Here is a 111,125-nt window from a genome sequence, read left to right on the forward strand (position 1 = left end):
AAAACCTGGAAGCGCAGGGCGTCAAACACGTTTTCGGCATTCCGGGCGCCAAGATCGATCGGGTGTTCGACTCGCTGGAGGATGCGCCATCGATCGACACGGTGGTGGTGCGGCATGAGGCCAACGCGGCCTTTATGGCGGCGGCGGTCGGCCGCCTGACCGGCAAGGCCGGGGTGGCGCTGGTCACCTCCGGGCCGGGCAGCTCCAACCTGATCACCGGGCTGGCCACCGCCACCTCGGAGGGGGACGCGGTAGTGGCCTTTGGCGGGGCGGTGAAGCGCGCCGACAGCCTGAAGCAGACGCACCAGAGCATGGATACCGTCAGCATGTTCCGGCCAGTGACCAAGTATTGCGCCGAAGTGCATGCCGGTTCGGCGATTTCCGAGGTGATCGCCAACGCCTTCCGCCGCGCCGAGTTTGGCCGGCCGGGAGCATCATTCGTCAGCCTGCCGATGGATATCGTCAATGAACCGGTCAGCGCGCCGGTGCTGGCCGGCTGCCGCTTGCCGCGCATGGGGGCCGCGGCGGCGGACGACATCCAGGCGGCGGTGAAGCTGATTCGCCAGGCCAAATGCCCGGTATTGCTGCTCGGTTTGCAGGCCAGCCGGCCGGAGAACAGCGAGGCGGTGCGCCATCTGCTGTACCGCACCCATATGCCGGTGGTCGGCACCTATCAGGCGGCGGGGGTGATCGACGTCAACCACTTCGCCCGTTTCGCCGGCCGCGTCGGCCTGTTCAACAACCAGCCGGCCGATCAGCTGTTGCAGAAGGCCGATCTGGTGGTGAGCGTCGGCTATGATCCGATCGAATACGATCCCTGCATGTGGAACAGCCACGGGCGGCTGAAGCTGGTGCACATCGACGTGCTGCCGGCGGATATCGACACCTGCTATCGGCCGGATGTCGAACTGGTGGGCAACATCAGCGCCACGTTGAACATGATGACCGAAGCGTTCAATGAGGCGGTCTGCGTGCCGCCGGAGGTGGAGCTGATCCTCTCCGATCTCGGCCGTCAGCGCACAGAACTGGCGGAACGCGCCGCGCGCCGCGGCGGCATGCCGATCCATCCGCTGCGCATCGTCAAGGAGCTGCAGGACATCGTCAGCGACGACGTGACGCTGTGCGTGGACATGGGCAGCTTCCACATCTGGATCGCCCGTTACCTTTACAGCTTCCGCGCCCGCCAGCTGTTGATCTCCAACGGCCAGCAAACCATGGGGGTGGCGCTGCCGTGGGCCATCGGCGCGGCGCTGGTGCGCCCCGGCGATAAGGTGGTGTCGATCTCCGGCGATGGCGGCTTCATGCAGTCGAGCATGGAGCTGGAGACCGCGGTGCGGTTGAAAAATAACATCGTGCACGTGATCTGGGTCGATAACGCCTACAACATGGTGGAGATGCAGGAAGTGAACAAATACCAGCGCAAATCCGGCGTGGAGTTTGGGCCGATTGACTTCAAGACCTATGCGGAATCCTGCGGCGCGGTCGGTTTCGCCGTGCAGTCGGTGGACGACCTGCGGCCGATGCTGCGCAAGGCGATGGCGATCCAGGGACCGGTGGTGGTGGCCATTCCGGTCGACTACGCCGACAACTATAAGCTGATGGCGCAGATGAACTTCAGCCAGATGATTTAATTTCATCATCGCGCTGTTTCACCGGGGCAGGCCGCTTGCGCGCCTGCCCGTTTTTATGCGCGGAATTTGTCCTTTACATCGCTAACTGCATGATTTATTGCTATCCGTTGGGCTGTTTTTTCACCACTGGGGATAGCGCAATGAAAAGAAAAGCAATAACGATCGGGCTGCTGGCGTTGGCGATTACCGGCGGCGCGCGGGCCAATACGCTGGTCTACTGTTCCGAAGGTTCACCGGAAGGCTTCAACCCGCAGCTGTTCACCTCCGGCACCACGGTAGACGCCAGTTCGGCGGCGATCTACAACCGGCTGGTGGATTTCAAACCCGGCACCGTCGAGCTGCAACCCAGCCTGGCGGAAAGCTGGGAGGTGAGCGAAGATGGCAAGCGCTATACCTTCCATCTGCGCAAGGGCGTGGCATTCCAGAGCAATAAATATTTTACGCCCACCCGCGATTTCAACGCCGATGACGTCATCTTCTCGTTTATGCGCCAGAAGGACGCCAACAACCCGTATCACAAGGTCTCCAACGGCGCCTATACCAACTTCGAGTCGATGGAGTTCGGCACGCTGATTGACCGGATCGTCAAGGTGGATGACCACACCGTGCGCTTTGAGCTCTCCCGCGCCGAGGCGCCGTTCGTCGCCGATCTGGGCATGTACTTCGCCACCCTATTATCGGCGGAATATGCCGACGCGATGCTGAAGGCCGGCACGCCGCAGCGGGTGGACAACGATCCGATCGGCACCGGGCCGTTCCAACTGGTGCAGTACCAGAAGGATGCGAAAATCCTCTACAAGGCGTTCGATCGTTACTGGGAAGGCAAACCGAAGATCGACCGGCTGGTGTTTTCGATCACGCCGGATGCGACGGTGCGTTACGCCAAGCTGCAAAAGAACGAGTGCCAGGTGATGCCGTTCCCCAACCCGGCGGATCTGGCGCGCATGCGGCAGGACGGCAACCTTCAGGTGATGGAAAAATCCGGTTTGAATATCGGTTTCCTGGCGTTCAACACCCAGAAGAAACCGTTGGATAACGTTAAGGTGCGCCAGGCGTTGGCGCTGGCGGTCAACAAGCCGGCGATCATCGACGCGGTGTTCCACGGCGCCGGTCAGCCGGCCAAGAACCTGCTGCCGCCGACCCAATGGGGCAGCAACGCGCAGCTTGAAGACTACCCGTATTCGCCGGAGCGGGCGAAGCAGCTGTTGCAGGAGGCCGGGCTGGGGCAGGGTTTCGACATCGATCTGTGGGCGATGCCGGTGCAGCGGCCCTATAACCCCAACGCCAAGCGCATGGCGGAGATGATCCAGGCCGACTGGGCCAAGATCGGCGTGCGCGCCAAAATCGTCACCTTCGAGTGGGGCGAGTATTTACAGCGGATTAAAAACGGCGAGCACCAGACCGCGCTGATGGGCTGGACCACCGCCAACGGCGATCCGGACAACTTTTTCGGCCCGCTGTTCACCTGCGCTTCGCTCGGCGGCTCCAACTCGGCGAAATGGTGCTACAAACCGTTCGACCAGCTGATCCTGCAGGCGCGTGAAGAGAACGATCACGCCAAACGGGTGGCGATGTACCAGCAGGCGCAGGTGATGATGCACGATCAGATGCCGGCGCTGATGATCGCGCACTCGACCATCTTCGAACCGGTGCGCAAGGAAGTGAAAGGCTACGAGATAGACCCGTTCGGCAAACACATCTTCAAACAGGTGTCGCTGGAGAAGTAACCAAAAGGCCGGGGTAACCCGGCCTTTTTCATGCCTGCGGCGTGTCGCAGTGGTAGCGGCCGCGCGGGATCACCAGCGGCGTGTGGGACAGCGGATCGTCGATGATCATGCACGGCATGCCGAACACTCGCTCCACCAGTTCGGCGGTGATGATCTCCGCCGGTTTCCCCTCTGCCACGATCTTGCCGTCGCGCATGGCGATGATGTGATCGGCATAGCGGCAGGCGTGGTTGAGATCGTGCAGCACCGCGATCATGGTTTGACCGCGCTCGCGGTTAAGCTGGCGGAACAGATCCAGCAGCTCAATCTGGTGCGCGATGTCGAGGTAGGTGGTCGGCTCATCCAGCAGCAGCAGCGGGGTTTGCTGCGCCAGCGCCATCGCCACCCAGACGCGCTGACGCTGCCCGCCGGACAGTTCGTCGACGCTGCGGTCCGCTAATTGGCTGACGTTGGTGGCCGCCATGGCGGCTTCCACCGCCTGTTTGTCGGCCTGCGTCCACTGTTTCAGCAGGCTCTGATGCGGATAGCGGCCGCGCGACACCAGATCCGCCACGGTGATGCTGTCCGGCGCGATTGAAGTTTGCGGCAGCAGGCCAAGCTCGCGCGCCAGCGCCTTGGTGGCGAAGCTGCTGATGTTCTTGCCGTCCAGCATCACCTCGCCGGCGCTGGGTTTCAGCAGGCGGCACAGGGCGCGCAACAGCGTCGATTTGCCGCAGGCGTTCGGCCCGACGATCACCGTGAAGGCGCCGTCGGGGATCGCCACGCTCAGATCGTCAGCGATGATTTTATTGTCGTAGCCCAGCTTCAGGTGCGAGGCGTGCAGGCGGTGGCTCATGGCATTATCACTCTTCATTATCTGCGGGCCTCTCGGATGAGCAGCCAAATCAGGTACAGGCCGCCGATGCAGACGGTCACGACCCCGACCGGTAGTTGGATCGGCGCGAAAAGATGTTGGGACACCACGTCGGCGCCGAGCAGCAACGCCGCGCCCATCAGCGCCGAGGAGGTCAGGGTGACCGAGGATTGTCCGGCCAGGCGACGGGCGATCTGCGGCGCCGCCAGCGCGATAAAGGAAATCGGCCCAGCGGTGGCGGTGACGGCGGCGGTGAGGGTAACGCCAAACAGCATCAGCCACAGCCGGCTGCCTTCGGCGTTGACGCCCAGCGCGCGCGCCGTGTCGTCGCCCATTTCCAGCAGCTGCAGCCGTTTGCCCATCAGCAGCGCGGCCGCGGCCGCCAGCACGATGAACGCCGTGGCGGGCTGGGCTTTTTGCCAGGTCATGCCGTTGAGCGAACCGGCCTGCCACATGGCGGCGTCCATGGCGCGCTCAAGCGAGGCGGTGATGATCAGCCAGGTGTTGGTGGAAACCAGCACTGCGCTGATGGCGATGCCGACGATGATCAACCGGAAACCGGCGATGCCTTGCCGCCAGGCCAGCAGATAGATGGCCAGCGCCGAGAGAATGCCGCCGGCCAGCGCGCCGCCGGCGATGTAATAGTAGCCGCCGTTGAACAGGGTGATGGCGATCAGCGCGCCGGTGTAGGCCCCCATGTTAAAGCCGATCACGTCCGGGCTGCCGAGCGGGTTGCGGATAATCGACTGGAAAATGGCGCCGCTCATGCCGAGCGCGGCACCTAACAGCAGCGCCATGGCGATGCGGGGCAAGCGCCATTGGGTGACCACGGTCACCAGATTTTTCGGCGCCTCGCCGCTGAGCGCGGCAAAGACTTGCTCCAGCGAGAGCTGCAGCGTGCCGTAGCACAGCGCGGCAACCGCCATCGCCAGGCATAACGCCAGCAGCGAAAGGTTGACCAACAGCAGGCGCAGCGGCACGCGCCAGTTGATGACGCCGTCCGGACGGCCGATATGCAGCGTGTGCGGCAGACTCATCACAAGCCCCCCAGCGTTTTCTTGCGGCGCACCAGCCAGATCAGTACCGGCGCGCCGATAAAGGCGGCGACGATGGAAACCCGCAGTTCACCGGCCGCCAGCAAGCGGCCGACCACGTCGGCGCACAGCAGTAAAATCGGCGCCAGCAGCATGGAATAGGGCAGGATCCAGCGTTGGTCGGGGCCGACCCACCAACGGGCGATATGCGGCACCATCAGGCCGATGAAGCTGATCGGACCGACGGTGGCGGTCGCCGCGCCGCACAGCAGCGTGATGGCGATCACCGCGACGATCTGAGTCAGCACCACGCGCGCGCCGAGCGCGATAGCCAAATCTTCCCCCATGCCGATGGTATTCAGCGGCCGGGCGATGAGCAGCGTCAGCAGGCAGCCGAGCAAAATGGCGGGGGCGGTGACCGGCAGCGTGGACAGCGTGCGGATATCCAGCGTGCCGGCCTGCCAGAAGCGCAGTTGGTCAAAGGTTTGCGGATCGATCAGCGACAGCCCGGTGGTGATGCCGAGCAGCACCGCGCCGATCGCCACACCGGCCAGCGTCAGCCGCACCGGGTTGATGCGCCCGCCCGCCAGCGTGCCGATCAGGTAGACCAGCAGGGTGGTGAGGGCCGCGCCGACAAAGGCGTAGGCCATATAGCTTTCAGTGGTGGCGGCGCCGAAAAACATGATGCCGATGACTACGGCGAAGCTGGCGCCGGCGTTGATGCCGAGCACGCCGGGATCGGCCAGCGGGTTGCGCGTCAGCGCCTGAATCAGCGCGCCGGCGGCGCCGAGTGCCATGCCGGCCAGGATGCCCGCCAGCGTACGGGGTACCCGGGCATTGAGAATGATGGTGCTGTCGGAACCGCTCGCGGCGCCCTGCAGGCTGAGCCAGACGGTATGGAAGGGGATGGCTTTGGAACCCAGCATCAGGCTGGCCATGATGCACAGCAGCAACAGCGCCAAACCGATACCGAACCCGGCGATGCGTTTGAAGCCACTGGCGTAAGCTGCGTGCGGTGCGGACGAAAGCGTCCGCTCAGTCGGAGTGGGTACGTTCACACCGGTAACTCCTGTATGATTTTTATTCTCATTGTTATTTGCGTTCATGCGGGCGCTTATAGTAGCACGAGTTTACGCCCGCATGCACCCGCCGGTTGGCGGCGCAGGTGCAATGATGATGTTAATAACTATTGATATTTCAATTGATTGAATGTGAATGCTTGCCCTGCTTGCGGAAAGCGTCGGCAGGGGTCTGGCCTGCCGACGGCGTGATTCAGGGCTTTTTGAACAACCGTTCGATTTGGTTCAGCATGTTGGTGGCGCTGTAGTAATCGAGGCGGAAGGTGTCGTTGCCGACGGCGTAGACGTGCCGCTGTTCCACCGGCTCCAGATGTTTGAGGAACGGGTTGGTCAGCACCTCTTGCACTTTGCGCTCATTGGTGGCGAACAGGATCAGGGTTTTGCCATTCAGGCCTTCGGCCATTTTTTCGCCGGAGATCTGGATGATGTCATGGCGTTTCCCCATGCTGGTGTTGCCTTTGGCGCTTTCCGGCGGGGTGGCCAGTTGGAAACCGAGCTGGGTCAGCAGTTTGCCCTGGGCGGAACCTGGCGTCCACAGCATGGCCTCGCGGCCGTTGTCGGCATACACCAGCGGAGTGGTGGGCTGCGGCGGCAGCGCGATCGCCTGCTTCACTTGCTCCACGCGCTGTTCGAAACGATCTTCCGCCTGTTTGGCGCCGGCTTCATGACCGGTGATCTCGCCGAGCTCGCTGGCCAGCTGCTGCCAGCTTTTGTCGCCATAATCGAGCACCAGCGTCGGCGCAATGGCGGACAGCTGGTCATACAGTTTCAACGCCGAATCCCCGCCGGTCGCGGCGACGACGATCAAATCCGGCGCGGCGGCGGCGACGGCTTCGGCATTGGGCTCCACCTGGTACAGCCGCTCGACGTGGCGCTGCTTGGCCACCTCGCTCCATTGGGTAAAGAAACCTTGTTTATCGGCCACCAGGGGATTTGGGCTGGTGGCGGCGCTGGCGACCACCGGGGCGTCGATAGCCAGCAGCGTGCCGGTGATGGTGACGCTGGTGGACACGATGCGCTGCGGCGGTTTTTCCAGCGTGAATTTCCCTTTGACGCTGTCGATGGTGCGCGGCCAACTGCTGTCGGTTGCGGGGGCGGACGGTTTCTGCCCGTCGCTCTTGTCGTCCGGGCCGCAGCCACTGAGCAGCAGGCTGGAAGTGGCGATAAATGCAATGAACAGCTGGCGTAAGGATAGGGTCATGAGCGGGCTCTTTCTTTCCTTGAACTAAGGCGTATCAATCCGGCGGCGGATTGGCTGCGTGGTGGATGCCCGCTAATTTACCATTCAAGTCGCCAAAATGATAACCATTCGTATCTCAGCGCGTAGTGAATACAGAAAGAATAAGGAGATAGGGGCAGTGAGTGAGGCAGAAACGAAAAAAGCGCCAAAAGGCGCTTTTTTCTGAATGGGTGGGTCGTGCAGGATTGATTCGGCCTGTGGCCTCACCCTGCGGGCAACGCTGCGCGTTGTCGTATCGCTGAACCTGAGCGCAGGATTTCACCCGCACGACTCGGTGACCATGTTAGCGAGCAGATGAGGTCAGGTTTGGATGTTACAGAAACGAAAAAAGCGCCAAAAGGCGCTTTTTTCTGAATTGGTGGGTCGTGCAGGATTCGAACCTGCGACCAATTGATTAAAAGTCAACTGCTCTACCAACTGAGCTAACGACCCGCAGAAGTGGTGGGTGATGACGGGCTCGAACCGCCGACCCCCTCCGTGTAAAGGAGATGCTCTACCAACTGAGCTAATCACCCACTTCAGGACTTCCAGGCACTGCTAAACGAGCGAATGATGGTGGGTGATGACGGGCTCGAACCGCCGACCCCCTCCGTGTAAAGGAGATGCTCTACCAACTGAGCTAATCACCCTCATTCGTTCTCATTTTTTCTCAACAAGATGGTGGGCGATGACGGGCTCGAACCGCCGACCCCCTCCGTGTAAAGGAGATGCTCTACCAACTGAGCTAATCGCCCCGTCTTGTTGGAGTCGCATTATAGGGATAGTTCAAAGTGAGTCAACGCTTTTTAAAATGATTTCAATCGTTCGCCGCAAATTTAGGCAGGGCGCGATAATTATCGCCAGCGGCGCCGATTCTTTGCGCGATGCTATGCGAAACTCGCCGCAAAACGCGCTAAATCGACTGGCGCAATATCGTGTCGGCGTTGAGGAATTAGCGCGTGGTGATACAATGTCGTCCACTCTTTTTTCAATTCCGAGCAATCGTCGGCAACCGCCGACACGCGTTGCGTAATAAGGCAGTGAACCCAATGAAAATCAAAACCCGTTTTGCACCGAGCCCGACCGGCTATCTTCACGTCGGCGGCGCGCGTACCGCACTTTATTCCTGGTTGTTCAGCCGCCATGCGGGTGGTGAGTTCGTTCTGCGTATCGAAGATACCGATCTGGAACGTTCTACCCAGGACGCGATCGACGCAATTATGGATGGCATGAACTGGTTGAACCTGGATTGGGATGAAGGCCCGTATTTCCAGACCAAGCGTTTCGATCGCTACAACGCGGTCATCGACGAGATGCTGGAGCAGGGCACGGCGTATAAATGCTATTGCTCCAAGGAACGTCTGGAAGCGCTGCGCGAGAAGCAGATGGAAAACGGCGAGAAGCCGCGTTACGACGGCCACTGCCGCGACAGCCAGTGCAGCCACACCGACGACGAGCCGCACGTGGTGCGCTTCCGTAACCCGCAGGAAGGCTCGGTGATCTTCGACGACAAAATTCGCGGCCCGATCGAATTCAGCAACCAGGAGCTGGACGATCTGATCATCCGCCGCACCGACGGTTCGCCAACCTATAACTTCTGCGTCGTCGTCGATGACTGGGACATGGAAATCACCCATGTGATCCGCGGTGAAGACCACATCAACAACACCCCGCGCCAGATCAACATTCTCAAAGCGCTGGGCGCGCCGGTGCCGGAATACGCGCACGTGTCGATGATCCTCGGCGACGACGGTAAAAAACTGTCCAAGCGCCACGGCGCGGTGGGCGTCATGCAGTATCGCGACGACGGCTATCTGCCGCAGGCGCTGCTGAACTACCTGGTGCGTCTGGGCTGGTCCCACGGCGATCAGGAGATCTTCTCCATCGATGAGATGAAAGAGTTCTTCACGCTGGAAGCGATCAACAAATCCGCCAGCGCGTTCAACACCGAGAAGCTGCAGTGGCTGAACCACCATTACATCAACCATATGCCGGCGGAAGAAGTGGCGGTGCATCTGGCATGGCACGTTGAGCAACTGGGCATTGAAACCCGCAACGGCCCGGAACTGAAAGACATCGTCAAGCTGCTGGGCGAGCGTTGCAAAACGCTGAAAGAGATGGCGGAGTCTTGCCGTTACTTCTACGCAGATTTCAGCGAGTTTGACGCTGACGCCGCCAAGAAGCACCTGCGCCCGGTTGCGCGTCAGCCGCTGGAAGCGGTGCGCGCCAAGCTGGCCGCCATCACCGTCTGGACGCCGGAAAATGTGCATGACGCCATTCAGGGCACGGCGGATGAGCTGGGTGTCGGCATGGGTAAAGTCGGCATGCCGCTGCGCGTCGCGGTGACCGGCGCCGGCCAGTCGCCGGGCATGGACGTGACCGTGCATGCGATCGGCCAGAAGCGTTCGCTGCAGCGCATCGACATGGCGCTGGCTTACATCGCCGAGCGCGAAGCGCAAGCCTGATTAGGTTGATACGCCATAAATGAAAAAGCCCCGTGGAGCAATCCCGGGGCTTTTTTTATTGCTTGCTGTCAGGCTTGCTCGCCGGCCGGTAAACCCGGACGGTAGGCGAGGAAATACATTAGCCCGACAAAGCCGGCGCCGCCCAGCGCATTGCCGAGAAATACCGCGACGAAATTAGGCAGGTACTGCTCCCAGCCCATGCCGCCGGCAAAGATGGCCGCCGGGATGATGAACATGTTCGCCACCACGTGCTGGAAGCCGATGGCGACAAAAGCCATGACCGGGAACCACATGCCGATCACTTTGCCCGGCACATCCTTGCTGGCGAAGGCTAACCACACCGCCAGGCACACCAGCCAGTTGCAGCCGACGCCGGAGATGAAGGCGTGCAGGAAGTCCGCATCCACTTTGGCCTGCGCGATCGCCAGCGTCTTATGCAAAAACGCGCCTTCGGTCAGGCCCAGTAGGTGGCCGAAAAAGTAGGCGACGGCCACGCTGCCGGCCAGGTTGGCCAGGGTGACCCAAAACCAGTTGCGCAGCACGGCGATAGCGGGAATTTCACGGGCAAACCAGGCCATCGGCAAGGTCATCATGTTGCCGGTCAACAGTTCGCCGCCGGCCAGAATGGTCAGGATCAGGCCGATAGGAAAGACCGCTGCGCCCAACAGCGCGCCGAAAGAGCCCCATTCGGCCGGCAGGGTGCCGATGACGTGAATATCCAGCAGGAAGCCGGTGGCGATAAAGGCGCCGGCGAGAAAGCCCAGAATCAGCAGATTAGCGAGCGGGGCGCGGCTTTTGTTTACCCCGGCCTGAACGGCGAGGGCGGCGATTTCTTTTGGTGAATGCAAAGACATGACGGACTCGGTTTATAGTAATGAAGTTTATGGCGCGGGCAGTCTATGCCGCTCGGGAGTCCGACTCAAGCGCATTTCGCTAACATTCCGTTAATTAAAAATCAACGTGATATGCAGGGTCTTTCGCCATTTTGAGATGTAGCGCGCAAAATGGATGAACTCTGCGCAAAGTGATGATTTTTTGGCGCCAAAGATGCTGATTTGGCGGCTTTTTCAACGCTTGATTCAGTAATTCAATTTAGCCGTTGACAGCTTTGAGCGGGTTTCATATTATGCGCCCCGTTCACAGCACAAAGTGATTGTGGAACGGGGCTATAGCTCAGCTGGGAGAGCGCTTGCATGGCATGCAAGAGGTCGACGGTTCGATCCCGTCTAGCTCCACCAACCTTCTTCTCAGAGAGGTTGGGGAATACCGTAACGCCGGTCAACGCGTACCACTTTTGTGGGGCTATAGCTCAGCTGGGAGAGCGCTTGCATGGCATGCAAGAGGTCGACGGTTCGATCCCGTCTAGCTCCACCACCATTTAAAAAGCCGACCTTAGGGTCGGCTTTTTGCTTTGCATTATTCCACCTTCGCCGAAGGCCAGCCAATAAAAAAGGCGCCCGCAGGCGCCTTGTTATCCTGGCCGGTTCGAGGCTTAGCCCAGCACCAGACCCGCGATGGAAGCGGACAGGATGCTGACCAGCGTAGAGCCGTACACCAGCTTCAGGCCAAAGCGTGACACCACATTGCCCTGGTGTTCGTTCAGGCCCTTGATCGCACCGGCCACGATGCCGATGGAAGAGAAGTTGGCGAAGGACACCAGGAACACCGACAGGATCCCCAGGCTGCGCGGCGACAGCTCGGCAGAGACTTTCTGCAGTTCCATCATGGCCACGAATTCGTTGGAAACCAGTTTGGTCGCCATGATGCTGCCAACCTGCAGGGCTTCGTGTTTAGGAATGCCCATGATCCAGGCGAATGGATAGAAGAAGTAGCCGAGGATTTCCTGGAAGCTCAGGCCGAAAATGGCGCTGAATACACCGTTGAGCGCGGCGATCAGGGCGATGAAGCCAATCAGCATCGCGGCGACGATAATCGCTACTTTGAAGCCCGCCAGGATGTATTCACCCAGCATTTCAAAGAAGCTCTGGCCTTCGTGCAGGTTGCCGAGGTGCAGCTCTTCTTCTTTATTGGTGTCGTACGGGTTGACCAGCGACAGCACGATAAAGGTGCTGAACATGTTCAATACCAGCGCCGCCACCACGAACTTGGCGTCCAGCATGGTCATATAGGCGCCGACGATGGACATGGAAACCGTAGACATCGCGGTCGCCGCCATGGTGTACATGCGCTTTTCCGACATCTTGCCCAGGATATCCTTGTAGGCGATGAAGTTTTCGGATTGCCCCAGGATCAGCGAGCTGACGGCGTTAAACGACTCCAGCTTGCCCATGCCGTTCACTTTCGACAGCACGGTGCCGATAATGCGGATGATGAACGGCAGCACCTTGATGTACTGCAGAATACCGATCAGCGCCGAAATGAAGACGATTGGGCACAGCACCTTCAGGAAGAAGAACGCCAGGCCTTTGTCGCCCATGCCGCCGAACACGAAATCAGTCCCTTGTCCCGCAAACCCGAGCAGTTTGTCAAACAGCGCGGCGAATCCTTTTACGAAGCCCAAACCCGCTTCCGAATGCAGGAAAAAGTAGGCCAGCAGTACTTCGATAACCAGTAGTTGAATAACATAGCGAATGCGGATGCTTTTACGATCGCGGCACACCAACAGGGCCAGGATCGCCACCACCACTATCGCCAACGCAAAGTGCGCAATATGGGACATGTTTGCTCCAAATTTGAGGCAGGCTGAATTTCGGCTGTCATTTTATGTAACGCTACGTTTAAAAACGAGACTTCTATTGCAAATATGGAAAATCATAGTGGGAGTTCTCCTAAAGTGTTGCGCAAAAGCATAAAAAATCAAGATGTTAAAGCAGCAATAGGAAATTCGTATTCTTGTGCTAACCTGTCTTTCAGGGGTATTGCAGCCAAAATCCCATCCCAAAAGCACGGAAATCGGCAAGCTTCGCGCTGAACCCTTCGATAAAACCGTTAATGTTGGCTATTACAGAGATAAGTTTTACCGCTCCAAATGCGCTTGATAATTATTATCATTTATATAGAGTGGAGATAAACGTAATTTCAGTAAGGGTTCAACATATGCTGAACAGTCGCGTGGTTGAAACCACCTCCGGTCGCTCCGCCAGAAAAATCAAACTCTCGCTCATGGGGCCCGCCTTCATCGCCGCTATCGGCTATATCGATCCCGGCAATTTCGCCACCAACATCCAGGCCGGCGCCTCATTCGGCTACAGCCTGCTGTGGGTGGTGGTTTGGGCCAACGTGATGGCGATGCTGATCCAGCTGTTGTCCGCCAAGCTGGGCATCGCCACCGGGAAAAATCTGGCCGAGCATATTCGCGATCGCTTTCCGCGGCCGGCGGTGTGGGCCTATTGGGTACAGGCGGAGATCATCGCCATGGCGACCGATCTGGCCGAGTTTATCGGCGCGGCGATCGGCTTCAAGCTGCTGCTCGGCGTCTCTCTGTTGCAGGGCGCAGTGCTGACCGGCATCGCCACCTTTTTAATTCTGATGCTGCAAAAACGCGGGCAAAAGCCGCTGGAGCTGGTGATCGGCGGCCTGTTGTTGTTCGTCGCAGCCGCCTACATCGTCGAGCTGGCGTTCTCCCAGCCGCAGTTGGCGCCGTTGCTGAAGGGCATGGCGCTGCCCGATTTGCCTAACGGCGATGCGGTATTCCTGGCTGCCGGGGTATTGGGCGCCACCATCATGCCGCACGTGATCTATCTGCATTCGTCGCTCACCCAAATCGGCGGCGAGCACGACAAGGCGGAACGCTATGCCGCTACCAAAGTCGACGTCGCCGTGGCTATGACCATCGCCGGTTTCGTCAATCTGGCGATGATGGCCACCGCCGCCGCCGCGTTTCATTTCAGCGGCCACAGCGGCATCGCCGATCTCGACGTGGCTTACCTGACGCTGCAACCGCTGCTCGGGCACGCCGCCGCCACCGTGTTCGGCCTGAGTCTGGTGGCGGCCGGCCTCTCTTCTACTGTGGTCGGCACGTTGGCGGGGCAGGTGGTGATGCAGGGGTTCGTGCGTTTCCATATTCCGCTGTGGCTGCGGCGCGCGGTGACCATGCTGCCGTCGTTTATCGTCATCATGTTGGGGATGGATGCGACGCGCATTCTGGTGCTGAGTCAGGTGCTGCTCAGCTTCGGCATTGCGCTGGCGTTGGTGCCGCTGCTGGCTTTCACCGGCAATCGGGCGCTGATGGGGGAAATGGTCAACGGCCCGCTGGTGCAAAACCTGGGCAAGCTGATCGTGCTGGTGGTGGTGGGATTGAACGGCTACCTGCTGATCGGCAGCGTGCTGTAAGCAAAAACAGTGCGGGCCGGCGTTGCGCCGGCCCGTCGTCGTTAATCGCGGTCGTCATCGCCGTGGCGGCGCCAGCGATCGCGGTCATGATCGTGGTGGTGCTTTTTCTCTTTCTTCCAGTGGTGCTTATCGTAGTGTTTGTCGTATTTACGATAGCGTCCTTCATGGTAGTAATAGTGTTTACGCCAGTAGTCGCCATCGCGCCAGCGATAGCCGTCCCAGTAGTAACCGCGACGGCTGCGGTCGCCGAGATAACGCCCCTGATGGCCTTGCCACCAGTCGCGATCCCGCCAATCGTAACCATCCCAATAGCGGCCGCGGTTATCCTGATCGCCGATGCGCAATGAAACGCCCGGCATCAGATCGATGCTGATCCCTTCGGCATGCGCCTGCTGTGCGGCGGGCAGTACCGTCGCCGCCAAAATGGCGGCCAAGAGCAGAGGTTTAAACATGGCTTCTCCTTCCCGCTTGCGCGGCCTGGCCGTTTGTCACTTTATGAAGCGCGTTCATCAGTTTAAAAGCGGCCTTATCGTTATTTTTGCTGCAATATCGGCATCATAGCGCCGGCGCATAGGGTTGAATCTGAGAGCCACTCTGAAAATGATGCAGGAGGTTAAGATTTGAGATTTTTCTGGGGGAGCGCCGCTCGATTGAACGGCGGAATTTGTAAACGATTACAATAAGATTGTCTCGATCTGCGCGAGCTCTTCTTCACTAAAGTGACGATTGGCCAGCATGCCCACCGCGTCTTCTATCTGCGCATTCTTGCTGGCGCCGATCAGCACTGAGGTAACGCGATCGCCGCGCAGCACCCAGGCCAGCGCCATCTGCGACAGCTTTTGCCCGCGTTGCCGCGCCAGCGCATCGAGGCGGCGCACCTTGTCCAGTCGCTCGGCGGTCAGCTGCTCCGGCTGCAGGAAGCGGCTGCCGCTGGCGGCGCGAGAATCTTGCGGTATGCCGTGCAGGTAGCGGTCGGTCAGCAGTCCGCCCGCCAGCGGCGAGAAGGCGATAGATCCGACGCCATGTTCCTCCAGCGTATCCAGCAACGCCGTCTCCGGCCCGCGTTCCAACATCGAATACTTCGGCTGGTGGATCACGCACGGCGTGCCGAGCCGCTGCAGAATGTCGAACGCCTGTCGCGCGCGCTCGGCCGGGTAGTTGGACAAACCGACATACAGCGCTTTGCCCTGGCGCACCAGCAGATCCAGCGCCGCCATGGTTTCTTCCAGCGGCGTGTCCGGATCCGGCCGATGATGATAAAAGATATCCACATACTCCAACCCCATGCGCTTCAGGCTCTGATCGAGGCTGGCGACCAGGTACTTTTTCGAGCCCCAATCGCCGTAGGGGCCGGGCCACATGGTGTAACCGGCTTTGGATGAGACGAGCAGTTCATCGCGCCAGGCCCGTAGATCGGCGTTGAGAATGCGGCCAAAGTTCTCCTCGGCGGCGCCGGGCGGCGGGCCGTAGTTATTGGCCAGATCGAAATGGGTAATGCCGCGATCGAAGGCGCAGCGGATCAGGCCGCGGGCGTTGTCGTACAGCGTGGCGTCGCCGAAGTTGTGCCACAGCCCGAGTGAGACGGCGGGCAGCTTCAGCCCGCTGCGGCCGCAGCGCCGGTATTCCATATCTTGATAACGCGAAGGGGAGGCTGGGTAAGACATAGTTATCCTTGTCGGCGAGAGGTGAAGTGCTTTGAGTGTATACGTTTTCACCTCGCGCTGCCGCGGGAGGGATCACGGCGCCGGCATGTAACGCCAGGTTGCCGTTCGACGCAGGGGGGATTGTTCGAAATTCGAACGGCATCTTCGATACTTAAGATAATCGCTCCAGTTGCAGACAGGTGATGATCATGACTCAGACCTATACGGTGGCCGATTATCTGCTCGATCGTCTGGCCCAAATCGGCATCCGTCATTTCTTCGGCGTGCCGGGGGATTACAACCTGCAATTTCTCGATCACGTCCTCGCTCATCCGCAAATCACCTGGGTAGGCTGCGCCAACGAACTGAACGCCGCCTACGCAGCCGATGGCTATGCGCGCTGCAAACCGGCGGCCGCGCTGCTCACCACCTTTGGCGTCGGCGAGCTGAGCGCGCTGAACGGCGTGGCCGGCAGCTACGCCGAATACCTGCCGGTGATCCACGTGGTCGGCACACCGGCGCAGCGCGCCCAGCGCGCCGGTGATTTGCTGCACCATTCGCTGGGGGATGGCGACTTCACCCACTTCGCCCGGATAGCCAAAGAGGTGACCGTCGCGCAGGCCGACCTGACCGCCGACAACGCCGCGCTGGAGATAGACCGCCTGATCGGCGCCGCCTTACTGGAGCATCGCCCGGTTTACCTGATGTTGCCCAGCGACGTCGCGCAGGCGCCGCTGCCGAATAAACCGGCGCCGCTGATGCTGCGTCAGGCCAAACTGTCGCAGAGCGCATTGCAGGCGTTTATCGCCGCAGCGCGCGAAAAGCTGCTGTCGGCGCGGCGGGTGTCGCTGCTGGCGGACTTCCTCGCCGATCGCTTCGGCGCCGAAGCGGCGCTGGACGAGTGGCTGCAGGAGGTCGATATGCCGCACGCGACGCTGCTGCTCGGCAAGGGCGTGCTGGACGAGAACCGCGCCGGTTTCGTTGGTACCTACTGCGGCGGCGCCAGCGATCCGGCGGTGAAACAATTGATCGAAAACGCCGATGTGGTGATCAACGTCGGCGTACGCTTGACCGACACCATTACCGCCGGTTTCACGCATCATCTGCCGGTGGAAAAATGCATCGATATTCAACCGTTCGAAGCCTGGGTCGGGCGGCGGCGCTTTAGCCGCATTCCGATTCGCGAGGCGGTGCAGGCATTGCACCGCCTGAGCCTGTCGCTGGCGTCGCGTTGGCCATTGCCGCCGATCGTTCGCCCGGCGCTGCCGGAAGGCGATGGGGAACGGCTGGATCAGCACGCCTTCTGGCGGCAGATACAGGATTTCCTGCGGCCGGGGGATATCGTGCTGGCCGATCAGGGCACCGCCTGTTTCGGCGCGGCGGCGCTGAGGTTGCCGCGTGGCTGCCGCCTGATCGTGCAGTCGCTCTGGGGATCGATCGGCTATACCCTGCCGGCGACGTTCGGCGTGCAGACCGCCGAACCGCAGCGCCGGGCAGTATTGCTGATCGGTGACGGCGCCGCGCAGTTAACCGTGCAGGAACTGGGATCGATGCTGCGCGACGGGCTTAAACCGGTGATCTTCGTGTTGAACAATCAGGGGTATACCGTTGAGCGCGCGATCCACGGGCCGGAGCAAAGTTATAACGACATCGCGCGCTGGAACTGGACGCAGTTGCCGACGGCGCTGGCCGGTGAGCGGCCGGTGAAGGCGTTGCGGGTCAGCGATCCGGACGGATTGCGTCAGGCGTTGCGCGAGGTAGCGGACGACGAGCGGCTGGCCTTCATCGAAGTGATGCTGCCGAAGATGGACATTCCGGAACTCCTCGATACCGTCTCTCGCGCTATTCAGGCGCGCAACGCCGCCGCTTAGGGCAGGGTGTCGCCCAGCAGGCGCTCCAGCATCCAGAACCCCGCCGGGCCCGGCGGGGTCAGTTTGGACCATACCGCATCCACCGAAATCAGTTTTGGCCAGCCGCGCGGCCGCAGCTGGGTGAGTCTGCCGTGGCCGTATTGCTGCACCAGCCAGTGCGGCAACACCGCCCAACCGAATCCTTGTTCCGCCATCTCCAGCAACAGCAGATAGCTGGGCGCCGACCAGACCAGTCCACCCTGTCTGGCCGCCTCGGCGCCGGTGTAGGTATTCAGGATCAGCTGGCGGGTGCTGGACAACTGCTCCGGCGTCGGCGCGGCGACCTGGGCCAGCGGATGCTGATGGGCGACGAACAGCCCCATTTCGGTCTGCTCAGGCAGCCGGGAGAAGGCGATATCCGGCGGATAACTTTTTTGCACTTCCACCATGCCCAAATGCGCGCGGCCGCTTTGCAGCAGATCGATGACGTCGCCTTCCTCGGCGATCATCCATTCCAGCTCAATTTCCGGGTAGCGCTGTTCGAACAGCTGCATCAACCGATCGTGATGCTTGGGCTGGTAGGTATCGGAAAACACCATGCTCAGGCGCGGTTCAACCTCGCCCGCCAGCTGAATGCTCAGGGCGTCGAGCCGTTCGCTGGCCGCGAGGATCGCCTGTACGTGCCCCAGCACTTTGCGGCCGGCGGCGGTGAGCACCGGCTGGCGCGCGCTGCGATCGAACAGCGTCAATGCCAGGTCGGCTTCCAGATTGGCGATGGCGGTGCTGACGGTGGATTGGCTTTTGCGCAGTTTGCGCGCGGCGGCGGAAAATGAGCCGAGGGCGGCGGCTTCCACGAACGCCTGCAACGCTTCCGGGGAATAGTGCATGATATATCTACTTTATCGATGGAACCTATTTTTAATCTACCCAAAAAAGCGATGATAATCACCTGGCTTTCGCAACAACTGTTGAAAAAAAGGTGATGTATGCAACTGCAAAACAAGTCTCTCATTGAACGTATCGTCCACGCCGTCGGTTTCGAGGCCATCGCCGTGATGGTTTGCGCCCCGCTGGGCGCGTGGCTGCTGAACCGTTCAATGGTGCAGGTCGGCGCGTTGGCGGTGATGCTGTCCACCGTCGCGATGCTGTGGAACATGGTTTACAACACGGTGTTCGACCGCCTGTGGCCGGTCAGCCGGGTGGTGCGTAACCTGAAGGTGCGTGCGCTGCACGCCGTCGGCTTTGAAGCCGGTTTTATCCTGATCGGCGTGCCGATCGCCGCCTGGATGCTGAGTATCTCCTGGGCGCAGGCGTTTATGCTGGAAATCGGTTTCTTCCTGTTCTTCCTGCCGTACACCATGGCCTATAACTGGCTGTACGACACGCTGCGCCAGCGCTGGTTCGAGGCGCGCCAGCCGATCAATTCCGGCGCCAAATAAGGCGTCGTCAGACTGACGATTCTCAGGTAAGGTCAGAGGATCGTCGGAAATGCTGAGGAACGAAGGATGAAAGTGTTGGGTCTGCTGGGCGGCATGAGCTGGGAATCCACCATTCCGTATTACCGCACCATCAACGAGCAGGTAAAGGCGCGCCTCGGCGGGCTGCATTCGGCCAAAATCGTGCTCTACAGCGTCGATTTCCAGGAGATTGAGCGCTTGCAGCACCAGGGCGATTGGGACGGCGCCGGCCGGCTGTTGGCCGAGGCCGCGGTGGCGTTGCGCGCCGCCGGCGCCGAAGCCATCGTGATCTGCACCAACACCATGCACAAGGTGGCGGAGGCGGTCGAGCAGGCCAGCGGCCTGCCGCTGATTCACATCGCCGACGCCACGGCGCTGCAGGTGCGGGAGAAAAACATTCGCCGCGTCGGGCTGCTGGGCACGCGTTTTACCATGGAGCAGACCTTCTACCGCGGCCGCCTGCAGGAATTGCACGGCATCGACGTGGTGACGCCGGTCAGCGCCGATCGTGACATCGTGCACCGCATCATCTATGACGAACTCTGCCTCGGCAAAATTCGCGACGCCTCGCGCGACGAGTATCGCCGGATCATCAGCGATCTGGAACAGCAGGGGGCGCAGGGGATTATTTTCGGCTGCACCGAAATAGGCTTGCTGGTGAGCGAGCGGGATGCGTCGGTGCCGGTGTTCGACACCACCGCGATCCACGCCCGCGCCGCCGCGGCGTTCGCGCTGGCCTAATCGTCATGCGGCGGTTGCCGGCGGTTTACCAGCATCAGCGGTTTGCCCGCCAGCGCCAGCCAGGCGGGCAGCATCACGATGCACAAGACCGGCAGCAGGTGCAGATCCGGCACTACCGCCACCGCCATAAACAGGCTGAGCCAGCCGTCGCGCGTTACCACCAGCACCAGCCCCATGATGGCGCAGGAGACGGTGATCGCCGCCGGCACCGCCGGAACGTGCTGATGCAGCATCAGGCCCAGCGCCGCGCCGACGAACACCGCCGGGAAGATGCGCCCGCCGCGAAAACCGCAGGCGGCGGCGATCACCAGCGCCGCCAGCTTGGTCAGGGTAATGGTCAACAGCGTCGGCACCGAATAGCTGTCGTCCACCGCCAGGCGTTTCATCTCATCCAGCCCCTTGAACAGGGTAATCTCTCCGCCCAACAGCGCCAGCAGCCCCAGCACAAAGCCGCCCAGCCCTAACATCAACACCGGATTCTTCATTGAATGGAACAGGCGGTGAACATGCGGGAAACACCACAGCGCCACCATGCCGAGCGCGATGGCGATCAGCGCCACGATGGCGCCGCTGAAGATGTCCGGCAGCCGCGTCACGTCGTAGGCGTCGAGCTGCAGGGCGAAATTGGGCACGAAGAACATCTGGGTGGTGACCGCGCCGGCGGCGGCGGCCACCAGCGGGGCGAACAGCCGATCCCACAGCGGCGTTTCGTTATTGCCGGCTAGGGTTTGCGAAAAGATCAGCGCGGCGGCGACCGGTGTGCCGAACATTGCGCCGATGGTGCCTGCCGCGGCCAGGATGATCCAGTCCATGCGCGGCACTTTCGGCAGCAGGCGCGCGCCGGCCGCCGCCGCCAGTGCGATGTTGATGGCGGTGATCGGGTTCTCCGGCCCCAGACTGACGCCGCCGGCCAGGCCGACGATCAGCGCCAACCCCAACCCCGGCAGGGCGGAGAGCGGCAGCGGCATGCCGATCAGTGATTCCGTCGCCGGATCCGGCCCGGCGTGACCCGGCATATAACGCACGATCAGGCCGACCGCCACGCCGGTCAGCGTCAGCATCGCAACCGGCCACCAGGGCGACTGGGCGTCCAGGCTCAGCGTATCGGGCAGCGTCACCCACAGTAATTGCTGCAATGCGGCGGCAATTTTCATCACCAACAGCAGCACCAGACTGGAAGCGGAACCGATAATCAGCGCAGGCAAAGCAAAGGCCAACATGGCATTGGCGCGCGGATGCAGCATGAATAATCCCTTGTCGATGCCTCCCTGCGGGGCAGGGAGAGCGGGTGGTTGGGCAGTGGCCACAGCTTGCCAGACTATCGGCGCGCAGGCACGCATTGATATTGCCCGGCGTCGATGACGGTTAACAGTCGCGGCGGCGCGTTTTTTGCCGCAATTTGTTTCAAATCGCGGCTTGGCGGGCCAGCTGAAACGTTTTTTGTGATCCGGATCGCTATTGGGGCGCAGATCCGAGGCGGGTGATTGTTGTTTTCGCAGCAGGATTTTACAGTGTGGGCAGCTTTTTATTTTTCATTTTGCGGAGACGAAATCAATGACCTATGCCCTCGTAGGTGATGTTGGCGGCACCAATGCCCGCCTGGCGTTGTGCACTGTTGCGACGGGTGAGATTACCCAGGCGAAAACCTATTCCGGCCTGGAGTTCGACAGCCTGGAGGCGGTGATCCGCCACTATCTGAAAGCGTGCGATATCGAGGTGCAGGACGCCTGTATCGCGATCGCCTGCCCGGTGACGGAAGACTGGGTCGCGATGACCAACCACAGCTGGGCGTTCTCGATCAAAGAAATGAAGGCCAACCTGGGGTTGAGTCATCTGGAAGTGATCAACGATTTCACCGCCGTCTCGATGGCGATCCCGATGCTCTCGCCGGACGACGTGCTGCAGTTTGGCGGCGGCGATGCGCAGCCGGGCAAACCGATTGCGGTGTATGGCGCCGGCACCGGGCTGGGCGTCGCCCACCTGGTGCAGGTCGATCGCCGCTGGGTCAGCCTGCCGGGCGAGGGCGGCCATGTCGATTTCGCGCCGAACAGCGAAGAAGAAGACATTATTCTGGAGGTGCTGCGCGGTGAAGTAGGGCACGTTTCCGCCGAGCGCGTGCTGTCCGGGCCGGGCCTGGTCAACCTGTATCGCGCCATCGTCAAGGCAGACAACCGCCTGCCGGAGAAACTGGCGCCGAAGGACATTACCGAGCGGGCGCTGGCCGACAGCTGCATCGACTGCCGCCGTGCGCTGTCGCTGTTTTGCGTGATCATGGGGCGCTTCGGCGGCAACCTGGCGCTGAATCTGGGCACCTTTGGCGGCGTGTACATCGCCGGCGGCATCGTGCCGCGCTTTATGGAATTCTTCAAGGCCTCGGGCTTCCGCGCCGCCTTCGAAGACAAAGGGCGTTTCCGTGACTATGTGCGAGACATTCCGGTGTTCATGATAACCCATGGTCAACCGGGCCTGTTGGGGGCCGGCGCGCATCTGCGCCAGACGCTGGGCATGCGGCTGTAAGCCGCGCGGCAGGGCAATAAAAAAGGGGCGCAACCCGCAGGTTGCGCCCCTTGTCGTTTTCGCGGGGTATCAGGCTTTGGCCAGCTCCGCCGCCTGTGCGGTTTCTTCGCTTTCCATTTCCACCGCCTTCGGCGCTTTGATGAACAGCGTAATCAGCAAAGAAGCGGCGGACAGGACGCCAATCACCATGAAGGTGGCGTGGAAGCCGCCGAAGTATTTGGCGACGAACGAACCGGCCAGCGCGCCCAGGCCGAAGCCCTGGTAGATGATGCCGTAGTTTTTGCTGTGGTTTTTCAGGCCGAAGAAGTCGCCGACAATCGCCGGGAACACGGTGATGTTGCCGCCGAAGCAGAAGGCCACCGCGCCGACGCAGATGAAGAACAGCGTGTGGTTCAGGGTCATGAAGCTCAGGGCGACAATCGCCAGCACGGTAACCAGCATGGTGAAGCTGATGACGCGCATGCGGCCCACTTTATCGGACAGCGTACCCAGGATGATGCGGCCGGCGGTGTTGAAGATGGCGACGGCGGACACGGTGTTGGCGGCGGTAGCCAAGTCCATCCCGGCCAGCTGAACGCCCATGTCTTTCACGATGCCAATCAGGTACAGACCGCTCATGCAGGCAGCGAAGAAGATGGTGAACAGCAGGTAGGCTTCTTTGGTGGCCAGCATCTGGCGCACGCTGAAGTCGTTGCCCAGACCATTGGCGCCTTGCTGTGCGGCGTTGGCCGCCAGCACCGGCTCTTTCAGCAACAGGGAACCGACGACGATCAGGCCCATCACGATGGCACCCCAGTAGAAGAAGGCGCCGGAAACGCCGACGTCAGCGATCAGGGCGGCGTTGACGTATTTGAACAGCAGGCTGCCGCTGCCGAAGGCGCCGACGGAGATGCCGGAAATCAGGCCTTTGTTGGCGGGGAACCACTTAATCAGGTTGGACAGGGTGGAGATGTAGGCGATACCGACCGCAAAGCCCACCACCACGCCGGCCAGCAGGTAAATCATGTCGAGCGAGCTGACGTGGGCGCTGGCGATGAGACCCAGGCCGACCAGAATGCCGGAACACAGCGTCAGATTGCGGATGCCGAAGCGTTCTTGCAGCTTGCCGGCGAACAGCGTGGCGAAGGCCAGGAAGAAGCTGGTGATGGAGAAGGTGGTGGCGACGTCCGCCAGCCCCCAGTGGAACTTGTCGACCAGCGGCTGGTTGAACAGGCTCCAGGTGTAGATGGTGCCCAGACCCATCTGACAGATGATGGTGCCGAGAACGATTAAGCTGCGATTTGCCGGTTTGGTGTTCATGGCCGGTCTCCTTCCTGTGTGTGCGTTGCCGGGCGTGAGCCGTTGGCTGAAATTTGCGGGGTGAATCTGTGTTCCCGCGGTATGGGCTTATTATATGGCCGGCGCCCCCGGCGGGCGGCGGATAGGGAATGAGTTGCACGATGGAAGGAATGAAATGCATTTTATACGGCGTGAGTTGCCGTTTTTGCGCCGAAAAGCGCGTGAAATGCCGGGGGTGACACGTGATCTACATCAAAGATATCAACGATTTATTGTTAATCACCGGTGAACGATTGTGGTGAAATTGTGAAGGATGCGTCTGCAAGGCGTAAATCGGCATTGCGCCTATAGAGCGGCGGCGAGCGCGGGACTATGTTATCTGCGATCGGACGAGGTCCGCTCTGCAGGAGTCCATGAAATGAAAAAAACGCTGTTGTTACTGGCCGCGCTGCTGGCGCTGCCGCTGGCGAGCCAGGCCGACGTGTCCATCGGCGTGAACGTGCCGGGCCTGTCGTTGCATATCGGCGATCGCGATCATCGCGGCCACTACTGGGACGGCTATCGCTGGCGCGATCCGCGTTGGTGGGCCGATCATCACCGGTATGAACGCCCGCGCGGGTACTATTACGGCCCGCCGCCACGGGTGATTTACTACGGGCCGCCGCGGCGCGACTGGCGAGATCGGCCGCATTACCGCATGCCGCCACCGCCGCCGCCCGGCTATTACTACCGTCCGGGCCCGCGCTGGTAAGCGCTTACAGGCGCATCAGCTTGCGAAACTCTTTCACCTTGCTGCGGCTGACCGGCACTTCAAACTCAAGATCGCTCAGCCGCAGAATGTAGGTATTGTTGAACCAGGGCACGATCTCGCGGATCTTGGCCAGGTTAACGCAGTAAGAGCGGTGGCAGCGGAAGAAATGTTCTTCCGGCAGCCGGCCGTAAAACTCGGTGAGGTTCATCGGCATCACGAACTCTTCCCGGCGAGTGTAGACCCGCGTCACCTTTTCATCGGCGGCGGCGTAATAGATGTCGTTGATGTCGGTAACGATGATCCGCTCGTCTTTGATCAGGTTGATGCTGTGGCTGCCGCGGCTCGGCGCGCTGGTCGGTTCCGCCGCGCCGGCGGGGCGATGATGCAGCGCCTCCAGCTTTTGCAGCATGGTGACGATGCGCGCCTCGTGATAGGGCTTGAGGATATAGTCGAACGCTTCGATCTCGAACGCTTCCACCGCGTGCTCTTTATAGGCGGTGATGAACACGATAGACGGGCGATGCGCGAATTTGCTGATGTTTTGCGCCAGTAACACGCCGTCCAGCGACGGGATGTTGATGTCGAGGAAAATGGCGTCGACCTGGTGGGTCTGCAGGTATTTGAGGACGTCGAGGCCATCCTCGAAGGTGGCGACGATATCGATATTGCTGTGTTTCTTTATCAGGTAACTGAGTTCTTCCTGCGCGAGGAATTCGTCTTCCACGATGATGGCTTTCATGAGGCCTCCCCGACCGGCGGCGCGCTCGGTTCCTGATGCAGCTTGCCGCCGTTTTTGCTGATGTAGAACGCGATTTCGGTGCCCGGCTCCAGGCGGCGGATATGCAGCCCTTCACCGTACAGCAGCGACACGCGGTGGTGTACGTTGAGCAGGCCGATATTGTGGCCCGGCATCTCGTTGCGCGCCACCCGATCGATGGTTTCCTGATTGATGCCGTGGCCGGTATCCTTCACCGATATTTTCACCCGGTCGCCCTGATCTTTCACCGCGATCACCACCACCCCTTTGCCCTTGCAGGGCTGGATGCCGTGCACGATGGCGTTCTCCACCAGCGGCTGGATCAGCAGGCTCGGAATGCGCACCGAGACGTCGTCGTCGATGTCGTAAATCACCGTCAGCTTGGCGCCGAAGCGCGCCTGTTCGATGGCGATGTAATCCTGGATCTGATGCAGCTCCTTGCGGATATCGATCAGTTCGTCGTTCAGCTCCAGGTTGTAGCGCAGGTAGCGCGACAGATTGATGATCAGCTGGCGCGCGGTGTCCGGATTCAGGCGGATGGAGGAAGAGATGGCGTTCAGCGCGTTGAACAGGAAGTGCGGGTTAATCTTGCTCTGCAGCGCGCGCATTTCGGCTTTATCCGCCATCTGGCGCAGATGCTCGATGCGCGAAACCTCCATCTGGGTGGAGATGATCTGCGACAGCCCGACCGCCATCACCTTCAGCGTGTTGGTGATCTGGTGAGCGTGGCAGTAGTAAATTTTCAGCGCGCCGGTCACTTCGCCCTTTTCCCACAGCGGCACCACCAGCTGCGAATGGATCTGCGGCGCGGCCGGGTTTTCCAGGTTGTTTTTGATGATGATTTTGCCGTGGCGAATGCTTTCGCGGGTAACGCGGCTCAGCCCTTCGCGGCCGATCGGGTAGGCTTCGCGCCCCACGCCGACGTAAGCCAGCACCTGATGGGTATCGGTGATCGCCACCGCGTCGGCGCGGATGTCCTGGCGGATGATATCGCAAATGGTGGCCAGCGATTCGCCGTTGATGTTGCGAAAATAGGGCAGCGTCTTGTGGGCGATATCCAGCGCCAGCTTGGCCTGGCGCGCGGCGATCACCTCTTTTTCATCTTCGACGCTCTGCACCAGCAGCACGATCAGGCCGATGCACACCGTGCCGAGGATCATCGGCAGCGCGATCTGCGACACGATGTCGAGCCCAAGCTCGATCGGCTTGGCCCACAGCACGATCAGCAGCATGGTGAGGGATTCGCACAGCATGCCGCCGACGATGCCGGCGCGCCAGCGCTGCTCTTTTCTCACCTTGAGGTTGATGTAGCCGGCGCTGATGCCGGCGATGATGCTGGTGATGAGGCAGGGCACCGAGGTGATGCCGCCGATGTCGATCAGATAGCGGTGCACCCCGGCGATGATGCCGGTGACGATCCCCACCCAGGGGCCGAACAGGATGCCGCCGGCCATGATGGCGATGACGCGCACGTTGACCAGCGATCCCTCAACGTTGATGCCGGAGTAGGTGCTGAACAGCGCGAACAGCGAGAAGATTGCCGTGACGATGCCGAGCTCAAGCGGCGTATGGTCTTCTTTTTGCAGCAGTTGGCGGAACAGCCGGGTGCGGGTCAGGAAAAACAGACAGATCAACATCAGCGCGGCGCGATCAAACACCGCCAACAGCATTTCAAAAAAAGGGTGCACGACGGGTTCTCGCTGCGGCCTACGGATGACGGCAGTATACCACAGCGAGAGAGGCCCGTGGCTGGGGCGGCGGTCAGCGCATGCCGAGCTGCGCTTTGCCCAGCGGCGTCAGCAGCTCGACGGTGGCGCGGCCCTCGAAATCCACTTCGAAATCGTCGGGGGCGAAGTCCGGCGGCGTTCTGCCGTCGATAAAGCTCGGCAGTTGGCGCTGCAGATAGGCGTCGTTTTTCTCGCAGCCCGGCGCGGCGGCGATGTACATCACGTTGCTGTCGAACTCGCCGTTATGTTCGTTCTCCACCGCGTGGATCACGTCGCAATGCCAAAATACCGTGTCGCCCGGCTCCAGATCGGGAATAGGGGAAATCCCGCTTAATAAAAGGGGATGCCATTTTTCCGAGATCGACAGCGCGCGGCCCGGCGCCGCATCGCACAGATCGTCGTCGGCGACGTCGTCCTGCAGCGCGCGCAGCAACACATAGGCCATGGCGTTGGCGATCGGCACCAGGTTCAGCGTGCCGGCGTTGGTGCGTTGCGGCGTCAGCGCCGTCCAGCCCTGGAAGGTGCGGAACATCGAGCAGACCGCCGGGGAGGCTATTTCGCGCACCTCGGTGCGGCCGTCGGCGGCAAAGGGATCGTACTGCTGCCAGTCGCCGGAGAAGACGTGGCGATACACATAGCGGAAATTCTCGTCCAGCCAGCGCTCGATGGTGCCGCTGTCGACGTGCGGTGACAGGCCCAGTGATGAGGAGTTCGGCGGGCGGCGGCGGGTGCGATCGGCGTAGGTGGCGACGCGGGTCGGATCGAAATGCTGCTTGCCGTTGCTTTCGGTGGCCCACAGGCTGTTGAGGAACACCTGCACCGCATGCATGCGCGCATCCTGCCGCGCTTCGACCTGCGGTTTTGACCAATAGATGCCGTAAATTTGCGGCTTGCTGGCGGCCAGCTTGCCGAAATAGTTGTCTTCGGCGGCGTTTTTCAACCGCTCGACGAAGTTGTTGCGCTCGAGATAGTCGCCGATTTCCCGGTTCCAGCCTTCGGCCTTGGCGCGGGGAAACACACCGCGAATGGCGCAGGCGCCGCGCTGTTTGATCAGCGCTATCTGTTGATCGCTGACGCGCTGCTGCAGGATATCTTCCGCGTCGATCTGCGGCACCGGATTATGGCCGGCGGCCAGTTCGCAGCGGATCTGGTCGACCTGGCCGCGGATGTTCTCCTCCAGCGCCAGAAAAACGTCGCGGTAGTTCGGCAATACCTGCCGCAGCTGGCGCTTGACGTTAACGATCGTCTGCGGAATATCGTCGATGACTAAAGAGGCCATGGTGTTCTCCTGATGCCGCGTGGGTAACGGCGGCGGGCAGTTGTAGGGAGTCGGGCAAGACGTTATGGTTTTGTGGTTTTAACGTAAATGATTATCGGCAACCAATCGGGGAAAATAAAGAGATATCTTTCATTCGTAAGTTCCTCTTTTTCGTTTTTCGGAGATTTTATGAAGCTGGTCACTGAACGTCTGCACTTACAGTCGATAACCGCCGAGGATTGGCCGCTGTTTCTGCGCCTGTACCAAGATCCCGAGGTGATCCGTTACATCTCCGATCCGCGCAGCGAAGCGGAGATCCGCGCACGGTTCGAGGAGCGCCTGCCGGTCTGGGACAAACACGGCGAGCAGTGGCTGTGCCTGGTGATGCGTGAGAAGCACAGCGGAGAGGCGGTGGGCATTACCGGCTTTCGTCCGCACTGGGCGCCGTATCGGCAGGCGGAAGTGGGATACGGGAGTTTGCCTTCCGGGCAGGGCAAGGGCTATGGCAAGGAGTCGCTGCGGGCGGTGCTGGATTTTGCGGTGAACGCCTGCGGTTTTCACAAGCTGACCGCCACCGTGACCGCCGGCAACCTCGCCTCGCGCGGCCTGCTGGAGTCGTGCGGTTTCCAGCTGGAGGGCACGCTGCGCGACAACTACCGTCTGGCGGATCAGTGGTGCGACGACTGGCTGTTCGGGCTGCTGGCGGCGGAGTTTCAGGGCGCTAAATAAAAATATCGCGCCGGGTATCGACAAGCTCGTCGGCGCTGCGCTATGTTCGATATTCGGTCAGTTCGCTGGCCAGCGTCGCTCGGACGGTCCGGGCGCTAACGTCTATCGAGGAATCCCCTATGGCTGATAACAGTCCACAGCGCCGTTTCACGCGCATTGAACGCCTTCCCCCTTACGTATTCAACATCACCGCCGAACTGAAGATGGCCGCACGCCGTCGCGGCGAGGATATTATCGATTTCAGCATGGGGAACCCCGACGGCCCGACGCCGCCGCACATCGTGGAAAAACTGTGCGCCGTCGCCCAGCGCGACGACACCCACGGTTATTCCACCTCGCGCGGCATTCCGCGCCTGCGCCGCGCCATTTCGCGCTGGTATGCCGATCGTTATCAGGTGGATATCGATCCGGAAAGCGAAGCCATCGTCACCATCGGTTCGAAAGAGGGGCTGGCGCACCTGATGCTGGCGACCCTCGATCACGGCGATACCGTGCTGGTGCCGAATCCCAGCTACCCGATCCACATTTACGGCGCGGTGATCGCCGGCGCTCAGGTGCGCTCGGTGCCGCTGGTGGACGGCGTGGATTTCTTCGGCGAGCTGGAGCGTGCCATTCGGGAAACCATTCCGCGCCCGAAAATGATGATCCTCGGCTTCCCGTCCAACCCGACCGCGCAGTGCGTGGAGCTGGATTTCTTCGAGCGGGTGGTGGCGCTGGCCAAACAGTACAACGTGCTGGTGATCCACGATCTGGCCTATGCCGATATCGTCTATGACGGCTGGAAAGCGCCGTCGATCATGCAGGTGCCGGGGGCGAAAGACATTGCGGTGGAGTTCTTCACCCTGTCGAAAAGCTACAACATGGCCGGCTGGCGCATCGGTTTCATGGTCGGCAACCCTGAGCTGGTCAGTGCGCTGGCGCGCATCAAGAGTTATCACGACTACGGCACCTTTACGCCGCTGCAGGTGGCGGCCATCGCCGCGCTGGAAGGCGATCAGCAGTGCGTGCGCGATATCGCCGAGCAGTATCGGCAGCGCCGCAACGTGTTGGTGAAGGGGCTGCATGAGGCCGGCTGGATGGTGGAAAATCCGAAGGCGTCGATGTACGTGTGGGCGAAAATTCCCGAGCCTTATGCCCACCTCGGTTCGCTGGAGTTTGCCAAACGCCTGCTGGCGGAAGCCAAGGTCTGCGTCTCGCCGGGCATTGGCTTTGGCGACTACGGCGACACCCACGTGCGCTTCGCGCTGATCGAGAATCAGGATCGTATCCGCCAGGCGGTGCGCGGCATCAAGGCGATGTTCCGCGCGGACGGGCTGCTGAAGCCGGGCAAAGCCGGCAGCGCCAAATAATCCTGTCAGGCCGGGCGTTCGCCCGGCCTTATTTTTTTCCGTCCCAAGGTTTTCTTCATTATTTCCCCATTATGCTCAACTACGCTGAATTTTATTTTTTGGACAGAGTGAATGAGCAACCGCTACGCGCGATCGCAAATCGTTTTACATTGGCTGACGTTGCTGATGGTGATCCTCACCTATGCGGCGATGTTGCTGAAAGATTCGGTGCCGGAGGCGTGGGCGCCGATGGTCAAAAATCTGCATTTCAACTTTGGGGTATCGGTCTTTGTCCTGATGCTGATTCGGTTGGCGGTGCGTTCTTTCCACGCTGCGCCGCCGACCACGCCCCCGCTGGAAGAATGGCAGGAGGTAGGCGCGAAGATTTTCCATTGGCTGCTGTACGTGGTCTTCCTGATGTTGCCGTTGCTGGGCATGTTAACCCTGGCCTACGGCGGGAAATCGTGGTCTTTGCTGGGCTGGCCGGTGCCGCACTGGGTGACGCCGGAGCCGGTGATGCGCAAGCTGGTTAAAACGGTGCATGAGACGCTGGCAAACGTTGGCTACTTTATCATTGGCGCGCATGCGCTGGCGGCGCTGTATCACCACTACCTGCGCAAGGACGACACCCTGCGCCGCATGATGCCGGGCAAATGATCGCTCGCCGAAACGACAAAGGGACGCTTGCGCGTCCCTTTGTCTGTGTTCCTGGTGTGGCTGCTGTCAGGCAACCATCAACATGAAGGTGCCAACCCAGGCAACCAGCATGAATGACACGCCCATCAAAAAATATTTCACTGAACAACTCCTGTCTGGAGTCCTCGCCAGCAATGATCCCGATTGTTGTGCTGAGTGTTTTATGGACAACCGGCTTGTCGGGCGGATTCTTCCAAGCGAAAGAACAACGTCCTCGAGCGCGGGGTGTCCGGTTGTCGCGCCTCATGCTCCGTGAGGTAAAATCCGAACCGCGACAGGATCGGCGCTAATGTACTCTCAATACTGGTCTGATTTCAATACTGTGTTTTTGATCACAATTTTAGGCTGTTTTTTAAACAGTGCGGGCTGTTTTATAACGCTTTTTATAAGCAAGCGACAGAAAGTAGCCCGCTGTGGCGGGCTTTAAAATCGGGTATTGCAATACGGCGGCAGGCGCTCAAGCGACGGCGTTGATGCCGGTCGCCAAAATGACCCAAAAAACGAGACAAGACAGCAGAATAACGGCCCAAATATGACGGCGACTCCACTCCATTTTTAGCCTTCGTTGTTGCGACAAGTGATTAGGTAGCCATCATATCGGCGCAAAACGGGGAAAATTTAGCCCCCTTGGATAATATTTCGCTTACATATCGCTAACTTATTGACAAACTTCGCTTATTGTCACGCGCACTTCGTAGCCCAGCAGATACAACGCCTGCTCCAACGCTTCAATCTTCGAGGCGTAGCCGATATCCAGCAACCGCTCCATTTGCCCGCCGTTGAATCCCAGCTTGCGCGCCAGCGCCGCTTTGCCGGTGTTTTTGCGCAGCATCGCGTTGTGCAGTTCGATCTTCAGCGTCACCAGAGCCGGCAGATGTACCCTCAAGTCATCGGTTTGCAGAGGAGAAGGGGCGGGCAGGGGCTGCCCTTCATCCATCGCGGCGGCGATGGCGGCCAGCAGGCTTTCCTGTGCTTCCAGCTCGATGTCTTCGCGTTTATAGCAGGCAGATTGCCACTCGGGGAAGTCGTGGAAACCGATCTGCCAGGCATCGCTGTCGCTATCGAAGGTGTAATGGGCGGGGTAGTGGCTGTACATGGCAATCCCTGATTGAAACCAGAATGAGGCGCTATTGTGACGGCATGCCCGGGAGATAGCCAGCATGAATGTATACGTGGGGAATTTAAATTGAACTGAATAATTATTAGCAGGCAAATTTAATTTTCGTGTTAACAATAGTCTTATTATTTTTCCAAGAAGGTAGATTATTTAATTGGGTGTTTGGATTAATATTCCTGTTGGCCGGTGATAATGAGAATTAAAATCAAATATCACACTGGTTTTTATATAATTTCACACGAAAGAGTGAAAATAAGAATATTGGTCATAAATAAATCCCATCTTATTGATTTTTATTGTTTTAATTTTTATTATTTCACTTATTGATAATTGTGAAATTCCAGTTTCAGGCAGATATCACCTGGCTGCGGTATTCATTGGCGGATTTATAAAATACTCTTTTTAGGCAAAGGCGCATTCGATTCTATTTAAGCGTGCGCCAGACAGAAATATTCATTACTCCATGCTTATTACCCGACGGCTCTAGCCGACTTTTCGGGTGCCTGCTCGCATTTCTACTTTGCCAGGACAGCAGCTCACGGATTAAAGGAATACCTCGTGCCTAAAGTTAACTCGCGTTCATTACGCTTTACCGAACGCCACGCTACCAAATATGCGGCGTCATTGCTGTTTATCGGTTTATCCCTGCCGGCCACCGCGCTGGCGGATGAACGCTATGACGCGCTGATCCGTCAGGCCAGATCGGGCGATACTGCGCCGGTGCTGGCGTATTTATCGCAGCGGCGCGCTCAGGAGGGGTTGAGCCTGCAGCAGCGAGCCGATTATATCCAGGTGGCCGGGTGGGCCGGCCACGATGAAGAGGTCGTCGCGCTTTGGCGTGCCGACGGCGCCGCGCTGCAGCGGGATAGCGCCAGTCTGGCGACGGCGGCCCGCGCCTATCGCAACCTGAAGCAGTGGCAACCATCGCTGCAACTGTGGCGTACGGCGTTGCAGCTCGCTCCCGCCGACGGCGGCTTACAGCGTGGCTATGTGATGACGCTGGCGGATGCCGGGCAGGATGCGCAGGCGCAAACGGAGGCGTCCAAAGCGGAGAAACTGCTGGAGCCGGCGACGTGGTATCTGACGCGCGCCTATGTGGACCAGGCCGCCGGCCGCAGCTGGGCGGCGCTGGAAAACGCCACTCATGCCCGCGCGCTGGCGCCGTCCGACACCGGTATTCAGGCTTATTACGTGACGCTGCTGACGGCGAATCGGGTCGCGGATCCGGCGCTGCGTGAAAGCCAGGGGCTGGCATTGCCGCCCGCGCAGCAGCGGCGCCTGCAGGCGGATGAAGCCGCCGAGCTGGTGCGGCTGTCGTTTATCGATGCTCGCGGCGAACAAGAACGTTTCGTCATCGCCGACCGCGCGCTGGCGCGCTATGACCAACTGCTGGCGCAGTGGCGGCCGCTGCCGGAGGCGCAGGACAGCTACCAACAGGCGCGCGTCGATCGCCTGGGCGCGCTGTTGGCGCGTTATCGAATGGCCGAAGTGGTGAGCGAATATCAAACCTTGCAGGCGGAAGGGCGCACGGTGCCGGATTATGCCCAGCGCTGGGCGGCGTCCGCCTACCTCTATCTGCAGCAGCCGGACAAGGCGCAGGCCATTTTCGGCCGCCTGAACGCCGCCGCGCCGCAGGCGGTGACAGCCGAAGACGAAACCGATCTGTTTTACGCGCAGGCGGAGAACGAACGCATCGATCAGGCGGCGTTGCTGGCGCAGCGCGTCAGCCAGCGCTATCCCTACGCGACCCGCCTGTACCAACTGCCGACGCTGGCCTACAACGATGACTGGCTGGTCGGCCAATCGCTGCTGGCGCAGTCGCGGGTTTATCAACGCGATCTGGCCGAGGCCGAACGGCAGTTGACCCATCTGGCGCGAACGGCGCCGGGCAATCAGGGTTTGCGCATCTCCTTGGCCAGCGTTTATTTGGCGCGCGGCTGGCCGCGTCGCGCCGAGGAGGAGTTGAAGCAGGTGGAAGGGCTGGAGCCGCGCAGCCTGCCGTTGGAGATCCAGCAGGGCTATGTCGCGCAGGCGTTGCAGGAGTGGCGCCAACTGGATTTGCTGGCCGACGACGTCATCCAGCGCGCGCCGGAAAGCGTTGCCGCTCAGCAGCTTGAACGTTCGCGCCGCATTCACCATATGTCTGAACTGCGCATCAGCGGCAATCAGGGCATTGATTCCGACGGGCCGGTCAGCGGCAGCCACGATTTCGGCATTCACGCCGCGCTCTATTCACCGCCGATCGACGACAACTGGCGGTTGTTCACCGGCTGGGGATTCAACACCGGCCAATTCGACGAGGGCAAGGGCATCAACCGCGATCTCAGCGCCGGCGCCGAGTGGCGCTCGCGCGATCTGTGGCTGGAGGCCGAGGTGGCCAACCGCAACTACGGCCACGGCAATGAGCTCGGCCTGCGCCTCTCATCCTGGTATGACCTGAATGATCAATGGCGCCTCGGCGGTTCGGTGGCGCGCCTGTCGGCCGAGACGCCGCTGCGCGCGTTGACCAACGGCATCAGCGCCAACGGCGGCAACCTGTGGCTGCGTTGGCAGCAGAACGAAAGCCGCGAGCTGCGCGCCAGCGTGGCGCCTTCGCACTTCTCGGACGGCAACAATCGACTGGAGTACGGCCTGGAAGGGCGGCAACGGCTGCTCGCCGGCGCCCGCTATCGGCTGGACATGAACCTGACGCTGTCCGGCAGCCGCAACAGCCAGGAGAACGTGCCGTATTACAACCCGAAGCGCGACTTCACGCTGCTGCCATCGTTAACGCTCGATCACACCCTGTATCGCCATTATCAGACCGAGTGGAGTCAGCAGTTCCAGGCCGGCGCCGGCAGCTATTGGCAGCGGGACTATGCGCGCAAGCCGATCACCCAGCTGGGTTACGGCCAGCGCGTCAGCTGGAACGGAGTGTTGGACGCCGGCGCGATGCTGCAGTTTGAGAAGCATCCGTACGACGGCAAACGCGAGCGGAACATCGGCGTGACGTTTGATCTGAATTATCGTTTTTAAAGGAATCATCATGCTTATTCGATCTTCACTTCTCGTGTTGGCCGCCTTGCTGACCACCGCCTGCAGTCAGGCGGACGTGCCGCGCTTCACGCCGCCGGCGGAGCGCCCCGTGGGGCCGATGGAACGGCCGTGGCCGGCCAACCGTTACGCGGTGCTGGCGTATCACGACGTAGAAGACGGCGCGGCGGACCAGCGCTACATGTCGGTGCGCACCAGCGCGCTCAACGAACAGTTCGCCTGGCTGAAGCAAAACGGCTACCAGCCGGTGTCGGTCGAGCAGATCCTGCAGGCGCAAAACGGCGGCCCGGCGTTGCCGAACAAGGCGGTGCTGCTGACCTTCGACGACGGCTACCGCAGCTTCTACAGCCGGGTATTCCCGCTGCTGAAGGCCTACAACTGGCCGGCGGTGCTGGCGCCGGTCGGCGTTTGGCTGGATGCGCCGGCCGGCAAGCCGGTCGATTTCGGCGGCCTGATGACGCCGCGCGATCGTTTCCTCACCTGGCAGCAGGTGCGGGAAGTGTCGGACTCCGGGCTGGTGGAGATTGGCGCGCATACCTACGCTTCGCATTACGGCGGCATCGCCAACCCGCAGGGCAATACCGAACCGGCGGTCGCCAATCGGCTGTACGACGCCAAACAGGGCCGCTACGAAAGCGAGAAGGAATACCGCCAACGCATCGAGAAGGACGTGGCGTTGATCACCCGGCGCATCACCGCCGCCACCGGTAAGGCGCCGCGCGTGTGGGTCTGGCCGTACGGTGCGGCCGGCGGCGTGGCGCTGGACATCGCGCGCAAGCACGGTTACCGCATGGCGCTGACGCTGGAGAACGGGCTGGGAGACGTCAACGCGCCTGAGAACGTGCCGCGCATGCTGGTGGCCGGCAACCCGTCGCTGACGAGCTTCGCCCAGCAACTGACGCAGATACAGAACCGACAGATCATGCGGGTGGCGCACGTCGATCTCGACTACCTCTACGATCCCGATCCGCAGCAGCAGGCCAAAAACCTCGATAAGCTGATCCAGCGCATCTACGACCTGCGCATCAATACCGTTTTCCTGCAGGCGTTCGCCGATCCAAAAGGCGACGGCAACGTGCGCGAGCTCTATTTTCCCAACCGCTGGCTGCCGATGAAGGCCGACCTGTTCAACCGAGTCTCCTGGCAGCTCTCTTCGCGCACCGGCGTGGCCGTGTATGCCTGGATGCCGGTGCTGGCATTCGAGCTGGGGCCTGACGTGCCGCGCGTGCAGCGCCTCGATCCGCAAAGCGGGCAGCTGTCGGTAGACGACAAGCAGTATCGTCGCCTGTCGCCGTTCAGCCCGGTGGCGCGTCAGCGCATCGGTGAGATCTACGAGGATCTGGCGGCCCACGCCACCTTCAAAGGGATCCTGTTCCACGACGATGCCCTGCTGTCGGACTTCGAAGATGCCGGCCCCGACGCCGTTGCGGCCTACCGTCAGGCCGGCTTCGCCGATTCGGTGGCGGCGATACGCCAGGATCCGCAGGCGATGGCGCGCTGGACGCGCTTCAAGAGCCGGGCGCTGATCGAGTTTACCCAGTCGCTGACCGAGCGGGTGCGGGCGATCCGCGGCCCGCAGGTGCAAACCGCGCGCAACATCTATGCGATGCCGGTGCTCGATCCCGCCAGTGAAGCCTGGTTCGGCCAGAATCTGGCGGATTTCCTGCAGGCCTACGACTGGGTGGCGCCGATGGCGATGCCGCTGATGGAAAACGTGCCGCGCGCCGACAGCGGCCGCTGGCTGGATCAACTGGTGGGCAAAGTGGCCGCTTACCCCGGCGCGCTCGATAAAACGGTGTTTGAGTTGCAGGCTGTCGACTGGCGCAAGGAGCGCCGGGTCAGCCTGGATGACGGTCAACTGCTGGCCGAATGGATGCGTCGCCTGCAGCGCAATGGCGCTCAGAGCTTTGGTTATTACCCCGACAACTTCCTCGACGATCGGCCTAAGCTGGATGCCGTTCGCCCGGTGTTGTCCTCAGCCTGGTTCCCACTGCCATGACCGATCGTTTAATTGCCTTATTTATCCTGTGTCTGGTGTTGAGCGTGCCTTTCGGCATCGTCCTGCTGTTTACCGGCGAAATGCTGCTCAACTTCGTGTTCTTCTGGCCGTTGTTCATGTCCGGCATCTGGATCGCCGGCGGCATCTATTTCTGGCTGCATCGCGAGCGGCATTGGCGCTGGAGCCCGGACATGCCCGCGCCGGCGCTGCCGGGCAACCCGTCGATCAGCGTGCTGATCCCCTGTTTCAACGAAGGGTTGAACGCGCGTGAAACCATTTCGGCGGCGATGGCGCAGCGCTATGACAATATCGAAGTGATCGCCATCAACGACGGCTCCAGCGATGACACCGCCGAGGTGTTGGACCAGTTGACGCTGGAGTTCCCCCGGCTGCGAGTGATCCATCTGGCGCAAAATCAGGGCAAGGCGATCGCGCTGCAGGCGGGCGCAGCGGCGGCGCGCAGCGAGTATCTGGTGTGCATCGACGGCGATGCGCTGCTGGATCGCGATGCGGCAGCCTATTTGGTGGCGCCGCTGTTGGCCAATCCGCATGTCGGCGCGGTGACCGGCAACCCGCGCATCCGCACGCGCTCCACGCTGATCGGCCGCATCCAGGTCGGTGAGTTTTCGTCGATCATCGGCCTTATCAAGCGCACGCAGCGCGTTTATGGCCGCCTGTTCACCATTTCCGGCGTGGTCGCGGCGTTTCGTAAGCAAGCGCTCACCGATGTCGGTTACTGGAGTCAGGACATGATCACCGAAGACATCGACATCAGCTGGAAGCTGCAGCTGAAGCACTGGGCTATCTTCTTCGAACCGCGAGCGCTGTGCTGGATCCTGATGCCGGAGACCTTGCGCGGGCTATGGAAGCAGCGCCTGCGCTGGGCGCAGGGCGGCGCGGAGGTGTTTTTAAAGAATCTGCGCAACCTGTGGGCCTGGGAGCACCGGCATATGTGGCTGCTGTTCGCCGAATATTGCCTCTCCACGCTGTGGGCGTTCACTTACCTGGTCAGCGTGCTGATTTTTCTGGTCGGACTGGCGGTGCCGCTGCCGGAGGGCATCCGCATTCACTCGCTGCTGACGCCGGCGTTTACCGGCCTGGTGCTGGGCGTGGTGTGCTTGCTGCAGTTCACCGTCAGTCTGCTGCTGGAGAAGCGTTATGAGAAGGGCTTCGGCCGCTCGCTGTTCTGGATCATCTGGTATCCGCTGGTGTATTGGCTGCTCAGCTTGCTGACCACGCTGGTGGCGTTTTCCAAAGTGATGTTGAAAGCTCGGCGCGGGCGTGCGCGCTGGATAAGCCCCGACCGGGGCATTGGGAGGATCAAAGAATGACGGACGTCCTGATTTATTCCGAGCGCGGCCTGCTGCCGCGTATGGTAGACAGCCTGCTGACGCTTTTCGCCTGGTGCGGTTTCCTTTATCTGTTTAGTCGCGGCCTGATGTCGGTAATGGATCAGCACGGGGTGGGCTCCGCTCTGTCGCTGCTGGAAGTGATCTCGCTGTATATCATTGTGGCGTTGTTCAATGCCGTCACTCTGATCGCCTGGGCCAAATACAACCAGTATTTCTCCCGTCGCAGGGCGGCCGACCGCTGGCGGAAACAGCAACAGAACACCCACATCGGCTATATCACGCCGGAGCTGACCCGGCAGTTGCGGCGTTTGCCGATCGCCGTGGTGTCCCACAACAGCGGCGGCGGCATCAGCCAGGTTAGCGGCAGGCTGACGGCGGCCGAACCGGCAGCGAACAAGGTGGTGCAGCTGCGTTAATCGTCAGCGTTGCCGTCCGGCTTGCGGCGCAGCCCATCGGGCGGCAACAGCAGGGCGCAGATCATGACGGCCAGACTGAACAGCGGCAGCCAGCGCGCCACCGGACCGGGGGCGTAGTTGTTGAGCACCGAGCAAACGTAGCATGTTACGGCCAGCATCCAGCCGGGCAGGCCGATATCGTTGAGCCGAAACGCGGTTTTGGCCATAAACCATGCCACCAGGCCAAAACAGAACAGCGCCCACACCATGATGCACAGCAGATACAGCAGCACCGAGACGAATTCCTCGGTGTCGCCGTGCGCATGGGCGCGAAAATGGTTTTTATCCAGGTAGGTCGACAGAAACGACAACAGCACGATGCCAACGGCGAAGATCGCCAGCGAGAAAACAAAGGGTTTGCGCGAGATGCGCCCGCGGTAAAGGTCTTTGGCGAGTTGTCCGAGAGATTCCATCACAGTCCGTTGTCGTAATCATTGACCGCCCGGCGGCGGCCGGATGGCAAGCAGCCGGGCATTTTAACGGGGCAAACGGGGGCGTCAAGGTGATAACTTTTCTCATTTAGTCGCGGTTGAGATTCCACGCGGTCGCACCGGGCGTCCTTTCACCGTGCAAAACGTCACAATTTGGCACGTTTGGCTACCTGGCGCGGTAATTGGCGGCATAATCCTGTTTGTTCGCGTTGAACAATGCATTAACATAACTCCCACTTATCTCTTGCATGGCTATATGGATATCCGATGCGTCACCTGGTTGCGCTTTTACCGCTGATTACCTTGCTTGCTGCCTGTAGCAGCACGCCGAAACCCAGTACCACCGCTACGCCGCAGAGCACCCCGGTAAAGGGCGGCTTTTTGCTGAGCCCGGCGCACAGCGGCGCGCCGCTGGGAGGGGATTTCGCCAATAACCCGAATACCGCGCGCTTCATCGATAAGATGGTGCAGGAACACGGGTTTGACCGGCAGCAGCTGCACGACGTGCTGGCGCAGGCTCGGCGATTGGACTCGGTGCTGCGGCTGATGGACAGGCAGGCGCCGACGCCGTCTACCCAGGGCCCAACCGGGCCGAACGGTTCCTGGCTGCGCTACCGCAACAAGTTCATCACTCCGGATAATGTGCAAAACGGCGTAGTGTTCTGGAATCAATATCAGGATGCGCTGCAGCGCGCCTGGCAGGTATACGGCGTGCCGCCGGAGATCATCGTGGGGATTATCGGCGTGGAGACCCGCTGGGGCCGCGTAATGGGTAAAACCCGCATTATCGACGCGCTGGCGACGCTGGCCTTCAACTACCCGCGCCGCGCCGATTACTTCGCCGGTGAGCTGGAAACCTTCCTGCTGATGTCGCGCACTGAAGGCGACGATCCGCTCGAACTGCGCGGCTCCTTTGCCGGCGCGATGGGCTATGGGCAGTTCATGCCTTCTTCCTTCAAAAGCTACGCGGTCGACTTCAACGGCGATGGGCATATCAACCTGTGGGATCCGGTCGATGCCATCGGCAGCGTGGCCAATTACTTCAAGGCGCACGGCTGGTCCAAAGGCGAGCCGGTCGCCATTCAGGCCAACGGCCAGGCGCCGGGGCTGGAAAACGGCTTCAAGACGCGCTACTCGGTCGCCGCGCTGGCGGAAGCCGGCCTAAGCCCGCAGGGCTCGCTCGGCGATAATCAGGAAGCCAGCCTGCTGCGGCTGGACATCGGCACCGGCTACCAGTATTGGTACGGCCTGCCGAACTTCTACGTCATCACCCGCTATAACCACAGCACCCATTACGCCATGGCGGTATGGCAACTGGGCGAAGCGGTCGGGCGCTCGGCGCGCGGCGGCTTCTGACGCTGCGTCAATAAACGAAAAAGGCCGCTTGCGCGGCCTTTTTTGCGTTCTGAGCAATCAGAAATCGTAGCGCAGGCGCACCACGGTCATATCGCCGAGGTTGTCGGTGCTCGATGTCAGCACATGCTCCACGTCAACGCGGAAACCGTAGTCAAACTGCACGGTAACCCCGAGGCCGTTGTCGATGCGCTGGTAGTTGCGGCCGGTGATGTATTCCAGGCGGTCGCCCATGAAGTACGGCATCACCGATTTCACCGCGTACTGGCCAACCGGCACGGTATAACCGGCCAGGTATTCGATACCCCATGCGTCGCCGGCGAAGTAATTATTGATGTCGGCTTTCTTGGTGGTCAGGAAGTCGTTGTAGTAACCGCCGCCGAAGGTGAGGGTCCAGTTGTCCGGTTTCCAACTGATGGCGGTACCGAAAATGTTCTGGTCATAGCTCTTGCTGCCGCTGGTGGACGGATTGCGCATTTCGGCGCGGGTGTAGTTCCAGGCGGTGCCCCAGGTCAGGTCCTGCGTAATGTGGTAATCCACGCCCAGTGAGCCGCCGCCTTTGCGCTTGTAGCGCAGGCCGTTGCCCGGCAGATAGTCGCTGTCGCTGAATAGGTACGAAGCGTAAACGTCCGCATCGCCGAAGCGGTTCTTGTACTTCAGCATTTTGCGTGAGCGGTAAGAGCCGTCGTAGTCGCCGTTGATGCCGTTGCCCGGTGCCTGGGCCAGCATGTCGTAGTCCCAGATATCGGTTTTGGCGCCAACCACATCGTAGTAAACGCTGTTCTGCTGACCGAAGGTCATCTGGCCCCAGGTGTTGCTTTTCAGGCCGGTGTACAGCATGCGGCGGCTGGTGTTTCTCGCGCCGTCGGCATAGTGGTGATCCCAGTCGAACAGCGCCGGAATGTTCACGCCCAGCTCGTAGTAGCTGATCCAGCTGATATCGTCGAACAGGTAATAGTCCGCCGCGAAACGGAAGCGGGTGCCGCCGTCGAAGCCGTTACGCTTGTAGGAGCCCTTGTCACCGTCACCCGTCATGTTGTTGAACTGCGGACGGATACTGCCGCCAACGGTGAAGTTCAGGCGGCTGAGCGGATCGCCAGCCTGCGGATCCTGCTTCAGCAGGGTGATTTCCGCCTGAGCGGCGAACGACGCGCTGCCGATCGCCAGACCCAGCGCCACCGCTTGAGTCAATACGCGCAATTTCATTGCCATGTGTTATCCCTGTTTTATGTATGACCGCCCCCATCAGCGCCGCCATGCCGATGTTTTGCGCAGAACGCTGCGTTTTCACGCATTTTGACGGTTTTTTTGGTGTTTTAGCGGCGGGCGGCATTTGTAACATAAACGGTGACATAAATAATTACTTTTCTTGCTAATTGTTGGCCGGTTTTTGACCATTTCGTGCGGTGAAAAGGGCCGTTTTTCATGCCTTTCGATTCGGATGAATTCATCTAACGCCAAGGTTTATATTTTTCATTTGTCAGTCATCGGCGTCAGCCTGTAATTTTATCCGTGCAAGAGATAATTAATTTCAGCCTGTCACCGCCGTATTAACGTTAGCCTTTTTCTGCGTAATCGGTCGGCAGGAATAAGCGATTGGGAGGTCGCCATGAGAAATCTGTTCATGTTGTTGGTGGGGGTGTTTTCATTACCGGCGATGGCGGCGGAATCGCACGTTTGTCATTCTCAAGCTTATGATTATGCAGAGATTAGTAAGGTCAGGTTGTCTGACGACACCCTGTTTACCTGCCGCGGCGTGGGGCGCCTGACGATCCCGGAACTGGCGCGTAAAGGATGGAGGGTGATTCATTTAGCGCAGCAAACTGAATATACCGACTCCGTCGACAGCGATGGCGAAGTTATTAAGCTTTATCAGGAAATCGTGGTGTATAAAGAATAACGCGACGGCAGCCTGTGATTATTTCAACGGCGGCGAGAATCCTATTATGAATGCAAGAATCGGTATTGACGGCAGGGCTGCGGCCGCCATGGTGGTGCTTTGCGCCATCTGGGGAATGCAGCAGGTGGCGATCAAGGCTGCCGAGGCGGATGTGTCGGCGGTGCTGCAAATTGCCATTCGCTCGGGTCTCGCCGCGTTGGGGGTATACCTGCTGGCGCGTTGCCGCGGCGAGTGTTTCACCTGGGATCGCGCCACGCTGAGCGCCGGTTTGAGCGTAGGGGCATTGTTCGCGCTGGAGTTCTTTTTTGTCTCCGAAGGGTTGCGCTATACCAGCGCCTCGCATATGGCGGTGTTTTTGTACACCGCGCCGCTGTTTTCCGCCCTTGGCCTGCATTTCCTGATCCGTCAGGAGCGCCTGTCGCCGCTGCAGTGGCTGGGCATGCTCATCGCCTTTGGCGGCGTGGTGCTGGCCATATCGGGCATGGCCGAGGGAAGCGGCGGGGCCGATCGGCTGAAAGGCGATTTCTATGGCCTGCTGGCGGGGATCGCCTGGGGCGGTTCTACCCTGGTGATCCGTACCACGCGCCTGGCGGAGTGCCCGGCCAAACAGACGCTGCTGTTCCAGTTGACGGGCGCCTGTGTACTGCTGTCGCTGCTGGCGCTGGCGACGGACAATTTGCACGTCGTCCTGAGCCCCGTGGCCTGGAGCAGCCTGTTGTTCCAAACGGTGATCGTGTCGTTTTTCAGCTACCTGATCTGGTTTTCACTGTTGCGCCGTTATCAGGCTTCCTCGCTGGGCATTCTCACCTTTATGACGCCGGTATTCGGCATCCTGGCGGGGGCCGTCATTCTCGGCGAACCATTGCAAATTGAATTTGTATTGGGTGCCGTGCTGATCGTACTGGGGTTAATCGTAGTGAGTTGTTCATATCTTATTTATGTTGACCGAAGGGTGGCACCAAAAATATAAATTATGGATGTTGATGTACAGAACTACCAAATAAGCTGCGAAAGCCAATTCATTATTCAGCTGCAAATATCCCGCTATGCCTGGGGCGTGCCGCTGATTACGCTCAGCGATAACGGTGATTTTACCGTAATAAGAAGCCGGGGTTGGGCGAGGTTGGCTAATGGGATGCAATTGGAGGTTTATTATTTTGCCAATAATACCCTGCTGGCCTGGGATAAAAACCGCAAATATATCTCTTATTCAAAGGCTGGCCGGCTCTACGCCTGCGCGCTGCATTTTTCTTATTCTCCCAAAATAGAGCGCTAACCCTCCGGCCATCAGACCAGAGGGGAGATTTTCATGATCCACTGCTTAAACGCGAGGATCTTCGGCCACTGCCGCTCGGAGATGGTCGAGGTAAAATAGCAGTGTTCGCAGGGCACGGTCATATCGGCGAATGGAATGATCAGCTCGCCGCTTTTGATCCAGTCCTGCACCAGATTAAGCCGCCCCATGGCGACGCCAAGGTGCCGCGTAGCGGCCAGCACCGCGAGATCGGAACGGTCGAACTCCATACTTTTACTGTCGGTATCCAGTCCCAGCGCAAAGTGTTGTGACCAGGTTTGCCACTCATCTTCGCCGGAGTTGTAGCGATCGTGCAGCAGCGTACAGTGAGCCAGGTTTTCCGGCGCACTATACAGATTGTGTGCGGCGGCGTACTGCGGCGTGCAGATCGGCACCATCGATTCCTGCATAAAGGCCTCTTCCAGATGCCGCCCCGAGCGCAGTTTGCCGAAGTACATCGCCAGATCCACGCCGCGGTTGGCCAGGTTGATGATTTCCTGCCCGGTCAGAATGTTGAGGTGAATGGTGGGGTGTTGGGCGATAAAGTCGCCGATGCGCGGCAGCAGCAGACATTGCACCAGGGACGGGTGCGAGTAGAGGGTCAAGGTCCCCGTCAACTCGCGATTTTTAATGTCCAGGATTTCCTGATTCAAGGTGTTGAAGGAACTGTCCAGCGCCCATTGCATGCGCTCGCCCTCCGGCGTCAGCGTAATTCGGCGATGAAAGCGTTGGAATAGCAGAAAACCCAATTCCTTTTCGAGCAAATTAATGCGGTGGCTCACGGCGCTGGGGGTGATCGACAATTCTTGCGCCGCCAGCGCAAAAGATAAATGACGGGCGACGCATTCGAAAGTATGTAGCCGGGAAAATTGATAGCTGGTCAGCGGGGTTGCCCGCTGCGAATGTTTTTTACTGGGGAACATGCTATTTCTCCATGCGCATAATACGGCAATGTTAACATTTAATGGCGCGGAGGATAAACCCAGACTGATTGATATATTCAGTTTTTACGCTGAGAGATATCGTTATGTTGAAGGGAAATTCACTTGCTTGCATAACAACCGGAAATAACAGGCAGTGGGCGCACTGAGTGAGAGGGTTATGATAATCAGCAATAGGACGAATATAATAAAAAGACGTGCCGTTAAGCAGCGAGTAAAGACGGTGTGCGCAGCCTGAACGATAAAGGCTCATGTTCCCTGCGGGATATAACGTTTTCGCCGCAATAATTTGTCGCATGGCGACACAGAATACGCGTTAATCCCAGCGGCAAACGAGCGGAGGCATCAATCGATAATACTGCGCCCCCTCAGGCCGATAGAACTGCGCCCGGTGGTTACCCTCCGGGCGCGACATTCAGGGAAAAGCGGTTTGCTCGCCGGCGCGTATCAACGGCGGCGCAGCAGCAGGCCGGCCAACAAACCTGCGCCGGCAACGAGTGCCAACGCGGCGAGGGGGTTTTTCTTCATCATACCGCCGGCGCAGCTCAGGGCGTCGCCGTATTTTTCTTGCAGCGCGCCCACTGCCTGGCGCGTGACGCCTTCGGCCTGCCAACGTTCGTTACCGCTGACGTCACCTGCGATTTCCTGCGCTTTGCCCGCCACTTTGTCCATCATGCCATTGGCTTTTTCGCTGTTCATTATGATGTGCTCCTAAGGTTCGATCCGTTTGGCGTTCGCACAGAGCGAAAGCCTGCATTTGCACCGCCATGTTATGCACTTCACTTTTGGCCTATAAGGGGCGTTTGCATCTGTTTGGGTAGTGCATTTGCAGGCTACTTGCCGTTCCTGGAGGCCGCTCCGCCGGTAAACAGCCCGCGCTCTCTGGCCCAGACGATGGCTTCGCTGCGGCTGTGCACGCCGAGTTTGGAATAGACCGTCGCGACATGATTGCGGATGGTGTTGAGCGCCAGATTGAGACGCGCCGCGATTTTCTTGTCCGGCAGCCCCTCGCAAATCAATTCCAGCACATCGCGCTCGCGTGGCGTGAGATTGCTGGCGGTGAGTCCAGCCTGGTCGGGCCGGTTGATGCTTTTCACGTTGGCCAGTTTTTCGATCAGGGTTTGGCTGAACCAGGAGGCGTCCTGCATCACTTCTTCGATGGCGCTTACCAGCTCCAGCTCCGAGCGTTTGCGTTCGGTAATGTCCATGAGCACCAGCAGATAACAGGGCGCATTGTGGATGCTGACGGCATCCGCCGAGGCCACACAGTCAATCGACTCGCTCCCCTTCTTGCGCACCCGGATGTCCAGCCCTTCGACGTTGCCGCTTTTTTCCAGGGCGGCAAACAAACGGCGGTTCGCCTCCGGATCGTCAATAAACGGGATCTCTCCGACCGTCTTGCCGATCAAGTCTTCGGCGGCGTACTCGGTGGCGCGGGTGAAGGCTTCGTTGACATCCAGCACGCGCCGTTCGTGCGCGGTACATAACAACGTCGGCACCGGGCTCAGGCGAAATGCCTTGGCGAACCGCTCTTCACTTTCTCGCAGCGCCGATTCCGCCTGGCGTCGGGGTTCGAGATCGGTGAACGTGAACAGCATGCAGTCGTCTTCATTGATATCCAGCGGTTGGCCGGCAACCACCACCAGCTTGCTTCCTCCGCCGGGCAGTTTCAGCTCGGCCTCCATCTGCGGGATGGTGGCGCCTTCCCCCAGGCGCTGCACCGCCAGCTCTTTGTGCTCCGCCTGTTCCAAAACGTCGAGTTCATAAACCGAACGCCCCATGACCTGTTCACGCTGATAACCCGTCATATCAAGGAAGCCCTGGTTGACCTTGACGTAGCGCAGGTCGCTGAGCCGACAAATGACCGCCGGCGCCGGATTGGCGTTGAAGGTTTTTTCAAAACGCTGTTCGGCGCTGGCCCACTCCGTCGCGTCGCTCAGGATCAGCGCCAGCAGCTCCGGCTGCCCCTGCGCATCGGTGATAATCAGGCTCCGCAGGCGGTGCACCCAGAAGCTGTCCGGATCGTCGACCTGCCGAACCTCCACCACCACATCGGTGAAGGTTTCGCCTTCGGCAACCCGGTTCAGCGGGTACTGTTCCAAAACCAGCGGATGATTGTTGCGATAGCGCAGGGCAAAACGCGCCGCGTACTCGCCGGCATCGGCCCCCAGAGCTTTCTGATGACTCACGCCATGCATGGCCAACGCGGCCTCGTTGGCCCATAGCAAGGTTTGATCGGTATCCGTCAGGATCACGCCGTCGGACAAGCCGGAGATGATTTGCTGCAGGTGGCCGCGGTGGGTTTCGCTGGCCAAAACGGATTGGCTCATGTGTTCTCCGCTAGACAGAAGGGGGACGGCCGCTTAAGGGGGCCGCGGGTTACGCTACTCGCTGAGCAGCTTAGTGCATAACGTGCGTATTCGCAGGGTGTGAATGCACTAGGCATTCTGATGCAAATGAACCGGGACGGCCGACAACGCCGCGCGGCAGACTGAATTTGTCTGCGCGGTTATCCGCCGTGCGTGCAATCACTTGTCCAGAAAATATAAGGAACAACGATGACCACTGTCTATGAATCAAATCGCTTAGCGTTTCAGGTGTCATGGGGCTCGATATTGGCCGGGAGTGCCGTGGCGCTGGTGACTTATCTGACCTTCAGCGTGCTGGGCACGGCTATTGGCGCTCAGGCCGTGGATATGATGCAACAGGGCAACCCGCTGAGCGGCTTTGGCACCGGCACCGGGATCTGGCTGCTGGTTTCAACGTTGGCATCGCTGGCCGCAGGCGCGTTCGTCGCCGGCCGTGCCGCACCGAATCGCGGCGGCTTGCATGGTTTGCTGAGCTGGGCGATCACCACCTTGCTGACCACCTGGCTGATGGTTTCATTGGCGAGCGGCGTGGTGGGGCTGGCGGGCAGCGCGGTGGGCAAAGGGCTTTCGCTGGCGGGCAGCGGCCTGGCGGCGGCGGCGCCAAACGTGGGCGAAGGCCTCAAGCAGCAGCTGGATAAAAAGGGCATCAGCCTTGACTGGGGAAGCCTGGAAAATCAGTTGAACGCCACGCTCAAGCAGACCGGCAAACCGGAACTGGATCCGTCTCGGTTAGAACAGAAGGCCGATAGAGCGACCGCCGATGGCAAACAATCGGCCATGGACGCGGCTGCCGATCCGGCGCAGGCCGCCTCTGAGCTTAAGCAGTGGTTCGACCGCGTCAAGCAGTCCGGTGAGCCGACGTTGAGCGCGGCCGACAAGGATGCGTTGGTGAATATCGTTGCGGCGCGCACCGGCAAGAGCCGCGATGAAGCGAGCCAAATCGTCGATAACTACGCTCAGGCTTACCAGCAGGCGGTGCAGAAAGTGGAAAAACTCAAGGCCGAGGCCGAACAGAAAGCGCGTGAAGCGGCCGATGAAGCGGCCAAACAACTGTCTCGCGCCGCGTGGGGGTCGTTGTTGGTGCTGCTGTTGGGCGCTGCGTTGAGCGCCGGCGTGGGGCGGATTGCCGAATCAACCCGCCGCACTGTCGCGCGGTAAGTTGAGATGAAAAAAAACCTGTCGTGCATCTCGCTGAATTATCGAAAAGTAGCGGGGGCCTCAGCTCCCGTGCTCGTCATCGATTTCTGCAACGAGAACAACGAGCGTTATACCCTGCGCTACAACCTGCCGCCGGATACTCCGGAGCGCACCGAGCGGCGGGTGTCTTTGCTGCTGTACCTGTTGCGCAAGCACAGATCCGCAGAGATCGACAACCTGGCTGATTAATCAGGCCGTTAATGAAAAGCCCTGCCTCGCGAGCCGGGCTTTTTGTTTGCGGCCGCCGGCCGTTCTGACAACAAGGCGCGGGCGAGTCGGCTCGGTATTTTGCCGGGGGAGAGATGGGCGATTCATGGGCGTAGACAGGGTTCCCAATGGGCGCGGTTTGTAAAATAGGGCATCGAGCAAGGTTTGTTAAGATATCCGTTTTCTCTGCGCAGGAACGATAAAAAAGAAACGCGCTATTGCGACGCGAGATTATAGAGACCGATGTTCAGCCTTGAGCTTATCCCTCCCGTCTTCTTTGACTGCCGGCCATACTTTTATATCTCTTCCGCAGTACGTTTTATCGGCGGGCCAAGCATATAAAATGCGTTTTCATTTGTGATGATGAAATTCCTATTCGGCCATGAAATCTGGCTGTAAAAAACACTTTAAGGTAAAACAATTAGCAAAAAGTGTGATTCTACCTGGCGTGGCAAGTGCATCTTTGATGAGTGCACTTTACGCGAGTTGATTTTGTTTTATGGGTTTCTTGCGGAGAGATTTATATAACATGATCATTTTCAGTTATTTATGCGATAGTTTTTCCTATGCCGAAAAAAATGAATTGACAGGCTGGTTTTTTTTAGGATTAATCTTAATGACTTGGTTTGGTTGGTTAACGATTTTAATAAAAAGGACGCGAATCTTATAAAAGCAAGGAGCACATATGGATTACAGAAAAGATATTCTTTTGCAGGTATTGGAATATATGGAAAAGAATATTGTTGAGGGGCTGTCAGTTGAAAAGGTTTCCATTATCTCAGGTTACTCTAAATGGCATTTGCAACGGCTGTTTAAGCATTATTTTGGTATAACGCTAGGGACTTATATAAGAAATAGAAAACTGAGTCGCTCTGCTATTCTGCTCAAACAGCACCAAGGGAACATATTGGATGTCGCCCTGGCATCCGGGTTTGCCTCACAACAATGTTACACGCGGGCATTCAAACGTTTCTTTGGCGAAACGCCCAACAGCTTTAGAAACAGCCGGGGGTGGGATTTTTCCACGCAGATCCCCCCGTATGGCAACGATAAGAAACCCTATTTCTACCACACGGTCATGCCGGATGACATTGAGATGTTAAAGCATTACAAATCGCTGATTTTTCATTCTATAAGAAAATTCAGAGATGCCGGCGACATTGCCCAGACCAATGAAAAATGGTTAAGCAAGCAGCGGGGGGCATGTAATGTGGAAAAGAAAAGGAGTAATAAATGGCATTCCAACAGCAAGGGGCAAGAGGTTTTCCATTCCATTTTTAACTTCTATATCCCTATGGGTAAATATATTGTCATTCCCTTTACGGGGGAGTTGTCAGAATATATTGACTTTTTCGATGTAATGTATGACGCTTATCTGCCAGCTATCAATGTCAAAATGCGGGAGAGCTTTTTTATAGAGTTATACAGGCAAGAGGATCTAAATGGGAAGGTTGTCAATGTCGATATACTTATTCCTGTGACATAGTGATGAGGCAAGAAAACATCATGAATAGAGAAAAACCTCTCGACTCGATTAATAAGCGGCCTCAAGCTCGCTTTATGCTATCTTCTATATTGTCTGCACCTGGCCGAACAATCGTTGCCGGCTTAGGTCGGCCGGGCATTCAATTAACTGCGGTGTTAATTTTTCTCATGTTTTCAGGAAATGCGATGGCCAATAATCGGGAACATCAGCAAATAGCGTTAGTCGGTACCTGGACCCATATTCCGGATGCGCCTGCGGTGCAGAAACCGGCAAGACCCAGTGAAGGGCTCTATCGCCTGACGGTTAATGGCGACGGCACGTTAACGCTGCTCGACGTGGTTAAAATGAAAAGCCCATCGTGGATCGTAAAATCTCGCGATGGCCGTTTCGCCTATGCCACCAATGAGGAGAACGCGGGAACGGTGACCGCCTTGGCAATAGACGACGCTGGCAGCGTGCGGGTGCTGAATACGGTGAACAGTGCGGGCCAGCAGCCGACGCACGCCACCCTCAGTCCGGATGGCAAGTTTCTGTTTGTCGCCAACTACTCCGTCGCCAAAGGCGGCGCGGGGATGACGGTATTGCCAATTGGCAGTGACGGCAAACTGGGTGAACGGGTGCAGCATTATCCGTTTATATCAGGTTCTGGCGTCGTGCAGGGGCGCCAGGAAGGGGGCCATGCGCACTCAACCACCTTCAGCCGCGATGGTAAATATCTGTATGCGGCGGATCTCGGCGGGGACAAGCTGCACGCCTATCGCTATCGCTCGGATAGCGCACAGCCGTTACAGGCGGATGCATCGCGCGATGTCAGCTTTGCGCCAGGCGCCGGCCCAAGGCACATGGTGTTCTCGCCGAAAGGCGAGTATGCCTATGTCATCACCGAAATGGCGGGTGAAATCGAGGCGTTTACCGTCAGTGACCATCGATTGACGCTACAAGGAAAAGTGAAACTGAACGGCGGGCAGGATTCCGCGGAGGCGAAAAGCGGCGGAGCCATTATCCTCAGCCCGAGCGGGAGATATCTTATTGCCACCAATCGCGGTGCCGATAACCATTTGCTGGTATTAAAAATTGGTGGGGATGGGCTGCCAGGGGAGACGACGCGCTATGAGGCCGGCGGCATTGAGCCGCGTGCGCTCGCTTTCGATGCCACCGGCAACCATCTTTATGTCACGAACGTGTTCACCAATACCGTTACGCTGTTCGATTTCGATGATGAGACGGGCGAGTTGAAGGCCAAAGGTGAGGCGGCGACGATTTCTACGCCGACGGATATCAAGTTTTTCAATTAATGCCAATCATAACGCGCGGAGGAAATCGGGTCTGAGGCGTGGAGAAGGGGGATTGCGGGTGCGGATGATGGGGAATGGCTTGATAATAAATAATGGTGTCCCCGACTGGAATCGAACCAGTAACTAGCCCTTAGGAGGGGCTTGTTATATCCGTTTAACTACGGGGACGCTGCGGGCTGGCAACCGAAGCTGCCGAGGCATTATACCTTTTTTTACCCGCAGAATAAGCGCTTAGCGGCGCGTTTGCTCAATACCTCGCCAGTTAGCGCCGAAATTTCCTCGCCTAACCGACGGCGATCACGGTTTTTCCCCGCCGTGGCGCCGTTTTTCCTGTTGCTGACGCGCCGCCCGTTTTTGGGCGCTCAAATCGTTGCGGATCTGCGCATGGCTTATCAACGCAAAGATAAAGGTGCCGCCGATGATGTTGCCCGCCAGCGTCGGCAGGGCGAACGGATAGACGAATTCCTGCCACCCAATCGCGCCGTTGAACACCAGATAGAGGATCTCTACCGAACCGACCACGATATGGGTCAGATCGCAAATCGCCACCAGGTAGGTCATCAGCACGATCACCCAGATTTTCGCTCCGCCGGCGGCCGGGATCATCCATACCATGGTGGCGATGATCCAGCCGGCCAGGATGCCGTTGGCGAACATTTCTCCCGGCGTATGGCGCATCACCTCTTCGCCCAGGCTGATGAAGGCGCCGCGCGTTTCGGCGTCGAACAGCGGCATATGGGTAAACGCCAGCGCCGCCAGCCCGGTGCCGATCAGGTTGCCGAGCAGCACCACGCCCCACAGGCGCAGCAGGATCAGCAGGTTGCGCGGCGTGGGTTTGTGCATGATGGGCAATACCGCCGTGACGGTGTTTTCGGTAAACAGCTGCTGGCGCGCCATAATGACAATGATAAAACCGAAGGTGTAGCCGAGGTTCTCGATGAAAAAGCGGCTGGGATCGTCCGGCAAGCGGGCGTGGAAAATGCCTTTCGCCGCCAGCGAGGCGCCCATCGACAGCCCGGCGGCGATCGCCGACCACAGCAATGCCAGCCCGTCGCGCTCCAGCTCTTTTTCGCCTTCCATCCGGATCTGTTCATGCACCGCCGCCGCGCGCGACGGCAGATTCTCTTCCCTGACTTCGATTTCGCGCTTGCCCTGTTCCTGTTCTTCGCTCTCTACCCGCATCGTCTCATCCTGCTCGTGCTCCTGGCGTTGCTGTTCGTTCATGCTGTCGCTCCTGCTCAATAAGGGTGAGGTCACGTCATTAAGCGTAGTTGCCCGGCCTAAATGCGGCGAAATACAGAAAAAGGTAACAAGAGTTAAAATCCGCCGCTTTTTTCCGCGCATTCTTGATCCTGCTCGCCATATTGGCCCCTCGGCGCGCCCCCCGCGGGCTGCGTGTGGTGAAAGGCTTATGCTATGATTCGCTATCCCAAAGAAAAATATGAGTTCCCCGATGCTGGAAGCCAAAAGTCTGAGTTGCGTGCGTGATGAACGCATCCTGTTTAGCGAGCTAAGCTTTTCAGTTCAGCCGGGCGATATCATTCAGGTAGAGGGGCCGAACGGCGCGGGCAAGACCAGTTTGCTGCGCATCCTCGCCGGTCTGGCGCGGCCGGACGGCGGTGAGGTGTGCTGGCGCGGGCGTGACACGCTGCGCGCTCGCGCGGATTACCAGCAAGATTTGCTGTTTATCGGCCATCAACCGGGCATAAAAGCCGTATTGACACCCTTCGAAAACCTGCAGTTTTATCAGGCGGTGCGCGGCGCGGTCGAGCATCAGGCTATCTGGCGCGCGCTGGAGCAGGTGGGGTTGGTGGGCTACGAAGATCTGCCGGTGGCGCAGCTTTCCGCCGGGCAGCAGCGGCGCGTGGCGTTGGCGCGCCTGTGGCTCAGCGCGGCGCCGCTGTGGATCCTCGATGAGCCGCTAACGGCGATCGATAAACAGGGCGTGGCCGATTTGATTAGCCTTTTTGAGCAACATGCGCAGCGGGGCGGCATGGTATTGTTGACCACCCATCAGGATTTGGCCGGCGTCAGCCAAACGGTGGGCAAAATTCGTTTGGCGGAACACGACGCGGGGAGTTTGTGATGTTTTTGACCCTGGTGCGTCGCGAACTGAAAATCGCCTGCCGTAAAGGTTCGGAGATCGTCAACCCGCTGTGGTTTTTCCTGATTGTGATCACGCTGTTCCCGTTGGGGATTGGCCCGGAGCCGCAGTTGCTGGCGCGCATTGCGCCGGGCATCGTATGGGTGGCGGCGCTGTTGGCCTCGCTGCTGTCGCTGGAGCGGCTGTTTCGCGACGATTTTCTCGATGGCTCGCTGGAGCAACTGTTGCTGCTGCCGACGCCGCTGCCGATGACGGTGCTGGGCAAAGTGTGTGCTCACTGGGTCGTGACGGGATTGCCGCTGCTGATCCTGTCGCCGCTGGTGGCGCTGCTGTTGTCGCTTGATATGCAAACCTGGCTGGCGGTGGCGGGTACGCTGCTGCTCGGCACGCCGACGCTGAGCCTGATCGGCGCTATCGGCGTGGGGCTGACCGTCGGCCTGCGCAAAGGGGGCGTGCTGCTCAGCCTGCTGGTGCTGCCGCTGTATATCCCGGTGCTGATCTTCGCCACCGGCGCGATCGACGCCGCCGCGATGGGCATGCCGATCGACGGTTACCTGGCGATACTCGGCGCGATGCTGGCGGGCAGCGTGACATTGGCGCCGTTTGCCACCGCAGCGGCGCTGCGAGTGAGCGTGCACTAGCTAACGTATTGAATGAACAGACGGGGCTGGGCCGGCAAGAGCGTACCCCGCAGAAGATTTTCGCCGTTTCGAACGCTCGAGGCGGCCGACGCATAAAAATTACCGTGAGCACTGACGACAATGTGGAAATGGTTACATCAACTGGCGCGGCCTGAACGGCTGTATCATGTCTGCGGCCGCTTTATCCCCTGGCTGGGGCTGGCGGCGGCGGCCTGCCTGCTGCTTGGCTGGGCCTGGGGCTTTGGCTTCGCGCCGAAGGATTATCAGCAGGGCGACAGCTTCCGCATCATTTATATTCACGTGCCGGCGGCCATGTGGTCGATGGGCATCTATGCCTCGATGGCGGTGGCGGCGTTTATCGGCCTGGTGTGGCAGATGAAAATGTCCGATACCGTGGTGGCGGCGATGGCGCCGATCGGCGCGGTGTTCACCTTTATCGCGCTGGTGACCGGCTCCGCCTGGGGCAAGCCGATGTGGGGCACCTGGTGGGTATGGGATGCGCGGCTGACCTCCGAGCTGGTGCTGCTGTTCCTTTATATGGGCGTCATCGCGCTGTATAACGCTTTCGAAGACCGCCGCCTGGCGGGCCGGGCCGCCGGCATTCTGGTGCTGGTGGGCGTGGTGAACATTCCGATCATCCATTTCTCCGTCGAATGGTGGAACACGCTGCATCAGGGCTCGACCAACATGCAGCAATCCATCGCGCCCAGCATGCGCACCCCGCTGCGCTGGGCGATCCTCGGCTACCTGCTGTTGTTCGTCACGCTGACGCTGATGCGCCTGCGCAATCTGATCCTGTTCCAGGAGCGCCAGCGCCCGTGGGTCGCCGGGCTGGTGAACAAGGAGCGTCAGTCATGAATGCCGCATTCGATTCCTGGCCGGCGTTTTTCGCCATGGGCGGTTATGCCTTCTATGTCTGGCTGGCGGTCGCCGCCACGCTGATTTCGCTGTTGGGGCTGGTGGCGCACACCGTCTGGCAGCGGCGGCAGTTGCTCGCCGAGATCGGCCGCCGTCAGGCGCGCGAGCGGCGCATTCGCCATGCGCAACAATCAAAACAAAAATCCGCCGCACCGCGGGAGAAATCATTGTGAATCCACGTCGTAAAAGCCGCCTTTATCTGGCGATCGTTGTGCTGATCGGTATTGCGCTGACCGCGACCCTGATGCTGTACGCGTTGCGCTCCAACATCGATCTGTTCTATACCCCGGGTGAGATCCTGCAGGGCAAGGGCGAAAATCATGAGAAGCCCGAGGTCGGCCAACGGCTGCGCATCGGCGGCATGGTGATGCCGGGCTCGGTGAAACGCGATCCCAATACGCTGCAGGTCAGCTTCAAGATTTACGACGCGCGCGGCGCGATCGGCGTGACCTACACCGGCATTCTGCCGGATCTGTTCCGCGAAGGGCAGGGCGTGGTGGCGCAGGGCGTGCTGGGCGAGGGCAACGTGGTCAACGCGCGCGAAGTGCTGGCCAAGCACGACGAGAAATATACGCCGCCGGAAGTGGCCGACGCGATGAAAGAGAATCACAAAGGGCCGGCGGAAGCGTATAACGCGCCGCAGGCGGAGGGCGCCAAGTCATGATGCCGGAACTGGGCAGTTTTCTGCTGTGCCTGGCGCTGGCGATCGCGCTGCTGCTGAGCATTTACCCGCAGTGGGGCGCGGCGCGGCAGGACAGCCGCATGATGGCGGTGGCCCGCCCGCTGACCTACGGCATGTTCGCGGCGATTGCGCTGGCGTTCCTGTGCCTGGTGCATGCCTTCGTGGTCAATGACTTTACCGTCGCCTACGTGGCCACCAACTCCAATACCCAACTGCCGGTGTATTACCGCATCGCCGCCACCTGGGGGGCGCACGAAGGTTCGCTGCTGCTGTGGGTGCTGCTGCTGAGCTGCTGGTCGCTGGCGGTGGCGTTGTGCAGCCGGGCGATGCCGCAGGACGCGGTGGCGCGGGTGCTGTCGGTGATGGGCATGATCACCGCCGGCTTCCTGCTGTTCATCATCATGACCTCCAACCCGTTCACCCGCACGTTGCCTAACTTCCCGATCGACGGCAGCGATCTCAACCCGCTGCTGCAGGATATCGGCCTGATCTTCCACCCGCCGCTGCTGTACATGGGCTATGTCGGCTTCTCGGTCGCCTTCGCGTTCGCCATCGCCTCGCTGATGGCCGGCCGGCTCGACACCGCCTGGGCGCGCTGGTCGCGCCCGTGGACCACCGCCGCCTGGGTGTTCCTCACGCTGGGCATCGTGCTCGGATCGGCCTGGGCCTACTATGAGCTGGGCTGGGGCGGCTGGTGGTTCTGGGATCCGGTGGAGAACGCTTCCTTTATGCCGTGGCTGGCCGGCACCGCGCTGATGCATTCGCTGGCGGTGACCGAGAAACGCGGCACGTTCAAAGCCTGGACGGTATTGCTGGCGATCACCGCTTTCTCGCTGTGCCTGCTGGGCACCTTCCTGGTGCGCTCCGGCGTGTTGGTCTCGGTGCACTCCTTCGCCTCCGATCCGGCGCGCGGCATGTTTATTCTCGCCTATCTGGTGATCGTCATCGGCGGTTCGCTGCTGCTGTACGCGGTCAAGGGCGGCCAGGTGCGCAGCCGGGTGCAGCACGAGACTTTCTCGCGCGAGACCTTCCTGCTGGGCAATAACGTGTTGCTGATCGCCGCCATGCTGGTGGTGCTGTTGGGCACGCTGCTGCCGCTGGTGCACAAACAGCTGGGGCTGGGCAGCATTTCGATCGGCGAGCCGTTCTTCAACACCATGTTCACCTGGCTGATGGCGCCGTTGGCGCTGCTGTTGGGCATCGGGCCGCTGGTGCGCTGGCGCCGCGATGAGCCGCGCAAGCTGTGGCGCCGCCTCGGCGTGGCGCTGCTGGTGACGCTGGTGCTGTCGATTCTGCTGCCGTGGCTGCTGCAGGACAGCATCGCCGGCATGACGGTGGTGGGTCTGATCATGGCGCTGTGGGTGATCATCCTGACGCTGATGGAGCTGCATGAGCGCGCCACCCACCGCCACGGTTTCTGGCGCGGTCTGCGGCAGCTGTCTCGCAGCCATTGGGGCATGGTGCTCGGCCACCTCGGCGTGGCGGTGACGGTGATCGGCATCGCCTTCAGCCAGAACTACAGCGTGGAGCGCGACGTGCGGATGAAGGCCGGCGACAGCGTGGATATCCACAATTATCACTTCGTGTTCCGCGACGTGCACGACATTCGCGGCCCGAACTACAGCGGCGGCGTCGGCATCATCGACGTGACGCGCAACGGCAAGCCGGAGGCGACGCTGCATGCGGAGAAACGCTACTACAGCGTGGCGCGCAGCATGATGACCGAGGCGGCGATCGACGGCGGGTTCAGCCGCGATCTGTACGCGGCGCTGGGCGAGGAGCTGGAAGACGGATCCTGGGCGGTGCGTCTGTATTACAAACCCTTCGTGCGCTGGATCTGGTTCGGCGGCGTCTTTATGGCGATCGGCGGCCTGCTGTGCATTCTCGACCCGCGTTATCGCATGAGCAAAAAGCTCAAGCGCGAAGGCAAGCTGGAGGCGCAATCATGAAGCGTAAGCTGCTGTTTATCCCATTGATACTTTTCCTGCTGTTGGTGGCGGCCCTGATGGTGCAGCTGACGCGCAACGCGGGCGGCGAAGATCCGACCATGCTGGAGTCGGCGCTGATCGGCAAACCGGTGCCGACCTTCAAGCTGGAATCGCTGGATCAGCCCGGCAAAACCTACGATCAGGCGGTGCTGCGCGACGGCAAGCCGATCTTGCTCAACGTCTGGGCCACCTGGTGCCCGACCTGCCGCGCGGAACATCAGTATCTCAATACGCTGGCGGCGCGCGGCGTACGGGTGGTCGGCCTGAACTATAAAGACGATCGCGCCAAGGCGGTGGCCTGGCTGAATTCCCTGGGCAATCCCTATGCGCTCAGCCTGTACGACGGCGACGGCATGCTGGGGTTGGATCTCGGGGTGTACGGCGCGCCTGAGACCTTTCTTATCGACGGCCAGGGGATCATTCGCTATCGCCACGCCGGCGACATGAATGAGCGCGTCTGGCAGCAGGAAGTGCTGCCGCTGTATAAAAAGTACGGGGGTGAGGCATGAGGTTGATTGTTCTGCTGTGCGCCGCGCTGCTGAGCTGGAGCGCCGCCGCGGCGATCGATACCTATCGCTTCAACTCCGTCGAGCAGGAGCAGCAGTATCGCGAGTTGACCGAACAGCTGCGCTGCCCGAAATGCCAGAACAACAGCATTGCCGATTCCAACGCCATTATCGCCGCCGACATGCGCACCAAAGTGTACGAGCTGATGATGCAGGGGCAAAGCAAGCAGCAGATCATCGATTACATGGTGGCGCGTTATGGCAACTTCGTCACCTACGAGCCGCCGGTAACGCCGGCGACGCTGATCTTGTGGATCGGCCCGCTGCTGTTCGTATTGATCGGCGGGGCGGTGGTGATCCTGCGCACCCGTCGCAAGCCCGAGGCGGCGGTGGACGATGCATTCTCCGAACGGGAACGGCAGCGCCTGGCGGCGCTGTTGCAAGAGACTGACAGGAAGAAACCCTAATGGCTTTTTGGCTGATTATTTGCGTGTTGCTGGCCGGCGCCGCCGCGTTGCTGGTGGTGCCGGCGATGCGCCACGGCAAGCAGAGCGCCGCCACGCGCGATGCGTTGAACAAGGCGTTTTATCAGGATCGCCTCAGCGAGTTGGAGCAGGATGAGCAGCAGGGCGTGGTAGCCGAGCGTCCGGAACTGGTCAAAGAGCTGCAACAGAACCTGTTGAACGATATCCCGGCCGAGCAGATGGCGCAGGCGAAACCGATCAACCGCTGGGCGCTGGTGCCGGGCGTGCTGTTATTGCTGGTGGTGACCGTTGGCTTTTATCTGAAAACCGGCGGGCTGGCGCAGGTGCTGGACTGGCGCATGGTGCAGGCGCAAATGCCGGAATTGCGCGAGCGCGTCGCCAATGAGCGCGCCAAACCGCTGAGCATGGAAGAGATTGCCCGTCTCGGGCTGGGGCTGCGCACCGCGCTGCAGCAGGACGATCGCAATATCAACGACTGGATGATGCTGGGGCGCGTCGGCATGGCGTTGAACAATGCCACTACCGCCACGCAGGCCTTTGCTCATGCTTATCAATTGGATCCGAATAGTCTGGAAGTGCGGCTCGGCTATGCCGAGGTCTTGACGCGATCCAACGATCCGGAGGATAACAAGCAGGCGACGCAGCTGTTGCGGCGCATGATCGCGGAAAACCACAGCGATCCGCGGGTGCTGAGCCTGCTGGCGTTCAATGCCTTCGAACAGGGCGATTTCAAACAGGCGATCGGCGCCTGGCAAGTGATGCTGCAGCTGCTGCCGGCTAACGATCCGCGCGCGGAAGTGATAAAGCGCAGTATTGCACAAGCAAAAGCCCAGGCCGGCGGAGAAACTGTTAAACTGAATGTGACTGTTTCACTGTCACCGCAGGCGGCGAAAGCCATGCCGCCGCAGGGGACGCTGGTTATCTCGGTGACCGACGGCGTCAGCCCGGTGCCGGTCGCGGTAAAACAATTGCCGTTGAGCCGTTTTCCGCTGTCTTTCTCTCTGGACGACAGCAACGCCATGATGCCCGAGCGTCTACTCTCGGCACAGCATCAGGTGCAGGTGCGTGTGCGCCTCTCACAGGACGGATTGGCCACGCCGCAGCCGGGGGACTGGTTCGGCGAAAGCTCGCTGCAGACATTCAGCGGTAAAGAGCTGGTTAGCGTTCAGATAAACAAGCAGGTCCCTGAAAAATAAGACCGAACGTGTTTTTATGGAGAAAAATATGAACTTTCGCCTGACTGGGGTGGCATTCGCAGCGGCATTACTGGTGGGCTGTGCCAGCGCGCCAGACAATGAGCCGCAAGGGCGTTCCGATCCTCTGGAAGGATTTAACCGGACGATGTTCGACTTCAACTACAACGTCCTGGATCCTTATATTCTGCGTCCGGTCGCGGTGGCCTGGCGCGACTACGTGCCGATGCCGGCGCGTAACGGCATCAGCAACTTCACCTCCAACCTGGAAGAGCCAGCCAGCATGGTCAACGCCTTCCTCAAGGGCGATCCCTACCGCGGGATGATCCACTTCAACCGTTTCTTCCTGAACACCCTGCTTGGGATGGGCGGTCTGATCGACGTGGCCGGCATGGCCAACCCGAAACTGGCGCGCGAAGAACCGAACCGCTTCGGCAGTACGCTGGGCCATTACGATGTGGGTTACGGCCCGTACGTGATGTTGCCGGGCTACGGCAGCTTCACGCTGCGTGACGAAGGCGGCGACTTTGCGGATACGCTGTATCCGATGCTGAGCTACCTGACCTTCTGGATGTCGGCGGGCAAATGGGTGGTCGAGGGTATCGAAACCCGCGCTCAACTGCTGGATTCCGACGGCCTGCTGCGCAACTCTTCCGATCCTTATGTCATGGTGCGCGAGGCTTACTTCCAGCGCCACGATTTCATCGCCAACGGCGGCTCGCTCAAGCCGGAAGAGAACCCGAACGCCAAGGCGATTCAGGGCGAACTGGACGAGATCGACTCGCAGTAATCCCGGGCATTATGCCAATGAAAACCCGCCGTCAGGCGGGTTTTTTTTATGCCGGCGGCAAGCGGCAGGCAAAGAAAAAGCGCCCCAGGGGGCGCTTTGGCATCCATCTCAGGCGAGATTAGAAGCGGTAGTTGAAGTTGGCGCCGTACAGCCAGGCTTTACCCACCGAGTTGAAGGTGTAAGGGCCTTCGTTGATGGTGACTTTCTGGCCGTGCATGTAGGACACGCCGACATCAACCGAGGCGTCTTTGTTGAACGCATAGGTAGTACCGGCACTCAGCCAGAAACGGTCCTGATCGGGAATGGAGATCGAACGGTTTTGGGCGGGCACCGGGCTGTCATCGAAGGCGATACCGGTCCGGAAGGTCCAGTTGTCGTCGTAGAAGTAGGTGGTGCCCAGCGCGATACGGTAGGCATCGCGGAAGCCTTCATGCTTCTCGAACAGGGTCTGGCCGTTGTTGCCGGTGGCTCTCAGCTCCTGGAACTGGCTCCAGCTGGTGTAAGCCAGGCTGTAGTGGATAGCCCACTGCGGCGCCACTTTGTTGTAACCGGACAGCTCCCACATTTCCGGCAGGTTCAGATCCAGAGAGCCCGGAATGGTGCTGCCGTTGGTGCCCAAAGGCAGGCCGAGGGAACCCAGAATTGGGTTATAGGCCGATGGCAGGCTGCTCTTGTAATCGCCGTCAAACTTGATTTTCACTTCGGAGCGATAGGTGAAGCCGTAACGGTTGTTTTCGTCCACTTCGTACAGAATGCCGGCGTTCCAGCCGTAACCCCATTTATCGCCTTTCAGATGCGAAATCTGGGTATCAGCCGGGATCTGTGATACCGGACCGGCCAGCTGCGGCGGTAATTGGCCGGAACCTGCGATCAGTTTCGGCAATTCACCGGCGTAGCGTTCCAGTTTGGCTTTGGCGTACACCGCATCGAAGCCCAGACCGAAGCTGAAGTGTTGATTCAGACGGTAGGCGCCGCTCAGGTTGAGGTTAACGGTAGTCAGATCGGTCTTACCGCCGTAAGCGCCGGCGGTATAACCGTCGTTGAATTCGGTCGCCAAACCGAAGTTGCTGGTGACCGAGCCGCCTACGGCGAACTGATCGTTAATCGGGTGAACATAATGCAGGTTCGGCACCCAGGCGACAGGGGCGATATTTTTGGAGTCCAGGCTGGCGCCGGAAGGCGATTTGCCGGTGATGTCAACGTCCGGGTCGATGAAGACTGCGCCGATGGACAGCTCGGGACGGGTATACATCATCAACAACGCCGGGTTGCGGCTTGCGGAAGCCGCCGTATCCGCCATGGCGCCTTCGCCAGAATACGAACGTCCTAAACCAGCTGATGAGAACTCATTCAGCTGGAATCCTGCGGCAGACACGTTTGAAGAAATAATTGCCACTGCAGCTGCGAGAGCTGATTTAGTCAATAGGTTTTTCTGGCTCATGACCAAAACCTCATTATGTGTTTATTATTTAAACTATTGTTACACGAAGTAACAAGGAGCGCGGGATTGTAGGGTCCGTTATCGTTCAGACAAATCAGACCAGTGGCTGAAGTATAGGTCTGACCTGTGAAATTGTTGCAAGTTTGTTTTTGAAATATTTCCAACCTGATATCAAAAAAGAGATCTGCTTAACAAAAAGACAGCGGTAAATAACAAAATTCTTACCGTTCCTTAGCAGACGCTCATTTTTATTTGTGATTTCCATCACTTAAAACACCCAGTAAAAGTAAGTGCTAGTGATTGCCGGCGTGGAAGCGTAAAATACCCGCAGAATTTTGTGGCTTTGTGCCGGTGAGTGAAACGGCAATTTGGGCTGATAACAGAGGCCCTTGAGGAGAACCAATCATGTCAGATGCAATTAATAAATGCAGCGCCCAGGAAACCGCCGCGTGTTGCTGCGTGGATGTCGGCACCGTGATGGATAACACCGATTGCACCGCGTCCTACAGCCAGGTGTTCGGTAATCAACAAGATGCGGAGGCGATGCTGGCGGCCCTGAGCGAAAAGGCGCGCGCGGTCGAGTCCGATCCTTGTGACATCAGCAGTAGCATTAAACCGGTTGACGGCGGCGTGCAGTTGGAGGCCGATTTCACCTTCGCCTGCCAGGCGGAAACCCTGATCTTCCAGCTCGGCCTGCGTTAATCCCCGCTTTACCCCCGGCGCCGCCTGCTGCGCGCCGGGGATTTCCTTCTCCGCCTCGTTCCCCATAGAAAGTGCGCCTGCTCGCAGTTTTGATCTCTGCCGGTTTGCCAAATGTAACCGTTTGGTTAACAATGACCTCATCAGGTCAGACCTCTTTCTGCCCATTGCGCTGACGTTATTTTCTTCAGGAGCATTTATGAGTAAGGCACTGCCGTTGGTGACCCGTCATGGTGACCGCATTGCGATTGTGAATGGACTGCGTACCCCCTTTGCCAAACAGGCGACTGCCTATCACGGCATTCCGGCGGTGGATTTAGGGAAAACGGCGGTGAGCGAGCTATTGGCGCGCAGCGGCATCGATCCAAAACTGATCGAACAGCTGGTGTTCGGCCAGGTGGTGCAAATGCCCGAGGCGCCGAACATCGCGCGTGAAATCGTGCTTGGCACCGGTATGAGCGTTCATACCGACGCTTACAGCGTGTCGCGCGCCTGCGCCACCAGCTTCCAGGCGATCGCCAACGTGGCGGAGAGCATCATGGCCGGCAGCATCAGCGTCGGCATCGCCGGTGGGGCGGACTCTTCTTCCGTCTTGCCGATCGGGGTCAGCAAGGCGTTGGCGCGCACGCTGGTGGACGTCAACAAGGCGCGCACGCTGTCGCAGCGTCTCAAACTGTTCAGCCGGCTGAAATTCCGCGATCTGATGCCGGTGCCGCCGGCGGTGGCGGAGTATTCCACCGGTCTGCGCATGGGCGATACCGCTGAGCAGATGGCGAAAAGCCACGGCATCACCCGCGAAGCGCAGGATGCGCTGGCGCACCGTTCCCACGAACTGGCGGCCAGAGCCTGGCGTGAGGGGTGGCTGCGCGATGAGGTGATGACGGCCTACGTGCCGCCTTACCGCGCGCAGCTTTCCGAAGACAACAATATCCGCAAAGACTCCAGCCTGGCTTCCTACGCCAAGCTGAAACCGGCGTTCGATCGCAAGCATGGCAGCGTCACCGCGGCCAACAGCACGCCGTTGACCGACGGCGCGGCGGCGGTATTGATGATGAGCGAATCGCGCGCCAAAGCGCTGGGGCTGCAGCCGCTCGGCTATCTGCGCAGTTTCGCCTTCGCCGCCATCGACGTGTGGGAAGACATGCTGCTGGGGCCTTCTTACGCCACGCCGCTGGCGCTGGATCGCGCCGGCATCGGTCTGGCCGATCTGACGCTCATCGACATGCATGAAGCTTTCGCCGCGCAAACGCTGGCTAACCTGAAGATGTTCGCCAGCGAAGCGTTCGCCCGCGAGAAGCTTGGCCGCAGCCAGGCGATCGGCGAGGTGGACATGGACAAATTCAACGTCTTGGGCGGTTCCATCGCCTATGGCCACCCGTTCGCCGCCACCGGCGCGCGCATGATCACCCAGACGCTGCGCGAGCTGAAACGCCGCGGCGGCGGGTTGGGCCTGACCACCGCCTGCGCCGCCGGCGGGTTAGGCGCCGCGATGATCGTGGAGGTGGAATAATGAGTGCCGAAAACGCATTGCACGAACAGCGGGCCAAACCATCGGCCTTTCAGCTGACGATTCGCCCCGACAATATCGGCGTGATCACCATCGACGTGCCGGGCGACAAGGTCAATACACTCAAGGCCGAGTTCGTCGAACAGGTGAATGACGTGCTGATCCGGGCGCAGCAGCATACCGCGCTGGAAGGGCTGGTGATCGTTTCCGGCAAGCCGGACTCGTTTATCGCCGGCGCCGACATCACCATGATCGCCGCTTGCACCAGCGCCAAAGAGGCGGAAACGCTGGCCAAGAAAGGGCAGAGCACGCTGGCGCAGATCGCCGCGTTCCCGGTGCCGGTGGTGGCCGCCATCCACGGCGCCTGCCTTGGCGGCGGCCTGGAGTTGGCGCTGGCCTGCCACGGCCGCGTCTGTTCGCTGGATGACAAAACCGCGCTCGGTCTGCCGGAAGTGCAGCTGGGCCTGCTGCCGGGCTCTGGCGGCACTCAGCGCCTGCCGCGCCTGATCGGCGCCGCCAAGGCGCTGGACATGATCCTGACCGGCAAGCACATTCGCGCCCGCCAGGCGCTACGCATGGGGCTGGTGGACGACGCCGTGCCGCAGTCGATCCTGTTGCAGACCGCCATCGAGCGGGTGAAACAGGGCTGGAAGCATCAGCGCGAGCTGCCGTGGCAGGATCGCCTGCTCAATGGCCCGCTGGGCAGAAATCTGTTGTTCAGCATCGTGCGCAAAAAAACGCTGGCGAAAACCCACGGCAACTACCCGGCGGCGGAGCGCATTATTCAGGTGGTGCGCACCGGGCTGGATCACGGCAGCGCCAGCGGTTATGAGGCCGAAGCGCGCGCCTTTGGCGAGCTGGCGATGACGCCTCAGTCGGCGGCGTTGCGCAGCCTGTTCTTCGCCTCCACCGCGCTGAAAAAAGAGCGGGGCGGCAATGCCAAGCCGCATGCCCTGCATCGCGTCGGCATTCTCGGCGGCGGCCTGATGGGCGGCGGCATCGCCTGTGTCACCGCCACGCGCGGCGGTTTGCCGGTTCGCATCAAAGACATCAATGAAACCGGCATCAATCACGCGCTGAAATACAGCTGGGATGTGCTCGGCAAACGGGTACGCAGCAAGCGCATGCGCCCGGCGGAGCGGCAAAAACAGATGATGCTGATCTCCGGCTCTACCGATTACACCGGCTTTGAGCAGGCGGATATCGTGGTCGAGGCGGTGTTTGAGGATCTGGCGCTGAAACAGCAGATGGTGGCCGAGGTCGAAGCAAACTGCGCGCCGCATACCGTGTTCGCCTCCAACACCTCTTCGCTGCCTATCGGCCACATCGCCGAAAAGGCGCAGCGGCCGCAGCAGGTGATTGGTCTGCACTACTTCAGCCCGGTGGATAAAATGCCGCTGGTGGAAGTGATCCCGCACGCCGGCACCAGCGAAGAGACCATCGCCACCACCGTGGCGCTGGCGCACAAGCAGGGCAAGACCGCCATCGTGGTGGGCGACAGCGCCGGTTTTTACGTCAACCGCATCCTGGCGCCGTACATCAACGAAGCGGCGCGCTGCCTGCTGGAAGGCGAGCCGATGGAGTCGCTGGACAAGGCGCTGGTGGACTTCGGTTTCCCGGTCGGCCCGATTACCCTGCTGGATGAAGTGGGCATCGACGTTGGCACCAAAATCATTCCCGTGCTGGTCGAGGCGCTGGGGCCGCGTTTCGCCGCGCCGGCTGCGTTCGATGCGGTGCTGAAGGACGGGCGTAAAGGGCGCAAGAACGGCCGCGGCTTCTATCTCTACCCGAGCGAAGGGCAGCAGCGGCAGCGGCGTAAACGTGCGGATACCTCATTGTATACGTTGCTCGGCGTCACGCCGAAGTCGCACATGCTGCCGGCGACCGTCGCCCAGCGCTGCGTGATGATGATGCTGAACGAAGCGGCGCGCTGCCTGGATGAAGGCGTGATCCGCAGCGCGCGCGACGGCGATATCGGTGCGGTGTTCGGCATCGGCTTCCCGCCGTTCCTCGGCGGCCCGTTCCGCTATATGGACGAGCTCGGCGCCGAAAAAGTGGTGAAAACGTTGGAATACCTGCGCCAGCAGCACGGCGAGCACTTTGCGCCGTGCGAACGCTTGCAGCGCATGGCGCAGCAGGGCGAGCGTTTTTACCCGCAGGGGAGCTGAACGCAGGACGGCCCGATTTGCACTATAGTTGCAACAGGGTCGCGTTGTGATCGCCATCACTCCTTGCAACAGCGTCAGCCGGTGAGGCTGTACAGCAAGGCGCAGGCAGCGGTAAGTTAGCTTGACCGTCATCAATAAATTTCATGGCGGCAAGGTTAAAATTTAACCCGTTGAATTGATTGTTCTGTGAGCAATCGAGGTTTGCCAGGGGAGGGTTGCTGTAAAAAACAGCATTTTCTTTAGGCAAACTTTCAGGCAAAATGCCCGGCCGCCATAAAGAGACGGCGCGTTATCGTTTTAAAGCTTTGGCTTTGGGTTGGAAAACTCGGCGGTACAGCACGCACGGCGTTTCTGTATAGCGTTACTTTGTCAACAACAGCGGTGCAATATGCAAGTTTTGATTATGCGTCACGGAGAGGCGGCGCTCGAGGCAGCCAGCGATGCGGTAAGGCCCCTTACCCTGTGTGGCCGCGACGAGTCCCGTCAGATGGCGGCCTGGTTGAACACCAAGTCTGTGGATATTGAACGCGTGCTGGTCAGCCCCTATCTGCGGGCCGAACAGACGCTGGCGACGGTGCGTGAAGCCTTGACGCTGCCGGAGGGCGAAGAAGTGCTGCCCGAGCTGACGCCGGGCGGCAACGCCGAACAGGTCGGCAGCTATCTTCAGGCGCTGGCGATGCAAGGGGTGAGCTCGGTGCTGATCGTGTCGCACCTGCCGCTGGTGGGGTATCTGGTGGCTGAACTGTGCCCGGGCGAGTGCCCGCCGATGTTCGCGACCTCGGCGATTGCCAACGTCGATCTGCCGGCCGACGGCAGCTACGGCAAGTTTGAATGGCAGGTCAGCCCGTCGCAGGTGATGGCCAAAGTGTGAACCGCGGATGCGGTGCGGAATAAACTCAGGGCGATGTCTGACATCGCCCTGAGTCGTTTTTGCAGGAACTACTCGGCCAGTTCCACCAACAGCAGGATGGCGGCGTTGCCGCCCCATTCCTTCGGCGCCTGGTGGAACGCCAGCACGTCGGGATGCTGCGCCAGCCACAGCGGCGTTTGCTGTTTGAGGATGTGCTTGCCGTGCCCGTGCATCACGCAGGCGCAGTGCACGTGCTCGCGTTTGCAGGCGGCGATCAGCGCCCCCAGCTCCTGCTTGGCCTGCAGCTGGGTCAGGCCGTGCAAATCAAGAAACAGTTCCGGCGAATAATCGCCGCGTCGCAGCTTCTTCAGCTCATACGGGCTGCTGCCGGGGCGCACGTAGCGCGTCGGGCCTTCCTCTTCCAACTGCGGCTGGTATTCATCTGAAAAATAATAGCTGGCATCGACCTGCTCCTGCAGCAATCGCTGCGGCGCAATCTGTTTGACCTTGGGCTTCGGCGGGCGGTGGACGATGGTGTCCTGGCGCAGCTTTTTCGCGCCCGCCACCGACTCTCTGAAGAGCTGTTGTTCGTCTTTGCTCAGAGGGGGCTTGTTCTTCATGCTTCATTCACCGGAAATCGTTTATTTCGCTAGTTTACCTTGTGAATGAGCGCTGTCGACGCAAAACTCGGGCCAGAGTGAAAAGCGCGAGGGGCAAGCGTGATTTGTCGCGGGCTTCATGGCAAACTATGCGGCTAAATCATGAAACACAGCGCCTGCCGGAGGGCAAATTGGACAAAATTTTCGTCGACGAAGCAGTGAACGAACTGCACACCATTCAAGATATGCTGCGCTGGACGGTAAGCCGCTTCAACGCCGCCAATATCTATTATGGTCACGGAACCGATAATCCGTGGGACGAAGCGGTGCAATTGGTGCTGCCAAGCCTGTTCCTGCCGTTGGACATTCCGGAGGACATGCACACCGCCCGTCTGACTTCCAGCGAGCGCCATCGCATCGTTGAGCGCGTGATCCGCCGCGTCAACGAACGCATCCCGGTCGCTTACCTGACCAACAAGGCCTGGTTCTGCGGCATGGAATTCTACGTCGACGAGCGCGTGCTGGTGCCGCGTTCGCCGATCGGCGAGCTGATCAACGATCGTTTCAGCGCGCTGATCCCGCACCCGCCGCGCCATATCCTCGACATGTGCACCGGCAGCGGCTGCATCGCCATCGCCTGCGGCTACGCTTTCCCGGAAGCGGAAGTGGACGCGGTGGACATCTCCAGCGAAGTGCTGGCGGTAACCGAGCGCAATATTCAGGCGCACGGCGTCGAACATCAGGTGATCCCGATCCGTTCCGATCTGTTCCGCGACGTTCCCGCGATCCAGTACGATCTGATCGTCACCAACCCGCCGTACGTCGATGCGGAAGACATGTCGGATCTGCCGCAGGAGTTCCGCTTTGAGCCGGAACTGGGCCTGGCGGCGGGCAGCGATGGCCTGAAGCTGGTGCGCCGCATCCTGGCCTGCGCGCCGGACTACCTGACCGACGACGGCGTGCTGATTTGTGAAGTGGGCAACAGCATGGTACATCTGATGGAACAATATCAGGACATTCCGTTCACCTGGCTGGAGTTCGAAAACGGCGGCGACGGCGTGTTCATGCTGACCAAACAGCAGTTGGTGGATTGCAAGGAACACTTCAGCCTCTATCGCAGCTAAGCCGCATTTCCAAGGCCCGTATGGCGGGCCTCATAACGATAAAAGACTAACGGTAAGGAGCCGTGATGGCAGGAAACAGTATTGGGCAGATTTTCCGCGTCACCACCTTCGGTGAATCTCACGGGGTGGCGCTGGGTTGTATCGTCGACGGCGTGCCGCCAGGCATCCCGCTTACCGAAGCCGATTTGCAACACGATCTGGACCGCCGTCGTCCGGGCACCTCGCGTTACACCACCCAGCGTCGCGAACCGGATCAGGTGCGTATTCTCTCCGGCGTATTCGAAGGCGTGACCACCGGTACCAGCATCGGTCTGATCATTGAAAACACCGATCAGCGCTCGCAAGACTACAGCGCTATCAAAGACGTGTTCCGTCCCGGGCATGCCGACTACACCTACGAACAGAAATACGGTCTGCGCGACTATCGCGGCGGCGGCCGCTCTTCGGCGCGTGAAACCGCCATGCGCGTCGCGGCGGGCGCTATCGCCAAGAAATACCTGCAGCAGAAGTTCGGCGTGCAGGTGCGCGGCTATCTGGCGCAGATCGGCGACGTGACCTGTGAGCTGAAAGACTGGGATCAGGTCGAGCAGAACCCGTTCTTCTGCCCGGATCCGGACAAGCTGGAAGCGCTGGACGAACTGATGCGCGCGCTGAAAAAAGAGGGCGACTCCATCGGCGCCAAGGTCAGCGTGATCGCTGAAAACGTGCCGGTTGGCCTGGGTGAGCCGGTGTTTGACCGCCTCGACGCCGACCTAGCGCACGCGCTGATGAGCATCAACGCGGTGAAAGGCGTGGAGATCGGCGACGGGTTCGCCGTGGTGACCAAACGCGGCAGCGAAAACCGCGATGAAATCACCCCGGAAGGCTTCCAGAGCAACCATGCCGGCGGCATTCTCGGCGGCATCAGCAGCGGCCAACCGGTGATCGCGCATCTGGCGCTGAAGCCGACCTCCAGCATCATGGTGCCGGGGCGCACCATCAATCGCCAGGGCGAAGCGGTGGAAATGGTGACCCGCGGTCGCCACGATCCGTGCGTGGGCATCCGCGCCGTGCCGATCGCCGAAGCGATGATGGCGATCGTGTTGATGGATCACCTGCTGCGCCAGCGTGCGCAAAACGGTGATGTGGTTTCCGACGTGCCGCGCTGGTAATCGCCATGAAAAACTGGATGTTGGGCCTGCTGGCCCTGACGGCCTCCGCTTCCGCCATGGCGCTGACGCCGTGGCAGAAAATCGACCATCCGGTGGCCGGCGCGCCGCAGGCGGTGGGCGGTTTCGCCAACGGTTGCGTCATCGGCGCGCAGCCGCTGCCGCTGAACTCACCGAACTACCAGGTGATGCGTACCGACCAGCGCCGCTATTTCGGCCACCCGGATCTGCTGGCGTTCATTCAGCGTCTCAGCAGCCAGGCGAATCAGAAAGCGCTGGGTACGGTGCTGATCGGCGACATGGCGATGCCGGCCGGCGGGCGCTTCAGCAGCGGCCACGCCAGCCACCAGTCGGGGCTCGATGTCGACATCTGGCTGCAGTTGCCGCGCCAACGCTGGAGCGCGCAGCAATTGCTGAAGCCGCAGCCGATCGACCTGGTGTCGGGCGACGGCAAGCAGGTGGTGGCGCGCCAATGGCAACCGCAAATTGAGTCGCTGATTAAGCTGGCGGCACAGGATGCGGAGGTGACGCGCATCTTCGTCAATCCGGCGATCAAGCAGCGCCTGTGCCTGGATGCCGGCGCCGATCGGGCCTGGTTGCACAAGGTGCGGCCGTGGTTCGGCCACCGTGCGCACATGCACGTGCGCCTGCGTTGCCCGGCCGGCAGCCTGGAGTGCCAGGAGCAGGATACGCCGCCGCCGGGCGACGGCTGCGGCGCCGAACTGGCGAGCTGGTTCGTGCCGCATCAGCCGAACGCGAAGCCGGGCAAACCCGTGCCGCCGCCGTTACCGCCGACCTGTCAGGCATTGCTGGATCACCATTTCTCAGCGGAATAACACATGGACTGGTTCGTCATTGGCCCCGAGATGCTCGGGGTGTTGTTTGCGGTAGCGCTGCTGGCGGGGTTTATCGACTCCATCGCCGGCGGCGGCGGGTTGCTGACGGTGCCGGCCCTGCTGGCGGTGGGGGTTCCTCCGGCGCAGGCGCTGGCGACCAATAAGTTGCAGTCGGTCGGCGGCTCCTTCTCCGCCAGTCTGTACTTCATTCGTCGGCGAGCGGTGAATCTCAACGACCAGAAGCTGACGATTTTTCTGACGCTGATCGGCTCGATCGCCGGCGCCATTTTGGTGCAGCACATGCGCGCCGATTTACTGCGGCAGATGTTGCCGCTGCTGGTGATCGGCATCGGTCTCTATTTCTTGTTGATGCCGCGACTGGGTGAGGAAGATCGTCAACGCCGCCTTGGCGCCTTGCCGTTCGGGCTGGTGGCCGGTGGTTGCGTCGGGTTTTACGACGGCTTTTTCGGCCCCGGCGCCGGTTCATTCTACGCGTTGGCCTACGTGACGCTGTGCGGTTTCAACCTCGCGAAGTCCACGGCGCACGCCAAAGTGCTGAACTTTACCTCCAACGTCGGCGGGTTGGCGCTGTTCATCATCGGCGGTAAGGTGGTGTGGAGCATCGGTCTGGTGATGTTGGTGGGGCAGGTGCTGGGGGCGCGTCTGGGCGCGCACATGGTGCTGACCCGCGGCCAGAAATTGATTCGGCCGATGATCGTGATCGTTTCGCTGGTGATGAGCCTCAAGCTGCTGTACGACAATCACGGCGCGGAAATTCAGCAGTGGTTGACCGCCTTGATGCACGGTTAAAGATGAAAAGGGGGCGCTGCTTACGCGCCCTGTCTTATCGGGTATAATGGCCTCTTTATTTTTGTGGTTATAGAGTTTTTATGTCAGACACGCAGACCCGTCATCGCTATGAACAGCTGATCGAGATCTTCAATCGCTGCTTCAGCGATGACTACAACACTCGCCTGGTGAAGGGCGACGACGAACCCATTTACCTGCCGGCCGACGATGAACTGCCGTATCACCGCATCGTGTTCGCCCACGGTTTCTACGCCAGCGGCCTGCACGAAATCTCGCACTGGTGCATCGCCGGTGAAGCGCGCCGTCAATTGGTGGACTTCGGTTATTGGTATTGCCCGGACGGGCGCGACGCGCAGACCCAGAGCGAATTCGAAGCCGTGGAGATAAAACCGCAGGCGCTGGAATGGATGTTCTGTGTGGCGGCCGGTTTCCCGTTTAACGTCAGCTGCGACAACCTGAATGGCGACTGCGAGCCGGATCGCATTGCGTTCCAACGCAAGGTGCGCGACCGGGTATTGACGCTGCTGGAGCAGGGAATACCCACAAGGCCTGCGCGCTTTATTCAGGCGCTGCAATCGTTCTACAATACGCCACCGTTGGCGGCCGAGCATTTTCCGTATCCGGAAGATCTCAACTGACGCCACAGTCCGTTATTTAATGAGGAAATTTGATGATCGCAGAATTTGAAGCGCGCATTTTGGCGCTGATTGATGACATGGTAGAGCACGCCAGCGATGATGAACTGTTTGCCGGTGGCTACCTGCGCGGTCATCTGACGCTGGCGGTGGCCGAAGCGGAAGAGCAGGGCGAACACACCGCTGAAGCGCTGAAAGCGCGGGTGGAGGAGAGCCTGCACAAGGCGATCGCCGCCGGTGAACTTTCGCCGCCGGATCAGATCCTGGTGCGCGGCATGTGGGAAAACCTCTATCAGGCTGCCACCCCTGCCGCCTGACCGCCATGCCGGGGCGCGATCGCCGCGCCCCTCCGGGTTGATTAAACCGCACGTCCCTTCAGTAATTTCCGCACCCACATCCGATTCGGATTCAACGCCGCCAGCAGGCGCGCATCGCCCGGCAACGGCTCGCCGAACAGCTGCGCCGCCAAAATTTCCGCCGCCAGCGGCGCCGAGCTCAGCCCACGCGAGCCTAACCCGCCGATAGCGAACAGGCCGGGATAGACCGGCGCATCGGCGACGGTTTCGCCGCGCTGATTTTGCCGCTGCAAATCCTGATACTGCGTCAGCGTGGCCTGATAGTCCGGCAGCGCGCCGACCATCGGCAGATGATCGCGGGTGGCGCTGCGCACGCCGCAGCGCGCCTGGCGTGCGCTGACGTCCACCTGCTGCGGCCAGGCCTGCTCCGGCAGGCAGCGCAGCAGGCGCTCGCGGTTTTCCTGTTGCTCCTGCTCGCGGTAGTCGGTGGCGATGTCGCCGCGCTGATAGCTGGCGCCAATGCAGTGCTGGCCGTTGTTGGCATTAATCGGCGTCAGGTAGCCGTCGTAGCACAAGACTTGCTTCAGTTGACCGAGGGCCGGCGAGGTCGGGATATGCGACACCTGCCCGCGTACCGAATACAGCGGCAGGGCTTCCGTCGGCGCCAGCTCGGCCAACCGATGGCCGTTGGCCAGGATCACCGTCGCATGGCGCCGGCTGTCGCCGTTGGCGAAATCGATGCGCCAGCCGTTTTCTTCCTGCGTCAGCCTCTGTGCATCGTGCCGGTAGCGGCAGACCAAGCCCTGGCGCTGCGCCAGCGCGATAGCGCCGCGCGTCAGCTCGGCCGGGCACAGCCAGCCGCCTAGCGGGTAGGTGATGCCGCCAAAGCCGGTATCGACGCCGCAGCGTTCGCTGAGCGTCTCGCGGTCGGCCGCCATCGCCAAGGCCTGCGGCCAGTCGGTTTTCAGCATATTGGCGATCTTGGCGCTGCTCTTTTCGTCATAGGCCAACTGACTGACGCCGCACCACTGGTGATCGAAGGCGACGCCTTGTTGCAACAGGGCGTCGTATTGGCGGCGGGCGAAGGGAAACGCGGCGCTGAAGAAACTCTCCAGCGCGTCGCCGCTGCCGTTCAGCAAAGGATAAATCGTGCCCTGGCGGTTGCCGGATGCGCCTTCGGCCGCCTGTTCATCGGCGCAGTACAGCGTGACGGTGGCGCCGCGCCGCAGCAATGCCAGCGCAGTGAGCGCGCTGGCGACGCCGCCGCCGATCAGGGCGATGTCGGCGGTGTTGTCCGCCGCCGGGCGTCGATACCAGGGCGCTGGGTGTGCGGCGGGCTGCGCATCGGCCGGGAGCTCGCCGGCGAGCATTTCACGTTTTTGGCCGAAGCCTTTGCAGCGGTTGACCTGAAAACCGGCCTGTTGCAAGCCGCGGCGCACGAAGCCGGCGGCGGTAAAGGTGGCGAAGCTGCCTCCCGGCCGGGCGAAACGCGCCATGGCGGCGAACAGTTGATCGGTCCACATGTCGGGATTTTTTGCCGGCGCGAAGCCGTCGAGGAACCAGGCATCCACCTGGTTATTCATGCTGGCGTCAAACTGCGGCAGCAGATCGTTGACGTCGCCGAACCACAGATCGAGCGTAATGCGGCCTTCGGCTAACAGCAGGCGATGGCAACCCGGCAACGGCAGCGGCCATTGGGCGCGCAGTTCGTCGGCGTAAGGCGCCAGCTCCGGCCAGCGCGCATGCGCCGCCGCCAGGTCAGCCTGCTGCAGGGGAAATTTTTCGAAGCTGATAAAGTGCAGGCGCTGCAGCGTTGCGTCCGGCTCGGCCTGGCGAAAGCCGGCGAAGGCCTGCCATAGCGTGAGGAAATTGAGCCCGGTGCCAAACCCGGTTTCCGCCACGACAAACAGCGAGCGCGGGTGGACGGCGAAACGCTGCGGCAGCCGATTGCCGTGCAGGAAGACATAACGGGTTTCTTCCAGCCCATCCTGATTGGAAAAATAGACGTCATCAAACTGTTTCGAAACAGGTGTACCCTGTTCGTTCCAGGTTAGCGTTGCGGTTTGGATGGGGGCGTGGTTCACGGTCAATGGCTCGAAATTCAAGGGATGCCGCGAATTCTAACGGCGCTGGCGCCCTGGCGCAAACTGGACAACAATAAAGCTGAAAAACGCTGATCGGACTTGTTCGGCTTACATCTGTACGCTAAAGTGCGATGCAAAATCCCGTAGGTAAATAGTGGAAGAGGTATTGAATGAAACGTGCAGTGATTACTGGCCTGGGAGTTGTCTCCAGCATTGGTAATAACCAGCAGGAGGTCCTGGCGAGCCTGCAGGAAGGACGTTCTGGGATCACTTTCTCCCAGGAACTGAAAGATTCCGGCATGCGTAGTCACGTATGGGGGCAAGTTAAGCTCGACACGACCGGCCTGATCGACCGCAAGGCGGTGCGTTTCATGAGCGATGCTTCCATTTATGCCTTCCTGGCGATGCAAGAAGCGATCGCGTCTTCCGGTTTGAAGGAAGAAGAGTATCAAAACAACCCGCGCGTAGGCCTGATCGCCGGTTCCGGCGGCGGTTCTCCGCGTTTCCAGGTGTTCGGCGCCGATGCGATGCGCAGCCCGCGCGGCTTGAAAGCGGTTGGCCCGTACGTGGTCACCAAAGCCATGGCTTCCGGCGTTTCCGCCTGCCTGGCGACGCCATTCAAAATCCACGGCGTGAACTACTCCATCAGCTCCGCTTGCGCGACCTCCGCACACTGCATCGGCAACGCGGTTGAGCAAATCCAGCTGGGCAAACAGGACATCGTGTTCGCCGGCGGCGGCGAAGAGCTGTGCTGGGAAATGGCCTGCGAGTTCGATGCGATGGGCGCGCTGTCCACCAAGTACAACGACACGCCGGAAAAAGCCTCCCGCACCTACGACGCCGATCGTGACGGTTTCGTCATCGCCGGCGGCGGCGGCATGGTGGTGGTTGAAGAACTGGAGCACGCGCTGGCGCGCGGCGCGCACATCTACGCAGAAATCGTCGGCTACGGCGCGACTTCCGACGGCGCCGACATGGTTGCACCTTCGGGCGAAGGCGCAGTGCGCTGCATGAAGATGGCGATGCAGGATCTGGACGCGCCGATCGACTACATCAACGTGCACGGCACCTCCACACCGGTGGGCGACGTGAAAGAACTGGGCGCCATTCGCGAAGTGTTCGGCGACAATACCCCGGCTATCTCCTCCACCAAGGCGATGACCGGTCACTCGCTGGGCGCCGCGGGCGTGCAGGAAGCGATCTACAGCCTGTTGATGCTGGAGCACGGCTTTATCGCGCCGAGCATCAACATCGAAACGCTGGATGAGCAGGCGGTCGGCATGAACATCGTGACTCAGCCGACTCAGCGCGAGCTGACCACCGTGATGTCCAACAGCTTCGGCTTCGGCGGCACCAACGCCACCCTGGTGATGCGCAAACTGGCGAAATAATCCCGCCTGAGCCTCACCTCGCCATCAAGCCCGCGTTTTCGCGGGCTTTTTATTGCTCAAAGCCCACTTGCCGGGCGCTCGGAGTTTTCCCAAATCACATCCCCTGACACATCATTACCTCGCCATTACACGCGTTGGGCATACAATAGCCTGGTAGCGTGATTATCGCTCGGCGTAGCTTTATAAAGTGATCGAACATTGAGGCAAGAAGTATGAAAAAGTTAATTGCGGTTGGGTTACTGTCGGCCGTGTTGGCCGGATGCGCCACCGATTCTCCCTGCGTGCCGGTCTACGATGACCAGGGGCGTCTGGTGCATACCAACACCTGCATGAAGGGCACCACTCAGGATAACTGGGAAACCGCGGGCGCGATCGCCGGCGGCGCGGCGGCGGTTGCCGGTCTGACCCTCGGCATCATCGCGCTGACCAAGTGATCGGCGCGGAACAGGACTAAGCCCGGCCATGGCGTGCCGGGCTTTTTTTATCTCACTGCACCAAAAACGCTTTGAACTGCGGCGTCATCACGGCGCTGAAACCGTCGTCGGTTTTACTGATCAGGTAGACCGCCAGCCCTTTCTCTTCCGCGAGCTGCAACGCTTTCTCCGTGCCCAGCACCATCAGACCGGTATCCCAGCCGTCGGCCTCGAGCGCGGTCGGGGCGATCACCGTGGCGGAAACCAGCCGGTGGTTGATCGGCCTGCCGGTGGTCGGATCGATGACATGGGAGTAGCGCTGGCCGTTTTGTTCAAAGTAGTTGCGGTAGCTGCCGGCGGTGCTGATGCCGTAACCGTGCAGATCAACCAGCGCCTGCACCGCATTTTCACGATCGGTCGGCTTTTGGATCGCCACCCGCCAGGGTTTGCCCTGGCCGTTGACGCCGCGCGAAGAGACCGCGCCACCGACCGATACCAGGTAGTTGGTAATGCCGTTGCGGTTCATCAGGCGCACCAACTCATCCGCGCCATAGCCTTCGCCCAGCGTTGAGAGATCGACATACATGTCCGGCAGATCTTTTTGCAGCCACTCCCCGCGGTTGTCACTGATCAGCTTCAGGTGCTGCAGGCCGGTGCGCTGCTTCGCCGCGTCGATCTGCGCCTGTTCCGGCACCTTGACCGGATGTTTGTCTGGGCCGAATCCCCACAGGTTCACCAGCGGGCCGACGGTGATATCCATGGCGCCGCCGGTATCGCGGCCGATGCGTTGAGCCATCAACACGATGTCCGCCATGCCGCGTGGGATCGGCTGCGGCCCGAGGCTGGCGCTGCGGTTAAACCGCGACAGCACTGAATCGGCGCGGTAGGTAGAGATATCGTCGTTGGCCCGTTCGAGCACCGTGTCGATCTGCCGCTGCAGCTCTTGTTTGCCGATCGCGACGTCACCGCTGACCTTAACGCTGTAGAAGGTGCCCATGGTCTTGCCGTCGATATCGATTTGCGGGCGGGAGGAGGCATCGTCGCAGGCGGCGAGCAGGGCGCATAAGGCGCTCAGCAACGCCCCTTTGGCGAACAGGGAAGCCATAACATGTCCTTTGAAAACGAGAAAGCCGCTACAAATAAAGTAAAGCGCGGCAAATGAAAAGCGGATAAAGGTAAAATAGCATTTTGCTGGCGCTGAAGCCGCGTCTGAGCTAACGTCTGCCCATTCTTTTCGGTGAGGTTCACGCAGCCACCATGAGTTCAACCGCCATTTCTCGGTTTATCCACCCCTTTATCAAAGATCGCTTCTTGCATGCATTGTTGCTGGCCGGCGTGGCGATGTTCGCTTTTCATCCGCAACCGCTGACAGCGCTGGGTGGTTTTATCGACGGCCGTACCCTCATCACCCTGTTGGGGCTGATGCTGCTGACCAAAGGCGTGGAGGTCAGCGGTTACTTCGATTTTGTCGGCCGCAAGATTATCAACCGCTTGCTCAGCGAACGGCGGCTGGCGCTGTTCCTGGTGTTTTCCGCCGCACTGCTGTCGTCGTTTCTTACCAACGATGTGGCGCTGTTTATCGTCATTCCGCTCACCATCACGCTGAAAAAGCTGTCGGCGCTGCCGGTTGGCCGCTTGATCATCTTCCAGGCGCTGGCGGTGAACGCCGGTTCGTTGCTGACGCCGATCGGCAACCCGCAAAATATCCTGCTGTGGAGCCGCTCCGGCCTCTCTTTCCTCGGTTTCATCGGCCAGATGGCGCCGTTTGGCGCCGCAATGATGTTGAGCTTGCTGGTGCTGACCTGGTTAAGCTTCCCGGCGCGCGACATTGTGAAAGCGCCGAATACCGAGGGGTATCCCTACCAGCGGCCGCTGTTGCTGAGCTGCGTAGGGCTGTATGCGGTTTTCCTGCTGAGTCTCGATTTCGATCTGCCGTTGTATGGGCTGTTGGCGGTGTTCGCCGGTTTCTTGCTGCTGGCGCGCCGGGTGCTGTTGCAGATCGACTGGAGCCTGATTTTCGTGTTCGCCGCCATGTTCATCGATGTCGGCCTGTTTACCCGTTTGCCGCCGCTTCAGCCGGCGTTCGCCGCCATCGCCGGGCTGAGCGAGGGCGGCGTGTATGCGTTGGGCGTTGGGCTGTCGCAGATCGTCAGCAACGTGCCGGCCACCATACTGTTGCTCAACTATGTGCCTTCCAGCGCTCAGCTGGCCTATGCGGTCAACGCCGGCGGCTTCGGGTTGGCGATCGGATCGCTCGCCAACCTGATTGCGCTGCGGATGGCGGGGGAGCGCATGATCTGGTTGCGCTTCCACTATTATTCGCTGCCGCTGTTGGTATGGGCCGCGTTGCTCGGTTGGGTGATGAGCTAAGCCGCTTGGCCGCTTTGCCGCGCGGCCAGCAGGCAAATGCTGCGGGTCACCTGATAGGATTTCACGAAGGCGCTGACGGGTAAAAACTCGAAGCGCGAGTGGAAGTTATGCGCGCCGGTGAAGTAATTGGGCGTCAGGATGCCGCGGCTGGAGAGCGCCGCGCCGTCGGTGCCGCCGCGCATCGGGATCACCTTCGGCGGGATGCCGTGGGCGGCGAGGGCGCCGAAGATCAGATCGATAGCGCGCCGGTCCTCGCCGATGGCGTTGCTGATGTTGCTGTAGATGTCGCTGACGCTGCAGCTGACGTTGGCGCGCGGATAGTTGGCCGCCACCTGGCGCACCGTCTCCTCAAGGCGGGCCTTGCGCGTCTCGAACGCCGCGCGATCGAAGTCGCGAATCGACACCTTCAGCGTCGCCTGATTGGCGTTGGCGGCCAGATCGGTGAACCAGAAATAACCCTCGCGCCCCTCGGTGTGCTCCGGGGTATCCTGCACGTCGAATCGGTTTATTATGTCGTTGGCGATGCGTATTGGGTTGATTAACACGTTTTTCGCCGACATCGGGTGGGCGGTCACTCCCTCGATGAGGATTTCCGCCGCCGCCGCGTTGAAATTCTCGTATACCACTTCACCCAGTTCGCAGCAGTCGATGGTGTAGGCGAAATCGACGGGGAAGCGCTGCAGATCCAGCGCCTTGGCGCCGCGCAGGCCGATTTCTTCGTCCGGCACGAACGCCACCACGATATCGCCGTGGCGATCGGCCGCGGTCAGGTTGGCCAGCAGCGTCATCACCACGGTGACCGCCGCCTTATTGTCGGCGCCCAGCACGCTGGTGCCGTCGCTGAACAGGATCTCTTCGTTCCGGTAGGGCAGGATCTCCGGATGCTCGGCGACCCGCAGCCAGATGTCTTGCTCGGCGTTCAGACATAAATCTTCGCCGGTGAAGCGCAGGCGCTGCGGGCGAATCTCGGGCGAGAGGCCAACGTCCACGGTGTCGATATGCGTGATGAAGCCGATGCGCGGCGCGCCGGGTTGGGTGCCGGGCTTGCGCGCGGTCACGGTGGCGTGCTCGTCGATTTGCACGTCGGCCAGGCCGAGCCGGCGCAGCTCGTCCGCCAACAGTTGCGCCATCTCATGCTGCCCCGGCGTGCTGGGCAGGGTGGCTGCGGCGGCGTTACTCTGGCTGGTCACCGCCAGATAGCGGAAGAAACGTTCGGTAAGCTGTTCGGCAATCGGGCTGGTCATCGGAACTCCTCGCGGTTGGCAATCTACCGGTTTTAAAACGAAATCAGCCGTTTGTCCAACGGTGCAATGCGTAAACCGCCAGAATGCGAAGTATCGCGCAGAAACGAAAAATAGCGGTGCAACTAGGAAATAGTCGCAGGTTTCTGCGGCAAAATCGGTATTAGCTGTGGGCCGGGATGCGCCCACATAACACTTATCTGTCCCTCAAGGAGAATTCATGCACACCGGTCACGCTCTGCTTATCACCTTACTGTCCCTGGGTATCTCTCACAGCGCCTGGTCGTCTGCCGATACCGGGCACGCCAACAGCAACGCCAACAGCCGCGAGGTGGCCAGCGCGTTGGGCGGCCTGAAGAACAAAACCTACGAACTGGAACAGGCGCCGAAGATCCGCGTCGCCAGCTTCAATATCGCCGCCGGCAAGGTCAGCGATATGACCGCCATCGCCAAGGCGATTCGCGCGATGAACGTCGACGTGGTGGCGCTGCAGGAGGTGGATAAACTCACCGCCCGCAGCGGGCGGGTCGATCAGGCGGCGGAACTGGCGAAGCTTACCGGCATGCAGGCGGTGTTCGGCCGGGCGATCGATTTCGACGGCGGTGAATACGGCCTGGCGTTTCTCTCGAAGTATCCGCTGCACGATGCCGTGATCTATCCGTTGCCGTCCGGCCAGCGCGAGCAGCGCATCGCCTTCAGCGCCAAGGTCGATGTGCCGGAGTTCCCGACGCCGATCACCCTGTTCAACACCCACCTCGATACCAAGGAAGATCCGACGATGCGTCTGGATCAGGTACGGGAGCTGAACGATCGCACCATCGAAGTGCGCGGCATCAAACTGCTGTTCGGCGATATGAACGACGTGCCGGGCAGCGTCACCTGGCTGGAGCTGAGCCGCTATTGGAACGATATCATGCCCAACGGGCAGGACGGCCGCAGCTGGCCGGCGGAAAACGCCGAAATCAAGGTGGATTACATCTTTAGCGGCAATGCGCAGCGTTGGCATCTGGACAGCCTGACGGTGCCGAACGCCAGCGGCGATTGGAACGGCGTGCACTGGCCGGCGGTGAGCGATCACCTGCCGCTGGTGGCGGAGATGCGCCTGACCGAGCAATAAGCCGGCCGGCGTCTCTCCGGGGCAGGGCTAAGCCGCGGCGATCCGCGCCAGCCGCTCGACGGCGCTGCGGATCTCGCCCGGCGTCAGGGCCGAAAAGCCCAGCAGCCATCCGTCGCGCTGGGCCTGAACCGTTTGGTATTGCGCAGTTAACCCGGGCGTAAGGACGCCGAGCCGCCGCGCCTGCCGGCTGAGCGCCGCCTCCTGGCCGGGCGGCAGCCAGACGCTGAGCTGCAGGCCGCCGGCGGCGGGAGCGGGTGTGGCGAAGTGGCCGAGTTTTTCGCGCACTGCCGCCAGCAACACATCGCGCCGGCTATGGTAGAGTTGGCGCATGTAGCGGATATGCGCGGCGAAGTGCCCCTGGCGGATGAATTCGGCGGTGACCGCCTGCATCAGCTGCGCGCTGTGGCCGTCATACACCGTGCGCGCGGTGACGAACGCTTCAACCAGCGTGGGCGGTACGATCAGGTACGCCAACCGCAACGAAGGGAACAGCGATTTGGAAAAGGTGCCGAGGTACAGTACCCGGCCACGGCGATCCAGGCCCTGCATCGCCGGTATCGGCAGGCCGTCGTAATGAAACTCGCTGTCGTAATCGTCCTCAATGATCCAGGCCTGCTGCCTTTCCGCCAGCGTCAGCAATGCCAATCGGCGTGCCAGGCTGAGCGCTGCGCCGGTTGGGTATTGGTGCGAGGGCGTCAGATAAATCAAACGCGGCTCGGGCAAGGAGGGCTCAGCGTGCAGGCCGTCGCCGTCTACCGCCACCGGCGTCAGGGCGGCGCCGGCGCTGATAAAGGCGTTTCTCGCCCCGGCGTAACCCGGTTCTTCCATCCAGACGCTGTCGCCGCTGTCCAGCAGCAACGTGGCGATCAGCTGCAGCGCCTGCTGCGAACTGGTCAGCACGATAACCTGGTTTGCATCGCAGATTACGCCGCGCGTTTGGTTGACGTGGGCGGCAATCGCTTCACGCAGCGGCAAATAGCCCTGCGGGTCGCCGTAGCGCAGCAGGCTTTCCCCCTGTAGCCGCAGGCGCTGCGCGGTCAACTGCTTCCACAAGGCCAGCGGAAACGCGCGCAGATCCGGCGAGCCGGCGGCAAACGCCTGTGGCTGCTGCGGATCGCGGCAGCCGCCGGTTTGCACGATCTGTTGGCCGCGCTGCGAAAGGCGCGGCAAGCCGGAGCCGGCTGCCGGCGGCGGTGATTTGGCGATGGTAATCGCCACAAAGGTGCCCTGGCCGACGCGGCGCTGCAAATATCCTTCCGCCTCCAACTGGCCGTAGGCTGCTTCGACGGTCACCCTTGAGAGGCTCAGATCCCCAGCCAGCACTCGGCTGGAGGGCAGGCGTTGCCCAATGCTCAATGCGCCGTGGTGGATGGCTTGCCGCAATGCCGCGCACAAACGATCGCGCAGTGTGCCGACGGCCTGGGGCGATTGCTGAAACAGCGTGATCAGCGTGTGCCGCATAATGGGTCTTATCATCTGTGGATAATGGGTATCAATCATAAGACCAAAATGGGGCACTATTGTCATCTGTCTTGATGCACGGGAGTAAGTGATATGTCGAAAGAATCATTGGTGCTGGCTTTTCCGCCGGCGGCGCCGGAAGAGAGTTTGGCCTACCTGGCGGCCAAACTGAGCCGCTATGCGGATGCCTGGGATGTGGCGGAAGATCTGCGCAAAGGCGTGGACGGGATAGTGGTGATCGATACCCGCGCGGAGGCGCTGTACGCCGCCGGGCATATTCCCGGCGCGTTCAGCTTGCCGCATCGCCTGATGGATGAAGCCGGCACGGCGCATCTGGATCGTAAAAAGGTGTATGTGACCTACTGCGACGGCATTGGCTGCAACGGATCCACCAAAGGCGCTTACAAGCTGGCGAAACTGGGATTCAGGGTGAAGGAGCTGATCGGCGGGCTGGACTTCTGGCTGCGCGATGGCCATCCATTGGCCATCGGAGAACAGCCGGGATCGCTGCGCGATCGGGCGGCTGCTGAGGACTGTGGCTGCGCCTGAGGCGTTAAAACACCAGCGCCAGCACGACCGCCAACGCCAACAGCAACAGGATCAGCGCCACGGCCGGCTTGCTGAGCGCTTTCTGCAGCGGCAGAGGCAGAGCGGCGATCAGCGGGTTGAGCAGCGGATGCGGTTCGACAGGGTGGCTGGCGATCGGCTGCGCCTGGCCGGCTTTATCCAGACGGCGGGCAAACAGCTGATGAATGGCGTCGCTCATTTGCGGGTGCGTCAGCGGTGCATTGGCGCCGCAGTTGAAGCGCGCCTGGCAATAGTCGTTCATCTGCTGCAGTTCTTGCTCATCCGCCGGCTGTTTTAGCGCCGCCAGCAGGTTGTTCAGCGTCGGCGCGTTCTGCGGGCTGAGCGCCACCTTCACCTGTAAAAACTGGTTCAGCAGCTGGAAGTGGCGCGCCGGCAGCGGATCGTTGGTTTTCACGCCCGCCAGATCGAACAGCGTTTGCCAGATTTTAGCCGGCGCTTCGCCGGTCGCGGCGCTGAGTTTGGTGATCTGCTGCTGCAGGCTTTGATGCTCTGCGGGCAGCAGCGGGCGATCGCTGGTGGTGGTTTGCTGCGGCTGGGGAATGGTCAGGCCGCCGGTCTGCAACAGATTCAGCACCTGTTGCAATTGCGGTGGGCTCAGCTGGCTCAACACCGTATGGCCGAACTGCTGGCGAATAAAGTCGCTGACCGCCTGGCGGTTATTGCCCTGCGGCAGCAATTCGGCCAGCTGTTGCAGCAGTTGGCGCCCGGCATGGTTTTGTTGCGCCTGCGTCAGGCGCGTTTGCAGCAGCTGTTCCGCCGGTTGAAAATGGCGCGCCAGCAGTTCGCCGCCTTTGTTGGCGCCGAGATCGTGACGCAGAGACGCCCAGATCTCCGCCGATTTGGCCGGGCTGAGCGTCATGATTTTCACGATCAGTTTTTCCAGCGTCGTGCGCTGCGCCGGAGAGAGAGGTTGATCGTCAGTGGCCGCCGTTTTGCCCGGGGAGGGGGGGCGTTCGCCGGCGATTGGGGTGCCCGGCCCACTCAAAGGTTGCATATCACCAGTCCTTCGCTGTGTATCCCCGCAGTGTGCCTGGAGGAGAGAATCGTCATCGTACCCGGCGAAAAGCGCAGGCTTACCGTCTATGATACCTGTAAATCGCCGCCATCAATACCGCCGCTCAGACATTTCTTTACCGACAAAACGTTGCTAAACGCGTCTGCGTCGCTAAGATAACCCCAGATCTGAACATGAGGATGGCATGGTTAAACGGCAGCGGATTGCAAAATGGTTTTTATGCCTGGCTTGCCTGGTGGTGCTGACGTGCATGACCCAGCGCATGGCGGGCTTGCATGCGCTGCAGCAAACGCTGGGGATCCCGGCCGCCACTGCCGTGCAATCCAGCGACGCCGCCGCCGAAGCGCAGCCGACGCCTTGTGAACTGAGCGCCAAATCATTGCTGGCCGCGCCGCCGGTAATGTTTGAAACCGTGCTGTTCGGGCTGGGTCTGCTGCTGGCGCTGTTGTCGCCGACCATTGCCGCGCGTCTGCGCATTCCTCCTCCCCGCGCCATTTCACCGCCCACCCTCAGGGTGCACCTTCGATTATGCGTATTCCGTGAATGAGTTAATCGCCCGTTTTTCGCGGTGAATTAATCATTTATGGAGAATTAACATGTTGAAAATTATCAGGCTGGCCTGCGCTTGCCTGTTTATGCTGTGGCTGCCTGCCTTGCAGGCGGCGGACAGCGGCTGGCTGCAAAATCCGGCCAACGATCATGCCAAGGTGCGGCTGCGCGCCGACACGTCACAGCCGGGAGAGACCCGCCTGCTGCTGTCGGTCGAGCTGCAAAAAGGCTGGAAAACCTACTGGCGCTCTCCAGGCGAAGGCGGCATCGCGCCGGCTATCGTCTGGCAGGGTAACCCGCCGCCGGCGACCTGGCACTGGCCGACGCCGCAGCGTTTCGAGGTGGCCGGCATTTCCACCCAGGGCTATCACGATCGGGTCACGCTGCCGATCGTGATGCCAGGCCAGGTGTCCGGCCCGCTGGCGGGTACGCTGACGCTGTCCACCTGCAGCAACGTCTGCATTCTGACCGACTACCCGTTCAGTCTGGATCTGACCACGCCGAACGATCCGCAGTTTAACCATGACTTCGCGCAGGCAATGGGGCAGGTGCCGATCGCCGCCGGGTTGGCGGAAAGCGTCAAGGCCGGGTATCGCAGCGGCGAGCTGCAGATTTCCGCCGAACGCGCCGCCGGCTGGCAACAGCCTGCGCTGTTCTTCGATACGCTGGCGGATGCCGATCTCGGCAAGCCGCAGGTCGAGACCGACGGCGCTCAGCTGTTGGCGCGAGTGCCGGTCAGCGATGGCTGGGGCGATGCGGCGCCGGACCTGCGCGGCAAAACGCTGACGTTGGTGATCGACGACGGCGGCATGGCGCAGCAGATAACGCTGCCGATCGGCCAGCCGCTGGCCGCGCCGGCCGGTGCGGCGTTCCCGCTATGGCAGGCGGTATTGATGGCGCTGGCGGGCGGGTTGATCCTCAATCTGATGCCGTGCGTCCTGCCGGTGCTGGGCATCAAACTCGGCTCCATCCTGCAGGTGGAGCGGCGCGATCGGCGCAGCGTTCGTCTGCAGTTTCTGGCGTCGTCGCTGGGCATCGTCGCCTCGTTTATGGCGTTGGCCCTGCTGATGACGCTGCTGCGGCTCGGCAACCACGCGCTCGGCTGGGGCATTCAGTTCCAGAATCCGTGGTTTATCGGCTTTATGGTGCTGGTGACGCTGCTGTTCAGCGCCAACCTGTTCGGCCTGTTCCATCTGCGACTCTCATCCGATCTGAATACCTCGCTGGCGACCCATAACGGGCACGGTCTGAGCGGCCATTTCTGGCAGGGCGCGTTCGCCACGCTGCTGGCGACGCCGTGCTCGGCGCCGTTTCTCGGCACGGCGGTGGCCTTCGCGCTGGCGGCGTCGCTGCCGGTGCTGTGGGGCATGTTCATCGCGCTCGGCATCGGCATGAGTCTGCCGTGGCTGCTGATCGCCGCCTGGCCGTCGCTGGCGCTGCGGTTGCCGCGCCCCGGCCGCTGGATGAATACCGTCAAGCTGGCGATGGGATTGCTGATGCTGGCGTCGTCGCTGTGGTTGCTGAGCCTGCTGAGCAATCATATCGGCGCGCAGGCCACGCTGTGGCTGGGGGCGCTGGCGTTGCTGGCATTACTGCTGGCGGTGTGGCGCCAGCAAGGGGCACGGTTGGCGGCCAAGCTGGCGGCGGGCACGTTGGTGCTGGCGGGCGCGGCCTTGCTGGCCGGCTCGCTGACCGCCGGTCTGTGGCGTCAACCCTTGCAGGATCGGGTGCAGTGGCAACCGCTGAGCGAACAGGCGATCGCCGAGGCGCTGGCGCAGCATAAGCGGGTGTTCGTCGACGTGACCGCCGACTGGTGCGTGACCTGCAAAGCCAACAAATTCAATGTGCTGCTGCGCGATGACATACAGCGGGCGTTGAGTGCCGATGATGTGGTCGCGCTGCGCGGCGACTGGAGCCGCCCGTCGGCCGACATCAGCGCCTTCCTGCAAAGGCGCGGCAGCGTCGCCGTGCCTTTCAACCAAATCTATGGCCCCGGCAGCCCGGACGGTGAGGTGTTATCCCCGCTGTTGACCCGTGACGCCGTGCTGCAAACGCTTTCCCATGCCAAAGGAACCGAACAATGAAAAAACTACTGATTTTACTGATGATCATCGCCACCCCGGTGTGGGCCGCCGAGCCTTTCACCCCGGCGCAAGAGGCGCGTATCAAAGAGATGATCCGCGAAACGCTGGTGTCCAACCCGGACATTCTGGCGCAGGCGGTGGACGCCTGGCAGCAGCAAACCGCCAGCCAGCAAATCAGCCAGGCTATCAAGCAGAACGCCAAAACGCTGTATCAGGATCCGGCCAGCCCGCGACTGGGCGCCGCCAACGCCAAACTGACGCTGGTGACCTTTACCGACTATAACTGCCCGTACTGCAAGCGGTTTGATCCGATGCTGGAGAAGATCGTCAAGCAATACCCGGATGTGGCGCTGGTGGTGAAGCTGCTGCCGTTCAAGGGCGAAAGTTCGGTCAGCTCGGCGCGCGTGGCGCTCACCACCTGGCAGCAGCACCCGGAGCAATTCTGGGCCTTGCATCAGCGGCTGATGGCGAAAAAGGGCTTCCACGACAATGCCAGCATCGCCGCCGCGCAGGAGAAAACCGGCGTCAAGGCGGTGGCGCCGAGCGAACAGAGCATGACCACGCTGCGCAGCAATATGGCGTTGGCTGAGCAACTGGGCGTACAAGGAACGCCGGCGACGCTGATCGGCGATCGGATGCTGCCGGGAGCGGTGTCGTATGAAGAGCTGGAAACGATGGTGAAGCAGCAGCTGGCGAAGGCCAACAATGGCTAAGCTCAAGCGCTGGGGGCGCGAGTTGCTGCTGCTGGCGCTGATCGCATTGGCGGTGGTCACGGTGATGGATTGGCTGAACGCGCCGCAGGCGCCGCCGGCCTTCGATGCCCAGACGCTGACCTCGCTGGACGGCGAGCGCGTGTCGTTGGCGCAGCTTAGCCATGAGCGGCCGCTGCTGGTTTACTTTTGGGCCAGCTGGTGCGGCGTTTGCCGTTTCACCACGCCGGACGTCGCCCGCTTGCAGGCGGAGGGCGGCAACGTGCTGACCGTCGCGCTGCGCTCGGGCGACGATACCCAGGTGAAACAGTGGCTGGCGCGTAAACGGCTGGCGCTGCCGGTGGTCAACGATCCGGCCGGCGCGCTGTCGGCGCAGTGGCGGATTGGCGTGACGCCGACCTTCGTGGTGATCTCGCAGGGCAAGGTGGTGCAGAGCACCACCGGCTGGACCAGCTACTGGGGGATGAAGCTGCGGCTGTGGTGGGCCGCCGTCTAACCGGCGCTTTTCTCCGCTATCACTTCCTCAATCGCCCGGCACAGCCGGGCGATACCTTCTTCAATCTGCGGCGGCGAGTTGGCGGCGAAGTTTAGCCGCAGGCCGTGTGCGCCCAGCTGTTCCTGCGCATAGAAGCATTCACCGCGGGCAAAGGTGACACCGTGCCGCCAGGCCGCCGGCATCAGTTCGGCGGTGGTCACCGTCGCGGGCAGCGTCAGCCAGATAAACAAGCCGCCTTGCGGCGTTTCGAAACGGCACCCCGGCGGCAGCCGCCGTTGCAACGCGTCGATCATCACTTCCAGATGCAGGCGATAGACGCGCCCGGCGCGCCGCAGCTGCTTATCGTAACGGCCGACGGTGACGAACGCGTCCAGCGCCCGCTGGATCAGGCTGGAACTGGTGAAGCTGTCGACGTGCTTCAGCCTGGCGAAACGCTGATAGTGTTCGCTGTCCGCCACCAGATAGCCGATGCGCATGCTGGGCAGCAGCATTTTGGAGAAGGTGCTGACGTAGATCACCGCGCCCGGCTGCGCCAGCGCGCGCAGCGACGGCAGTTGTTTGCCTTGATAACGCAGATCGCCGACGAAGTCGTCTTCCAGGATCACCACGCCGGCCTGTTGGGCGATTGCCAGCAGACGTCGCCGGCGCGTCTCGCTCAGGCAACGGCCGGTCGGGTTGTGGAAGTTGGGGATGGTGTAGATCAGTTTGGGGCGGTGGCGTTCCAACAACTCCGGCAGCAAATCCACCCGCATGCCGTGGCGGTCGCCGGGCACGGTGACGATATTGATGCGGTGCTGGCGCAGCAGACCCAGCGCTTCGGCGTAGGTCGGCTCTTCGACGATCACCGTATCACCCGGCGCCAGCAGGCTTTGCACCACCAGACTGATGGCATGCTGCGAACCGTTGGTGATCAGCACCTGTTCCGCCTGCGTGGGGATGCCCTGGGCGCTGAGGATGCGGCTCAGCGTATCGCGCAGCGGATAGTAGCCGCAGTATTCGCCGTAGCTGAAGGCCTCTTCCGCGTGGCGGCTGAGCACCGACAGCAGCACTTTGCGAAACGCCTCCAGCGGAAATATTTTGGGGCTGCCGACGCCGGCGGCGAAGTTGATCAGCCCCTCCGGCAGCGGGGCGTCGGCGTAGCCGTCCAGACGCGAGGTGAGGGTGGTGAAGCTCTCCAGCGGGAAAGGGGCGTCGCTGGTCGGGCGGGCCGGGCGCGTTTGCGCCTGCGGGTGCGCGACATAGGCGCCGCTGCCGCGCCGCTGATGCAAAAAGCCCTTGGCCGCCAGCTCGGCGTAGGCGTTATCCACCGTTAAACGGCTGACCGCCAGCTCGATCGCCAGCGTGCGCGTCGAGGGCAGCTTGTCGCCATCGACGAACACGCCGGTGAGGATGGCGCGCCGCAGCGCTTCTTCGATCTGTAAATAGAGCGGAACGTCCTGTTCGCGATCTAACGGGATGTGCATGCGAAATTGGCCCGGTTAGGGAGAGATATTTTCACTATACCCCATGTCAACAGGGCTTCAAGCGCAGAAAAGTGGCCTGCATGACAACGCCGCAAAGTGGCTATAGTGAGAAAAAATGGCCGCGTTACACTCTGTGCCTGAGTATTTATGTCGCCATTTCTCCGAGGATCTCATGTCATTACCGTCAGGCGTTTCCGCCCGGCCGGCGCTGCCCGGCGCGCGCCTCTTTCAGGGCAGCAGCCAGGGGTACGTCATCGCCATTATCAGCGCCATGCTGCTGGCCTTTACCGCCATCATCATCCGCGCGCTGACCGAGTATTACCACCTGCCGACCTTCGTGCTGGCGTTCTGGCGCGCGGCGCTGGTGGCGTTGGTGTTGTTGCCGCTGCTGTTGCTGGTGAAACCGCAGTGGGCGCGTCTGCGCCGTGAGCAGGTGGTGTTCTACGCGCTTTACGGGCTGCTGCTGGCGCTGTTCAACAGCCTGTGGACGCTGTCGGTGGCGCTGAACGGCGCGTCGGTGGCGACCATTCTGACCTACTGTTCGGTGGGCTTTACCGTATTCCTCGGCTGGGTGATGTATAGCGAACGCCTGACGCTGCGCCAATTGCTGGTGATCGCCATCAGCCTGGGCGGCTGCTTCCTGGTCAGCAACGGCGACAGCATGGGGAACAGCCACTTCGATCTGCTGGGGCTGCTGGTGGGGATGCTGTCGGGCATCGGTTATACCCTGTATACCCTCGGCGGGCGGGTGGCCAGCGAACGCGGCTATCCGGTGTGGAACACCATCCTGTACGTGTTCGGGTTTTCGGCGCTGTATCAGCTGGCGTTCAATGCGGCGCTGACGGCGTTCCCGTTGGCGGCGTTCCACGGCATGGCCGGCGATCTGTGGTTCCTGTCGCACAGCGCGCAGGGCATTCAGTGGAGCGGCTGGCTGTTGCTGCTGGCGTTGGCCGCCGGGCCGACGCTGCTGGGTTTCGGGTTGTATAACATCAGCCTGAAAACGCTGCCGCTGGCGGTAGCCAACCTGATCCTGTCGCTGGAGCTGGTGTTTACCGCGGTGATCGCCTATTTCCTGCTGGGGGAGAACATGAATCAGCTGCAGCTGCTGGGCAGCGCGTTGGTGATGGGCGGGGTGCTGCTGTTGAAAAGCAAGACCGTCGAGGCGTGATCGGTTAGCATTACGCCTCGCAAGAGAGGCGGTAATGATGAATAACCCGAGATTGAAACGAGCGCTTATCGCTTGAATGGCCGTGTTGAGTGAACGACAACACGGCCACAGACACTCCGTTCCGTGGCTTTTATTCCCGTAACAAGAGAATACGCCATGTCCGAAAAACACTGGTCCAACACTGAGCTGCTGCATCAGACGGTGACCAACCCGAATATTATCGTCAAAGGCACCCACAGCTACTACAGCGACTGCTGGGACAACGGCTTCGAACGCTCGGTGGTGCGCTATCTGCACGGCGACGCGGTCAGCCGGCAATGGCAGCCGCTGGGCGAAATAGACCGTTTGCTGATCGGCGATTACGTGTGCATCGCGGCCGAAGCGGTGATCCTGATGGGCGGTAATCACACCCACCGCATCGACTGGCTGAGCCTGTACCCGTTTATGGCAACCATCAAGCAGGCATACCGTCCCAAAGGCGATACCCGGCTGGGTGACGGTTGCTGGATCGGCATGCGGGCGATGTTGATGCCGGGGGTATCGATAGGCGAAGGGGCGATCGTCGCCGCCGGCAGCGTGGTGGCCGGCGATGTTGAACCTTATGCCATCGTCGGCGGTAACCCGGCGACGTTTATCCGTTGGCGATTCACGCCGGAAATCATCGCGCGGTTGCTTGCGTTGCGCCTCTATGACTTGTCCGAGGCGGACTTTGCGGTGATCCAGCCTCTGCTTGCCGATGACGATATCGGGGCGCTGGAAAAGGGAATTGCGGCCTTGCGCCGTTAAACATCACGGGCGGGGGATCCCCGCCCGTTTCGCGTTATTCGGCCTTGGCCTCAGCCGCCGGTTGGCGGCGTTTGCGCATCAGGCGCAGCAGCGGCGGCAACGCCAGCACCGCGACCGCCAATACCAGCAGCGTTTGCGCGATGCTGCTGCTCCACAGAATGCCGAACTCGCCGTTGCTGATCGACAGCGCGCGGCGCAGGTTTTGTTCCAGCATCTCACCCAGCACAAAGCCCAGAATCAGCGGCGACATCGGGAAATGCATTTTCCGCAGAATGTAGCCGAACACGCCCAACCCGACCATCAACAGCAGGTCGAAGGTGGTGCTGTGCACCGCATAAACCCCTACCGCCGACACCGCGGCGATCGCCGGCACCAGGAACCACAGCGGGATGGTCAGCATGCGGGTGAACAGGCCGACCAGCGGCAGGTTCATGATCAGCAGGATGACGTTGGCGATCAGCAGCGCGGCGATCAGCCCCCAGACGATATCCGGCTGTTCGGTGAACATCGCCGGGCCGGGGGTGATGTTGTACAGCGTCAGCGCGCCCATCATCACCGCCGTGGTGCCGGAACCCGGCACCCCCAGCGTCAGCATCGGAATGAACGAGCCGCAGGCCGAGGCGTTGTTGGCCGCTTCCGGCGCCGCTACGCCGCGAATGTCGCCCTTGCCGAAGGTGTCGCTGTTGCCGCTGATTTTCTTCTCGGTCATGTAGGTCAACGCGCTGGCGATGGTGGCGCCGGCGCCCGGCAGAATGCCGACGAAGAAACCGATCACCGACGAGCGCAGGGTCGGGCCTGCGCACTGCGCCGCCTCTTTACGGTTGAACAGCAGGCGGCCGGTTTTACGCACCAGCTTTTGCCCGGCGCTGGTGCTTTCCAGCATCAGCAGGATTTCGCTGACCGAGAACAGGCCGATCACCACCACGATAAACTGCACGCCGTCGGAGAGATGCACGCTGTCGAAGGTAAAGCGGTAAACGCCGGTGTTGGCGTCGACGCCCACCGTCGCCAATCCCAGGCCGATCAGCGCCGCCAGCAGCGATTTTAGCGGGTTCTGGCTCATCATGCTGCCGAGGCAGGCGATGGCGAACACCATCAGGGCGAAATACTCGGCCGGGCCGAAGGCCAGCGACCAGCGGGCCAGCAGTGGCGCGAACAGAATGATGCCGCCGATGGCGATCATCGAGCCGACAAACGAGCTGACCGCCGAGATGGACAGCGCCACGCCGGCGCGCCCCTGCTGCGCCATCGGGTAGCCGTCCAGCGCGGTCATGATCGCCGCCGCGTCGCCCGGCACGTTGAGCAGAATCGACGAGATGCGCCCGCCGTATTCGCAGCCGATATACACCGTCGCCAGCAGGATCAGCGCCGATTCGGCCGGCAGTTTGAGGGCGAACGCCAGCGGCAGCAGGATCGCCACGCCGTTGATCGGCCCCAGCCCCGGCAACAGGCCGACGATGGTGCCGACGAAGCAGCCGATCAGGGCGATAATCAGGTTCTGCGGCACCAGCGCCACTTCAAACCCTTGGGTCAAATACATCCAGGTATCCATCATCGCTCCCGTTAGCTCAGCCAGATGCCGAGCGGCAGTGTGACATCGAGAAGTTGGTCAAAGGCGTAGTACAGCGCTGCGCCCATGACGACGCCGGAGATGGCCGCCGCCGGCAGGCTGGCCTGAAACAACAGGCCGATGCTGAACGTCAGCAGCGCGGTCGCCAGCGGAAAGCCCAGCCATTCAAAGCCCCAGGCATACAGCACCAGGGTGATCACCAGCACCAGCAGCCGCTGCAGCACCTTGTGGTGCGGCCATTCCACCGCCTGTGGGCGGCGCAGCAGCAACAGGGCCGCGCACAGCGCCATCAGGCTGAGGATCGCCAGCGGGAACGGGCGCGGCCCCAGCGGTTCATAGCTGTATTCGCTTTGAATGCCCCAGCCGATGAACAGCCCGCCGATACACAGCAGCAGCCAAAAGCCGGCAAAAATACGATCGCTCATGGTTTTCCCCTGCGGTTATTTGGCCAGGCCGAACACTTTCGCCTGCTCACGGTATTGGGCAACCTGATTCTTCACGTAGGCGTCCAGCTCTTTGCCGGTCATATTGAATTCGAACAGGCCACGCAGATCGCGCTGCTGCTTGAATTCGTCTGTTGCCATCATTTTCTGGAAGGTGTCGATCCACCACTGATACTCTTCATCGCTGACTTTCGGCCCGACGTAGAAGCCGCGAATGATCGGCCACACCAGGCTGTACCCCTGTTCTTTGGCGGTCGGAATGTCGGCCAGCTGGCCCGGCAAACGTTGCTCGGCATACACCGCCAGCACGCGGATTTTGTCGCCCTGCAGGTAAGGCACCATCTCGCTCAGGTCACCGGAAACCGCCTGAATATGGTTGCCCAACAGCGCGGTGACCGGCTCGCCGCCGCCTTCGAACGCCACGTAGCGCATCTTGCGCGGGTCCACGCCGACTTCGCGCGCCAGCAGCGCGGTTTTCATCCAGTCCTGGCTGCCGATGGAGGCGCCGGCGCCGAACACCACGCTGTTGGGATCTTTTTGGAAGGCGTCCATCAGGTCTTTCAGGGTTTTGTAAGGCGAGTCGGCGCGCACCGCGATCATGCCGTAGTCGGTTCCGACCGCCGCCAGCCATTTCACGTCGTCCACGTTATAGCGGCCGAACTTGCCCTGAGCCAGATTGAGCAGCGAACCGCCGGAGAAGGCCACCACGGTGCCGAACTCCGCCGGGCGCTGCGCGACGATGGCGTTGTAGGCCACCGCGCCGACGCCGCCGGGCATATAGGTGACGCGCATCGGTTTATCGATGGCCTTGGTGTCCTGCAACGACACCTGAATCAGCTTGCAGGTCAGATCGAAACCGCCGCCGGGCTTGGCCGGCGCAATGCATTCGGTGCGTTTGGGCGCTTCCCCGGCAAAGGCCTGAGAGGCCGCCAGCAACAGTGCGGCGGCGGTCAAGGTACGGGTCATTATTTTTTTCATTGTGGCTTGCCCTCGGTATTGTTCTGGTTGTGAATCCCGCTGAGCGCGGTTGCAGGATTGTTAAAACAACAACCTTTCATTTACCTTTCAGTGGCCGGAAAAGTTTCCAGTCTGTGATTAGGGTCTCTTGTCGCTAGCGAATCACGGGTGCGCTACCATAGAAATGCTGGCAGGAACAGGGCGCAAAACCGGCCAAAATCCTGCGTAATATCAGGTTTGCCGTTTTGCTTTCGCGATAAAATCATGATCAGTGAAATGAATAGAGACGCAGTGATATGTTTTCGTTAGGGAAATTGTTTAGCGGCAGGGACAGCGCCAAAGTATGCGCGATTAAACGGTTGCCTGAGGTCTACGCGGAGATGGTCGGTGGAACCGGGCAGTGCCGTTTGAAGCGACTGCGCGCCGAGGTTGGCGTGTTTGAGCTGCATTTCGTCAACGCCGCCGGTGAAAGATATGCCTGCCAGATGACCGCCTGTGTGACCGGCATCGATCTGGTATTTGCCGTCAACAATCGCTCCGTGCTGGTTTCTGCACCGTTTACCGCCGACAAGCTGCGCTCGGTGCTGGACATTGCCGTGGCCGATAGCCCCATTCCGCTGATCTGACGCCGCCCTGCGATCGCGCTCCATACGCATAATTGTGTGCCAGCTCCCAAAACTGGCGGCGCGGCGCTCTTTTATCCCCTTATTTTCCATGCCATTCTCTGTTATCAGCCTGTTAACGGACGCCGTGTCGGAGCCAGGTTGTTCAGATAAATCAATGGAATGGGAACATGCGACTGTTATTGGTTGAAGATCACCCCGAGCTGTCTCACTGGTTGCAAAAGGCGCTGACCGGCGCCGGGTTTGCCGTCGACGTCGCCCCGGACGGCGTGGCGGCCGATCATCTGTTGCTCAACGAGCGTTATGCGCTGGCGGTGTTGGATGTGGCGCTGCCGCGTTTGAACGGCCTGGATTTGCTGGCGCGCCTGCGCAAGCGCGGGCAGGATCTGCCGGTGTTGCTGCTGACGGCGCGCACCGACGTGGCCGATCGGGTAAAGGGCCTGAATCTGGGGGCGGACGATTACCTCACCAAGCCGTTCGAACTGGACGAGCTGGAAGCGCGTATTCGGGCGCTGCTGCGCCGCAGCGTCGGCGCCCCGCAGCCGGCGTTGCAGTACGGCGCGTTGACCTACCATGACGAAGGCTATTTTCTGCTGGAGAGCAAGCCGCTGGCGCTGACGCCGCGCGAACTGGCGGTGTTGACCGCGCTGATGCATCGGCGCGGCCGCCCGGTGGCCAAACAACAGCTGTTCGAGCAGGTGTTTACGCTGTCCGACGAGGCCAATCCCGAGAGCATCGAGCTTTACGTACACCGCCTGCGGAAAAAGCTGCAGGGCAGCGACGTGGCGATCGTCACGCTGCGCGGTCTGGGCTACAGCCTGGAGCTCTGCAATGCGGTGGTTTAATGCGCCGCGTTCGCTGTTCTATCAACTGCTGCTGTTTTTTGGCCTGCCGCTGCTGGCGTTGGGCGGTATCTCTATCTACACCCACTATTTCAGCGCCATGAGCGCCGCCACATTGGCTTACGATCGCACGCTGCTGGCGTCGGCGCGCACCGTGGCGGAGCGACTGGTGGTGCGCGAAGGCAAGCTGGCGGTTGATGTGCCCTATGTAGTGCTCGACAGCTTCGAGCGCAACATGAACGATCAGCTGTATTACGAGGTGATTTCGCCGCAGGGAAAAAGCATCTCGGGCTATGACGATTTGCCGTCGCTGCCGCCCCATATCCCGCGCTCCACGCTCTACCCGGCGCTGGTGCATTTTTATGATGCGGAATACCTCGGCCGGCCGATCCGCGTGGCGGCGCTGTTTCAACCGGTCAACGAGTCGGGGGTGAGCGGCATGGCGACCATTTTGGTGGCGGAAACCCTGGAATCGCGCCGTTACCTGGCGCGGCAGATGATGATCGCGGCGCTGCTGAGCCAGGGCACGGTGGTGGTGTTGACCCTGATCCTGGCGTTCGCGCTGCTCAAGCGGGTGTTGAAGCCGATGCGTAAACTCTCCGGCATCATGCTGCGGCGCGATCCGGGCGAGCTGACGCCCTTGCCGCGGGTATTGCCGTGGTCGGAGATGCAGCCGCTGCTGGTGGCGTTCAATCGCTATATCGAACGGCTGCGGCTGATGGTGGCGCGTCAGGAACGCTTCAGCGCCGACGCTTCCCACCAGCTGCGCACGCCGCTGGCTGTGTTGAAGACGCAGGTCGGGGTGGCGCTGGCCAGCGATCGGCCGCAGCAGTGGCGTGAAAGCCTGCAGGCGATGAGCGCGACGTTGGACAATACCGTGGCACTGACCGACCGCCTGCTGTATCTCTCACGCCTGAAGGCCAGCGAGCACCAGGCCGAGCGCAAGCTGCAGCCGGTCAACCTGGCGCAGGTGCTGCGCGACGCCTGTTTTTCGCGCTTGCCGCAGGCGCGCAGCAAACAGATCGATCTCGGTTTCGAAGGTGAAGCGGCGTGTCAGGTGGCAGGGGAACCGCTGCTGTTGGCCGAACTGTGCGCCAACTTGTTGGACAATGCGTTGAAATACACACCGCGTCAGGGCGTGGTTACCGCTCGCCTCACGCAGGGAAAGGAGACGGGGGAAGGCGTGCTGGAGATTGAAGACAGCGGCCCCGGCATCGCCTTACAGGACAAGGCGCTGGCGCTGCAGCCGTTTCACCGGCTGGACAACGTGGGCGATCAGCCGGGCGCCGGCCTGGGGCTGGCGCTGGTGAAGGATATCACCGCGTATCACGGCACCCGCCCGGAGCTGTTGAGCTCCGCCGCGCTGGGCGGCCTGTTGGTGCGGGTGCGTTTCAGGCTGTTGTCTTAAGCCTGTTCTTTGCAGGACTCGACGTCAGCCGTCGGGACTTTGGCTTTACGCGTCAGCGGCGTGCGCAGCCGCTGCGACAGGATAACGCCCAGCAGGGTAATGCCGCCGCCAATCAGGTGGTAACCGTGCAACTGCTCATGCAGGAACAGCACGGCGATAGCGGCGGTAAACACCGGCGCCAGGTTCATGAAGATCGAGGCGGTGTTGGCGCCCAGGCGCATCACGCCCTGGATCCACAGGAACGGGGCGATGATCGAAGCCGGAATGCCGGCGAACAGCACCAGCGGCAGGTTATGGCCGTTCAAGCCGACATCCTGCGCCATCAGGAAATTAGGCAGCAGCAGCAGCACGCCGAACAGGATCTGCACGTACAGCGATTGCCAGTTCGGCAGCGCGATGGCCCAGCGTTTGGTCAACACGCCATACAGCGCGTAAGAGGCGGTGGCGAGCAGCATCATCAATTCCCCCTTGCCGATACCGTGCTGCAGCAGTACGCCGGGCTGGCCGCCGCTGACCAGCCAGATCAAACCGCCGAAGGAGAGAATACTGCCGAGCAGCACGCCGACGGTCGGCGCAATGCGCAGCAGGACGATGCTGATCAGGATGGTCAGCAGCGGGATCAGCGACACGATGATGCCCATAAACAGCGCGCTGACGCTGTGCGCCGCGTAATAGGCCAGGCTTTGATACAGCACCATGCCCAGCAGGCCGAGGATCATCAACTTCCACCAGTTGGCGCGCACCTGCGCCCAATTGCGCAGCACGCCCGGCAGCACGAACGGCGTCAGGGCAACCAGCGCCAGCAGCCAGCGGTAGAGCGAAATGGCCGCCGGATCGATGGCGGTGGCGGAGAGTTTGCTGACGACGGCGTTAATCGACCAAATCAGCACGGCCAACAGCGGGAAGAGCATATTCATGATAATTATTCTCAATAACGTCCAACATGCTGGCTAGTCTACGCGTGTCCGGTTTATCATATATAGCGATATCCAGACAAAAATCGGCGTAAACAAGACAAATCACGGGACGAAACCATGCCAGAAATCCGCCATTTCCCCGAGTCGCTGATCCCGGCGCCCAACCCGGTGCAGTTCCGCTGCGAAGAGTTTAACGCGCGCACCGAATTCCAGCCGCACAGCCACACCTGGGGCCAGTTGATGTGGGTCAAGGCCGGGGTGATGGTGCTGCGCATCGGCGGGCAGCGCTTTCTGGCGCCGCCGGAGTTCGTGTTGTGGGCGCCGGCGGGCATCGAACACTCCTGCTACAACCAGCGACTGGCGCAGTGCCGCATGGTGGACATCACGCCGGCGCTGTGCGCCGGTATGCCGGCCGACCCCTGTCTGGTGAGCGTCACGCCCATCTTCCGCGCCATCGCCGAGGATTTCTATGCGCGCAAGCAGTACATTCCGCAGGCGGAGGAGGATTTGCGCCTGTGCCAGGTGCTGATCGATCAGCTGCGCCTGTCGCCGCGTCAGCAAACCTATCTGCCGTCGTCGGACGACAAATTTTTGGCGCCGGTGCTGGAAGCGCTGGAGCATTGTCCGGCGGACAACACCTCGCTGGCGACGTGGGCGGCGCGGGTCTACACCACCGAGCGCACGCTGTCGCGCCGCTGCCAGCAGGATCTGGGCATGTCGTTCAGCGAGTGGCGCCAGCGCCTGCGTTTTCTGCATGCCGTGTCGTTGCTCGAGCAGGGCAAAACCGTGCAGGACGTGGCGTTGGACGTCGGCTACAGCTCCGCGTCGGCCTTTATCGTCATGTTCCAGCAGATCGCCGGCACCACCCCTGAACGCTTTCGCCGTGCCTGATTCAGTGGCACACTATTTCGCAGACAAATAGCCGTAAACCGTCGGAGAACGCAGTGAAAATTCTGGTTGATGAAAATATGCCCTACGCGGCCGAGCTGTTCAGCCGCTTGGGCGACGTGCAGGCGGTGCCGGGGCGTCCGATCCCGCGCGAGGCGCTGGCGGATGCCGATGCGCTGATGGTGCGTTCGGTCACCAAGGTCAATGAAGCCTTGTTGGCCGGCAGCCGCATTGGCTTTGTCGGCACCGCCACCGCCGGCACCGATCACGTTGATGACGCCTGGCTGCAACGGCAGGGCATCGGGTTTTCCGCCGCGCCGGGCTGCAACGCCATCGCGGTGGTCGAGTATGTGTTCTCCGCCTTGATGCTGCTGGCCGAACGCGACGGCTTCCAACTGCGGGATAAAACCGTCGGCATCGTCGGCGTGGGCAACGTCGGTTCCCGCCTGGACGCGCGCCTCAAAGCGCTGGGCGTGCGCACGCTGCTGTGCGATCCGCCGCGTGCCGATCGCGGCGACGCCGGGGAGTTTTGGCCGTTGGAGAAGCTGGTGGCCGAGGCCGATGTGCTGACCTTCCATACGCCGCTGAATAAATCCGGCCCTTACCATTCGCTGCATCTGGCGGATGCGGATCTGTTGGCGGCGCTGCCGGACAACCGCATTCTGATCAACGCCTGTCGCGGGCCGGTGGTGGATAACACCGCGCTGCTGCAGGCGTTGGAAAAGGGCAAAAAGTTGAGCACGGTGCTGGACGTGTGGGAACCCGAGCCGGATCTCGCCTTGCCGCTGCTGGCGCGGGTGGATATCGGCACCGCGCATATCGCCGGGTATACGCTGGAAGGCAAGGCGCGCGGCACCACCCAGGTGTTCGAAGCGTTCAGCCGCCATCTGGGGCAGCCGCAGCAGGTGGCGCTGGCCTCGCTGCTGCCGGTGCCGGAGTTCAGCCTGATCCGCCTCAACGGCCCGCTGGATGAAGCGCGGTTAAAACGATTGATGCACTTGGTGTATGATGTGCGCCGCGATGATGCGCCACTGCGCAAAGTCGCCGGGCAACCGGGCGAATTCGATCGCCTGCGCAAGCACTACCAGGAGCGCCGCGAGTGGTCTTCGCTGGCCGTGCAATGCGATGACAGCGCCAGCGCCGAGCTGCTCGGCAAGCTGGGCTTCAGCGTGGCGTAGCGTAAGGTTGTCTTAAGCCAACGCCGCTACAGTGAGCGGTAAAGATTATCGGGCGGTGATTGCACTGCCCGTGTGCTTTTATGAATGAAATACTCTGGAGAAAACCCGATGTCTGACGGCTGGAATATCGCGCTGCTCGGCGCCACTGGCGCGGTAGGTGAAGCGTTGCTGGAATTGTTGCAGGAACGCCAGTTCCCGGTGGGTGAACTCTATCCTCTGGCAAGCGAACGCAGCGCGGGCGCCAATGTGCGCTTCAACGGCAAGTCTCTTCTGGTGCAAAACGCCGAAGAGTTCGACTGGTCGCAGGCGCAGCTGGCCTTCTTCGTCGCCGGCAGCGACGCTTCCGCGCGCTATGCCGAAGAAGCCGGCAACATGGGCTGCCTGGTGATCGACACCAGCGGCCTGTTCGCCATGGAGCCGGATGTGCCGCTGGTGGTGCCGGGCGTGAACCCGCAGGTGCTGGCGGATTACCGTAACCGCAATATCGTGGCGGTGGCCGACAGCATGGTCAGCCAACTGCTGACGGCGATCAAACCGCTGACCGAACAGGCGGGGCTGTCGCGTCTGCACGTCACCACGCTGATGTCGGTATCGTCGCGCGGCAAGGTGGCGGTGGACGACTTGGCCGGCCAGAGCGCGCGCCTGCTGAATGGCATTCCGGCCGAGGAAGGCGTCTTCGGTAAACAGCTGGCGTTCAACCTGCTGCCGCTTGTCGCCGACGAGCAGGGCAGCGTGCGCGAAGAGCGCCTGATCGTCGATCAGGTGCGCAAGGTGCTGCAGGATGAAGGGCTGCCGATTTCGGTGAGCTGCGTTCAGTCGCCGGTGTTTTACGGCCACGCGCAGGTGGTGCACCTGGAAGCGCTGCGCCCGCTGTCCGCCGAAGAGGCGCGCAGCGAGCTCGAAGAGGTCGAAGACATTCAGCTGAGCGAAGAGGACGATTACCCGACCCAGGTCACCGACGCTTCCGGCAGCGATGCGCTCAGCATCGGTTGCCTGCGTAACGATTACGGCATCCCCGAGCTGCTGCAGTTCTGGACGGTAGCGGACAATGTGCGCTTCGGCGGCGCGTTGATGGCTATCGAAACCGCCGAGCGTCTGGTGCAGGAGCAGATGTACTGATGTCTGAGGTGGTCTCGCCCGCTCAGCCGACGCTGAAGGTAGCGCTGGGCATCGAATATGACGGCAGCCGGTACTACGGCTGGCAGCGGCAGCAAGAAGTGGCCAGCGTGCAGGAACGCCTGGAGCAGGCGTTGAGCAAGGTGGCGGATGCGCCGATTACCGTGCTGTGCGCCGGGCGCACCGACGCCGGGGTGCACGCCACCGGGCAGGTGGTGCATTTCGAAACCACTGCGCGCCGCAAGGACGCCGCCTGGACGATGGGGGTGAATACCCATTTGCCGCCGGACATCGCGGTGCGTTGGGTGAGCCCCGTCGCCGACGATTTTCACGCGCGTTTCAGCGCCACCGCGCGCCGCTACCGCTATATCATTTTCAACCATCGCTACCGGCCGGCGGTGCTGCAGCAGGGGGTGACGCATTTTTATCACCCGCTGGACGCCGATCGCATGCACCGGGCGGCGCAGGCGCTGCTGGGCGAGAACGACTTCACGTCGTTCCGCGCGGTGCAATGTCAGTCGCGCACCCCGTGGCGTTGCGTAAAACACGTTAAGGTTACGCGCTACGGCGAATATATTGTGGTAGATATCAAGGCGAATGCCTTTGTGCATCATATGGTTCGCAACATCGTCGGCAGCCTGATGGAGATCGGCTGCGGCAATCAGGGTGAGAACTGGATGGCCGAGTTGCTGGCGCTGAAGGATCGCAATCTGGCGGCGGCGACGGCGCGAGCCGAGGGGCTGTATCTGGTTGCCGTGGATTACCCTGACCACTTTGGTCTACCGCGGCCGCCGATGGGGCCGCTGTTTTTGCCCGACGATTAAACGCCGGCACGCCTGAAAGCGTTGCTCCCTTGTGCTTCTGCCGGGTGATTGAAACGCCCGGCATCAATGAGAGAATTTATGGACATCATCAAGTTTATTATTGATTTTATTCTGCATATTGATGTGCACTTGGCCGAACTGGTCGCACAATACGGCATGTGGGTCTACGCTATTCTGTTCCTGATCCTGTTTTGCGAAACCGGTCTGGTGGTGACGCCGTTCCTGCCGGGGGATTCTTTGCTGTTCGTCGCCGGCGCGCTGGCGGCGTTGCCGACCAACGATCTGAACGTGCATACCATGGTGGCGTTGATGGCCGTGGCGGCGATCATCGGCGATGCGGTGAACTACACTATCGGGCGGTTGTTCGGCGAGAAGCTGTTCAGCAACCCGAATTCGAAAATCTTCCGCCGCAGCTACCTGGACAAGACGCATCAGTTCTATGAGAAGCACGGTGGGAAAACGATTATTCTGGCGCGATTCGTGCCGATCGTGCGTACTTTTGCGCCGTTCGTCGCGGGCATGGGGCATATGTCCTATCGCCACTTCGCCGCCTACAACGTGATTGGCGCACTGGTTTGGGTGCTGCTCTTCACTTATGCTGGCTATCTGTTCGGCGATCTGCCAGTGGTGCAGGAGAACCTGAAGCTGTTGATCGTCGGGATCATCATCGTTTCGATTCTGCCGGGCGTGATTGAAATTTGGCGCCACAAGCGCGCGGCCGCCCGCCAGCAAAAACAGTAAAAACATCGCTTAACCTGTCGGTTCGACCAGTTTTTTGTCCACAGCGTCGGGCCGATATGGTTTAATGAGCGACATTATGGTCTGTTCCTGCGAACAACCCTGAAGCCGATGCCTCAGTCGCCGCGCTTGCCGCGCCGCGAACGGGCATTTTTTCATTGGGGTGTTTTCGGGGGGATTGTTAAAGCATGAACAGCGGACTGGCGTGTGCCAGGTTCAAACAGAAAGGTCATCGATGAGCTGGATTGAACGAATTCTTAACAAGAGCAATATCACACAAACCCGTAAGGCGAGCATTCCTGAAGGGGTCTGGACTAAATGCGACAGCTGCGGCCAGGTTCTCTACCGCGCCGAGCTGGAGCGGAATCTGGAAGTGTGCCCGAAGTGCGACCACCACATGCGTATGAGCGCGCGCGCGCGTCTGCATACCCTGCTGGACGAAGGCAGCGAAGTGGAGCTGGGCAGCGATCTGGAGCCGAAGGACGTTCTGAAATTCAAGGATTCCAAGCGCTATAAAGATCGTCTGGTCGCCGCACAGAAAGCGACCGGTGAGAAAGACGCGCTGGTGGTGATGAAGGGCACGCTGTACGGCATGCCGATCGTCGCCGCGTCCTTCGAATTCGCCTTCATCGGCGGCTCGATGTCTTCCGTGGTCGGCGCGCGTTTCGTGCGTGCGGTTGAGCAGGCGCTGGAGGACAACTGTCCGCTGGTGTGCTTCTCCGCCAGCGGCGGCGCGCGCATGCAGGAAGCGCTGATGTCGCTGATGCAGATGGCGAAAACCAGCGCGGCGTTGGCCAAAATGCAGGAGCGCGGCTTGCCGTATATCTCCGTGCTGACCGACCCGACCATGGGCGGTGTCTCCGCCAGCCTGGCGATGCTGGGCGACATCAATATCGCCGAGCCGAAAGCGCTGATCGGTTTTGCCGGCCCGCGCGTTATCGAGCAAACCGTGCGCGAGAAACTGCCACCAGGCTTCCAGCGCAGCGAGTTCCTGATCGAAAAAGGCGCGATCGACATGATCGTTCGCCGTCCGGAAATGCGCCAAACGTTGGCGAGCATTCTGTCCAAGCTGACAAACCAGCCGCAGCCGCATTTCGATGAGGCCGCGCCGGTCATTGAGCCGGAGCCGCAGGCCGACGCCTGAGGCAAAGACAGATCCCGCCCGGGTTCAGCCGCCACTTTGTGGCTAAGTGACGGCTGATGCCCGCTCCCTGCCGGCCGTAGCCTTTCCGCTGCGGTTTGCAGGCTGGCGGCAGTCACGAAGCGCATCGCCTTTACCGCGGTGAGGGTGGTGCCCTGATGGATTAATGAACCCAAGTTCAGTGATGGGACTCATGCAAAACCACCAAATTCCCCAAGCCACGTCGCCATTGAGCTCGTGGCTTTACTATCTGGAACGTCTGCACAGCCAGGCGATCGAACTCGGCCTTGAGCGCGTACAGCGCGTCGCGGCGCATCTGGATTTACTGACCCCCGCACCCACGGTGTTCACCGTTGCCGGCACCAACGGCAAAGGCACCACCTGTCGCACCCTTGAAGCTATTCTGCTGGCCGCCGGCCTGCGCGTCGGCGTCTACAGTTCACCGCATCTGGTGCGCTATACCGAACGCGTGCGCATTCAGGGCGAAGAGCTGAGCGAAGCGGAGCACAGCCGCTCGTTCGCCGCCATTGAAGCCGGCCGCGGCGAAACGTCGCTGACCTATTTCGAATTCGGCACCCTGTCGGCGCTGCAGCTGTTCAAACAGGCGCGACTCGACGTGGTGATCCTGGAAGTGGGGCTGGGCGGGCGTCTCGACGCCACTAACATCGTCGATCCGAGCGTGGCGGTGATCACCAGCATTGCGCTCGATCACACCGACTGGCTGGGCAACGATCGCGAAAGCATCGGCCGTGAAAAGGCCGGCATTTTCCGCAGCGGCAAACCGGCGGTGGTCGGTGAACCCGATATGCCGGACAGCATTCGTCAGGTTGCCGAAACGCTGGGCGCGCCGCTGTCTCGCCGTGGTGAAGCCTGGCGCTTCAGCGAGCAGGGCGATCGCTGGCAGTGGCAGGGCGGCGACACGTTGCTGACCGATCTGCCGACGCCGAACGTACCGCTGGCCAACGCCGCTACCGCGCTGGCGGCGCTCAACTGCAGCGCGCTGGAAATCGACGAACGCGCGATTTTCACCGGGCTGCAGCAGGCGACGTTGCCGGGGCGTTTCCAGATCGTGCGGCGGGAGCCGACGCTGATCCTCGATGTGGCGCACAACCCGCATGCCGCCGGCTATCTGGCCGGGCGTCTGGCCAAACTGCCGCGCAACGGCGGCAAGGTGCGCGCGGTGGTGGGCATGCTGTCGGACAAGGATATCGCCGGCACGCTGGCCTGCCTCAGCGAGCAGGTGGATGAATGGTACTGCGCGCCGCTCGACGGGCCGCGCGGCGCCAGCGTCGAACAGCTGGCGCAGCATCTGACGGAACCGCGCCGCTTTAATGATGTCGAAACTGCCTGGCGGCAGGCTATGCAGGATGCTGATAAACAGGATATTGTGATCGTCTGTGGATCGTTCCACACCGTGGCGCAGGTGATGGCGGCGTTAGACGAGATGCGGGGAGTGTGAGTGGCGAGTAAATTTCAGAACCGACTGGTCGGAACCGTGATTCTGGTGGCGCTGGGGGTGATCATCCTGCCAGGGTTGCTGGACGGCAAAAAGAAGCATTACGAGGATGAATTCGCGGCCATTCCGTTGGTGCCAAAGGCGGGCGACGTCGAAGAGAACGACGTGCTGCCACCGGTGACGCAACCGTTGCCGGCGCAGCCGCCGGAAGGGGCGGGCGCGCTGGTCGAACAGCAGGCGGCCAACGAAGCGGCGGCGCAACAGGCGGTGCGGCAAGGTGCTCAGCAGCCAGCGCAGGTGGCGCCGCCACCGGTCGAGACGCGTCCTCAGCCGGTGCCGCAGCCCAAGCCGAAACCGGTAGAAACCAAACCGGTAGAAACCAAACCGGTGGAAGTGAAACCGAAACCGGTGCCGCAACCGAAACCGGTGGAAGTGAAGCCGGTACCGAAGCCGGAGCCGACGCCGAAACCTGAACCGACGACGCAGCCGAAACCGGCGGAAGAAAAAGCGCCGGCCGGGCAAGCCTACGTCGTGCAGCTCGGGGCGTTGAAAAATGCCGCCAAGGCGAACGAGATTGTCGCCTCGCTGCGCCTCTCGGGCTATCGCGCCTTTACCGTGCCGTCAACGCCGGTGCAGGGGCAGATCACCCGTATCTACGTCGGCCCGGACGCTTCCAAGCAGAAGCTGCAGGCGGCGCTGCCGTCGCTGAACTCGATCAGCGGGCTGAGCGGGCAGGTGAAGCCGTACGGCCGTTAAACCCCGCAGGGGCGCAGCACGATGCGCCCCTGAATTAAGGAGTGGTGGAGATAAAGCGAGAAAAACCGCGCCTTTTACAGGCGAAATCACCTATGTAGGCGCGGCGATTGGGAATTTTTTGATCGCCGCTTTTTATTTGTAACGTGGTAGGAAATCCCCTACGCAAACGTTTTCTTTTTCTGTTAGAATTCGCCGCGAATTGGATGCAGGGGCGATTCATCATTGGAATAGTTCATGGTCTGGATTGATTACGTCATTATAGCGGTGATTGGATTTTCGGCTCTGGTGAGCCTGATCCGAGGGTTTGTTCGCGAAGCATTGTCACTTGTGACATGGGGATGTGCGTTTTTTGTTGCCAGCCATTTCTACTCTTACCTTGCGGTCTATTTCACTCGTTTTGAAGATGAACTGGTGCGAAACGGCATCGCGATCGCGATTTTGTTCATCGCGACCTTGATCGTAGGGGCTATTGTTAACTATGTGATTAGCTCACTGGTAGAGAAAACCGGGTTGTCGGGCACCGACCGGGTGTTGGGCATCTGCTTCGGCGCGCTGCGCGGAGTATTGATCGTCGCAGCGATCCTGTTCTTCCTGGATACCTTTACCGGCTTTTCACAGAGTGCCGACTGGAAACAGTCACAGCTCATTCCCCAGTTCAGTTACGTCATCAGGTGGTTCTTTGACTACCTGCAGAGCACGTCGAGTTTCTTGCCGACCCAATTGCCGGGGCGGTAGCGCTGATGAGGAAAAGACAACATGTGCGGTATTGTCGGTATCGCCGGTTTCATGCCGGTAAACCAGTCGATTTATGATGCGCTGACGGTGCTTCAGCACCGTGGCCAGGATGCCGCAGGCATCGTCACCATTGACGCCCACAACGGGTTCCGTTTGCGTAAAGCCAACGGCCTGGTGAAAGATGTGTTTGAGGCGCGCCATATGCAACGCTTGCAGGGCAACATGGGCATTGGCCATGTGCGTTACCCGACGGCCGGCAGCTCGAGCGCCTCTGAGGCCCAGCCTTTCTACGTCAACTCGCCGTTCGGCATTACGCTGGCCCACAACGGCAATCTGACCAACGCCCATGAGCTGCGCCAAAAGCTGTTCGAAAGCGGCCGCCGCCATGTCAACACCACCTCCGACTCGGAAATCCTGCTGAACGTGCTGGCCAGCGAGCTGGATCGCTTCCCGCATTATCCGCTGGAGGCCGACAACATTTTTACCGCGGTCGCCGCCATGCATCAGCAACTGCGCGGCGCTTACGCCTGCGTGGCGATGATCATCGGCCATGGCCTGCTGGCGTTCCGCGATCCGAACGGTATTCGTCCGCTGGTGATCGGCAAACGCACGCTGGAGGATGGCCGCAGCGAGTACATGGTGGCTTCCGAGAGCGTGGCGCTGGATACCCTGGGCTTTGAGTTCCTGCGCGACGTGGCGCCGGGCGAAGCGGTGTATATCACCACCAAGGGCCAGCTGTTCACCCGCCAGTGCGCAGAGAACCCGAAAACCAACCCGTGCCTGTTCGAATACGTCTATTTCGCGCGCCCGGACTCCTTTATGGACAAGATCTCGGTCTACAGCGCCCGCGTGCGCATGGGCCAGAAGCTGGGTGAGAAGATTGCCCGCGAATGGGAAGATCTGGACATCGACGTGGTGATCCCGATCCCGGAAACCTCCTGCGACATCGCGCTGGAGATCGCGCGCATTCTCGAGAAACCCTACCGCCAGGGCTTTGTGAAGAACCGCTACGTCGGCCGCACCTTTATCATGCCGGGCCAGCAGGCGCGTCGTCAGTCGGTGCGCCGCAAGCTGAACGCCAACCGCGCCGAGTTCCGCGACAAGAACGTGCTGCTGGTGGATGACTCCATTGTGCGCGGCACCACGTCGGAACAGATCGTCGAGATGGCGCGCGAAGCGGGCGCCAAGCGTGTGTACCTGGCTTCCGCCGCGCCGGAAGTGCGTTTCCCGAATGTCTACGGCATCGACATGCCGAGCGCCAACGAACTGATCGCCCACGGGCGTGAAGTGGATGAAATCCGCCAGATTATCGGCGCCGACGGGCTGATCTTCCAGGACCTGGACGATCTGATCGAAGCGGTGCGCGAAGAGAACCCGGACATCACCCAGTTCGAATGCTCGGTGTTCAACGGCATCTACGTGACCAAAGACGTCGATCAAAGCTATCTGGAATATCTGGAGTCGCTGCGCAGCGACGACGCCAAGGCGCTGCGAGGGCAAACCGAAGCGGAAAATCTGGAACTGCACAACGAAGGCTAACCGGCCGCGTTGATTACTCGGGGGGGCATCGCCGCGTCTGCAGCGGTGCGCCTTGCTCCTGTGAACTTGCTTATCCCTCGCCATTGCGGCAAAGTCTGCCTGATCTTACTTTTTACGGCAGAGGCCATTTTCCATGAAACGACTCATCATCGGCATTTCCGGCGCCAGCGGCGCGATCTACGGCGTGCGCCTGTTACAGGTTTTGCGCGACGTCGCAGAGGTGGAAACCCATCTGGTGATGAGCAACGCTGCACGGCAGACGCTGGCGCTGGAAACGCCGTACAGCCTGCGTGAAGTGCAGGCGTTGGCCGACGTGGTGCACGATGCGCGCGATATCGCCGCCGCCATCTCTTCCGGTTCCTTCAAAACCCTGGGCATGGCGATCCTGCCATGCTCGATCAAAACCCTGTCCGGCATCGTCAACAGCTACAGCGACGGGCTGCTGACCCGCGCCGCCGACGTGGTGCTCAAAGAGCGCCGCCGTTTGGTGCTGTGCGTGCGGGAAACGCCGCTGCATCTGGGACACCTGCGGTTGATGACGCAGGCGGCGGAGATGGGCGCGGCGATCATGCCGCCGGTGCCGGCGTTTTACCACCAGCCGAAAAGCGTGGAAGACATCATCGATCAGACCGTCAATCGGGTGATCGATCAGTTTGATATCGAACTGCCGGCCGATCTGTTCACCCGCTGGCAGGGTGCTGATTAACATTTTCATCCCCAAATTGGCACATTTGTGCAACACCGCACTGAATTAGGGCGGCGCATGCACCATAATGATCCCACTTCATCACGTTCACTGTTTCATGGCGCCGCCTTATCGCGGCTGCCAGTGGCGCGGCCCCGAGCGGCCGATTTAATTTTGCGGTTATCGTCCCAGGAAACAGTATTGTGAAGGCCGGAGCCGTTCCCTCCGCCCGTAGCACCTAATGTGGCACGATTACTGCAAATTGATTTGGTGGGGAAAAGTAATGCCCGTAGTGGCATCAAAAAATCAATTTGAGGGTAATTTATGAAAAAGCGGGTTTTGATTTTGCCGTTAGTTCTGGCTTTGAGCGCCGCCAGCAGCGCCTTTGCCGCCATTCCTTCCACGCTGAAGATTGGCACCGATCCGACTTACGCACCGTTTGAATCCAAAAACGCCAAAGGCGAATTGGTTGGCTTTGACATCGATTTGGCCAAAGAGCTGTGCAAACGCATCAATACCCAATGCACCTTCGTGGAGAGCGACTTCGACGCGCTCATCCCATCCCTCAAGGCGAAGAAAATCGACGCCATCATCTCTTCGCTGTCCATCACCGAAAAACGCCAGCAGGAAATCGCCTTTACCGACAAGCTGTATGCCGCCAACGCGCGTCTGATCGCGCCGAAAGGATCCAAGCTGTTGCCTACCGTGGACGCCCTGAAAGGCAAGAGTGTGGGCGTGTTGCAGGGCACCACCCAGGAAGCCTACGCCAACGCCATGTGGCAGCCGAAGGGCATCACCGTCGTGCCTTACCAGAACCAGGATCTGGTTTACGCCGATTTGGCTTCCGGGCGTATCGACGCCGCCTTCCAGGATGAAGTGGCGGGCAGCGACGGCTTCCTGAAACAGCCGCCGGGCAAAGACTATGCGTTCGCCGGCGAATCGGTGAAGGATGACAAGTTCTTCGGCGTCGGCACCGGCATGGGGCTGCGCAAGACCGATACCGAGCTGAAAGCGGCGCTGGACAAAGCCTTCGCCGAGATGCGCAAAGACGGCACCTACGACAAATACGCGAAAAAGTACTTCGACTTTGACGTCTACGGCGGGTAATCCGCTTACCGTTCCATGCTGTGACTGCGGGGCCGGCGTGCCGGCCCCGATGGTTCGGATCCTAGACCACAGGGTGAAGTAGATGCTGCAAGGCTATTCCCAACTGATTTTCGAGGGGGCTCTGGTGACGCTGGAGCTGGCCCTCAGTTCCGTGTTGCTGGCGGTGGTAATCGGCCTGATCGGCGCCGGTGGCAAACTGTCTCATAACCCCTTTATCTCCGGCCTGTTCGGCGCCTATACCACGCTGATCCGCGGCGTGCCCGATCTGGTGCTGATGCTGCTGATTTTTTACGGTCTGCAAATCGCGCTGAACAATATCACTACGCTGCTGGGCTTCGCGCAGATCGATATCGATCCGCTCGGCGCCGGCATCATTACCCTCGG

General features: G+C 60.7%; 105 protein-coding genes, 7 tRNA genes and 1 other RNA gene (2 of these 113 running past the window's edge). 73 read left to right on the top strand and 40 right to left on the bottom strand.

The features are described from left to right. A protein-coding gene (alsS, locus tag ACJ8KE_RS00285; RefSeq protein ID WP_143778428.1) for an acetolactate synthase AlsS crosses the window boundary here: on the top strand, positions 1-1,631 show its 3' portion. 55 nt of this gene lie to the left of the window's left edge; 1,631 of the gene's 1,686 nt are visible here — the last part of the coding sequence; the start codon falls outside the window, past its left edge; it ends in the stop codon at positions 1,629-1,631. Positions 1,632-1,771: 140 nt separating this feature from the next. After that, positions 1,772-3,358, top strand: coding sequence for an ABC transporter substrate-binding protein (locus tag ACJ8KE_RS00290; protein WP_442517051.1), 1,587 nt, complete (start codon positions 1,772-1,774; stop codon positions 3,356-3,358). Positions 3,359-3,386: 28 nt separating this feature from the next. On the opposite strand, the gene ACJ8KE_RS00295 is transcribed toward ACJ8KE_RS00290, so the two are convergent. The 9 genes from ACJ8KE_RS00295 to ACJ8KE_RS00335 all read right to left on the bottom strand — a co-directional run bounded on the left by ACJ8KE_RS00295 (position 3,387) and on the right by ACJ8KE_RS00335 (position 8,298). Next, a complete protein-coding gene (locus ACJ8KE_RS00295; RefSeq protein ID WP_016926799.1) occupies positions 3,387-4,193 on the bottom strand; it encodes an ABC transporter ATP-binding protein in 807 nt (268 codons plus the stop codon). Positions 4,194-4,210: 17 nt separating this feature from the next. Beyond that, entirely contained in the window at positions 4,211-5,248 is a 1,038-nt protein-coding gene (gene fepG / locus ACJ8KE_RS00300; RefSeq protein WP_016926800.1) for an iron-enterobactin ABC transporter permease, read from the bottom strand. Then, complete coding sequence (fepD, locus tag ACJ8KE_RS00305; protein WP_016926801.1) at positions 5,248-6,303, bottom strand: Fe(3+)-siderophore ABC transporter permease; 1,056 nt, start codon at positions 6,301-6,303, stop codon at positions 5,248-5,250. The genes fepG and fepD overlap by 1 nt, the downstream gene beginning before the upstream one ends. 214 nt (positions 6,304-6,517) lie before the next feature. Next, positions 6,518-7,525 (bottom strand): Fe2+-enterobactin ABC transporter substrate-binding protein, encoded by a 1,008-nt coding sequence (gene fepB / locus ACJ8KE_RS00310; RefSeq protein WP_033639716.1) that lies wholly within the window; start codon positions 7,523-7,525, stop codon positions 6,518-6,520. 207 nt (positions 7,526-7,732) lie between these two features. Next, a non-coding RNA gene (locus ACJ8KE_RS00315) (RtT sRNA) lies at positions 7,733-7,846 on the bottom strand. 74 nt (positions 7,847-7,920) lie between these two features. Beyond that, positions 7,921-7,996, bottom strand: a tRNA-Lys gene (locus ACJ8KE_RS00320). A gap of 7 nt (positions 7,997-8,003) precedes the next feature. Beyond that, a tRNA-Val gene (locus ACJ8KE_RS00325) sits at positions 8,004-8,079 on the bottom strand. Positions 8,080-8,117: 38 nt separating this feature from the next. Then, a tRNA-Val gene (locus tag ACJ8KE_RS00330) sits at positions 8,118-8,193 on the bottom strand. Between the two features lie 29 nt (positions 8,194-8,222). Then, a tRNA-Val gene (locus ACJ8KE_RS00335) sits at positions 8,223-8,298 on the bottom strand. 294 nt (positions 8,299-8,592) lie between these two features. Here ACJ8KE_RS00335 and gltX point away from each other — a divergent pair. Beyond that, complete coding sequence (gene gltX / locus ACJ8KE_RS00340; RefSeq protein WP_016926803.1) at positions 8,593-10,008, top strand: glutamate--tRNA ligase; 1,416 nt, start codon at positions 8,593-8,595, stop codon at positions 10,006-10,008. A gap of 68 nt (positions 10,009-10,076) precedes the next feature. Here the strand turns inward: gltX and ACJ8KE_RS00345 are convergent, their stop codons facing one another. Then, positions 10,077-10,862, bottom strand: a complete 786-nt coding sequence (locus ACJ8KE_RS00345; protein ID WP_016926804.1) for a formate/nitrite transporter family protein — start codon at positions 10,860-10,862, stop codon at positions 10,077-10,079. Between the two features lie 308 nt (positions 10,863-11,170). On the opposite strand from ACJ8KE_RS00345, the gene ACJ8KE_RS00350 reads away from it, so the two are divergent. Both ACJ8KE_RS00350 and ACJ8KE_RS00355 read left to right on the top strand, forming a co-directional pair. Beyond that, positions 11,171-11,246: transfer RNA gene (locus ACJ8KE_RS00350), tRNA-Ala, on the top strand. A gap of 60 nt (positions 11,247-11,306) precedes the next feature. Beyond that, a tRNA-Ala gene (locus ACJ8KE_RS00355) sits at positions 11,307-11,382 on the top strand. Positions 11,383-11,500: 118 nt separating this feature from the next. Here ACJ8KE_RS00355 and ACJ8KE_RS00360 read toward each other — a convergent pair. Continuing rightward, positions 11,501-12,688, bottom strand: coding sequence for a NupC/NupG family nucleoside CNT transporter (locus ACJ8KE_RS00360; protein WP_004936373.1), 1,188 nt, complete (start codon positions 12,686-12,688; stop codon positions 11,501-11,503). Positions 12,689-13,065: 377 nt separating this feature from the next. On the opposite strand from ACJ8KE_RS00360, the gene ACJ8KE_RS00365 reads away from it, so the two are divergent. Then, the gene (locus ACJ8KE_RS00365; RefSeq protein WP_004936371.1) at positions 13,066-14,301 is read left to right on the top strand and encodes an Nramp family divalent metal transporter; all 1,236 of its coding nucleotides are present in this window, start codon (positions 13,066-13,068) and stop codon (positions 14,299-14,301) included. Positions 14,302-14,342: 41 nt separating this feature from the next. On the opposite strand, the gene ACJ8KE_RS00370 is transcribed toward ACJ8KE_RS00365, so the two are convergent. Continuing rightward, positions 14,343-14,753: a DUF2502 domain-containing protein gene (locus ACJ8KE_RS00370; protein WP_004936369.1), complete on the bottom strand. Its 411-nt coding sequence runs from the start codon at positions 14,751-14,753 to the stop codon at positions 14,343-14,345. Between the two features lie 222 nt (positions 14,754-14,975). Further along, entirely contained in the window at positions 14,976-15,965 is a 990-nt protein-coding gene (mgrA, locus tag ACJ8KE_RS00375; protein WP_148123641.1) for an L-glyceraldehyde 3-phosphate reductase, read from the bottom strand. Positions 15,966-16,153: 188 nt separating this feature from the next. Between mgrA and ACJ8KE_RS00380 the strand changes: the two genes are divergently transcribed. Continuing rightward, the gene (locus tag ACJ8KE_RS00380; RefSeq protein WP_442517052.1) at positions 16,154-17,815 is read left to right on the top strand and encodes an alpha-keto acid decarboxylase family protein; all 1,662 of its coding nucleotides are present in this window, start codon (positions 16,154-16,156) and stop codon (positions 17,813-17,815) included. On the opposite strand, the gene ACJ8KE_RS00385 is transcribed toward ACJ8KE_RS00380, so the two are convergent. Beyond that, positions 17,812-18,681 (bottom strand): LysR family transcriptional regulator, encoded by an 870-nt coding sequence (locus ACJ8KE_RS00385; protein ID WP_016926808.1) that lies wholly within the window; start codon positions 18,679-18,681, stop codon positions 17,812-17,814. The two genes, ACJ8KE_RS00380 and ACJ8KE_RS00385, sit on opposite strands and share 4 nt — an antisense overlap. A 99-nt stretch (positions 18,682-18,780) precedes the next feature. Between ACJ8KE_RS00385 and ACJ8KE_RS00390 the strand changes: the two genes are divergently transcribed. Then, the gene (locus ACJ8KE_RS00390; protein WP_016926809.1) at positions 18,781-19,233 is read left to right on the top strand and encodes a multidrug/biocide efflux PACE transporter; all 453 of its coding nucleotides are present in this window, start codon (positions 18,781-18,783) and stop codon (positions 19,231-19,233) included. Positions 19,234-19,299: 66 nt separating this feature from the next. Further along, positions 19,300-19,992, top strand: a complete 693-nt coding sequence (locus tag ACJ8KE_RS00395) for an aspartate/glutamate racemase family protein (protein ID WP_016926810.1) — start codon at positions 19,300-19,302, stop codon at positions 19,990-19,992. Here ACJ8KE_RS00395 and ACJ8KE_RS00400 read toward each other — a convergent pair. Continuing rightward, the gene (locus tag ACJ8KE_RS00400) at positions 19,989-21,236 is read right to left on the bottom strand and encodes an ion channel protein (RefSeq protein WP_442517053.1); all 1,248 of its coding nucleotides are present in this window, start codon (positions 21,234-21,236) and stop codon (positions 19,989-19,991) included. The two genes, ACJ8KE_RS00395 and ACJ8KE_RS00400, sit on opposite strands and share 4 nt — an antisense overlap. Positions 21,237-21,546: 310 nt before the next feature. Here ACJ8KE_RS00400 and glk point away from each other — a divergent pair, with 310 nt between their 5' ends. Beyond that, positions 21,547-22,509: a glucokinase gene (gene glk / locus ACJ8KE_RS00405; protein ID WP_016926812.1), complete on the top strand. Its 963-nt coding sequence runs from the start codon at positions 21,547-21,549 to the stop codon at positions 22,507-22,509. A gap of 69 nt (positions 22,510-22,578) precedes the next feature. Here the strand turns inward: glk and ACJ8KE_RS00410 are convergent, their stop codons facing one another. Beyond that, the gene (locus ACJ8KE_RS00410; protein WP_016926813.1) at positions 22,579-23,808 is read right to left on the bottom strand and encodes an L-lactate MFS transporter; all 1,230 of its coding nucleotides are present in this window, start codon (positions 23,806-23,808) and stop codon (positions 22,579-22,581) included. 397 nt (positions 23,809-24,205) lie between these two features. On the opposite strand from ACJ8KE_RS00410, the gene ACJ8KE_RS00415 reads away from it, so the two are divergent. Continuing rightward, positions 24,206-24,538 (top strand): DUF2502 domain-containing protein, encoded by a 333-nt coding sequence (locus tag ACJ8KE_RS00415; RefSeq protein ID WP_016926814.1) that lies wholly within the window; start codon positions 24,206-24,208, stop codon positions 24,536-24,538. A gap of 4 nt (positions 24,539-24,542) precedes the next feature. Here the strand turns inward: ACJ8KE_RS00415 and ACJ8KE_RS00420 are convergent, their stop codons facing one another. The 3 genes from ACJ8KE_RS00420 to ACJ8KE_RS00430 all read right to left on the bottom strand — a co-directional run bounded on the left by ACJ8KE_RS00420 (position 24,543) and on the right by ACJ8KE_RS00430 (position 28,301). Then, a complete protein-coding gene (locus ACJ8KE_RS00420) occupies positions 24,543-25,277 on the bottom strand; it encodes a LytR/AlgR family response regulator transcription factor (RefSeq protein WP_004936341.1) in 735 nt (244 codons plus the stop codon). Further along, the gene (locus ACJ8KE_RS00425; protein ID WP_442517272.1) at positions 25,274-26,965 is read right to left on the bottom strand and encodes a LytS/YhcK type 5TM receptor domain-containing protein; all 1,692 of its coding nucleotides are present in this window, start codon (positions 26,963-26,965) and stop codon (positions 25,274-25,276) included. Before ACJ8KE_RS00425 ends, ACJ8KE_RS00420 begins: the two co-directional genes overlap by 4 nt. Positions 26,966-27,056: 91 nt before the next feature. Continuing rightward, positions 27,057-28,301 (bottom strand): DUF1479 domain-containing protein, encoded by a 1,245-nt coding sequence (locus tag ACJ8KE_RS00430; protein ID WP_079452172.1) that lies wholly within the window; start codon positions 28,299-28,301, stop codon positions 27,057-27,059. Positions 28,302-28,469: 168 nt separating this feature from the next. Between ACJ8KE_RS00430 and ACJ8KE_RS00435 the strand changes: the two genes are divergently transcribed. The 3 genes from ACJ8KE_RS00435 (at position 28,470) to ACJ8KE_RS00445 (ending at position 30,994) form a co-directional block, all read left to right on the top strand. After that, on the top strand, positions 28,470-29,009 hold the full coding sequence (locus ACJ8KE_RS00435) for a GNAT family N-acetyltransferase (protein WP_016926817.1): 540 nt from the start codon (positions 28,470-28,472) through the stop codon (positions 29,007-29,009). Positions 29,010-29,128: 119 nt separating this feature from the next. Beyond that, positions 29,129-30,358, top strand: coding sequence for an alanine transaminase (gene alaC, locus ACJ8KE_RS00440; protein WP_016926818.1), 1,230 nt, complete (start codon positions 29,129-29,131; stop codon positions 30,356-30,358). 111 nt (positions 30,359-30,469) lie between these two features. Further along, on the top strand, positions 30,470-30,994 hold the full coding sequence (locus ACJ8KE_RS00445; protein WP_016926819.1) for a cytochrome b: 525 nt from the start codon (positions 30,470-30,472) through the stop codon (positions 30,992-30,994). Positions 30,995-31,060: 66 nt separating this feature from the next. On the opposite strand, the gene ypdK is transcribed toward ACJ8KE_RS00445, so the two are convergent. Together ypdK and ACJ8KE_RS00455 are read right to left on the bottom strand one after the other, a co-directional pair. After that, on the bottom strand, positions 31,061-31,135 hold the full coding sequence (gene ypdK, locus ACJ8KE_RS00450; RefSeq protein ID WP_099782600.1) for a membrane protein YpdK: 75 nt from the start codon (positions 31,133-31,135) through the stop codon (positions 31,061-31,063). A gap of 556 nt (positions 31,136-31,691) precedes the next feature. Then, positions 31,692-32,129 carry a transcriptional regulator gene (locus ACJ8KE_RS00455; protein ID WP_016926820.1) on the bottom strand — a complete coding sequence of 146 codons (438 nt, stop codon included), beginning with the start codon at positions 32,127-32,129 and terminating at the stop codon, positions 31,692-31,694. Between the two features lie 579 nt (positions 32,130-32,708). Here ACJ8KE_RS00455 and pgaA point away from each other — a divergent pair. From pgaA to pgaD, 4 genes are read left to right on the top strand one after another with little or no spacing between them, the layout of a single operon-like run. Beyond that, positions 32,709-35,165, top strand: coding sequence for a poly-beta-1,6 N-acetyl-D-glucosamine export porin PgaA (gene pgaA / locus ACJ8KE_RS00460; protein WP_016926821.1), 2,457 nt, complete (start codon positions 32,709-32,711; stop codon positions 35,163-35,165). A 10-nt stretch (positions 35,166-35,175) separates the two neighbouring features. Continuing rightward, positions 35,176-37,182 (top strand): poly-beta-1,6-N-acetyl-D-glucosamine N-deacetylase PgaB, encoded by a 2,007-nt coding sequence (gene pgaB, locus ACJ8KE_RS00465; protein WP_028128362.1) that lies wholly within the window; start codon positions 35,176-35,178, stop codon positions 37,180-37,182. Then, positions 37,179-38,513, top strand: coding sequence for a poly-beta-1,6-N-acetyl-D-glucosamine synthase (gene pgaC / locus ACJ8KE_RS00470; RefSeq protein ID WP_016926823.1), 1,335 nt, complete (start codon positions 37,179-37,181; stop codon positions 38,511-38,513). Before pgaB ends, pgaC begins: the two co-directional genes overlap by 4 nt. Further along, positions 38,510-38,950, top strand: a complete 441-nt coding sequence (gene pgaD, locus ACJ8KE_RS00475; protein WP_016926824.1) for a poly-beta-1,6-N-acetyl-D-glucosamine biosynthesis protein PgaD — start codon at positions 38,510-38,512, stop codon at positions 38,948-38,950. Before pgaC ends, pgaD begins: the two co-directional genes overlap by 4 nt. Here pgaD and ACJ8KE_RS00480 read toward each other — a convergent pair. Then, positions 38,947-39,402 (bottom strand): DUF805 domain-containing protein, encoded by a 456-nt coding sequence (locus ACJ8KE_RS00480; RefSeq protein WP_016926825.1) that lies wholly within the window; start codon positions 39,400-39,402, stop codon positions 38,947-38,949. The two genes, pgaD and ACJ8KE_RS00480, sit on opposite strands and share 4 nt — an antisense overlap. A 285-nt stretch (positions 39,403-39,687) precedes the next feature. On the opposite strand from ACJ8KE_RS00480, the gene mltB reads away from it, so the two are divergent. Beyond that, the gene (mltB, locus tag ACJ8KE_RS00485; RefSeq protein ID WP_015378637.1) at positions 39,688-40,776 is read left to right on the top strand and encodes a lytic murein transglycosylase B; all 1,089 of its coding nucleotides are present in this window, start codon (positions 39,688-39,690) and stop codon (positions 40,774-40,776) included. A gap of 57 nt (positions 40,777-40,833) precedes the next feature. Here mltB and ACJ8KE_RS00490 read toward each other — a convergent pair whose 3' ends face one another. Further along, on the bottom strand, positions 40,834-41,985 hold the full coding sequence (locus tag ACJ8KE_RS00490) for a porin (protein WP_028127761.1): 1,152 nt from the start codon (positions 41,983-41,985) through the stop codon (positions 40,834-40,836). A 397-nt stretch (positions 41,986-42,382) separates the two neighbouring features. Between ACJ8KE_RS00490 and ACJ8KE_RS00495 the strand changes: the two genes are divergently transcribed. From ACJ8KE_RS00495 to ACJ8KE_RS00505, 3 genes are read left to right on the top strand one after another with little or no spacing between them, the layout of a single operon-like run. After that, positions 42,383-42,673, top strand: a complete 291-nt coding sequence (locus ACJ8KE_RS00495) for a hypothetical protein (protein ID WP_442517054.1) — start codon at positions 42,383-42,385, stop codon at positions 42,671-42,673. Positions 42,674-42,719: 46 nt separating this feature from the next. Continuing rightward, positions 42,720-43,643: a DMT family transporter gene (locus ACJ8KE_RS00500; protein ID WP_028127759.1), complete on the top strand. Its 924-nt coding sequence runs from the start codon at positions 42,720-42,722 to the stop codon at positions 43,641-43,643. Between the two features lie 3 nt (positions 43,644-43,646). Continuing rightward, entirely contained in the window at positions 43,647-43,949 is a 303-nt protein-coding gene (locus ACJ8KE_RS00505) for a hypothetical protein (protein WP_033639734.1), read from the top strand. Between the two features lie 11 nt (positions 43,950-43,960). On the opposite strand, the gene dsdC is transcribed toward ACJ8KE_RS00505, so the two are convergent. The 3 genes from dsdC to ACJ8KE_RS00520 all read right to left on the bottom strand — a co-directional run bounded on the left by dsdC (position 43,961) and on the right by ACJ8KE_RS00520 (position 47,238). Then, positions 43,961-44,890: a DNA-binding transcriptional regulator DsdC gene (gene dsdC / locus ACJ8KE_RS00510; RefSeq protein ID WP_016926831.1), complete on the bottom strand. Its 930-nt coding sequence runs from the start codon at positions 44,888-44,890 to the stop codon at positions 43,961-43,963. A 465-nt stretch (positions 44,891-45,355) separates the two neighbouring features. Beyond that, on the bottom strand, positions 45,356-45,607 hold the full coding sequence (locus ACJ8KE_RS00515) for a CsbD family protein (RefSeq protein WP_016926832.1): 252 nt from the start codon (positions 45,605-45,607) through the stop codon (positions 45,356-45,358). 134 nt (positions 45,608-45,741) lie between these two features. Beyond that, positions 45,742-47,238, bottom strand: coding sequence for a PAS domain S-box protein (locus ACJ8KE_RS00520; RefSeq protein WP_442517055.1), 1,497 nt, complete (start codon positions 47,236-47,238; stop codon positions 45,742-45,744). A 228-nt stretch (positions 47,239-47,466) separates the two neighbouring features. On the opposite strand from ACJ8KE_RS00520, the gene ACJ8KE_RS00525 reads away from it, so the two are divergent. From ACJ8KE_RS00525 to ACJ8KE_RS00540, 4 genes are all read left to right on the top strand, one after another. Next, positions 47,467-48,435 (top strand): DUF4013 domain-containing protein, encoded by a 969-nt coding sequence (locus ACJ8KE_RS00525; RefSeq protein WP_028127757.1) that lies wholly within the window; start codon positions 47,467-47,469, stop codon positions 48,433-48,435. A gap of 6 nt (positions 48,436-48,441) precedes the next feature. Continuing rightward, positions 48,442-48,663: a hypothetical protein gene (locus tag ACJ8KE_RS00530; RefSeq protein WP_004936288.1), complete on the top strand. Its 222-nt coding sequence runs from the start codon at positions 48,442-48,444 to the stop codon at positions 48,661-48,663. Between the two features lie 703 nt (positions 48,664-49,366). Beyond that, positions 49,367-50,167: a helix-turn-helix domain-containing protein gene (locus tag ACJ8KE_RS00535; protein ID WP_016926835.1), complete on the top strand. Its 801-nt coding sequence runs from the start codon at positions 49,367-49,369 to the stop codon at positions 50,165-50,167. Positions 50,168-50,187: 20 nt separating this feature from the next. Continuing rightward, the gene (locus tag ACJ8KE_RS00540) at positions 50,188-51,462 is read left to right on the top strand and encodes a lactonase family protein (RefSeq protein ID WP_233504957.1); all 1,275 of its coding nucleotides are present in this window, start codon (positions 50,188-50,190) and stop codon (positions 51,460-51,462) included. 93 nt (positions 51,463-51,555) lie between these two features. Here the strand turns inward: ACJ8KE_RS00540 and ACJ8KE_RS00545 are convergent. Then, a tRNA-Arg gene (locus ACJ8KE_RS00545) sits at positions 51,556-51,630 on the bottom strand. A 129-nt stretch (positions 51,631-51,759) separates the two neighbouring features. Then, positions 51,760-52,686 (bottom strand): formate/nitrite transporter family protein, encoded by a 927-nt coding sequence (locus ACJ8KE_RS00550; protein WP_049300086.1) that lies wholly within the window; start codon positions 52,684-52,686, stop codon positions 51,760-51,762. A gap of 229 nt (positions 52,687-52,915) precedes the next feature. On the opposite strand from ACJ8KE_RS00550, the gene ccmA reads away from it, so the two are divergent. From ccmA to mlaA, 10 genes are all read left to right on the top strand, one after another. Then, the gene (gene ccmA / locus ACJ8KE_RS00555) at positions 52,916-53,548 is read left to right on the top strand and encodes a cytochrome c biogenesis heme-transporting ATPase CcmA (RefSeq protein ID WP_016926838.1); all 633 of its coding nucleotides are present in this window, start codon (positions 52,916-52,918) and stop codon (positions 53,546-53,548) included. Then, positions 53,548-54,207 carry a heme exporter protein CcmB gene (ccmB, locus tag ACJ8KE_RS00560; protein WP_305177822.1) on the top strand — a complete coding sequence of 220 codons (660 nt, stop codon included), beginning with the start codon at positions 53,548-53,550 and terminating at the stop codon, positions 54,205-54,207. The genes ccmA and ccmB overlap by 1 nt, the downstream gene beginning before the upstream one ends. Before the next feature lie 120 nt (positions 54,208-54,327). Beyond that, a complete protein-coding gene (locus tag ACJ8KE_RS00565; protein WP_004936270.1) occupies positions 54,328-55,065 on the top strand; it encodes a heme ABC transporter permease in 738 nt (245 codons plus the stop codon). Further along, complete coding sequence (gene ccmD, locus ACJ8KE_RS00570; protein WP_016926840.1) at positions 55,062-55,298, top strand: heme exporter protein CcmD; 237 nt, start codon at positions 55,062-55,064, stop codon at positions 55,296-55,298. The genes ACJ8KE_RS00565 and ccmD overlap by 4 nt, the downstream gene beginning before the upstream one ends. Then, positions 55,295-55,789 (top strand): cytochrome c maturation protein CcmE, encoded by a 495-nt coding sequence (gene ccmE, locus ACJ8KE_RS00575; protein ID WP_004936264.1) that lies wholly within the window; start codon positions 55,295-55,297, stop codon positions 55,787-55,789. The genes ccmD and ccmE overlap by 4 nt, the downstream gene beginning before the upstream one ends. Next, complete coding sequence (locus ACJ8KE_RS00580) at positions 55,786-57,756, top strand: heme lyase CcmF/NrfE family subunit (protein WP_016926841.1); 1,971 nt, start codon at positions 55,786-55,788, stop codon at positions 57,754-57,756. Before ccmE ends, ACJ8KE_RS00580 begins: the two co-directional genes overlap by 4 nt. After that, positions 57,753-58,304 (top strand): DsbE family thiol:disulfide interchange protein, encoded by a 552-nt coding sequence (locus ACJ8KE_RS00585; protein ID WP_016926842.1) that lies wholly within the window; start codon positions 57,753-57,755, stop codon positions 58,302-58,304. The genes ACJ8KE_RS00580 and ACJ8KE_RS00585 overlap by 4 nt, the downstream gene beginning before the upstream one ends. After that, positions 58,301-58,768 (top strand): cytochrome c-type biogenesis protein, encoded by a 468-nt coding sequence (locus tag ACJ8KE_RS00590; protein ID WP_049300083.1) that lies wholly within the window; start codon positions 58,301-58,303, stop codon positions 58,766-58,768. The genes ACJ8KE_RS00585 and ACJ8KE_RS00590 overlap by 4 nt, the downstream gene beginning before the upstream one ends. Continuing rightward, a complete protein-coding gene (gene ccmI, locus ACJ8KE_RS00595) occupies positions 58,768-59,982 on the top strand; it encodes a c-type cytochrome biogenesis protein CcmI (RefSeq protein WP_306376888.1) in 1,215 nt (404 codons plus the stop codon). The genes ACJ8KE_RS00590 and ccmI overlap by 1 nt, the downstream gene beginning before the upstream one ends. Positions 59,983-60,010: 28 nt before the next feature. Then, positions 60,011-60,769: a phospholipid-binding lipoprotein MlaA gene (gene mlaA, locus ACJ8KE_RS00600; protein ID WP_033639746.1), complete on the top strand. Its 759-nt coding sequence runs from the start codon at positions 60,011-60,013 to the stop codon at positions 60,767-60,769. Between the two features lie 118 nt (positions 60,770-60,887). Here the strand turns inward: mlaA and fadL are convergent, their stop codons facing one another. After that, positions 60,888-62,210 carry a long-chain fatty acid transporter FadL gene (gene fadL, locus ACJ8KE_RS00605; RefSeq protein WP_033634181.1) on the bottom strand — a complete coding sequence of 441 codons (1,323 nt, stop codon included), beginning with the start codon at positions 62,208-62,210 and terminating at the stop codon, positions 60,888-60,890. Between the two features lie 405 nt (positions 62,211-62,615). Here fadL and ACJ8KE_RS00610 point away from each other — a divergent pair, with 405 nt between their 5' ends. The 4 genes from ACJ8KE_RS00610 to sixA all read left to right on the top strand — a co-directional run bounded on the left by ACJ8KE_RS00610 (position 62,616) and on the right by sixA (position 67,455). After that, positions 62,616-62,912 (top strand): YfcZ/YiiS family protein, encoded by a 297-nt coding sequence (locus ACJ8KE_RS00610; protein ID WP_072270911.1) that lies wholly within the window; start codon positions 62,616-62,618, stop codon positions 62,910-62,912. A 196-nt stretch (positions 62,913-63,108) separates the two neighbouring features. Continuing rightward, positions 63,109-64,419, top strand: coding sequence for an acetyl-CoA C-acyltransferase FadI (gene fadI, locus ACJ8KE_RS00615; protein ID WP_016926848.1), 1,311 nt, complete (start codon positions 63,109-63,111; stop codon positions 64,417-64,419). Further along, positions 64,419-66,584, top strand: coding sequence for a fatty acid oxidation complex subunit alpha FadJ (fadJ, locus tag ACJ8KE_RS00620; protein ID WP_016926849.1), 2,166 nt, complete (start codon positions 64,419-64,421; stop codon positions 66,582-66,584). Before fadI ends, fadJ begins: the two co-directional genes overlap by 1 nt. A gap of 388 nt (positions 66,585-66,972) precedes the next feature. After that, on the top strand, positions 66,973-67,455 hold the full coding sequence (gene sixA / locus ACJ8KE_RS00625; RefSeq protein WP_004936230.1) for a phosphohistidine phosphatase SixA: 483 nt from the start codon (positions 66,973-66,975) through the stop codon (positions 67,453-67,455). A 68-nt stretch (positions 67,456-67,523) separates the two neighbouring features. Here the strand turns inward: sixA and smrB are convergent, their stop codons facing one another. After that, positions 67,524-68,054, bottom strand: a complete 531-nt coding sequence (gene smrB / locus ACJ8KE_RS00630) for an endonuclease SmrB (RefSeq protein ID WP_004936226.1) — start codon at positions 68,052-68,054, stop codon at positions 67,524-67,526. Positions 68,055-68,224: 170 nt separating this feature from the next. Here smrB and prmB point away from each other — a divergent pair, with 170 nt between their 5' ends. From prmB to ACJ8KE_RS00660, 6 genes are all read left to right on the top strand, one after another. Next, positions 68,225-69,157: a 50S ribosomal protein L3 N(5)-glutamine methyltransferase gene (gene prmB, locus ACJ8KE_RS00635; RefSeq protein ID WP_079452252.1), complete on the top strand. Its 933-nt coding sequence runs from the start codon at positions 68,225-68,227 to the stop codon at positions 69,155-69,157. A gap of 65 nt (positions 69,158-69,222) precedes the next feature. Next, positions 69,223-70,308, top strand: coding sequence for a chorismate synthase (gene aroC / locus ACJ8KE_RS00640; protein WP_004936219.1), 1,086 nt, complete (start codon positions 69,223-69,225; stop codon positions 70,306-70,308). 5 nt (positions 70,309-70,313) lie between these two features. After that, positions 70,314-71,141 (top strand): penicillin-insensitive murein endopeptidase, encoded by an 828-nt coding sequence (gene mepA / locus ACJ8KE_RS00645; RefSeq protein WP_033639752.1) that lies wholly within the window; start codon positions 70,314-70,316, stop codon positions 71,139-71,141. Positions 71,142-71,144: 3 nt separating this feature from the next. After that, positions 71,145-71,951 carry a sulfite exporter TauE/SafE family protein gene (locus ACJ8KE_RS00650; RefSeq protein WP_016926853.1) on the top strand — a complete coding sequence of 269 codons (807 nt, stop codon included), beginning with the start codon at positions 71,145-71,147 and terminating at the stop codon, positions 71,949-71,951. 80 nt (positions 71,952-72,031) lie between these two features. Beyond that, positions 72,032-72,589 carry an elongation factor P hydroxylase gene (locus tag ACJ8KE_RS00655; protein ID WP_016926854.1) on the top strand — a complete coding sequence of 186 codons (558 nt, stop codon included), beginning with the start codon at positions 72,032-72,034 and terminating at the stop codon, positions 72,587-72,589. A gap of 32 nt (positions 72,590-72,621) precedes the next feature. Beyond that, the gene (locus ACJ8KE_RS00660; protein WP_016926855.1) at positions 72,622-72,903 is read left to right on the top strand and encodes a YfcL family protein; all 282 of its coding nucleotides are present in this window, start codon (positions 72,622-72,624) and stop codon (positions 72,901-72,903) included. A gap of 41 nt (positions 72,904-72,944) precedes the next feature. Here ACJ8KE_RS00660 and mnmC read toward each other — a convergent pair whose 3' ends face one another. Then, a complete protein-coding gene (gene mnmC, locus ACJ8KE_RS00665; RefSeq protein WP_442517056.1) occupies positions 72,945-74,966 on the bottom strand; it encodes a bifunctional tRNA (5-methylaminomethyl-2-thiouridine)(34)-methyltransferase MnmD/FAD-dependent 5-carboxymethylaminomethyl-2-thiouridine(34) oxidoreductase MnmC in 2,022 nt (673 codons plus the stop codon). Positions 74,967-75,136: 170 nt separating this feature from the next. Between mnmC and fabB the strand changes: the two genes are divergently transcribed. Both fabB and ACJ8KE_RS00675 read left to right on the top strand, forming a co-directional pair. Then, entirely contained in the window at positions 75,137-76,357 is a 1,221-nt protein-coding gene (fabB, locus tag ACJ8KE_RS00670) for a beta-ketoacyl-ACP synthase I (RefSeq protein ID WP_004936203.1), read from the top strand. Positions 76,358-76,569: 212 nt separating this feature from the next. Further along, on the top strand, positions 76,570-76,791 hold the full coding sequence (locus tag ACJ8KE_RS00675) for a hypothetical protein (protein ID WP_004936201.1): 222 nt from the start codon (positions 76,570-76,572) through the stop codon (positions 76,789-76,791). Positions 76,792-76,843: 52 nt separating this feature from the next. Here the strand turns inward: ACJ8KE_RS00675 and apbE are convergent, their stop codons facing one another. Continuing rightward, positions 76,844-77,875: an FAD:protein FMN transferase ApbE gene (apbE, locus tag ACJ8KE_RS00680; protein WP_147827604.1), complete on the bottom strand. Its 1,032-nt coding sequence runs from the start codon at positions 77,873-77,875 to the stop codon at positions 76,844-76,846. A gap of 152 nt (positions 77,876-78,027) precedes the next feature. Here apbE and ACJ8KE_RS00685 point away from each other — a divergent pair, with 152 nt between their 5' ends. After that, a complete protein-coding gene (locus ACJ8KE_RS00685) occupies positions 78,028-79,140 on the top strand; it encodes an SLC13 family permease (protein ID WP_261419520.1) in 1,113 nt (370 codons plus the stop codon). Here ACJ8KE_RS00685 and pepT read toward each other — a convergent pair. Next, a complete protein-coding gene (gene pepT, locus ACJ8KE_RS00690) occupies positions 79,137-80,384 on the bottom strand; it encodes a peptidase T (protein WP_306376887.1) in 1,248 nt (415 codons plus the stop codon). The two genes, ACJ8KE_RS00685 and pepT, sit on opposite strands and share 4 nt — an antisense overlap. 217 nt (positions 80,385-80,601) lie before the next feature. Here pepT and ACJ8KE_RS00695 point away from each other — a divergent pair, with 217 nt between their 5' ends. Further along, positions 80,602-81,498: an endonuclease/exonuclease/phosphatase family protein gene (locus tag ACJ8KE_RS00695; protein WP_016926861.1), complete on the top strand. Its 897-nt coding sequence runs from the start codon at positions 80,602-80,604 to the stop codon at positions 81,496-81,498. Between the two features lie 27 nt (positions 81,499-81,525). Here ACJ8KE_RS00695 and pdxR (ACJ8KE_RS00700) read toward each other — a convergent pair whose 3' ends face one another. Beyond that, positions 81,526-82,959, bottom strand: a complete 1,434-nt coding sequence (gene pdxR, locus ACJ8KE_RS00700) for a MocR-like pyridoxine biosynthesis transcription factor PdxR (RefSeq protein ID WP_016926862.1) — start codon at positions 82,957-82,959, stop codon at positions 81,526-81,528. Between the two features lie 93 nt (positions 82,960-83,052). Between pdxR (ACJ8KE_RS00700) and ACJ8KE_RS00705 the strand changes: the two genes are divergently transcribed. Then, positions 83,053-83,508, top strand: coding sequence for a rhodanese-like domain-containing protein (locus ACJ8KE_RS00705; RefSeq protein WP_016926863.1), 456 nt, complete (start codon positions 83,053-83,055; stop codon positions 83,506-83,508). Positions 83,509-83,512: 4 nt separating this feature from the next. On the opposite strand, the gene flk is transcribed toward ACJ8KE_RS00705, so the two are convergent. Next, positions 83,513-84,541, bottom strand: coding sequence for a flagella biosynthesis regulator Flk (flk, locus tag ACJ8KE_RS00710; RefSeq protein ID WP_442517057.1), 1,029 nt, complete (start codon positions 84,539-84,541; stop codon positions 83,513-83,515). A 205-nt stretch (positions 84,542-84,746) separates the two neighbouring features. On the opposite strand from flk, the gene ACJ8KE_RS00715 reads away from it, so the two are divergent. From ACJ8KE_RS00715 to ACJ8KE_RS00730, 4 genes are read left to right on the top strand one after another with little or no spacing between them, the layout of a single operon-like run. After that, complete coding sequence (locus tag ACJ8KE_RS00715; RefSeq protein WP_016926865.1) at positions 84,747-85,109, top strand: hypothetical protein; 363 nt, start codon at positions 84,747-84,749, stop codon at positions 85,107-85,109. Between the two features lie 49 nt (positions 85,110-85,158). Continuing rightward, a complete protein-coding gene (locus ACJ8KE_RS00720) occupies positions 85,159-87,195 on the top strand; it encodes a protein-disulfide reductase DsbD family protein (RefSeq protein ID WP_116403460.1) in 2,037 nt (678 codons plus the stop codon). Then, positions 87,192-87,908, top strand: coding sequence for a DsbA family protein (locus ACJ8KE_RS00725; RefSeq protein WP_016926867.1), 717 nt, complete (start codon positions 87,192-87,194; stop codon positions 87,906-87,908). Before ACJ8KE_RS00720 ends, ACJ8KE_RS00725 begins: the two co-directional genes overlap by 4 nt. Continuing rightward, positions 87,901-88,401, top strand: a complete 501-nt coding sequence (locus ACJ8KE_RS00730; RefSeq protein ID WP_016926868.1) for a protein disulfide oxidoreductase — start codon at positions 87,901-87,903, stop codon at positions 88,399-88,401. Before ACJ8KE_RS00725 ends, ACJ8KE_RS00730 begins: the two co-directional genes overlap by 8 nt. Here ACJ8KE_RS00730 and pdxR (ACJ8KE_RS00735) read toward each other — a convergent pair. After that, positions 88,398-89,864, bottom strand: coding sequence for a MocR-like pyridoxine biosynthesis transcription factor PdxR (pdxR, locus tag ACJ8KE_RS00735; RefSeq protein ID WP_442517058.1), 1,467 nt, complete (start codon positions 89,862-89,864; stop codon positions 88,398-88,400). The two genes, ACJ8KE_RS00730 and pdxR (ACJ8KE_RS00735), sit on opposite strands and share 4 nt — an antisense overlap. 172 nt (positions 89,865-90,036) lie before the next feature. Between pdxR (ACJ8KE_RS00735) and ACJ8KE_RS00740 the strand changes: the two genes are divergently transcribed. Continuing rightward, a complete protein-coding gene (locus tag ACJ8KE_RS00740) occupies positions 90,037-91,032 on the top strand; it encodes a DMT family transporter (protein WP_274985014.1) in 996 nt (331 codons plus the stop codon). A 156-nt stretch (positions 91,033-91,188) separates the two neighbouring features. Further along, positions 91,189-91,818 (top strand): CatB-related O-acetyltransferase, encoded by a 630-nt coding sequence (locus ACJ8KE_RS00745; RefSeq protein ID WP_079452188.1) that lies wholly within the window; start codon positions 91,189-91,191, stop codon positions 91,816-91,818. Positions 91,819-91,852: 34 nt separating this feature from the next. Here ACJ8KE_RS00745 and ACJ8KE_RS00750 read toward each other — a convergent pair whose 3' ends face one another. Genes ACJ8KE_RS00750 through ACJ8KE_RS00760 form a run of 3 tightly spaced genes read right to left on the bottom strand, consistent with a single transcriptional unit; the run spans position 91,853 to position 94,809 of the window. Next, positions 91,853-93,370 carry a tripartite tricarboxylate transporter permease gene (locus ACJ8KE_RS00750; RefSeq protein ID WP_016926872.1) on the bottom strand — a complete coding sequence of 506 codons (1,518 nt, stop codon included), beginning with the start codon at positions 93,368-93,370 and terminating at the stop codon, positions 91,853-91,855. A gap of 11 nt (positions 93,371-93,381) precedes the next feature. After that, the gene (locus ACJ8KE_RS00755; RefSeq protein ID WP_016926873.1) at positions 93,382-93,813 is read right to left on the bottom strand and encodes a tripartite tricarboxylate transporter TctB family protein; all 432 of its coding nucleotides are present in this window, start codon (positions 93,811-93,813) and stop codon (positions 93,382-93,384) included. Between the two features lie 15 nt (positions 93,814-93,828). Continuing rightward, on the bottom strand, positions 93,829-94,809 hold the full coding sequence (locus tag ACJ8KE_RS00760) for a Bug family tripartite tricarboxylate transporter substrate binding protein (protein ID WP_028127751.1): 981 nt from the start codon (positions 94,807-94,809) through the stop codon (positions 93,829-93,831). A 275-nt stretch (positions 94,810-95,084) separates the two neighbouring features. On the opposite strand from ACJ8KE_RS00760, the gene ACJ8KE_RS00765 reads away from it, so the two are divergent. From ACJ8KE_RS00765 to ACJ8KE_RS00775, 3 genes are all read left to right on the top strand, one after another. Further along, entirely contained in the window at positions 95,085-95,414 is a 330-nt protein-coding gene (locus ACJ8KE_RS00765; RefSeq protein WP_016926875.1) for a hypothetical protein, read from the top strand. 167 nt (positions 95,415-95,581) lie between these two features. After that, the gene (gene tctD, locus ACJ8KE_RS00770) at positions 95,582-96,256 is read left to right on the top strand and encodes a transcriptional regulator TctD (protein WP_016926876.1); all 675 of its coding nucleotides are present in this window, start codon (positions 95,582-95,584) and stop codon (positions 96,254-96,256) included. Further along, the gene (locus tag ACJ8KE_RS00775) at positions 96,243-97,661 is read left to right on the top strand and encodes a sensor histidine kinase (RefSeq protein WP_016926877.1); all 1,419 of its coding nucleotides are present in this window, start codon (positions 96,243-96,245) and stop codon (positions 97,659-97,661) included. Before tctD ends, ACJ8KE_RS00775 begins: the two co-directional genes overlap by 14 nt. Here the strand turns inward: ACJ8KE_RS00775 and ACJ8KE_RS00780 are convergent. Then, positions 97,658-98,578 (bottom strand): DMT family transporter, encoded by a 921-nt coding sequence (locus ACJ8KE_RS00780; protein WP_097101607.1) that lies wholly within the window; start codon positions 98,576-98,578, stop codon positions 97,658-97,660. The genes ACJ8KE_RS00775 and ACJ8KE_RS00780 overlap by 4 nt on opposite strands. A gap of 117 nt (positions 98,579-98,695) precedes the next feature. On the opposite strand from ACJ8KE_RS00780, the gene ACJ8KE_RS00785 reads away from it, so the two are divergent. The 13 genes from ACJ8KE_RS00785 to ACJ8KE_RS00845 form a co-directional block, all read left to right on the top strand. Further along, on the top strand, positions 98,696-99,469 hold the full coding sequence (locus ACJ8KE_RS00785) for an AraC family transcriptional regulator (RefSeq protein ID WP_015378596.1): 774 nt from the start codon (positions 98,696-98,698) through the stop codon (positions 99,467-99,469). A 53-nt stretch (positions 99,470-99,522) separates the two neighbouring features. Next, entirely contained in the window at positions 99,523-100,644 is a 1,122-nt protein-coding gene (pdxB, locus tag ACJ8KE_RS00790; RefSeq protein ID WP_016926879.1) for a 4-phosphoerythronate dehydrogenase PdxB, read from the top strand. A 108-nt stretch (positions 100,645-100,752) separates the two neighbouring features. Then, complete coding sequence (locus tag ACJ8KE_RS00795) at positions 100,753-101,763, top strand: aspartate-semialdehyde dehydrogenase (protein ID WP_004936134.1); 1,011 nt, start codon at positions 100,753-100,755, stop codon at positions 101,761-101,763. Beyond that, positions 101,763-102,584: a tRNA pseudouridine(38-40) synthase TruA gene (gene truA / locus ACJ8KE_RS00800; RefSeq protein ID WP_004936132.1), complete on the top strand. Its 822-nt coding sequence runs from the start codon at positions 101,763-101,765 to the stop codon at positions 102,582-102,584. The genes ACJ8KE_RS00795 and truA overlap by 1 nt, the downstream gene beginning before the upstream one ends. A 78-nt stretch (positions 102,585-102,662) precedes the next feature. Continuing rightward, entirely contained in the window at positions 102,663-103,325 is a 663-nt protein-coding gene (locus ACJ8KE_RS00805) for a DedA family protein (RefSeq protein WP_004936130.1), read from the top strand. Positions 103,326-103,557: 232 nt separating this feature from the next. Further along, positions 103,558-104,466: an acetyl-CoA carboxylase, carboxyltransferase subunit beta gene (gene accD, locus ACJ8KE_RS00810; RefSeq protein WP_028127750.1), complete on the top strand. Its 909-nt coding sequence runs from the start codon at positions 103,558-103,560 to the stop codon at positions 104,464-104,466. A 190-nt stretch (positions 104,467-104,656) separates the two neighbouring features. Next, positions 104,657-105,922, top strand: a complete 1,266-nt coding sequence (gene folC / locus ACJ8KE_RS00815) for a bifunctional tetrahydrofolate synthase/dihydrofolate synthase (RefSeq protein ID WP_079450298.1) — start codon at positions 104,657-104,659, stop codon at positions 105,920-105,922. Then, positions 105,923-106,675 carry a cell division protein DedD gene (gene dedD, locus ACJ8KE_RS00820; protein ID WP_079452192.1) on the top strand — a complete coding sequence of 251 codons (753 nt, stop codon included), beginning with the start codon at positions 105,923-105,925 and terminating at the stop codon, positions 106,673-106,675. It abuts the gene before it with no gap. A 234-nt stretch (positions 106,676-106,909) separates the two neighbouring features. Next, the gene (gene cvpA, locus ACJ8KE_RS00825) at positions 106,910-107,410 is read left to right on the top strand and encodes a colicin V production protein (RefSeq protein ID WP_004936119.1); all 501 of its coding nucleotides are present in this window, start codon (positions 106,910-106,912) and stop codon (positions 107,408-107,410) included. A 21-nt stretch (positions 107,411-107,431) separates the two neighbouring features. Next, complete coding sequence (purF, locus tag ACJ8KE_RS00830; protein ID WP_004936117.1) at positions 107,432-108,949, top strand: amidophosphoribosyltransferase; 1,518 nt, start codon at positions 107,432-107,434, stop codon at positions 108,947-108,949. 133 nt (positions 108,950-109,082) lie between these two features. Next, a complete protein-coding gene (locus ACJ8KE_RS00835; protein ID WP_016926883.1) occupies positions 109,083-109,655 on the top strand; it encodes a UbiX family flavin prenyltransferase in 573 nt (190 codons plus the stop codon). 303 nt (positions 109,656-109,958) lie between these two features. Continuing rightward, a complete protein-coding gene (hisJ, locus tag ACJ8KE_RS00840; protein WP_004936109.1) occupies positions 109,959-110,741 on the top strand; it encodes a histidine ABC transporter substrate-binding protein HisJ in 783 nt (260 codons plus the stop codon). Positions 110,742-110,823: 82 nt separating this feature from the next. Continuing rightward, on the top strand, positions 110,824-111,125 hold the start of the coding sequence (locus tag ACJ8KE_RS00845) for a histidine ABC transporter permease HisQ (protein ID WP_016926884.1). The gene runs 385 nt beyond the window's last position; only the first 302 of its 687 coding nucleotides appear in the window; the start codon lies at positions 110,824-110,826; its stop codon lies beyond the right edge, outside the window.

Origin of the sequence: Serratia sp. CY56464 (genome assembly GCF_052168435.1) — a bacterium.
GTDB lineage: Bacteria > Pseudomonadota > Gammaproteobacteria > Enterobacterales > Enterobacteriaceae > Serratia > Serratia marcescens.

Bases quoted from the DNA above. Each gene is read 5' to 3' on its own strand.
- pgaB (WP_028128362.1), top strand. From the start codon at position 35,176: ATGCTTATTCGATCTTCACTTCTCGTGTTGGCCGCCTTGCTGACCACC.
- ACJ8KE_RS00750 (WP_016926872.1), bottom strand. From the start codon at position 93,370: ATGGATACCTGGATGTATTTGACCCAAGGGTTTGAAGTGGCGCTGGTG.
- ACJ8KE_RS00655 (WP_016926854.1), top strand. From the start codon at position 72,032: ATGTCAGACACGCAGACCCGTCATCGCTATGAACAGCTGATCGAGATC.
- accD (WP_028127750.1), top strand. From the start codon at position 103,558: ATGAGCTGGATTGAACGAATTCTTAACAAGAGCAATATCACACAAACC.
- ACJ8KE_RS00585 (WP_016926842.1), top strand. From the start codon at position 57,753: ATGAAGCGTAAGCTGCTGTTTATCCCATTGATACTTTTCCTGCTGTTG.
- ACJ8KE_RS00535 (WP_016926835.1), top strand. From the start codon at position 49,367: ATGGATTACAGAAAAGATATTCTTTTGCAGGTATTGGAATATATGGAA.
- apbE (WP_147827604.1), bottom strand. From the start codon at position 77,875: ATGGCTTCCCTGTTCGCCAAAGGGGCGTTGCTGAGCGCCTTATGCGCC.
- ACJ8KE_RS00590 (WP_049300083.1), top strand. From the start codon at position 58,301: ATGAGGTTGATTGTTCTGCTGTGCGCCGCGCTGCTGAGCTGGAGCGCC.
- fabB (WP_004936203.1), top strand. From the start codon at position 75,137: ATGAAACGTGCAGTGATTACTGGCCTGGGAGTTGTCTCCAGCATTGGT.
- glk (WP_016926812.1), top strand. From the start codon at position 21,547: ATGACCTATGCCCTCGTAGGTGATGTTGGCGGCACCAATGCCCGCCTG.
- fadI (WP_016926848.1), top strand. From the start codon at position 63,109: ATGAGTAAGGCACTGCCGTTGGTGACCCGTCATGGTGACCGCATTGCG.
- fadJ (WP_016926849.1), top strand. From the start codon at position 64,419: ATGAGTGCCGAAAACGCATTGCACGAACAGCGGGCCAAACCATCGGCC.
- ACJ8KE_RS00490 (WP_028127761.1), bottom strand. From the start codon at position 41,985: ATGGCAATGAAATTGCGCGTATTGACTCAAGCGGTGGCGCTGGGTCTG.
- ACJ8KE_RS00745 (WP_079452188.1), top strand. From the start codon at position 91,189: ATGTCCGAAAAACACTGGTCCAACACTGAGCTGCTGCATCAGACGGTG.
- fepB (WP_033639716.1), bottom strand. From the start codon at position 7,525: ATGACCCTATCCTTACGCCAGCTGTTCATTGCATTTATCGCCACTTCC.
- pdxR (WP_016926862.1), bottom strand. From the start codon at position 82,959: ATGCGGCACACGCTGATCACGCTGTTTCAGCAATCGCCCCAGGCCGTC.
- cvpA (WP_004936119.1), top strand. From the start codon at position 106,910: ATGGTCTGGATTGATTACGTCATTATAGCGGTGATTGGATTTTCGGCT.
- ACJ8KE_RS00415 (WP_016926814.1), top strand. From the start codon at position 24,206: ATGAAAAAAACGCTGTTGTTACTGGCCGCGCTGCTGGCGCTGCCGCTG.
- dsdC (WP_016926831.1), bottom strand. From the start codon at position 44,890: ATGTTCCCCAGTAAAAAACATTCGCAGCGGGCAACCCCGCTGACCAGC.
- ACJ8KE_RS00685 (WP_261419520.1), top strand. From the start codon at position 78,028: ATGAGTTCAACCGCCATTTCTCGGTTTATCCACCCCTTTATCAAAGAT.
- ccmD (WP_016926840.1), top strand. From the start codon at position 55,062: ATGAATGCCGCATTCGATTCCTGGCCGGCGTTTTTCGCCATGGGCGGT.
- ACJ8KE_RS00455 (WP_016926820.1), bottom strand. From the start codon at position 32,129: ATGTACAGCCACTACCCCGCCCATTACACCTTCGATAGCGACAGCGAT.
- ccmB (WP_305177822.1), top strand. From the start codon at position 53,548: ATGTTTTTGACCCTGGTGCGTCGCGAACTGAAAATCGCCTGCCGTAAA.
- ACJ8KE_RS00380 (WP_442517052.1), top strand. From the start codon at position 16,154: ATGACTCAGACCTATACGGTGGCCGATTATCTGCTCGATCGTCTGGCC.
- ACJ8KE_RS00715 (WP_016926865.1), top strand. From the start codon at position 84,747: ATGGTTAAACGGCAGCGGATTGCAAAATGGTTTTTATGCCTGGCTTGC.
- ACJ8KE_RS00365 (WP_004936371.1), top strand. From the start codon at position 13,066: ATGCTGAACAGTCGCGTGGTTGAAACCACCTCCGGTCGCTCCGCCAGA.
- ACJ8KE_RS00385 (WP_016926808.1), bottom strand. From the start codon at position 18,681: ATGCACTATTCCCCGGAAGCGTTGCAGGCGTTCGTGGAAGCCGCCGCC.
- fadL (WP_033634181.1), bottom strand. From the start codon at position 62,210: ATGAGCCAGAAAAACCTATTGACTAAATCAGCTCTCGCAGCTGCAGTG.
- ccmI (WP_306376888.1), top strand. From the start codon at position 58,768: ATGGCTTTTTGGCTGATTATTTGCGTGTTGCTGGCCGGCGCCGCCGCG.
- ACJ8KE_RS00805 (WP_004936130.1), top strand. From the start codon at position 102,663: ATGGACATCATCAAGTTTATTATTGATTTTATTCTGCATATTGATGTG.
- ACJ8KE_RS00610 (WP_072270911.1), top strand. From the start codon at position 62,616: ATGTCAGATGCAATTAATAAATGCAGCGCCCAGGAAACCGCCGCGTGT.
- mltB (WP_015378637.1), top strand. From the start codon at position 39,688: ATGCGTCACCTGGTTGCGCTTTTACCGCTGATTACCTTGCTTGCTGCC.
- aroC (WP_004936219.1), top strand. From the start codon at position 69,223: ATGGCAGGAAACAGTATTGGGCAGATTTTCCGCGTCACCACCTTCGGT.
- pgaC (WP_016926823.1), top strand. From the start codon at position 37,179: ATGACCGATCGTTTAATTGCCTTATTTATCCTGTGTCTGGTGTTGAGC.
- ACJ8KE_RS00390 (WP_016926809.1), top strand. From the start codon at position 18,781: ATGCAACTGCAAAACAAGTCTCTCATTGAACGTATCGTCCACGCCGTC.
- tctD (WP_016926876.1), top strand. From the start codon at position 95,582: ATGCGACTGTTATTGGTTGAAGATCACCCCGAGCTGTCTCACTGGTTG.
- ACJ8KE_RS00765 (WP_016926875.1), top strand. From the start codon at position 95,085: ATGTTTTCGTTAGGGAAATTGTTTAGCGGCAGGGACAGCGCCAAAGTA.
- ACJ8KE_RS00740 (WP_274985014.1), top strand. From the start codon at position 90,037: ATGTCATTACCGTCAGGCGTTTCCGCCCGGCCGGCGCTGCCCGGCGCG.
- ACJ8KE_RS00430 (WP_079452172.1), bottom strand. From the start codon at position 28,301: ATGGCCTCTTTAGTCATCGACGATATTCCGCAGACGATCGTTAACGTC.
- ACJ8KE_RS00720 (WP_116403460.1), top strand. From the start codon at position 85,159: ATGTTGAAAATTATCAGGCTGGCCTGCGCTTGCCTGTTTATGCTGTGG.
- smrB (WP_004936226.1), bottom strand. From the start codon at position 68,054: ATGAAGAACAAGCCCCCTCTGAGCAAAGACGAACAACAGCTCTTCAGA.
- ACJ8KE_RS00760 (WP_028127751.1), bottom strand. From the start codon at position 94,809: ATGAAAAAAATAATGACCCGTACCTTGACCGCCGCCGCACTGTTGCTG.
- ACJ8KE_RS00550 (WP_049300086.1), bottom strand. From the start codon at position 52,686: ATGAACGAACAGCAACGCCAGGAGCACGAGCAGGATGAGACGATGCGG.
- ccmA (WP_016926838.1), top strand. From the start codon at position 52,916: ATGCTGGAAGCCAAAAGTCTGAGTTGCGTGCGTGATGAACGCATCCTG.
- ACJ8KE_RS00705 (WP_016926863.1), top strand. From the start codon at position 83,053: ATGTCGAAAGAATCATTGGTGCTGGCTTTTCCGCCGGCGGCGCCGGAA.
- ACJ8KE_RS00675 (WP_004936201.1), top strand. From the start codon at position 76,570: ATGAAAAAGTTAATTGCGGTTGGGTTACTGTCGGCCGTGTTGGCCGGA.
- ACJ8KE_RS00500 (WP_028127759.1), top strand. From the start codon at position 42,720: ATGAATGCAAGAATCGGTATTGACGGCAGGGCTGCGGCCGCCATGGTG.
- ACJ8KE_RS00660 (WP_016926855.1), top strand. From the start codon at position 72,622: ATGATCGCAGAATTTGAAGCGCGCATTTTGGCGCTGATTGATGACATG.
- purF (WP_004936117.1), top strand. From the start codon at position 107,432: ATGTGCGGTATTGTCGGTATCGCCGGTTTCATGCCGGTAAACCAGTCG.
- ACJ8KE_RS00520 (WP_442517055.1), bottom strand. From the start codon at position 47,238: ATGAGCCAATCCGTTTTGGCCAGCGAAACCCACCGCGGCCACCTGCAG.
- ACJ8KE_RS00400 (WP_442517053.1), bottom strand. From the start codon at position 21,236: ATGCTGCATCCGCGCGCCAATGCCATGTTGGCCTTTGCTTTGCCTGCG.
- ACJ8KE_RS00395 (WP_016926810.1), top strand. From the start codon at position 19,300: ATGAAAGTGTTGGGTCTGCTGGGCGGCATGAGCTGGGAATCCACCATT.
- ACJ8KE_RS00730 (WP_016926868.1), top strand. From the start codon at position 87,901: ATGGCTAAGCTCAAGCGCTGGGGGCGCGAGTTGCTGCTGCTGGCGCTG.
- ACJ8KE_RS00360 (WP_004936373.1), bottom strand. From the start codon at position 12,688: ATGTCCCATATTGCGCACTTTGCGTTGGCGATAGTGGTGGTGGCGATC.
- ACJ8KE_RS00290 (WP_442517051.1), top strand. From the start codon at position 1,772: ATGAAAAGAAAAGCAATAACGATCGGGCTGCTGGCGTTGGCGATTACC.
- ACJ8KE_RS00370 (WP_004936369.1), bottom strand. From the start codon at position 14,753: ATGTTTAAACCTCTGCTCTTGGCCGCCATTTTGGCGGCGACGGTACTG.
- ACJ8KE_RS00445 (WP_016926819.1), top strand. From the start codon at position 30,470: ATGAGCAACCGCTACGCGCGATCGCAAATCGTTTTACATTGGCTGACG.
- ACJ8KE_RS00785 (WP_015378596.1), top strand. From the start codon at position 98,696: ATGCCAGAAATCCGCCATTTCCCCGAGTCGCTGATCCCGGCGCCCAAC.
- ACJ8KE_RS00835 (WP_016926883.1), top strand. From the start codon at position 109,083: ATGAAACGACTCATCATCGGCATTTCCGGCGCCAGCGGCGCGATCTAC.
- gltX (WP_016926803.1), top strand. From the start codon at position 8,593: ATGAAAATCAAAACCCGTTTTGCACCGAGCCCGACCGGCTATCTTCAC.
- pepT (WP_306376887.1), bottom strand. From the start codon at position 80,384: ATGACCAGCCCGATTGCCGAACAGCTTACCGAACGTTTCTTCCGCTAT.
- hisJ (WP_004936109.1), top strand. From the start codon at position 109,959: ATGAAAAAGCGGGTTTTGATTTTGCCGTTAGTTCTGGCTTTGAGCGCC.
- mlaA (WP_033639746.1), top strand. From the start codon at position 60,011: ATGAACTTTCGCCTGACTGGGGTGGCATTCGCAGCGGCATTACTGGTG.
- pgaD (WP_016926824.1), top strand. From the start codon at position 38,510: ATGACGGACGTCCTGATTTATTCCGAGCGCGGCCTGCTGCCGCGTATG.
- ACJ8KE_RS00505 (WP_033639734.1), top strand. From the start codon at position 43,647: ATGGATGTTGATGTACAGAACTACCAAATAAGCTGCGAAAGCCAATTC.
- truA (WP_004936132.1), top strand. From the start codon at position 101,763: ATGTCTGAGGTGGTCTCGCCCGCTCAGCCGACGCTGAAGGTAGCGCTG.
- ACJ8KE_RS00650 (WP_016926853.1), top strand. From the start codon at position 71,145: ATGGACTGGTTCGTCATTGGCCCCGAGATGCTCGGGGTGTTGTTTGCG.
- ACJ8KE_RS00420 (WP_004936341.1), bottom strand. From the start codon at position 25,277: ATGAAAGCCATCATCGTGGAAGACGAATTCCTCGCGCAGGAAGAACTC.
- ACJ8KE_RS00795 (WP_004936134.1), top strand. From the start codon at position 100,753: ATGTCTGACGGCTGGAATATCGCGCTGCTCGGCGCCACTGGCGCGGTA.
- pdxR (WP_442517058.1), bottom strand. From the start codon at position 89,864: ATGCACATCCCGTTAGATCGCGAACAGGACGTTCCGCTCTATTTACAG.
- alaC (WP_016926818.1), top strand. From the start codon at position 29,129: ATGGCTGATAACAGTCCACAGCGCCGTTTCACGCGCATTGAACGCCTT.
- sixA (WP_004936230.1), top strand. From the start codon at position 66,973: ATGCAAGTTTTGATTATGCGTCACGGAGAGGCGGCGCTCGAGGCAGCC.
- ACJ8KE_RS00695 (WP_016926861.1), top strand. From the start codon at position 80,602: ATGCACACCGGTCACGCTCTGCTTATCACCTTACTGTCCCTGGGTATC.
- ACJ8KE_RS00540 (WP_233504957.1), top strand. From the start codon at position 50,188: ATGAATAGAGAAAAACCTCTCGACTCGATTAATAAGCGGCCTCAAGCT.
- fepG (WP_016926800.1), bottom strand. From the start codon at position 5,248: ATGAGTCTGCCGCACACGCTGCATATCGGCCGTCCGGACGGCGTCATC.
- ACJ8KE_RS00755 (WP_016926873.1), bottom strand. From the start codon at position 93,813: ATGAGCGATCGTATTTTTGCCGGCTTTTGGCTGCTGCTGTGTATCGGC.
- folC (WP_079450298.1), top strand. From the start codon at position 104,657: ATGCAAAACCACCAAATTCCCCAAGCCACGTCGCCATTGAGCTCGTGG.
- ACJ8KE_RS00780 (WP_097101607.1), bottom strand. From the start codon at position 98,578: ATGAATATGCTCTTCCCGCTGTTGGCCGTGCTGATTTGGTCGATTAAC.
- ACJ8KE_RS00580 (WP_016926841.1), top strand. From the start codon at position 55,786: ATGATGCCGGAACTGGGCAGTTTTCTGCTGTGCCTGGCGCTGGCGATC.
- ACJ8KE_RS00565 (WP_004936270.1), top strand. From the start codon at position 54,328: ATGTGGAAATGGTTACATCAACTGGCGCGGCCTGAACGGCTGTATCAT.
- ACJ8KE_RS00425 (WP_442517272.1), bottom strand. From the start codon at position 26,965: ATGCTGTTGGCGGTGTTTGATCGCGCCGCGCTGATGTTGATCTGTCTG.
- ACJ8KE_RS00345 (WP_016926804.1), bottom strand. From the start codon at position 10,862: ATGTCTTTGCATTCACCAAAAGAAATCGCCGCCCTCGCCGTTCAGGCC.
- mepA (WP_033639752.1), top strand. From the start codon at position 70,314: ATGAAAAACTGGATGTTGGGCCTGCTGGCCCTGACGGCCTCCGCTTCC.
- ACJ8KE_RS00515 (WP_016926832.1), bottom strand. From the start codon at position 45,607: ATGAACAGCGAAAAAGCCAATGGCATGATGGACAAAGTGGCGGGCAAA.
- ACJ8KE_RS00530 (WP_004936288.1), top strand. From the start codon at position 48,442: ATGAAAAAAAACCTGTCGTGCATCTCGCTGAATTATCGAAAAGTAGCG.
- ACJ8KE_RS00725 (WP_016926867.1), top strand. From the start codon at position 87,192: ATGAAAAAACTACTGATTTTACTGATGATCATCGCCACCCCGGTGTGG.
- ACJ8KE_RS00410 (WP_016926813.1), bottom strand. From the start codon at position 23,808: ATGAACACCAAACCGGCAAATCGCAGCTTAATCGTTCTCGGCACCATC.
- ACJ8KE_RS00775 (WP_016926877.1), top strand. From the start codon at position 96,243: ATGCGGTGGTTTAATGCGCCGCGTTCGCTGTTCTATCAACTGCTGCTG.
- ACJ8KE_RS00435 (WP_016926817.1), top strand. From the start codon at position 28,470: ATGAAGCTGGTCACTGAACGTCTGCACTTACAGTCGATAACCGCCGAG.
- ACJ8KE_RS00480 (WP_016926825.1), bottom strand. From the start codon at position 39,402: ATGGAATCTCTCGGACAACTCGCCAAAGACCTTTACCGCGGGCGCATC.
- mgrA (WP_148123641.1), bottom strand. From the start codon at position 15,965: ATGTCTTACCCAGCCTCCCCTTCGCGTTATCAAGATATGGAATACCGG.
- ACJ8KE_RS00295 (WP_016926799.1), bottom strand. From the start codon at position 4,193: ATGAGCCACCGCCTGCACGCCTCGCACCTGAAGCTGGGCTACGACAAT.
- ACJ8KE_RS00495 (WP_442517054.1), top strand. From the start codon at position 42,383: ATGAGAAATCTGTTCATGTTGTTGGTGGGGGTGTTTTCATTACCGGCG.
- flk (WP_442517057.1), bottom strand. From the start codon at position 84,541: ATGCAACCTTTGAGTGGGCCGGGCACCCCAATCGCCGGCGAACGCCCC.
- ACJ8KE_RS00525 (WP_028127757.1), top strand. From the start codon at position 47,467: ATGACCACTGTCTATGAATCAAATCGCTTAGCGTTTCAGGTGTCATGG.